This is a genomic window from Haloactinospora alba (assembly GCF_006717075.1).
Classification (GTDB): Bacteria; Actinomycetota; Actinomycetes; order Streptosporangiales; family Streptosporangiaceae; genus Haloactinospora; species Haloactinospora alba.
In genome coordinates, this window is sequence record NZ_VFQC01000001.1 from 1,402,844 (window position 1) to 1,518,186 (window position 115,343).

The following is a 115,343-nucleotide window of genomic DNA, read 5'->3' on the forward strand; positions in this document are numbered from 1 at the left end:
GTGGCCTCGGCCCGCAGTGTCCCGGCCAGCAGCAGGGCCAGGGAACTGAAGGCCGCGGTGGCCAGGAGAACGAGCGCGGCGGCATAGCACAGACCGGTGATCCCGCCGGAAGGGGTCCACCCCAACAGGAACGCGGTGACGCAGAGCACGCCGATCTGGATCAGCTCTATCCCGAGAATCGCCAGGGTTTTGGCCGCGAGAAGCCCGAAACGCGGCAGCGGCGTCGCACCGAGCCGCTTCAGGACCCCGTAGCGGCGTTCGAACCCGGTACCGATGGCCTGACCCGTGAACGCGGTGGACATGACGGCCAGCGCCAGGATCCCCGGGGTGAGGAACTCCACCCGTGCCCCTGGGCCGGTTCCCAGGACCGACGTGGTGCTGAACCCGACCAGGAGCAGTACGGGAATGACCAGGGTGAGCAGGATCTGTTCCCCGTTGCGGAGCATGATCCGCACTTCCATGGACGCCTGGGAGGCGACCATGCGCCACAGCGGGGCGGCGCCCGGCGCGGGAACGAACATGCTGGTGGCGGAGTGCGATTGGGTGTTGGTCATGAGTCGCGCAGATCCCGGCCGGTGAGTTCGAGGAAAACGTCTTCGAGTGTGCGCTGCTGGACGCGCAGCCCCTCGGGAAGGATCGCGTTGGCGGCGCACCAGTTGGTGACGGCTGCCAGGAAGGCGGGCCCGGGAGCGGCGGAGTCCGCCGTCGTGACGACGTACTGGCAGCCGTCGGCCCCGCCGTCGTCCAGCGCCGCGACGTGACCGGGGGAGGGGAGCGCGGAGCGCAGCGCTTCGGTGTCCAGCTCCCGTGTCGCGCGGAAACGGACCTCCTGGCGGGCGTCGGTGAGCTCGGCGGTGGTTCCCTCAGCGACAGCGCGGCCGTGGTCGATGATGACGATGCGGTCGGCGAGGCGCTCCGCTTCCTCCATGTGGTGGGTGGTGAGCAGGACGCCCACACCGGCGGCGCGCAGTTCCGTGATCAGCTCCCAGCTCGCGTGGCGCGCCTGGGGGTCGAGGCCGGCGGTGGGTTCGTCCAGGAAGACCAGCTCCGGCCGGCCGATGACAGCGGCGGCCATGGCAAGGCGTTGTTTCTGCCCTCCGGAGAGGTTCCGGTACTGGGTTCCGGCCGCGGACGCGAGTCCCAGCCGTTCGAGCAGGACGTCGGCGGGAACCGGGCGCGAGTGGAAAGAGGCCATCAGGCGCAGCCATTCACCGGTCCGGGCCCCGGTGGGGACACCCCCGGACTGCAGCATGACGCCAACCCTGGGTTTGAGCGCCCGGGCGTGGGCCACCGGGTCCAGCCCGAGAACCCGCACGCGCCCGGAATCCGCGCGGCGGTACCCCTCACAGACCTCCACTGTGCTGGTCTTCCCGGCGCCGTTGGGGCCGAGCAGCGCGGTGACGGCGCCGCGGGCGGCGGTGAGAGAGAGGCCGGACACGGCACTCGTGCTGCCGTAGCTCTTGACCATGTCGGCGACCTCGACCGCGGCTGTGTCCATGGGAAGCAGTCTAGAAGGGGTGCGCGCCGAGTCCGTACGGGGGAATATTCGTCGGCCCCGTGTGGTCTGTACGGTAAGGCGCCCGAGAGTGCGGCACCCCAGTGAGTGTCTCAGTGAGTGGACGGAATGTTCGCCATCCGGCCCACGGGCGGGAGAATCGTGCCGTTGCGGACACCGGTAGTGGCGTGCTCCGGCTCGGAAAACCCCAGTGAGGGAAGGCTTGCCTGCGTGACTAATGGCATGAGTCACGGCTTGCCCGGGGGGATGTATTTACGCCACACTGATGTTGTGAAAAAGGTGAGCAGCGAACAGCGAGCGAAAGGGGGCAGCATGCCGGACGCCTCCCGGACGCCCGCTGGACCCGAGCGGGGAGCCGAGACCGGTACCCGCGCGCGGATCGCACGGCTCATTCTGGAACACGGCCCGATAACCGCATCCGCTTTGGGGGAGCACCTCGGGCTAGCGCCGGCGGGAATCCGCAGGCATCTTGACAACCTTATGCACGAGGGGATGGTCGAGGGTCGCGATGCCCGTCCGATCGGGCGCCGTGGCCGTGGTCGGCCTGCCCGGGTCTTTGCCATCACGGAGGCAGGACGGGACGCGTTCGTGCACGGATACGACGATCTCGCATCCAGTGCGCTGCGTTTCCTGGCCGAGACGGCAGGGCCCCAGGCAGTCACCGAGTTCGCTCGGAGCCAGGTCGCCGAACTGGAGCGTCGGTACCGCCCTCTCCTCGAGGGAGTGCCCCAACAGCAGCGGGTGCGGGTGCTTGCCGAGGCACTGTCCAACGACGGTTACGCCGCCTCGGCTGGCGAGGCTCCCGCCCCCGGCGGGGGGGAGCAGCTGTGCCAGCACCACTGTCCGGTCGCCCACGTCGCGGCGGAGTTCCCCGAGCTGTGCGAGGCCGAGATCGAAGCTTTCGGGAGGCTGCTGGGCACCCCGGTGCGCCGCCTCGCGACCATCGCCCACGGTGACGGTGTGTGCACCACGCACGTGACTCCCCGCGACATTGACACCCACGATATGAGAGCCCGCCCCTCGCAGAAGGACGGCGGGTAACGCCAGATAACGGACGTCTGAGTCCAGGAGGATCCGCGCAATGACGTCTACTGCGCACCCCGAGCTCGAAGGGCTCGGCACTTACGAATACGGCTGGGCCGACCCAGACGTTGCCGGCGCCAAGGCGCCCCGCGGCCTGAACGAAGAGGTCGTGCGCAACATCTCCACCCAGAAGAGCGAGCCGGAATGGATGGAGAAGCTGCGTCTGAAGTCGCTGCGGCTTTTCGGGAAGAAGCCGATCCCGGAGTGGGGTGCGGACCTTTCCAACCTTGACTTCGACAACATCAAGTACTTCGTGCGGTCGACCGAGGAGCAGGCCCAGACCTGGGAGGACCTGCCCGAGGACATCAAGAAGACCTACGACAAGCTCGGCATCCCGGAGGCCGAGAAGCAGCGCCTGGTTGCCGGGGTCGCCGCACAGTACGAGTCCGAGGTGGTCTACCACCAGATCCGTGAGGACCTGGAGAAGCAGGGAGTCCTCTTCCTCGACACGGACACCGCCCTCAAGGAGTACCCCGAGCTGTTCCGGGAGTACTTCGGCAGTGTCATCCCGCCGGGAGACAACAAGTTCGCCGCGCTGAACTCCGCCGTGTGGAGTGGCGGGTCCTTCGTGTACGTGCCCAAGGGCGTGCACGTGGAGATTCCGCTGCAGGCGTACTTCCGCATCAACACCGAGAACATGGGGCAGTTCGAGCGGACCCTGATCATCGTGGACGAGGGCGCCTACGTCCACTACGTCGAGGGGTGCACCGCGCCGATCTACCAGTCGGACTCGCTGCACTCGGCCGTCGTCGAGATCGTGGTCAAAGAGAACGCCCGCTGCCGTTACACGACCATCCAGAACTGGTCGAACAACGTGTTCAACCTGGTGACCAAGCGTGCCGTCGCCTACGAGGGCGCCACCATGGAATGGATCGACGGCAACATCGGATCCCAGGTCACGATGAAGTACCCCGCCGTGTACCTCATGGGGGAGCAGGCCAAGGGCGAGACCCTCTCGGTCGCCTTCGCGGGCGAGGACCAGCACCAGGACACCGGATCCAAGATGGTGCACTGCGCTCCGCACACCTCGTCGAACATCGTCTCCAAGTCGGTGGCCCGCAGCGGTGGCCGCGCCTCCTACCGGGGCCTGATCCAGGTCCAGGAGGGTGCCAACCACGCGAAGTCCACCGTGAAGTGCGACGCGCTGCTGATCGACACCATGAGCCGCTCCGACACATACCCCTACAACGACATCCGTGAGGATGACGTGGAGATGGGCCACGAGGCCACCGTCTCCAAGGTCAGCGAGGATCAGCTCTTCTACCTGATGAGTCGGGGGCTGACCGAGGACGAGGCTATGGCGATGATCGTTCGCGGCTTCGTCGAGCCCATCGCGCGCGAACTTCCGATGGAGTACGCGCTGGAACTGAACCGGCTCATCGAGCTGCAGATGGAAGGAGCGGTTGGTTAAGGATGGCCAGCCCGAATCTCGGAATCAAGGAGCACAGCCACGGCGGGGGGGACGTCCCCATCTCGACCATCGGTGTGCGCGGGTCGTTCGATCCGGAGGACTTCCCGGTACCCAACGGCCGCGAGGAGGAGTGGCGGTTCACCCCCCTCCGTCGGCTGCGCGGCCTGCACGACGGCTCGACCGAGGACACCGGAACGGTCACGGTGCAGGCGCACAACGCTGACGTCGAGGGTGTCACGGTCGAGACCGTGGGCCGTGACGATCCCCGTCTGGGAGCATCGTTCCTGCCCGAGGACCGCATCAGCGCCCGCGCCTGGGCCTCGTTCGAGCAAGCGACAGTGGTCACGGTGACCAAAGAAGCCCAACTCGAATCCCCGGTCTACATCAAGACCACCGGGGTCGAGCAGGGCGGAGCCTACGGCCACGTCGTGATCCGGGCGGAGCGGCACTCCTCGGCCACCGTGGTGCTGGAGTACGAGGGCAGCGCGGTCTACGCCGACAACGTGGAGTTCGTCGTGGACGACGGCGCTCGTCTCGACGTGGTCAGCCTGCAGGACTGGGACCGGGACGCGGTCCAGGTCTCGCACCAGTACGCCTCGGTGGGGCGGGATGCGCGGTTCAAGAGCGTCGTGGTGACGCTCGGCGGAGACCTCGTGCGTCTCTCCCCGAACGTGCGCTACAGCAACACCGGTGGTGACGCCGAGATGCACGGCCTGTACTTCACCGGGGCGGGACAGCACCACGAACACCGTTCGCTGGCTAACCACAACGGTTCGAACACCCGCAGCCGGGTGGAGTACAAGGGTGCGCTCAGCGGAGACGACGCGCACGCCGTGTGGATCGGTGACGTCATCATCGGGGAGGGGACCCAGGGAACCGACTCCTACGAGCACAACCGCAACCTGGCCCTGACCGACAACACCCGGGTCGACTCGGTGCCGAACCTGGAGATCTTCACCGGGGAGGTCGAGGGCGCGGGGCACGCCAGCGCCAGTGGCCGCCTGGACGAGATCCACCTGTTCTACCTGCGCTCGCGCGGCATCCCGGAGGACGAGGCCCGGCGCCTGGTAATCCGCGGTTACTTCGCCGAGCTGATCAACCGGATCGAGGTGCCCGAGCTGCGGGACCGCATCATGGAAGAAGTCGAGGAGAAGCTGGCCCTCCATGAGTAACGAGCGTTTCGTCAAGGCGTGCACGCTGAGCGACGTCCCGGAGGAGGGGGTGCTCGGCGTCGAGGTCGGTGACACCCCGCTGGCGATCGTGCGCAGTGAGGGGGAGGTGTACGCGGTGAGCGACATCTGCTCCCACGCCGAGGTGAACCTCTCCGAGGGTGAGGTCGACGAGGGCACGATCGAGTGCTGGCTACACGGATCCTGCTTCGACCTGGGTTCGGGAAAACCGATCAACCCGCCGGCGACGAAGCCGATACCCACCTACAACATCAGAATCGACGGCGACGACGTGCTCGTCTCGCTGGACGACACCACGACTTCCTAAGGCAGAGACACACATGACCAAGTTCGAGCTCCGCGGGGTGCGCGCCGACGTTCTCATCGGCGCCGAAGAGCGCGAGGAGATTCTCAAGGGCGTCGACCTCACCATCAACTCCGGTGAGACCCACGCCATCATGGGACCCAACGGTTCGGGAAAGTCCACCCTCGCCTACGCCATCGCGGGACATCCGCGTTACGAGATCACCGACGGGGAGGTCCTCCTCGACGGTGAGAACGTTCTGGAGATGAGCGTGGACGAGCGGGCCCGCGCCGGTCTCTTCCTCGCCATGCAGTACCCCGTCGAGGTCCCCGGCGTCTCCATGTCCAACTTCCTGCGCAGCTCGGTTACCGCCGTGCGCGGCGAGGCGCCGAAACTGCGGACCTTCTCCAAGGAACTCCAGGGGAGCATGTCCGACCTCTCCATCGACCCCTCCTTCGCCAACCGTGGCGTTAACGAGGGCTTCTCCGGTGGTGAGAAGAAGCGGCACGAGATTCTCCAACTCGAGTTGCTGAAACCGAGGATGGCCATCCTGGACGAGACCGACTCCGGTCTCGACGTGGACGCCCTGAAGGTCGTCTCGGAGGGCATCAACCGGGTGCGGTCCAACAGTGATCTCGGCGTCATGCTGATCACCCACTACAGTCGGGTTCTCAACCACGTGCAGCCGGACTTCGTCCACGTCTTCGCCAACGGTCAGATCGCCGCATCCGGCGGCCCCGAGATGGCCGAACAGCTGGAGTCCGAAGGCTACGAGCGTTTCGTGAAGGCAGGCGCGAACAAGTGACGATGAGCGCGACCGGCCAGCTCGACGTGGACGCCATCCGGGCCGACTTCGACATCCTGGCCCGGACCGTCCGCGACGAGCGCCCCTTGGTGTACCTCGACTCCGGGGCGACCTCGCAGAAGCCCCGGCAGGTACTCGACGCCGAACGCGGGTTCTACGAGCGGCACAACGCCGCGGTGCACCGTGGTGCCCACCAGCTCGCGGAAGAGGCCACCGACGCCTACGAGGGCGCACGAGCCACGATCGCCTCGTTCGTCGGGGCACGCTCCGACGAGGTGGTGTTCACCAAGAACACCACCGAGGCGGTCAACCTCGTCGCCTACGCCATGAGCAACAGCAACACGGCTGCGGACAGCGAGGGCCGGGACCGTTTCCGCGTGGGACCGGGCGACGAGATCGTCGTCACCGAGATGGAGCACCACGGCAACCTGGTTCCGTGGCAGCAACTGTGCCAGCGCACCGGTGCCACGTTGCGCTGGTTCCCGCTCACCGACGAGGGGCGCCTGGACCTCACGGACCTCCACGACCTGGTCAACGAGCGCACCAAGCTCGTCGCGGTCGTGCACCAGTCCAACGTGCTCGGCACGGTCGCGCCCGTGTCCACGATCACCGAACGGGCGCGCCAGGTGGGCGCGCTCGTCCTGTTGGACGGCGCCCAGTCGGTGCCGCACATGCCGGTGGACGTGCGGGAACTCGACGTCGACTTCCTCGCGTTCTCCGGGCACAAGATGCTCGGGCCCAACGGTATCGGTGTGCTGTGGGGGCGTCCGGAGCTGCTCGCCGCGATGCCGCCCTTCCTCACCGGCGGATCGATGATCGGTGTCGTCTACATGGACCACACCACCTGGGCGGACCCGCCGCAGCGGTTCGAGGCCGGAACGCCGGTGGCCCCGCAGGCCGTCGGCCTGGCCGCGGCGTGTGACTACCTGAGCAGCGTGGGGATGGCCAACGTGCATGCCCACGAGCACGCGCTCACCGAGTACGCCCTCAAGCAGGTCGGTTCCCTGCCGGGGGTGCGGATCGTCGGACCGATGGACGCCGAGGACCGTGGCGGAGCGATCTCCTTCGTCGTGGACGATATCCACCCCCACGACGTCGGCCAGGTACTGGACGACCAGGGAGTCGCCGCACGGGTGGGACACCACTGCGCGTGGCCGTTGCACCGCCGCTACAACGTGGTGGCGACCACGCGCGCTTCGTTCTACCTGTACAACGACTTCGAGGATGTCGACGCTCTCGTGGCGGGCATCCAAGCGGCGCAACGGTTCTTCGGCACCATTCCGGAGCGTTGAGAGAGGGCCTCAGAACTCACGATGCAGTTGGACGCGATGTACCAGGAGATCATCCTGGACCACTACCGCAACCCACACAACAAGGGCTTGCGGGACCCGCACAACGGCGAGGCGCACCACATCAACCCCACGTGCGGGGACGAGGTCACCCTGCGGGTGACACTCACCCCGGCTGACGGGTCGGTTATCGACGGGTCAGCGACGGTCAGTGACGTGTCCTACGACAGTATGGGGTGCTCGATCAGCCAGGCGAGCACCTCGGTACTGACCGATCTCCTGATCGGCAAGACCGTGGACCAGGGGATGCGGATCGCCGAGGAGTTCAACGAACTCATGCAGTCGCGAGGGCAGGGCGAACCGGACGAGGACGTCCTGGAGGACGCGGTGGCCTTCGCCGGTGTCTCGAAATACCCTGCCCGTATCAAGTGCGCCCTGCTCGCCTGGATGGCGTGGAAGGACGCGACCGCCCAGTCCCTGCAGAACGAGAAGGAGGGCGCCTCATGACGGAGAACGACACCGCCACCACCGCGACGGCATCGGAGCAGGGCCAGGAAGGTCTGGCTGAGGACATCAGCGAGGCGCTGAAGGACGTTGTCGACCCCGAGCTCGGGGTGAACGTGGTGGACCTGGGACTGCTGTACGGGGTGAACGTCGAGGAGAGCACGATCACTCTCGACATGACGCTGACCAGTGCCGCCTGTCCACTGACCGACGTGATCGAGGACCAGGCCACCAGCGCCCTGGACGAGTTCGGCCGCGAGGTCAAGATCAACTGGGTCTGGATGCCGCCGTGGGGACCGGACAAGATCACGGAGGACGGCAGGGACCAGCTGCGTATGCTCGGGTTCAACGTCTGACCGTCCCGGAGCGGACAACAAGCGAGAAGCGGGGAGCGGTTGGTCCAGCCGCCCCGCGATGTGAGGGCGCCCTGTCGTGAGGGCGCCCTCACATCGTTCCTACAGGGTGGCGTACAGCGTGGAGCGCAACTCGTTGACGAGGTCCGTGTCACCACGCTGGTTGAGGTGTTCCAGCAGGGAGTGCGGGTTGGACAGCTCACTCCCGTCATCTGCGCTGACCCGGTGCGCGATGATGCCCAACGCCTCCTCCACCGAGGCGGGCGCCGTGTAGCCGATGAGATGCAGCGCCTTGCCCATCGGGCCGTTGTCGCCGAGGTCGGCGGCCGGTAGGCGCCGGGCGTCGAGGCGGTCCTCGTCGACCGTGATGAACACCCGGTCTCCCGCTTCGGCCGACAAGCGGCGCAGCAACGGGCGCAACGAGTCGAAGGCGGGCTGGTCCCGCCAGACGAGGACCAGAAGGTCGGCGCCAGGCGCGGTGAGGCACAACAGCCGTCCGGGCTGCAACCCCAGATAGGTCGCGTATCCCGGCGGGACAACGACGGGTGCTCCGTTGAGATGGTCGGCGGAAACATCCACCCGGTGCCACCAGCGTCCGTCCGGGGCGCGGAAGCAGCGGGCTGACGTGGAGATTCCGGTGTGCCCTTCGTCCTCCGGCTCGTGCTGTTGAGCCGTTTCGGGACGGCGGCGGATCGGGAGGCCGTTCGTCGTTGTCGAACCGTTGGCCTCCACCGGCTGTTCGGGAGGGGCGTTGCGCGCGGTCGGCGGCGGAGGGGACGGGGCCTCCGCCGGGGTCGACGGGTCCACCAGCACGTAGCCGTCGCGAATGCTCACGCCGGGGGTGCTGAGCAGCCACGCGCGCAGGACCTGTTCCCGGATACCGAGGCGTCCCAGCCGCGCTCCGGCATCGGGAAGACTGGGTGCGTCTCCCAGCATCTCGCGGGTCTGCGCACGCAACCGCTCCGGATCGTCGTTGACGAGCCACCCGTTGTGCAGCCGCCGGTCGGTGAACAGGGTGATGAGCACCCGCCACAACGGGATCCCGAGGCTGGGAACGTTGACGGGGTGTTCGGTGTGCGCGCTGATGAGGTGGTCGATGGTGCAGGCACTGCCGAGCCAGTCGGACAGTTCGCGTAGGTGCTGGGTCACGGGCGCGCCCTCGGCGGATCCCAGCCACCGCAGCAGCCGCTCCTCGACACTGCGCTGTGCGGCGCGGATGTCGCCCGGATCGGCATGGAGCTGGTCGGCCAGTAACCGGATACTGACGGGGTCGGCGGCGAAGAGCCGCTGGGCGGCAACGGTACGTTCCAGACCGTGCCACTCGGAGAACAACCGTTCCAGTAGACCGACGAGCGGGTAGTCCTCCCCCTCCGTTTCCGGGGGTGCGGCCGTCTCCTGTTCCTGGGAGTCGCGCTCCCGTGTGTCCTTGGGCGGGCCGAAGGCGGGGCGACGCAAGGTGCGGTTGGGCCCCACCAGGCGGCTCTGGAACGAGCCCCCCGGAGAGGAGCCGGAAGCGCCGTTCTCCTGCTGCTGTGGCTTCTTCCGCTCCTCGCCCCCGGATGCGGCCGCGGGGCGCTGGGCGCGCAACGCGCGCAGCGTGCGGATCGCTCGGGGGGCACCCGTCGCTTCCTGGGGGGAGGCCTCCGAGGCCTCCTGGGAACGGGCCTCCTCTGGTTCGTCCGCCGTGTCCGTCCCGGTAGCGCTGGCCAGGTACCCCAGGGCGCTGTGTACGTGTTCCGGCGCTGTCGCCGGCATCCAGCGGGTGATGGTTCGTACCGCCTCCACCATCAACGCCGGTGAGGGAGCCGGACCGAAGGATTCGCCGTCCTGGGTGAAGGGAAGTACGGCACACCAGGCCGCTGTACCGACCAGATCAACAACCCCGCAGCTTTCCTGGACACCCCATGTGCCCATGGTGGCGGGACTCGCCTCGATCAACCGCTCCCAACCGCCCGCGGTCGCCAGGATGGCACCGCGGATCGGTTCGGCGATGTCGTCCAGCTCCACCTGTTGGTCACACAGGGTGGGCAGGAACTCGTTCAGTGCGACATGGTCCCAGTGCTCGGTGGAGACCCTGGCTATACCGTGGGAGAGCCAGGCAGGACCGACGATCTCCAGAACACGGGACAGCGGCAGGGAGCGCCACCAACCGTCGACGAGTTTCGCGTGCCGCAGTAACGGGGCCACATCTGCGGATTTGCTCCAACGCAGAGCCGGAGCTAAATCGGTCAGGCAGATCGGGGAAATGGCATTCATCCGTGCGGACCTCGACCTCTTGGCGATCGGTGCGTGAATCTTGGTGGGATCGTGTGCAGTCGCGAGCCGCGCACCACGGACACCTACGTCCCTGAGCCGGAGTGCGAACGAGACAGACGCGTTGGAGCGGTGGACACGACGGGCACTCCCCGAGATCGTACGTCCGTCCAAAGCCACCTGGATAGCCCTGCCGTTCCCCAACGGGGCAGGGGGCGGTTGTCCGTCGCACGGCGTGCGATCCCGTGGGAGACCGTGTCAGCATCCGCTCTCCTGAACGGTACGGACGCCGGCAACACCCTTCGATCCGTCGCGTTACTGGTCGTCAGCAGCGGTTTCCGTTGCTCCTGATCCTGCCAGAGCGGCGATCGTGTCCGGGTAGATGGGGACGCTCGCCGTGTTCCCCGGATTCAGTGCGAGTCCCACACCGTCGGGCAGCAGCCCCGCGAGCTCGCGGGTCGCGATGACAGTGAACGGCAGGTCGGCGCTGTTCACGCTGAGCTGGTCCTGGGACGTGAAAACGGGGATGAACTGCGAGCCCTCCAGCTCCAGAGTGGGGAGGGCCACCGACCCGTCCTCCTGAGCTCCCGCCCCCTCGGGCAGCGGAACCCACAGGTCCCCGTCCCGAAGCGTGCTCACGAACGCGGTGATGTGCTCGGTGGCGGCGGAGTCCTCGCCCTCGTCGTCAGCGTGGGCCAACGCCTGCTGCAGGCTCTCCTCGACCGGGTTGGCGGGAAAACTGCTGACCTCGTTCTCTGCGTTCTCTGCGGGTTCGTCAGTGGTACCCATAGTTGGTCTCCCTACGCCCTCATGCTGTGCACCGGGCCGATCTTCCTGCGTCTTTCGGGTTCCTGCCACGACATGCCACAGCTCACAGTGTGAACCGCGGCGTTCGCGTGCGGGGAACGCGTGGCGGCCGCGCCAGTCGCCACGGGCACACGACGGGGTTCCCGAGGTCGGCCCGTTCCGTGCCGATACAACCGGGTACTTCCGAGTGAGCCCTGCCAATGGATACCAGACACGGGTCGGGGGAACGCACCCTGTCGGAACCGCTCCAGCCTACCCGGGCCACCCGGAGACGCGGGTTCCCCGGGCCGGGCCGTGTAACACGGTACGCGCTCTCACCCGACAGATGACGCGGTGCAAGCTGTGTTTAACCGCGGTGTCGGGCACCAGCGGTATGCTTGTGACGACGCCATACCCCAGTCTTTCCGTTGTGACACATGCTCGCCGGTGCCGGGTGAGGTGCACGGGCCCCCTGCCCAGAGCGGTGTGAAGCCGGCCCGTGGCCCGACACGTAGGCGAGCTGCTTGATTGGTAGCTGTGACTAATCTGGAGATGGACTCCCCGCAACGTAACCGCGCGCAGGATCCGCCGGTTGTCCGCTCGTATGTCGCGATCGGTGACAGTCTCACCGAGGGCCTCGACGATCCGGGCCCCGACGGCGGCTTCCGCGGGTTCGCGGACCGCGTCGCCGAACACCTGGGGGAGGGGAGTCCCCAGTTCCGTTACGCGAACCTGGCGGTGCGGGGCAGGAGGATGCGGGACATCTTCGGTGAGCAGCTCGAACGGACCCTCGAGTACTCTCCGGACCTTGTCACCGTGCATGCCGGCGGCAACGACGTGCTGCGACCCAACACCAACCTGGACGCGCTCCGGGAGGAGTACGAGGCGGGGATCCGCCGGCTACGCGACGCCGGTGTCCGGGTTGTCATCCTCTCCGGCCACGACACGGGATGGATACCGGTACTGCGCGTGTACCGGGGCAGAATCGCGGTTTTCAGCATGCACCTCCGTGCCATAGCGGAACGCACGAACAGTGACATCGTCGACCTGTGGGCGCTGGATGCGCTCAACGACCCGCGTGCGTGGAGCGTCGACCGGTTGCACTTCAACTCCGACGGCCACGGCATCGTCGCCGCGCGTATCGCCGAGATGCTCGGTGTTCCCATGGGAGGGCGGGAACTGTGGTCCGATCCCTGGGCGTCGCCTCCCCAACGGCTTCCCCGGGTCCTGCGCCGTCGCGAGACGTGGAGGTGGGCCCGGCAGTACCTCCTTCCCTGGATCCAGCGCCGCGCTCTGGGGCGTTCCTCGGGGGACGGGCGACTCCCCAAACGCCCCGAGCTCACCACGCTCAACGGCTCCGGCCTTCCGGCCCCCGGGGCGTGCGACCCAGTGACCTCCGGGCGGGCCACGCCAGGACGCGGCGCTCCTATCCCCGGGAGAGAGCCCGAATCAGGTCACCGACGTGAATGATTCCCGTGCACTGGCCGAACTCGTTCACCACGACCACGTCGTCGTGGACCTGTTCGCGTTCCGCGCCGGCGATACGCAGGGCCTCCCACACCGGAAAGTCCCGCCGTACCGTGCGGGGTGCGTCCGCAAGACGACGGGCCGGCCGTTTCGCGTGTAGCGCATGCCCGTACGGTCCGGTGACAGCCAGGAGGAAACGGGACCGGTCGAGTACTGCCACCGGCCTTTCCCTGTGGTCGGTCAGCACGACACTGTTGAGGGCAGTGTCCTGCGTGAACACATCCAGGACCTCTTCGGCTGTCACCTCGGAATCCATGGACACCAGGGGCGCTATGAACGCGGAAACGCGCAGTTCGTCCTTCTCGCCGCGACCCGCCGCCGCGGGCGGGTCGCCGGGTACGGGGCGGATCCGATCGCCGGGGCGCCAAGCGTCGTCGGCGAACAGGGGGCCGTGCGCGAGCCGGATACCGGCGCTGCGCACAGCCGTGAGTTGCGCGTGGGTGCTTACACCGCAGGCCATGGGGAATATGCCCGAGCCGCGTCCGATCCGGGTGACCCCCTCCACGACGCCGACGTAGCGTTCCTCCGCCGGGAGGCTCGCGACGATGCCAGCGTCGATGGCGAACAGGAACGGGGCGGTCTCCACGAGGAGGTCGGGGGGAACCGACACCGTTCCGAAGGCGCAGCGGAACCCCAGCTCCCGTACGCGTTCCACGAGCTGTCGGAGCGAGTCGCGGTCAACGCTGGACAGGTTCGTCCCGAGCATCAGCGTCACGTCACGCGGGCGCCTTCCAGCGCGCCGAAGCTCGTGTTCGAGGACGCGGAGGACCCCCGGGTCCTCCGCCGCCGGCACTGCCAGAGGAAGCACGAGGGGGAGCAGAGCTTCCTCGGCGGAGGCCCTGCGAGCCAACCAGGAGAAATGGGAGACCAGAGCATCCGGGCTGCTTTCCGGAACGTCCCTTGGTTCCTCGATCGCGGCGGCCAGAACGGCTCCGGAGTCGAGGTCGACAATCGGCCGGAACAGGAGAGCGCCGTCGCTCAGAGGACCACCCCCTGGAGCCCCCTCGAGGCTGGGTGGCCCGGCAGCGCGGGCACGATACTGGGCACACACGCACCCATGGTCCCCGAAGGGCCGTTCGCGGTCAGCCGTACGGCAACGGAATTGGCGCGGTGTTCGTCAACGGCTCAGGGCGCGTTCACCCTCCTGCGCCGGACCGTGCGTGGATGAGCGGAACCGTCCGTCCCACCGTGGCGGGTAGGGGGAAACGCAGGGGCGCGGCAGCCGGGTCAGAGCGGAATGTTGCCGTGTGTCCCGCGGGCCGGGGGAGCGGTGGCGACAGCGTGCGCCACGCTGGTACGGGTGAGACCGGGGTCGATGACCTCGTCCACGACACCGAGCTCCTGGGCCCGGGAAAGCCCACCCGCTGCTTTCTCCTGTTCCGCGGCCAGCCGCGCTTCCAGAGCGGGGCGCTCCTCCTCCGGCGCGGCAGCCAACTCCTTGCGGTGCAGCACCCGGACCGCGGCGGTCGGTCCCATAACGGCGATCTCGGCGGTCGGCCAGGCGAGTACCCGGGTCGCGCCCAGCGCGCGCGAGTTCATCGCGATGTAGGCGCCTCCGTAGGACTTCCGCAACACGACCGTGACGCGCGCCACGCTCGCCTCCGCGAACGCGTGCAGGAGCTTGGCGCCCCGGCGGACGACACCGCCCCATTCCTGGTCCACCCCCGGAAGGTAACCGGGAACGTCCACCAGAACCACGAGGGGGATGCCCAGGGCATCACACATCCGCACGAAACGCGCGGCTTTCTCGGCGGCCTTGGACTCCAGGCAGCCGCCCAGCCGAAGGGGGTTGTTGGCCAGGACCCCGACCGTACAGCCGCCGAGCCGTCCCAGGGCCGTGACCATGTTGGGCGCGTACTGGGCCTGAAGCTCGACGGAGCCCTCACCGAGTGGCGAGTCGAAGAAGTCGTTCACCAGGGGTTTGACATCGTAGGCGCGGCGCGCGGACTCCGGAAGTACAGCCCCCAGGTCCCGGTCCGTCACCTGCTCCGTACGGATCTCTCCCACGCTTCCCAGAAGCAACGCCAGACGGCGGCCGCGGTCGAGAGCCGCGGTGTCGTCGGGAGTGGTGACGTGCACCACCCCACTGCGTCGGCCGTGGGCGTCGGCTCCCCCCAGCTCCTCGGCGGAGATCTCCTCACCCGTGACACTGCGAACCACGTCGGGGCCGGTCACCAGGACCTTGCCGCCCTGCGACATGACCACCACGTCGGTCAGGGCGGGACCGTACGCCGCCCCACCGGCCGCCGGTCCCAGCACCACCGAGACCTGGGGGACCACGCCCGAGGAACGCGTCATGACCGCGAACACGCGCCCCACCGCGTGCAGGCTCTCCGCTCCCTCGGCCAGCCGGGCTCCGCCGGAGTGCCACAGCCCTACCACCGGTATCCCGTCACGCAGGGCGTGCTCGTAGGCGACCTCGATGGCCGCGCATCCGGCCTGCCCCATCGCGCCACCCTGCACACGGGCGTCGTTGGCGAAGGCGACAGCGGGAACACCCTCGATGCGTCCCCGACCCGCCAGAGCGCCGCTGTCATCCTCGGCGGTGATGAGCTGGAGCGACCCCGCGTCGAAGAACGCGGCCAGTCGCACGCGTGGATCGCGGGGATTGTCAGCTTCCGCCAGGGACACGGCCGCGTCCGGCAGTCGGTTGTCGATCACCGTCATCGAATGGTTGGCGCGACGTCCCCGCCGTCGGGCGGGAAAGGACGCGCCGTCCTCCCTCCTGGTGTGGGTGTGGCCGTCCGCCGGCTCCGTCGGCGCTGTGGCTGGCAGTGCGCCGGGGCTCACACGCGGCGGAAGGCCACAGCGACGTTGTGGCCGCCGAATCCGAAGGACTCGTTGAGTGCTGCTACGGCACCGGACGGCAGTTCGCGTGGTTTGTCCCGCACGATGTCCACGACGACGTCGGGGTCGAGTTCCTCGATGTTGATGGTCGGCGGGACCTGGTTCTCGTACAGGGCGAGGATGGTGGCGATCGACTCCACCGCGCCCGCACCACCCAGCAGGTGCCCGGTCATGGATTTGGTGGAGGAAACCATGACCTGGTCCGTGGCGGCGTCACCCAGAGCGGACCGGATGGCGACCGTCTCCCCGACATCACCGGCCGGCGTCGACGTCGCGTGCGCGTTCACGTAGGCGATGTCCGAGGGGGCCAGGTCGGATTCGGTGAGCGCGTCGGTGATGGCGTGCGACTGGCCGACCCCGTTGGGGTCGGGAAGCACCATGTCGTAGCTGTCGCAGCTGTAACCGGTACCGGCCGCGACAGCGTAGACGCGAGCGCCACGCGCCCTGGCGTGTGCGGCGGACTCCAGCACGACGATCCCGGCGCCCTCGCCCATGACGAACCCGTCGCGTTCGGTGTCCCACGGCCGCGACGCTCCGGCGGGGTCGTCGTTGCGGGTGGACAGAGCCCGCATGGAGGCGAACGAGGCCAGGTTCAGCGGATGGAGTGCGGCCTCGGTTCCACCGGCGATCACGATGTCAGCGTGGCCTTCCCGGATCATCCGTATGCCGTCGCCGATCGCCTCCGCGCTGGAGGCGCACGCACTCACCGGCGCGTGCGCACCGGCGCGGGCGGTGAACTCGAGTGCCACCGCCGCTGAGGGGCTGTTGGGCATCAGCATCGGAACGGTGAACGGCGAGACGCGCTTCCACCCTTTTTCGCGGAAGGTGTCGTACTGCTCGAGAATGGTGAGGATGCCGCCGATCCCGCTGGAGACAACGGTTCCCAGACGGTTCGTCTCCACCTCGGGAGAGCCCGCGTCAGCCCACGCTTCCTGCGCGGCGATAAGCGCGAACTGCTGTGTGCGGTCCAAACGGCGCAGCCGTTGCCGGGGGATCTTCTCCGCGGGATCGACCGCGGCCCTCCCGGCGAAGTGGACTGGAAGGTCCGCAACCCAGTCCTCGTTGAGGGTTGCGATGCCGGATTGACCCTCGAGAAGCGCGGACCAGGTCGTGGCGACATCACCCCCTAGCGGTGTGGTGGCGCCGAGGCCGGTGACGACGACATCGGTGTTACTCATGGCCGATCGCCCTTCCCGTTGGCCGGTCCCAGCCACACTCGTAGCCGGGCATCCGGGACTGCAAGGATGTACGCCCCCGGGGGGGCGTGGCCCGCCAGCGCGGGCGCGCTGGCGGGCGTGACGTGCAAACGTCGTTACTTCTGGATGTAGTTGATGACGTCCTGAACGGTCTTCAGGTCCTTGAGCTGGTCATCCGGGATCTCGACGCCGAACTTGTCCTGCGCGGCCACGGCGATCTCGACCATGGACAGCGAATCGATGTCCAGGTCGTCGACGAAGCTCTTCTCCGCGGTGACCTCGGCGGCCGGGACACCGGCGATCTCGTCGATGATCTCACCGAGTCCGTTCAGGATCTCCTGCTCGGAGTTGGTCATGTCGGGTGTTCTCCTTCGGTACTGATCTGTGGTTCTCCGCGGGGTCGGCAGGCGTGGGATCGCGTGCTGCCGCCGACTACGGATGCTTACGGGACCTGGAGTACCTGCGCTGCGTAGGTCAGGCCAGCTCCGAATCCCAGGGTGAGCACGGTACTGCCGGATGGCAGCTCGCCCCGTCCGATCATGCGCGACAGCGCGAGCGGGATGGACGCGGACGAGGTGTTGCCCGCGGTGACGATATCGCGTGCGATGACCGCCTGGGACGCCCCCAGACGTTTGGCTATCGCCTCCACGATGCGCAGGTTGGCCTGGTGCGGGACGAACGCGGTGATCTCCGAGGGGGAGAGACCGGCGCGGTTCAGGGCCTCGAGCGCTACCCGGTCCAACTCCGTGGAGGTCCACCGGAAGACTGCCTGCCCCTCCTGGTAGAGGTACTTGTTCTCACGGAGGTAGATGGTGTCGGCGCGCTCACCGGAGCTGCCCCACACCACAGGACCGACAGCGGGTTCCTCGGCAGGGGTCACGACAGCCGCTCCGGCCCCGTCCGCGAAGATGACGCACGTGGAGCGGTCATCCCAGTCGACCCAGTCGGACAGCTTCTCCGAACCGATCACCAGGACGTTACGGGCGGAACCGGTACGGACGGCGTTGGAGGCGACCTCGACGGCGTAACAGAACCCGGCGCAGGCGGCGTTGACATCGAACGCACCGGGAGCCGAGATGCCCAACCGGGCGGCGACGCTGGCCGCGGCGTTCGGGATCTGGTCCTGTTGGGTGCAGGTCGCCACGATCACCAGGTCGACGTCACGTGAGTCGGTACCACTGGCTGCCAGGGCCTTCCCGCCAGCCGCCGCCGCCATGCTCACGACGCTGTCGTCGGGACCGGCGATGCGCCGTTCCCGGATCCCGACCCTGCTTTGGATCCACTCGTCCGAGGTGTCCACCCGGTTTGCGAGGTCATGGTTGGTGACGACATTGCTGGGTTGGTACTCGCCGAACGCGACGATGCGGGCGCCGGGTGCTGTGGCGGGTGCTTTCATGACTCGTGGCCTTCCGGACTGATCGTGCCGGCGTGCTCCTTGACCAGGTTCTTCGCCTGCTCCAGGTCGTCGGGTGTGTTGACGGAGAGCAGCTCCACTCCGCGCAGAGCCCGTTTCGCGAGACCGGTCAACGTTCCGGCGGGCGGAAGCTCGATGAGGGCGGTGACGCCCAGCCCGGCAAGGGTCTGGGTGCATGCGTCCCAGCGCACCGGCGATCCCACCTGGGAAACCAGGCGCTGGAGGTAGTCCTGACCGTTGGAGACCACGGCGCCGTCCAGGTTGGACAACAACCGTGTGCGGGGGTCCGCTGGTGTTGTGGCCGCCGCGGCTTCCTCGACGCGTTGGACGGCCGGCGACATGTGGTGTGTGTGGAACGCGCCGGCCACGGACAGGGGGCGTAGCCGGGCGCGGTGGGGAGGGTTGTCCGCCAGCGTCGCGAGCTGTTCCGTCGTTCCGGCGGCGACGATCTGACCCGAGCCGTTGTCGTTGGCGGGGGTCAGCCCGGCCGCGTCGATGGCGGCCAGGACCTCCTCGCGGTCGCCGCCGAGTACCGCGGTCATGCCGGTGTCCGCGGCCGCGGCAGCCTCGGCCATGCCGCGCCCGCGCTCGGCCACGAGCGCCAGGGCGTCCTCGGGGGTGAGCACACCGGCGATTCCCGCGACGGTGAACTCCCCGACGCTGTGGCCCGCCACCGCGTCGATGCTCTCGGGGGCGCCGTCAAGCTCTCCGAACAGTGCGGTCGCAGCGGCGAGTCCGGAACTGACCAGCAGCGGCTGCGCGACAGCGGTGTCGCGGATCTCCTCCGCATCAGCGGTGGTGCCGGCGCGAACCAGGTCCAGGCCGGCGATCTCCGACCACCGGCCGAAGCGTTCGGCGATTCCGGGCACGTCGAGCCACGGACTGAGGAAACCGGGAGCCTGGGCACCTTGGCCCGGCGCGACAATTACAAGCACAGCATCAACCTTGCCCTGTAGAACATCACTAGTTAGATGGGGACAGACACGAAGTTAAGAAGGCGTGTTTTGTGTGAACTCCACAAACATCGGTGCGCCACACTCGAAGGGTGTGGTATCAGACACGTTGTGACCGCTTGGTTCGTGCGTCACACGGCTCCGCGTCCTCCCCGCGCTTGGAATGATGCCACCCTGGAAGCGTGAGCATGGATTCCACCGACCAGAACGCGGCAGGCGAACCACAGGTGCCGAACAGCGAGCGCGACGTGCGCGCCGAGACCGTCCGGCGGCTGGAACGTGCGATGGGAGAGCTCGGTACCGCTGCCGTCGCCCGTATGGAGAGCCGCCTGTCGTGGTTCCGCCAGATGTCGGCCGAGGACCGCTCCTGGGTGGGGCTGGTCGCCCAGTCGGGGGTGGCGGCCTTCGTCGACTGGTTCAAGACACCGGGAAGGGGCAGGCCCGCGATCACCGTGGAGGTGTTCGGCACCGCCCCGCGTGAGCTCACCCGGTCCGTGACGCTGCAGCAGACGGTGGACATGATCCGCGTCGTCATCGATGTGGTGGAGAACCGGGTGGAGGAGCTGGCGGCTCCCGGAGGAGAGCAGCAGCTACGTGAGGCCGTGCTGCGTTACACGCGGGAGGTGGCGTTCAGCTCCGCCAAGATCTATGCCCGGGCTGCCGAGGCCCGGGGAGCCTGGGACGCGCGCCTGGAAGCGCTCATCGTCGACGCGTTGCTGAACGGCGACTCCGAACAGGGGCTACACGCGTGGGGTGCCTCGCTCGGCTGGACCAGAACCCCCATAGTCGCTGTCACCGGCGGTCTGGATGAGGAGAGCGAGAGCGGTGCCCTGGACGACCTGCGTTCGGCTGCGCGCCGCGCCGGTCACGACGTTCTCGCGGGCATGCAGGGAGACCGGGTCATCGTCGTGCTGGGCATGAGCGAGAAAACCACCGGTGACGACGCGCCGATGGCAGCCGTCCGGCCGCTGGTGGGAATGTTCGGTTCCGGACCCGTCGTCGTCGGTCCCGCTGTCACCGAGATGCACTCGGCGAGTGACTCGGTGCGAGCAGCGGTGAGCGGCCTGCGTTCCGCCACGGCCTGGCCCGACGCCCCTCGGCCCGTGTTGGCCGAGGACCTGCTCCCCGAACGTTCGCTGGAGGGGGATCCCGATGCCCGGCGCCAGCTCGTGGAGGAGGTCTACGTCCCGTTGCGGGACGCGGGCTCACCCCTGCTGGACACGCTCTCGGTCTATCTGGAGCACGCCTCCTCATTGGAGGCCACGGCCCGCATGCTGTTCGTGCACCCCAACACGGTGCGCTACCGGCTCGGCCGTATCGGTGAGCTCACGGGGCACATGCCAGCGGACGGCCGGGGGGCGTTCGTGCTGCGGGTCGCGATCACGCTCGGACGGTTGGCGGAGAGCAAGGCCACGCCGACAGAGTAAACGTGTGGCCGCTCTCCGCGTCCCCTGGGGTGGGGAACACAGAAGCGTGTGACCTATATAGCAGGAGAAATCTGGAAAACACGCCAGGTTGGAAGGAATCGGTCCCGCTTCGTCGGGTAGGGATTTCCCGTAAGCAAGAACGAAGACTGGAAAAGCGGATAATGTAACCAGTGAACAAAACAGCACACACTGTGTCACGCTTCGGGTGATCATCTACTGGTGAATGCCCACAGACGACGGCGGGCCGGAGGTGTCTCGCACGCGTGTAGCTGGTGCATAACAGATTTGGGGGGTGCCATGGTCGCAAACGGTGTAGCGAAACTTTTCACGGCGATGAGGCGTGCTGTTCTGCTACCCACGGAAGCGGGACAACTGCGTCGGCGGGTCCTGCTCTTCGTCCCGTGGCCCGTGCCAGTGCTCGCGGTGATCGTTCCGGCGGTCGGCGGAACCTGGTCGGCTCCGGGGTGGACGATCCTGTTGGCCGGATCGGTCGCGGTGGCCTCGTTGCTGCTGGCCGTGGTCGTCCAACCGACACCGCTGCCGGAGGGGCTCTCGGCCGGTGCTTCGGTGCGTCGTTCGTTGCACAGGTTCCAGCAGATCACCACGCTGCGGATCGGTCTGGCGCTGGCCCCGGTTCTGGTGGGGGCCGGAGCATCCCTGGCCGGTGGCGGACTGTTCCCGCTCGCCACAGCGCTTGTCCTCTCCTGGCCGCAACTGCTGCTGGCGATGCCGGTCTTTTTCACCATCACCCGGGCCCGGCGGGCTATGGAGGCATGGGGGACCCGAGCCTATCTCTGGGCCGCGCTGGCACAGCCGGCTCCCGTGGAATGGCCGTTCGTGACGAAGGCGGCGGCCTGGTACCGCGCCCGCAGAGCACAGGCCGCACACGGCGACGAGCAGACCGGTGCCGCGGACGCCGCGACAGAACCGCACGATCCCCAGAGCGCGACCACGACGCAGGCCCCCTCGGAGAGCGGCTCCACGGACCGCTCCGCCGAGCCGACGCACCGCAGCCAGAGCGAGATGGCATCCCGCTCTCCGGGAGTCGGAACGCCCCCGGTGCGGCACACCTCCCGTTCCACCAGAGGAAACGGCCGTGCCTGGTCCCGCCACTCCCGCGGCCCCTCCCGCCGCGTCTCCAGGAGCTGAGCCCGCGGGGCGGTGGTCACCGGCCGGAAGCGGCGAAGGCGGCGACGAGTTGCTGTTCCGCAGTGTCGAGGTACTCGGCGAGGATGAGCGCGGCCTCGTCCGGGGCGCCCTCACATAGCAGGCGGTGGATCTCGCGGTTCTGTTCCAGGTAGGGCGCGTGGAACGCGCGGGGGGTCGTCATGACGTGGAAGACCAGGCGCAGTTCCGCGAGCACCCGGCTGATGATCTCGTCGGTCCGGGGGCTCGCGGCCAGGCCGGCGACGGCCTGGTGGAAGCGCATGTTGGCGGTTCCCACCGCCCCCCAGTCGCCGTTGTCCGCAGCGTTCTGTTCCTCCCGTACGGCCGCGCCGACGAGGGACACCGCCTCTTCCGTGGCGCCTCCGGCGCCACGGAGCGCTGCCAGTTCCACGGCGCGCCGTACCCGGTACAGGTCGGTGACGTCTCCGACCGTGGGATTGGCGACGAAAACCCCGCGGTTGAGCTCGTGTACCAGCAGCCGTTCGTGCCCCAACAGCCGGAACGCCTCGCGCAGCGTGTTGCGCGAGACTCCCAGGGCGGCGCCGATCGCCTCCTCGGAAAGCCGCGTGCCCGGTGCCATCCCGCCTTCGATGATGCGCCCGCGCAGCACGTCGGCCACCCGTTCCGCCGTGCTGGACCGTTCCAACACCGAGCGGAACTCGGCGAGCCGCTCGATCCCCTCGACCGCCACCGTGGAACCCCCTCTGTTCCGGGACATCTTCACCATCCCCTCCCACATTCTGGCCGACACCGCGGGCCGAGACCCCTGGCGGAGTCCGCACCCGAACGAAGGGCTGTGGCGGGCTCGTCCCCGACGGGCGATGGTCGGCAGCTTCAACGTAGAATTGTTGAACAATATTGGTCGTATTGGGATCCAGCGCGACTCCTGCCGGGACACCACGGGCCAGAGCGTGACCGAACACCTTGGTGAACGGTGCTACTCCGCGCTCTCCGGGAGGCGCGAGGCCCCGACGCGGATCCAGCACTCGTCAACCCCGGACGTGGGGAAGGAAACACCGTGCGTATCGACGTGAACTCCGACCTCGGAGAAAGCTTCGGCCGATGGGAACTGGGAGACGACGCGGCGATGCTGCCCGTCATCACCAGCGCCAACGTCGCCTGCGGGTTCCACGCCGGCGACCCGTCGGTGCTCCGCTCCACCTGCGAACAGGCCGTCCGCAACGGAGTCGCCATCGGCGCGCAGGTGGGGTACCGCGACCTCGCGGGTTTCGGACGCCGCTTCATCGATGTCGCGCCCCACGATCTGACGAACGACGTTCTCTACCAACTCGGGGCGTTGGAAGCGATGGCCCACACAGCCGGTGACCGCATCCGGTACGTCAAGCCACACGGTGCGCTGTACAACGCGGTCGTCAATCACGGGGAACAGGCCGCTGCCGTGGTGCGGGCCGTACAGCTCTACAATCCCGCCCTTCCGGTGCTCGGACTGCCCGGATCCGAATGGCTGCGTCACGCTGCCGAAGCGGGCATCCCCACCGTGCGCGAAGCGTTCGCCGACCGGGCCTACACCCCGGAGGGAACCCTCGTGCCCCGCCAGGAACCCGGGGCGGTACTCCACGACGCCGAACACATCGCCCAGCGGTGCCTCACCATGGCGAGAGGAGAACAGGTGACAGCCGTGGACGGCTCGCGGCTCCGGATAGCAGCGGATTCCCTGTGCGTGCACGGTGACAGTCCCGGAGCCGTCACCATCGCCCGGACGGTGGTAAGGCGACTGCGTTCCGACGGTGTGGAACTGGAACCCTTCACCACCCCCGGGAGGCGTGAGTGAGGACAGCGATGCGGATCCGCCCCTGCGCGGACTCGGGCCTCCTGGTCGAGGTGGACACCCTCGACGACGTCATCGCACTGCATTCTGCTCTCCTCGAGGACACCCCGCCCGGCGTGACCGAGATCGTCCCCGCAGCCCGCACGATCCTGCTGAGGGTCGACCCACAGCGCAGGAGCGTGCACGACGTCGCCGCCACCGTGCGGGAACTGCGCCCGCTTGCCGGGCGACGGGAGACGGCGGGAGAGGTGCGCGTTCCGGTGACCTACGACGGCCCTGACCTCACCGAGGTCTCCCGTCTCACCGGGCTCACCGTCCCCGAGGTCGTCGCCGCGCACACCGGGAGCGTGTGGACGGTGGCCTTCTGCGGGTTCGCACCGGGGTTCGGATACCTGGTGACGGCCGAGCACGACCGGTTGCGGGTTCCACGCCGTTCCGAATCGCGACTGCGGGTTCCCGCGGGTGCTGTGGGGCTCGCGGGCGAGTTCAGCGGCATCTACCCGACGGCTTCCCCCGGAGGATGGCAGCTCATCGGTCGCACCGACACGGTGATCTGGGACCTCGAACGGGACCCTCCCGGGCTGCTGCGCCCCGGAACCAGGGTTCGGTTCGTCGACGTACGCAGCGCAGCCGCTCCGGGACCGGACACGTGTCATGAAGGCGAGGTGGCATAACAGGTGTCGGCTCTGGAACTGCTGTCCACCGGAGTGCTCACCACCGTGCAGGACAGTGGACGTTTCGGTTATGCGGCCCTCGGGGTCGGGCGTTCCGGAGCGGCTGACGCGGGCTCGTTCTCCCTGGCCAACCGGTTACTGGCCAACAACGAGGCCAGCCCCGCACTGGAGGTGACCCTGGGAGGGCTACGAGCGCGCGTTCGGGGAGCCGCGACAGTCGCCGTGACGGGCGCTCCCTGCCCGATCACCGTTGACGGGCGCTCCGCCGCGATGAATACCGTCCTGCACCTACCGGACGGTGCCGAACTCGCCCTCGGAGTCCCCGCGTCCGGTGTGCGGACCTACGTCGCGCTGCGCGGCGGTGTCACGGTCGACCCCGTACTCGGATCATGCAGCACGGACACGTTGGCGGGACTGGGTCCCTCCGTGTGCGCACCGGGAACAGTGCTCCCCGCGGGTAGCCCGCCCCGGGAGTTTCCCGTGACCGACACCGCCCCCCGCGCCCGTGCTTTTCCGGAGGAACTCACACTGACGGTCGTTCCGGGGCCCCGCGACGACTGGTTCCGTCCCACGGCGATGGAGACACTGTTCGGCCACGCCTACGAGGTCACCGAACGCAGCGACCGCATCGGTATGCGGCTCTCCGGGCCGCCACTGCCCCGCAGCCGGGAGGAGGAACTTCCCACCGAGGGCATGGTCGCGGGCGCGCTACAGGTGCCGCCGGAGGGCGAACCGGTCCTGTTCCTCGCCGACCATCCGGTGACCGGTGGGTATCCCGTCATCGCCGTCACCGTTGCCAGCGACGTCGCGCATGCGGCTCAAGCCCGCCCAGGAACGCGCCTGAGGTTCCGGAAGGGGACAGCATGAACCCGGGGGTGTCCCGTCGGGCTACCGGGACGGAGGAACCGTGCTCGTCCCGGCGGTTTCCTCCGACACCCGGTGCCGTCGGACGTTCGCCGTCCAATCGTGGGGCGATCCCCTCCCGGAGCCGAGAGCCGGGGGACTCGCCCAGTAGACGTCCGCGGTCCGGCCGTTGAGCTCCAGGAAGGCAAGCGTGTTGTCGAACCAGGGGCCAGCGTCCAGGCGCCACCGCAACGGGGACGGACGAACCCCGGCAGATCGCGCCAGTGCCGCGCCGACCATCGAGGTGAGCCGGCGGGTGACACCCCACATGGCCCAGCGGAGCTTTCCGGGCAGCCGGTTGCACGTCGGGGAACTCACGAGCTGGACGATCCGGCTCTGGACACTGTCCGCGCCAGCCGGCCGGGCCTGGGCCAGGTAGGAGAAATGCACGTCGCCGCCGAGGAAGAGCACGCTTGCCGGGGGAGTCCCACGATCACCGGAGGCGGCGCGCAGCACGGAGCCGGCCGTGGAGCGAAACGACCTCTGGAACGCGGGCCAGTGTTCCAGGTCGACGTCCTGGCGTAGTTTCTCCCCTGGGCCGCGTGCGAGGCGGCCCCAGGCACCCGCACAGACGGCTTCGTTCCATGCCTCCAGGTGGTGTATGGCTGGAGGCATCAGGAACGGGAGGGAACTGGCGATGATCAGGTGGTCAACGCCACCGGTCACCTGGGCGTCCAACCACGCCGTGTCCTCCGTGCTGAGCATGCTGCGGCGGGAGTCGTCGTCAACGAGCCGGCCGCACCGGGTGTCCATCATCAGGAGCCGGTTGCGGCCGAAGTCGAGACCGTAGCTCCAACGGTAGCTGTCCGGTTGGGCGTGCGCCCGCCACGCGAAAGCATCCACCCGGTCCCCGGAGTCTCCGTCGTCTGCGACCACGTCGCGAAAGACCGGGTCCGCCGCGCGTTCCTCCGCGGAGAGGTTGCCCAGATGCTGGTAGATCCAGTAGGCGCCCAATCCCGAGGTGACACGGGGCTTCCACCACGGGGTGCGTGCGATCTCCCGCCGCCACGTACCTGAGGTGTTCCAGTCGTCACGGACATCGTGGTCGTCGAACAGCATCAGGGTGGGGACTGTGGACAGCAGCCACCGGATGTCGGGGTCCGTCCACGCCTGGCGGTACAGCTCCGCGTACTCCTCGAAGGAGACAACCTCGTCCTCGGGCGGGTCCGTGTCGGAGTTCCGGGAACCACGGTGCTCGCGCAGGAACGTGCGCATCGACGGTTGGAGCTCGTCAGCGTAGACTTGGTCGCCGATCAGCAGCAGCAGGCTGGGGTCCGTGCTCCCGATCGCCCCTGACGCGGCGCGGCGTTCGGTGATCAACTGTTCGGCGTAGGAGCGCAGCATGTCCCTGCCGTAGCGCCGTACGTGCTCGGCGGAATGCGTGGTTGGGGTGTGGCACGAGCCGAAAGCGATGCGGGCGGAGGCGTCGGCGCCCAACGTACGGAGGAGACTCGGCGGGTAGCCGGAGTCGGCTTCCGGCCAGACCTGCTCCTGGTCCAGGTGAACCCGGTACGGCAGGGCCGAGTCGGTGGGCAGCCCCGTCAGTTCGCAGACGGCGTAGTGGTGACCGTGCACCGTGAACGTGGTCGCCTCTGCGGTAGCCTCCCCCGCGGACACCCGTACCTGACAGGGGGAGTCGGTTTCCACCCAGACCGTGGCGGTTGTCTCCGTAGCGTGCCTTAGCAGCGGCCCGAGTCGCAGACTGGCTCCCACATTCGCCCCCAACCGTGCGGTTCTGTCTATCGTGCTCGCAGCCGAGTATGGTGTCCAGGGGAACGGTCGTCATCTCGCCTGGTGGGCGACAGAACGTTCCGATGGTTGAACCCTGGGGGAAACTGGGTACGCGAAGCCGCATGCGGACCAAACGTATCGATCTGCGCACCGGTACTTCGGAGAGCATCACCGACATCACGAGCGCGTGCCGCGAGTTCGCCGCTAACGGTGGCGAGTCGGGGCTGCTGCACGTGTTCGTTCCACACGCGACGGCCGGGATAGCGATCATGGAGCTGGGCGCGGGCTCCGACGACGACCTGCTGGCGAGCCTGCGGGACCTGCTCCCCGCCGACGACCGGTGGCGCCACCGTCACGGGACACCAGGGCATGGCCGTTCGCACGTCATGCCGGCGATGATTCCTCCCTATGCCACCGTTCCGGTCGTTGACGGGCGAGTGGAACTGGGAACATGGCAGTCCGTCGCCGTGGTGGACCTGAACGTGGACAACGCGGAGCGGCACGTCCGGCTGTCATTCTTGACGAGCCCGGCTGAGGGGACAGGATAGGAATAGCAGGACGCTACACGGGTGACGCGTTGACGGATCAGGCTTCCACCGTGTGGACTTGGCCAGCAACAGCGGGATAAACCCGGCAGCGGGTCACAAGCCCGAGCCCGGTCCCGAACGGGGCCGGAAGAAATGGAAACTCTGGAGGAGGACTTTCGTGAGCGCGACCGCGGGCCAGGCACAGAGCGAACGCGGCCTGGCCGATCGACTCGGATTCAAACCGGGTCAGGTGGTGCAGGAGTTCGGCTTCGACGACGACGTGGATGAGCAGCTGCGCGCGTCGATCACTGAACGCACCGGTGAAGAGCTGGTCGATGAGGACTACGACGGCGTAGTGGATTCTGCGCTGCTGTGGTGGAGGAGCGACGAGGAAGACGATCTCACCGACGTTTTGGTTGATGTACTCGCCGCTGTGGAAGGTGGCGGTATCATCCTGGTGCTGACCCCTAAAGCTGGGCGTGAGGGCCATGTTCCGCCGACGGACGTCGCGGAGGCCGCGACGACTGCCGGACTGTCCCAGACCAGTCCAGTGAGTTCGGGCGGCGACTGGTCCGGTACGCGGCTCGTCGTTCCCAAAATGCAGCGCTGACCGGTCCTTCTCCGGCTCCGGGCTCCATGAGGACCCCAGGGTGAGTTGTGCGGGCCGTCCGCCGGGAGCGGACGGTACCGCTGGGCGGTTGTGGGGAGCAGGATCACAGGAGGGAGTGTGTCGTGCCGCTCGAGTCCGGTGATGCCGCTCCCGAGTTCGCTCTCGCTGACCAGCACGGCCAGATAGTACGGCTGTCTGACTTCTCCGGGCGCAGGGCTGTCCTCCTCGTGTTCTACCCGCTGGCCTTCTCCAGTGTGTGCGGGAGCGAGCTGGAAGTGCTCCGAGACAACCTCGCTGAGTTCGAGAGTGCCGGTGTGCAGTTACTCAGCGTCTCCGTGGACTCGATGTTCGCCCACCGTGTCTGGGACGACCGGGAGGGGTTCGGGTTCCCGCTCCTCTCGGACTTCTGGCCGCACGGCGGAGTCGCTCGCTCCTACGGCGTCTTCGACGAGACCAAGGGGGTGGCGCTACGGGCGACGCTCCTGGTGGACAGGAGCGGCACGGTCCGTTGGAAGGCCGTGAACCCGGTGTCCGAGGGGCGCGTCCTGGCGGACTACCGTGCGGCGCTCACCGGGCTGCGCTGACCACGTGAGGAAGCTGCCGGGCGGACCGTGCGAAACGGCGCTGGGTCGCCCTTCCCGCTTGCCAGGGCGTCCGCCGAGCATGGCGGGAGCACCGGCCGGAACCGGTAGTATTCTGTTTGCTGCCGGGTTCCCGTAAGTGGGACCCTTCCCGAGTCCGGGCGCGTAGCTCAGTTGGTCAGAGCCCCCGCCTTACAAGCGGGTGGTCGGAGGTTCGAGTCCTCTCGCGCCCACCTCCTATGCGCATGAGAAACGCCCCCTGCCCTGCGGAGACAGGACAGGGGGCGTCGTAGTTCCACGGTGGCTGTCGGTGGCCGACCGGAGGCGTCAGCGGGTGGCTGTGCTGAATGCGCGCTGAAAAATCTGACTACCACCCCTGTCGGAGGGCTTCCTCGATGCGCTGTTTGGTCCGATCCTCCTCACCGACAAGGCACTTGGCATAGATCTTCTTCAACACCGTCACGCTGTGGCCGGCCCGGTGCGCTACCAGGGGTTCCGAGACTCCCGCGTTGAGCCGGGTGGACGGGCGGGTATGACGCGGGGCGTGGGGCGCGTCCGCCAGGGGCGAGGCGGCCATTCCCGATGGGGTGTCCGCGGGGGTGGCGCCAGACGCGATGGTGGGCGATGATGCTGGCGAGAGAGTATCCCGAGCACCGACGAACAGTCTCCCGGGTGTCAGCGTCAGGGGTTCCGGGTGTTGCCGGAACGGGCGAGCGTGTCTCGGGGAGGAGGAAACGGCTCCGGTCCCCGCCTTCCCCACACTGCTGTGGGGGAGGCCACGTGCGGAGCGGATGGCGGATGCCGGGAGCAGACCAGTGGTACCGGATCCGGCCGCGAAGCTGTTTCCCGAATTGCGTGTGGGGACGAAGAGATGACCGACGTCTGGCCCGTCGTGCATGCCGAGCGGAAGGCTCTGGCGGACGACCTCCAGCATTTGTCCCGTGACCAGTGGGACGCGGTCGCTGTGCTCGGAATGGGACGTACACGATGTGCTCGCGCATTTGGTGTCCAGCGCCAAGGACACTCCCCTGCGGTTCCTCGCGCGATTCGCCGCTGCCGGGTTCGATTTCGACAGGTTCACCGCCAGGGGAGTCGCTGCCGAACGCGCCGCGGATCCCGCAGAGACACTCGCCGAGTTCCGCGCGGTCCAGTCCCGTACGAGCTCACCGCCCGCTCCGAAGGACACCAGGCTTGTCGAGGCGTTCGTCCACGGTGAGGACATCCGGCGCCCCCTCGCCATCACCCGCGAGCATCCACGCACCCACGTCACGCGCGCCATCGCGTTCCAGGCGCGCACCAGCGTGGCGATGGGTGGAGGAGAAGCCCGTGCCGCCGGCGTCTCTCTCACCGCCACCGACACCGACTGCACCCTCGGCACCGGTCCGGCGGTCGAGGGGCCGGCGATCTCGCTCCTGCTCGCGGTGTCAGGGCGCGAGGTCGCGCTGGACGACCTCTCCGGTCCGGGCGTCCGGGTGATCGCCGATCGGATCCGGTCCGACGCGACGTGAGGGCGGTCGGAACGTGATCCGACTAGCCGCGCGGCGATCGCGCTGTCGGCGTGGATGGGTCTGGCACGACCAGTGGTCTCGTGCTGTGGGACCCAGCGGCTCGGCAGTGCGCAGTGCGGTTTCTGAGGGTATCGCCGCCGTGGAACACGTGTCCGGGCTCCTTGTGGGAAAACGGCGGGATCCCCAGCAGCAAGACACACGATTGAATCTACATTGTAAAGGAAGCGGTAAAGAACTACCAGAAAGCAGGACAGTCCCGGACTGAGCCCCATCCCGTTGTTGCGCTGACACTCCTGTTGGACGTGTGAGGAGCGGCGCGGCGTACTGGAGCCGTCGGAGAAGGTCCCGGAGGGGAGAAATCCCACGGGGACGGGAGTACCCGGCGGGAACACGGACAGTGAGAGCCTTCAGAACCGCGGAGACTGCCGGCTGCCTCGCCCGGACACGCGTTGCGGGGGTTATCGTGCCGTTGCCTCCGCTGCCGTCGGAGCCACCGCGGCCGAGCAGTGGTTCGGCGTACGCCAACCCCAGGGCCACTGGGTGGCGGGACCGGTTTCTTCCGAGACGGGGCTTCTAACCGACGATGGGCTGTTCGTGGGGGTACTCGTAGCGACGCGTACGGCGGCGCAACGCCAACGCCGAGGCGAGAGTGATGGGACCGAGCCGACCCACGAACATCAGGAAGACGACGATCAGCTCGCCGGCCACGGGCAGATCGCCGGTGATCCCGGTGGACAGCCCCACCGTGGAGAACGCCGAGATCGCCTCGAACAGCACGCGCTCGAAGGTGAAGCCGGTGAGGGAGGTCAGGGCGAGGGTGGCGCCGATGACCAGCCCGACAGCCAGTAGCACCACCGTGGTCGCCTGCGATATCACGCTCGCGGACACCCGGCGCCGAGCAACGTGCACACTGGCCTCACCGCGCACGTTGGCATAGATCACGAACGCCAGGAGAGCGAACGTGGTGACCTTGATCCCGCCGGCGGTACCGGCACTGCCCCCGCCGACGAACATCAGGATGTCGGTGGCCAGCAGGGTCTCGGAACGCATCCCACCGAAGTCGAGCGTGTTGAAGCCCGCCGTGCGGGGCGTTACCGCCTGGAAGAACCCGGTCAGCAGCTTGTCCCCCACGTTGAGGGACCCCATCGTCGCGGGGTTGCGCCACTCGAAGGACAGGAACACGACGAAACCGGCTACCACCAGCACGGCAGTGGTCACCAGGGTGACCTTGGTGTGCAGCGTCCAGTGTCGCCGTTCCCGCCTGCGTCGGGAGTGCCGCCACAGCTCCACCCAGACCGGGAACCCCAGGCCTCCGCAGACGACGGCCACCGCGATCGGAACCGTGATCCACGGGTCGGTGGCGAAACCCTCCAGGCTGTCGGTGTAGAGGGCGAAACCGGCGTTATTGAAGGCCGAGACCGCATGGAACAGTCCCAGATAGGCGGCCCTGCCGACGGTATCGCCGTGGGACAGCCACAGCCGCAGGGTCAGAACCAGCCACAGCACGGCCTCGGCGACCACGGTCACCAGCAGGATGCCCATGACCAGCTGGCGCACCTCACCCAGGGTGAGACTCTTGGTCTCGACCCCGGCCCGCACCGCCATGCGTACGCTCAACGTACGACCGGCCATCAGCGACAGCACGGTGGCCAAGGCCACGATCCCGAACCCGCCGATCTGGATCAGGACCATGATGACGGACTCGCCGAAGGTCGACCAGTAGACCGGAGTGTCCTCCACGATCAGCCCGGTCACACACACGCTGGAGGTCGCGGTGAACAATGCTGTCACCAGGGGCGCGGATCCCTCGGCCTCGGTTGCGGCCGGAAGGGACAGCAGAATCGCACCCACCGCGATCACGGCCGCGAACGCCCCGACGGTGAGCTGCGGCGGTTTGGTTCGGCCGGTCAGGCCACGCAACTGTCGGGCCGCTGCGGCACGCGCACGGTGACGGGTACGAGCGCCCCACGGCGGAAGGCGCGTGTCTTTGGTCCGGGCCACGTCATCCTCCGTTAACAGCACAGACCCATGGGAGAGGTGTACGGACAGCGATCCGAGTGCGTGGTTCCCCGGCCGCCGTCGGATCGGACCTGCCTCTGGTCAACCACCGCAGACTACGCCTCCAGCCGACGGTCGGGGGCCTGGTGCGACCGTCCGCCTTCGTGGAATACGCCACCGTGGCCGCCCGTACCCCGCCTTCGGTACGTGGGAAGGAGCTTCCGCCGGTCGCAGTCCTTCGATCCATGACGGTGCGAGCTACCGCGTCGTCAACCCATCATCTCGCGCGGGCCGACGCCGATCCCGCACGGGTGGACACGTGTTCCCGAGATCCGGCCGATCCGGGAGACAACGTCCGATCCCGGCGCGTCCGGGGAGCGTCCGCCCCTCATCGCCGTTTCCCGTGCCCCTGGTGCGGGGCGGGGTGAAGCTAACGGCCGCTGTGGAGAGAAACCGCCCCTCGTGTTTTTGCGGAACTCCGGGGTTTTCCGTTTCCGGGGAGTATTTCTCTGGGGATGTGCTTTTGGATTCAGAGTGGAGATATGGGTTGTTTCTAGGGTGTGAGTGTGTCCCGCGCATCGTGATGATTCCTGACCGTTTCTTTCGTTGTTTCCCCGGGGAAAGGTGTTTCTCACTCCTGTGTGGTGCCAGTGTGTCCAGGGCTGTTGTTTTCGTGTCTTTATCGGTGTGGGAGGAATGGAACCGCTCTGTCCTCCCGCGGTTTCCGCGGATCGTTCCGTCCCCGGTAACGGAGGTCCCATGGCGCACAACGCTCCGTGTGAGAAGGCGAGATTCCACACGTGCAGGTGTTCCGGATGCGGGGGGAGCTTGCACGGTTGGCCCGGACACCTCCGTCGCGCTGGAGGGACAGCGGAGGGGAGGGAGAGCCTGCGGTCGGCAGCGGAACAGAGATGGCGCTCCGCCTTCGGAACCGGGAGAAGGGGCGTCACAACGCCGAGGGAACCGAACTGGTACCTGAGGTCCGCGGCGGCCGACACGGTGGTGGTCGACATCGTGGACTGGCTCGCCACGGGCGAGGAGAAGCGTTCCCGTGTGGCTCGGGTCGGGAGCTGCGTCTGTGACGACACCCTGAAGGACATTGACGGCTACGCGCGGAGGAACTCCTCGTGCAACGGGGACCTGCGGAAGGGTCGGTACTTCCTCACCGGCCACTTCTGGTGCGCACTCCTGGCCGATGTTTCCAGGGCCGCTGACGCCGCGCACGAAAACGTTGACGGAGTTCCGGAACGGGCGACGGAAGCGCTCTTCGGTAGCGGTGAGAATCCCGGATGGGGAGAAACGAAGTTCTACGTCGCTGAGTTCGCCCTGGCCGGCTTGTGGTCCTACGTGAAACCACTCGCGGTGGCATGGGATCTGGAGAGCCTCGTCCGCACCATCCGTGTTCTCGCGGTCCTCATCTGTCCTGACCCTGGTTCGCACCCACGGGTCGCTCGGCTCTGCATGTCGCCGCTGGCAACGGACATTCTCACGGTGACGGCCGAGTCCCGGCTCCACCAGGGTTTCGGAGCCGCGCTGGACGCTGCCTCCGCAGCATGAGCGGCGTGTTCCAGGTCGCCTCCGCGCGTGGGGGAACATCGGCGATCACCGGGCTCCCCCTCCGGGCGGGAAGCGACAGAGAGAGCTGTCCCGCGCGGGAGGCGGCCTCCCGCGCGGACGGGCCGGCTACCGGGTGGTCCGGCTCAGTCCGGGTACTGGCCGGTCTCCAGCCTCCCGTTGACACGTCGGGGGATGTTCAGCGGGTTGCCGTCCTGCAGCGCCTCGGGGAGGAGGTGGTTCGGTACCTGCTGGTAGCACACCGGACGCAGGAAACGTCGGATGGCGGTACTGCCGACTGAGGTGTGCAGTACCGAGGTGCTGGCCGGGTAGGGCCCACCATGGTGCATCGCGTGGGTCACGGACACGCCGGTCGGCCAGCCGTTCCACAGCACCCGTCCCGCCCGTCCGTCCAGACGCCTCAGCAGGGGAGCCGCTGTCTCGTCATCGTCCTCGGCGTGTACGGTCGCGGTGAGCTGGCCGGGAAGCGCATCGGCGACCCGCAGCATCTCGGATTCCGATCCGTAGCTGACGATGAGGGAGACCGGGCCGAACCGTTCCCGCAGGAACTCCTCCGTGTGCTCGAGGAACCGGGTGGCGCTCGTGCGTACCAGAGCGGGCGTCCGCGCCGGTACCCCGTCCGGTCCCGAAACAGTGTCCCCGCCGACGAGAACCTCGGCCGCCGGATGCGTGAGAAGCGCGTCGAGCCCGGACTCGAACCCCTGCGCGACGTGCTCGTTGAGCAGCGGGGCGGCGGGGAGCTGGCGTACCGAGGCGGCCATGTCCTCCAGCTCCGTCTCCTCCGGCAGCAGCAGGATTCCGGGCTTGGTGCAGAACTGTCCCGCACCGAGTGTGAACGAGCCGACATAGCCGCTGCGGATGTGTTCTCCGCGGGTCGCCACGGCGGCCCGCGTGACGAACACCGGGTTGAGGCTGCCGAGTTCGCCGTAGAAGGGGATGGGGTCGGGGCGGCTCGCCGCGAGGTCGTGCAGGGTCCGTCCGGCCGTGGTCGATCCCGTGAAGCCCACCGCCCGGGTTCGGGGGTGCAGCACCGCGCGTCTCCCGGTCTCCTCTCCCAACACGACGGCGAACGTCCCCTCCGGGGCACCGGACCGTTCCAGGGCCCCGGCGACCAGCTCACCGGTGCGCACGGAGAGCGCGGGATGGCCGGGGTGCGCTTTGGCGACCACGGGGTTTCCCGCAGCGAGCGCGGAAGCGGCGTCGCCGCCGGCGACACTGAAAGCGAACGGAAAGTTGCTGGCACCGAACACGAGGACAGGCCCCAACGGGGAGAGGCTGCGCCGCACGTCGGGCCGGGGAGCGACCGGCCAGTTCGGGTCGGCAGTGTCGATGGTGGCTTCCAGGTATCCGCCGTCCTCGAGCACCTCGGCGAACAGCCGTAGCTGGAAAGTGGTGCGGCCGAGCTCGCCGCGCAGGCGCGGCTCGGGAAGGTGGGTCTCCTCCCGGGCCAGCGGAACCAGCTCGTCCGCTGCCGTGTCCAGAGCGTCGCCGACAGCGCGCAGCATCGCGGCGCGCTCGTGGGGGCGAAGAGCCCCGAACTCCCCGGCAGCGTGAGCCGCGGCCTCCATGGTGCTGTCCAGCGTCGCTTCGGACGTTTCCCGGATCGCGGATTCGCTCATGGTGTTCGCCCTCTCCGCAGCAGAACGTGTCCCTTCCGTCATGGATAGCACCCGACGGAGAGGACGACCATGGGATCTCGGGAGTCGAGACACACCGGAGCAGGGGTGTGTGGGTCCCCGGCACGTCTCCCGAACACCTCCTGGCCCGCGCGCGTCTTCCCGGACCGGCTGGGGAGAGGGGTGGCGGTGGAGGATCACTCCTGTGCGGCGCTGGTCCCCGACACGGCTTCGGCGACGAGCCGCTCCTCGGTGGCTCCCAGACGCCAGTACCCCGTGAACGTCACCGCTGAGCGGGAGAACCCCCGTTCGTCGCAGAGGTGGCGGCGCAGGGAGCGGACGGTCGCGGACTCGCCCGCCACCCAGGCGTAGGGGTTCCCGGTGGGAAGGGCGGCGCCGCGTACCGCGTCCAGAAGCTGGCCGCGCCGCTGTTGGGGGAACCGGTCCCGGGGCAACCATGTGATGTTGGCACCGGAGCTGGTGGGGAGGTACTGCTGGTCCTCCGCGTGCGGCACCTCGATCCAGACGTGTGCCGGAACGTCGGCGGGGAGCCATGCCAGGATGCCGGCCGCCGCGGGCAGCGCCGTCTCGTCGGCGGCGATCAGTACCCAGTCGGTTCCGGCCGGTGGGCGGAAGTCCACCCCTCTGTTGTCCGCGACAACCGGGCCGAGGGCGGTGACGTTGTCACCGGGACGGGCGCGGGAAGCCCACCGGGAGGCGGGGCCGTCGTCGCCGTGCAGGGCGAAGTCCACGTCGACCTCCGCCGGGGACCAGCGCTGTTGCCGCACTGTGTAGGAGCGCATGATCCCTCGTTCCTCCGGGGCCATGGCGCGCCACTCCCGGAACCATTCGGAGCCCGAGTCGACGGGAACCACCGGCCGGGACTGGTGGGGGTGGGGGAAGAACAGCTTGATTCGCTGGTCGCGGCCTCCGGCGGCGAAGTCCGTGAGCTCGTGACCGCCGAAGGTGATCCGGAGCATCGTGCTGCTGAGGCGTTGGGTGCGCACGACGTACAGGTCGAAGAAGTGGAACGGTGCGGCTGTCGGGGACGGTGCGGCGGGTGCTGTCGTGGCCATGGGAGGAATCCTGTGTCGTTGGTTCAGGTGACTTTGTCGGCGTCGTTCAGTGCTTGCGCGAGGGACTCGAGGAGGGGAGCGCAGCCGGCGTAGGAGAACCGCGGTTCGCTCACCCACGGGATGACCTGGTCGGCCCCGACAGCGGGAAGCTCGTTCCACATGGGCTTGTCGGTGAGGTCATCGGGCTGGAGAGCCGTGCTCCGGTTGTCGAGCATGATGATGTCGGCGTCGTACTTGTCCGCGTTCTCCCAGCTCAGGCTCTCGAAAAAGCCGTCCTCGTCGAGGTTGTCGGGGACGACGAGGTTCACGCCGAGTTCGTGGAAGTAGCGCAGGTCGGCCGAGGGGTCCGGCGCGGAGGCGTAGAACAGGTCGGCGCTTCCGGAGGCGGCCAGGACCGTGGTGTCGGGGTTGTCCGTCGCGGCTTTCCGGAGGGACTCCACCGCCGCGTCGAACCGGTCCTTTGCCTCGGTGACGGCGGCGGACTCCATGTCTGCGCCGAGCGCCTCGGCGAGCTCGGCGTGCCGTTCGAGCGGTTCGGGGAGTGAGACGCCGGCCACGTTCAGTCCGATGCTCGGGGCGAGGCCGAGGATCTCGTCCGCGCTCTCCTGGGGGACGTACCAGAGCTGGTCGTCCTCGTACATGCTGGAGACGAGCAGGTCGGGCTCCAGCGCGGCGTACTCCTCGATGTTGAACTCCCCCCAGGCGTTGCCGAGGACAGTGACACCGTCGACGTCGAGATCCCCCGCCTGGACGTCGGGGGAGCCGTCCTCGGACTTCGTGGGGCCGAACACGGCCGCGCACTCCACGCCGTAGTCGTGCAGGACCGCGGCGGTGCCGACGAACGCGGTGATGGTCGTGGGGACGGTATTGGTCGAGACCGTCTCGCCACGGTCGTCGGTGAACTTCCAGGAGCCCGTGCCGCCCTCGGACTCGGAAGCCTCCGGGGAGGCGCACGCGGCGGCCAGACCGCTGAGGGCGAGCGTTCCTCCCAAGGCGAGGAACCCCTTGCGGGAGAGTTCGGGCGCACGACCGTGCGGCATGGCGTCGTTTCCTTTCTGCGTTGATGGCCGCCTGCAGCGACCGAAAACAACATTAGCTTACCCTAACCTATGTTAGGTTAAGCTAACCAAAATCGTTATGTCACGGATCTCGTTACCAGGGGAGCGTGCACGTGTCCCTCACCCACCCGCAGCGGTCCGACAGGAAACGTCCGGTCGCTCCGCCCGGCCCCGCCCCGGCAGGGGAGCGGTCCCACAACGGGGCGCGTGCGGCGGGCCTGGCGTGCGCTTTCGTGCTCCTGGTCCTCGTGTGTCTGCTCAGCGTCGTTGTGGGGGCGAGGCACCTGCCGCCGCTGGTCGTGTGGCACGGCCTTCTCGACAGTGCCTCCGACTCCGCCACCGTCGTGCGCGAGATGCGCCTACCGCGCACCCTGTTGGGGCTTCTCGCCGGAACGGCGCTCGGCATAGCCGGCGGTGTCATGCAGGCCATCACCCGCAACCCCTTGGCTGATCCCGGAGTTCTGGGGATCAACGCCGGCGCGTCCGCATCCGTGGTGACCGCGATATCCGCACTGGGTGTCACCACGTTCGACGGCTACGTATGGTTCGCCTTCCTGGGTGCGGCAGTGGTCTCCGCACTGGTGTACGTGGTCGGCGGGGGAAGCGGAGCGACGCCGGCGCGGCTGGCCCTGGCCGGAACGGCGATCGGAGCGGCCGTCTACTCCTACGTGAACGCGGTTCAACTGCTGGACACGGCGTCACTGGACAGAATGCGCTTCTGGACGGTCGGTTCGCTGGCCGCGGCGCAGACGGACACGGCGGTGAAGATGGCGCCCTTCGTCGCCCTCGGGGGGATCACGGCACTGGCCCTCGCCTCCTCGCTGAACGCGCTGGCGCTGGGGGACGACATGGCGCGGGCACTGGGTGTCGCCCCCGCGACCACCCGTGCGGTGGCGATGGCGGCTGTGACGTTGCTGTGCGGGGCGGCGACCGCCGCGTGCGGGCCGATCGTCTTCGTGGGACTGGCCGTGCCCCACATGGTCCGTGCTGTGACCGGTCCCGACCTCCGCTGGCTACTGGCCTACTGCACCGTCCTCGCGCCAGTGCTCTTCCTCGGCGCCGACGTGCTGGGCCGGATTCTCGCGCGGCCGGCGGAGATACAGGTGGGGGTGATGACGGCCCTGCTGGGCGGGCCGTTCTTCCTCGCTCTGGTACGGCGGAACAGGACGGTGGGCGCATGAGGCGTACGCGCGTGTGCGTCATCCGCCGTGGCTCGTGGTCACTGCGTTTCTCCCGGCGGGCGCTGGCCGCGGGGATGGGCTGCTTCCTCGCGGCCCTGGCCCTCGGGATCCTGGTCATCGGGAGCGGCGACTACCCGATGAGTGCGGGAGACGTGCTCCGTACCCTCGCGGGGGGAGGGACACGCCCGGAGACGTTCATCGTCAACAACGTTCGCCTCCCCCGGGTGGTGACGGCCCTGCTCGCTGGCGCGGCTCTGGCGCTGGCGGGAGCGGTCTTCCAGACACTGACGCGCAACCCTCTGGGAAGCCCGGACGTGCTCGGTTTCACCCAGGGCGCTACAGCGGGCGCTCTGCTGGCCATAGTCGTGTTCGGCGCGGACAGCGGCGCTCTGGCGGGGGGAGCGGTCCTCGGCGGAGTGGCGACCGGCGGGCTGATATATGCCGTCGTGTGGCCCCGGGGACTGCACGGCTACCGTCTGATCCTGGTCGGGATCGGTACGGCCGCCATACTCACCGGGTTCAACGGTTACCTGCTGACGCGGGCGCAGATCACCGAAGCGGCCCGAGCCACGCTGTGGCTGACGGGGAACCTGAACGGCCGGGGATGGGAGGACGTGCTTCCGCTGGCGGTAGCGATGGTGGTACTGGTTCCCCTCGTGCTCCTGGGACTGGGACGCCCCCTGAGGCTTCTGGAGATGGGAGAGGACACCGCGCGGGTGCTCGGAGTCCGGGTGGAACGCCTGCGGACGGCTCTGCTGGTGGCCGCGGTGCTGTTGACCGCCTTCGCCGCGGCTGCCGTCGGTCCCGTGGCGTTCGTCGCGCTGACGGCCCCGCACCTGGCGCGTCGGTTGACCCGCACGCCCGGTCCGAACCTCGCCGTGAGTCTGTGCATGGGGGCTGTGTTGCTGGTGGGTGCCGACTGGGTGGCCCAGCACGCCGTTCCCGGGCGGGAACTGCCAGTGGGGGTGGTGACCGGATTGCTCGGCGGCGGTTACCTGGTGGGGCTACTGGCGGCGGAACGCAGAGCCGGACGAATATGAGACACGCCGGGGCGCGTGTTGTCCCCGCCTCGGCCCGGGACACCCACCCCCGATACCGGGACGGCCGTACAACGACCTCCCAGCGTCGGGTAGACCTGGAACACATGGACGTCGCGCGCATCGCCTACGACCGCACGGGCAGCGGAACCCCCGTCGTGCTGCTGCACGGACTGGCACACCGGCGCCAGACGTGGTACCCGGTGATGAGGAACCTCGCACACCGACACGAGGCGATCGCGCTCGATCTTCCCGGGTGCGGGAGCAGCCCCGACCCTCCGGAGGGGGAACGCTACGACGTCGCGGCACTGGCGGAGACGGTGCGGCGTTTCTGCGCCGAGCTCGGAGTCGACCGCCCGCATGTCGTGGGGAACTCCCTCGGCGGAGCGGTCGCGTTGGAACTCGGCGCGTGCGGCTTCGCGGCCTCGGCCACGGCGCTGTCCCCGGTCGGCTTCAACGCCGGCGCACAACAGAACGGGCATCGTTTGCTGGCCCAAAGCGCGACGTTGGCGTCGCTCCTGCCGCAGCGCCTGTGGCGAGCCGCTGCGGGGAGCAGGCCGGGGCGGGCGGTCGCTCGGCGGGCGCTCCGGGGAGACCCCTCCTCGCACTCCGCACGCGGACTGGTTTTCGACACGAGCGTACTGACCCCGGGCTCACCCTTCCTGCGGATGCTTCCCCGGGTGGCCGACTACACCTTTACCGGAACCGTCCCATGCCCCGTCACTGTCGCCTGGGGCGACCGGGACCGGCTGCTGCCTCCCGGGAACGCCCGCCGAGCGCTGAACCGCATCCCCCACGCCCGTCAGGTCACCCTGCTCCGGTGCGGACACATCCCCATGTCGGACAATCCGCGCGCGGTGGCCCACGAGATCCTGCAGACGTGCCACGAGGCCGACAGCGCCGGCACCGTTGGAACCGCGGCAGCGTCGGGGGCGAGAGACCCGGGAGCCCAGGGGGCGGACGCCACATCCGCTCCCGGTGGCGGGAGCCGCTGACCCGACCGCGAGGCGGCGTCGTCTTCCCGCCGCGGCGCGGGCAGCGGCCCCGCGACGGATCCTCCGGCCGGGGAGCGCGCTGGCGGTGTCAGTTCCCCCCGGAGTCGAGCCCCGCGCGGCGCAGCGCATCCGCCATCGCACCCGTGGGCTCGGCCGGTCCGGACTCCTTCCGGTCCGTACGGGACCCTTTCCGGTCCCCACGGCGCTTGGCGCCGCCTGCGCTCCCCCCATCCGTCCGGGCGCTCTCCGGCTCCTCGAGGTCCGTCGGCCGCATGCTGAGGGAGATGCGCTTGCGCTGGGTGTCGACGTCCAACACGACAACCCGAACGATGTCGCCGGGCTTGACCACATCGCGTGGATCACCGACGTATCCCCGCGCCATCATCGACACGTGGACGAGACCGTCCTGGTGCACTCCGACGTCGACGAACGCGCCGAACGCCGCGACGTTGGTGACGCTTCCCTCCAGCAGCATGCCGCGCTGCAGGTCCTGGATCTCCTCGACCCCCTCCCTGAACGCGGCCATGGCGAAACTCGGCCGGGGGTCCCGCCCCGGTTTCTCCAACTCCGCCAGGATGTCGGTGATGGTGGGGATACCGAAGGTGCCGTCGACGAAATCGCCGGGTGACAGGGAGCGCAGGGTGGCGCTGTCGCCGATGAGCGAGCCGACGTCGCGTCCCGTGGTTTCCAGGATGCGGCGTACCACCGGATACGACTCGGGGTGCACGCTGGAAGCGTCCAACGGGTCATCCCCCTCCCGGATCCGGAGGAAGCCCGCGCACTGCTCGAACGCTTTGGGCCCGAGCCGGGCTACGTCGGCGAGCGTCTTCCGGGAGCGGAACGGGCCGTTGGCATCCCGGTGGTCCACGATGCTCTGCGCGAGGGCCGCCCCGATCCCGGAGACGCGTGTCAGCAGGGGAACCGAGGCGGTGTTGGCGTCCACCCCGACAGCGTTGACACAGTCCTCCACCACGCGGTCCAGGGCCCGGGACAGTTTCGTCTCGGAGAGGTCGTGCTGGTACTGGCCCACCCCGATCGACTTGGGGTCGATCTTGACCAGCTCCGCCAGGGGGTCCTGCAGCCTGCGCGCGATCGACACGGCTCCCCGTAGTGACACGTCCATGTCGGGAAGCTCGCGTGAGGCATAAGCCGAGGCGGAGTACACCGACGCTCCCGCCTCCGAGACCATGGTCTTGCGCAGTCCCAGCTCGGGACGGCGACCGATGAGAGCACCGACGAGCCTGTCGGTCTCCCGGGAGGCCGTACCGTTACCCACGGCCACGAGCTCGACGTTGTGCTGCTGGGCCAACCGCCCCAGCGTGCGGAGCGCCTCCTCCCACTGTTGCTGGGGAGCGTGCGGATGGACCGTGTCCGTGGTGACGACCTTGCCGGTCGCGTCCACCACCGCGACCTTGACGCCGGTGCGCAGTCCGGGATCCAGGCCCATGGTGGCGCGGTTGCCCGCGGGAGCCGCCAGCAGTACGTCACGAACGTTGGCGGCGAACACCTCCACTCCCGAATCCTCGGCGAGCTGCCACAACCGCATCCGGAGGTCGAGGTCCAGCCGGGCGAAGACCCGGGTGCGCCAGGCCCAACGCACGGTCTCCCGGAGCCAACGGTCCGCGGAACGTCCCAGGTCACGCACTCCGAGATGCTCGGCTATAGCGACCTCGTAACCGGACCGCCCGTCCGCGTCGGCCGCGGGAGTCCCCTCCGGCTCCGGCTCCAGAGTGAGGGTGAGAACACCTTCCTTCTCCCCTCGGAACAGTGCGAGTACCCGGTGGGCGGGGAGACTCGTGAAGGCCTCCCCGAAGTCGAAGTAGTCGGAGAACTTCGCCCCGTCGTCCTGCTGCCCCTCGCGTACCTGGGAGACCAGCCTTCCCTGGTGCCACATGCGTTCCCGTAGCTCGCCGATGAGGTCGGCGTCCTCGGTGCACCGTTCCACCAGGATCGCCCGTGCGCCACCAAGCGCGGCCGTCGCGTCGGCGATGTTCTCCTCGGGAGCGACGAAGTCCGCCGCGGTGGTCTGCGGATCCCGTTCCGGTTCGTGCAGCAGGAGGTCGGCGAGTGGCTCGAGTCCCGCCTCCCGCGCGGACTGTGCCTTGGTCCGGCGTTTGGGTTTGTAGGGGAGGTAGATGTCCTCCAACCGGGCCTTGGACTCTGCCTGGACGATCCGCGCCTCCAGCTCCTCGTCGAGTTTCCCCTGTGTCCGGAGCGACTCGAGGATGCTGGTTCGGCGCTGTTCGAGCTCGCGCAGGTAACGCAGGCGTTCTTCCAACGCCCGCAGCTGTGCGTCATCCAGCCCGCCGGTCGCCTCCTTGCGGTAGCGGGCGATGAACGGGACCGTCGCTCCCTCGTCGAGCAGTGTCACGGCTGCCGCCACCTGCGGCTCGTCTGCACCGAGCTCAGCTGCGATCCGCTGGTTGATAGACGTCGGCACGGTTGTGGTCCACCTTCGCTGTCTGTGAGTCCGGGACGGGCCGTTCGCTGCCGGACCCGGGGTTACCGTCCCTTCCGAACCTAAAGGACCCGGACTGTGGGCGTTGCTGGTCGTGCGCGGGAACGGCGGGCCGTGTTGTCCGGGAACGTGACGGAACCTCTGGGAACGAACGCACGGTCGGGCCGGTACCGCTCGGTCACGGGAAGAGGCCCGAGCGTGCCGTGGGCCGTGCGGCGCCCCCGGGGGGTGCTGCTCCTGGTCACGGTACGGCGCGCACCATTGATGCCCTGGCAGGTCACCTGTTAGAGAAGAAGCAAGGACCCCTTCCGACCTTCCGGAAGGACGGTGCCAACGAGGGGTGGGATAAACGTGATCCTTGATCAGGCATCGTTGCGCGAGCTCGCGGCTATGAAGGACGAGATGGGAGTGCTGTCCGTCTACGCGACCGCCGACCCACGGGAAAAGTCAACCTCCTGGCCGGCTTGGCGCCGTGAGGTGAACAACGAGCTCTCCGCGCTACGGGACGACGTGGCGGCGAACGGGGAGAAGAAACGTAAGACCGCGGTGCTCGCGAAACTCGACTCGCTGGAAACGGACCTCGCGGATGTGCTCGACACGGGCGAGAGCGGGGTGGGCCGGGCCCTTTTCGCCCCCGTCAGCAGCGACGAGGTACGCATGCTGTCGCTGCAGATGCCACTCGAGGACCGCGCCGTACTCGAGTCCCGGCCCTACCTGAGGCCGCTTGCTGCCGCACTGAGTATCGGCGCTCCCGCCGGTATCCTGGCGGTCTCCCGGGACGGGGTGCGTCTGGTCGACCTGCGCTTCGGGGCGGCGACCGAGGTAACCAAGTTCTCCTTCGAGGTCGACACCAGTGAGTGGCGCACGATGCGTGGTGCGGGAGGCGGCAAGTCGGGGCCGGCCGCCCACGTCTCACCGCAGTACGACCGGTTCGACCGCCGCGTGGAGCAGAACCTCATCCAGTTCCTCCAGTCGATCCGTCCCGACATCGAGGAGCACGCGCGCCAGCAGGGGTGGCAGAGCCTCGTGATCACCGGTGAGCCCCGGCTGGTCGAAACGGTCCGTGGCAAACTCCCCGCCAACGGCCACCGCGACATCATCGTGTTGGACCGGGTGCTGGAGAGCCTGTCCGCCTCGGAGATCGCAGCCCAGATCCGTCCCGAGCTGGAAGCGATCCGGACCCGCCGCTGCCGGGAACTGGCCGAACGGGCACGCGGAACCGCGCTGTCCGGTGGCCAAGCGACGGTCGGAGTCAGCGACACGCTCGGCGCGTTCCGGGAGGGAAGGGTCGCGCATCTGATACTTGCGAGCGACCAGCGGTTGAGCGGCCACAGAACGAGTGACGGCCAGTACTTCCCCGAGGGGGAGCTCCCGAGCCAGCAGACCGACGGCAGCGTCACCCACGAGCCCGACCTCGGTGAACGCATGATCGAACGCGCGCTCACCAGCGGTGCCGACGTCACCGTGCTGCCAACCGACGTGGCACACGTCCTGCAGGCTGATGAGGGGGTGGCGGCTTACCTGCGTTGGTGACGGTGTCCGACGACGGGCGCGGAACCCGGTGCCCGCCGTCCCGGTCACCGGCGGGAGCCATACTCCGAGTTCCGCTTCATCAGGAACGCGACCACGGTGTAGATCGCCGCGATACCAACGACCAGTAAACCGATAACGACAAACTCGGCGAATACCATACCCATACCGGTGCTATGCCCGGTGCGGCCGGCAGTATGCCTGCTGGGCGGTTACCGTGCGTCTGTCCCGCGGTTCCGTAGCGGTCCGGTCCCGGTCCCGCGCGCCCGCCTCAGGAGTCCCCCTCCAGCAGGTCGGGAGCGTAGTACTCGTCCACGGGTACTGGTCCCCGGTACCCCTGGCACATGCACGAACGGTAGCTGCTGCTGCTCTGTCCGGTCCATCGGCCGGGGATCACCACCTGCGCCTGACACATTTTGGTCTCGCGGTCGTGGAAGACGAGATGGTGGCCACACCCGCAGATCGGTTGGGGAGCGTGCTTGCCGCTGTGCACAGCCTGGTGCTGTTGCTCCTGGTGCTGCGGCCTGGCCGCTGGCCGCTCCGGTAGCAACCGCCCCACGAGAACCCCGCCGAGTGCGACCGCTGCTCCAATGACCAGACTGACTGGGTCCATGTTCCGCACCACCCTCCAACGTCCTCGCTGCCCCATTGTGGCCCACGTCCCGCACCCGTGGGGCAGAAGATGCGGCTCTTCGGACGGCTGTCTTCGGCGTGCCGCCTACTGGGGGTATGACCGAGTTGTCTCCTGGTGGTAACCGCTGGGGCCGCCCTCCAGCACTCACCGGGCCGGTGCGCCGACCGGCTCCGCAGCTGTGGCCGGAGCCTGCGGGGACGGGGCGGCGCTCCAGCCAGCGGAGCCGCGCTCCCGGGAGGCGGTATGTCCCAACGTGCGCAGTCTTCTCAGCGTGTTGACATCCGCGGCGTGCGGAGTTTCCGGGCCCGGGGTCTCGACGATGACCGGCACACCCGAGCTCACCGGGTGCCGGAACAACTCAGCGAAGGGCGCGGCCCCGATCCGACCGGCGCCGATGTTCTGGTGCAGGTCCTTGTTACTCGCGCACTGCGCTTTGGAGTCGTTGGCGTGGACGAGCTCCAACCGGTCGGCTCCGACGGTCTCCCCGAAACGGTCCAGCATGGCGCGCATACCCGGTGCGGTGGATATATCGTGGCCCGCGGCGAAGGAGTGCGCTGTGTCCAGGCACACCCGGAGCTTCGGATGCCACTCGAGCATGTCCAGGTACTCCGCCACATCGTCGACCGTGGCGCAGAGGGCTCCTCCCTGGCCGGCCATCGGTTCCAGGAGGACCGGAGGGGAAGACGGGGAGAGCCGTTCCAGCACCGCAAGCAGACGCTCGCGCATGCGACGCAGCCCCTCCCGGCGGCCGTCCCGGACGGCGGAACCGGTGTGCACCACCACACCGCCCGCCTGGATCTCCTCCCCCCGGAGCAGCGCGTGTTCCAGGGAGGCGGCCGATCTCGTCGCGGTCTCCTGGTAGGGGGTCCCCAGGTTGATCAGGTAGGGCGCGTGGATGAACAGGGGGAGAGCGCTGTTCTCCCGCAACGCCGCGTCTTCCGCGGGGTTGCCGGGGCCTCGGGACCAGCTGCGGGGATTGCTGACGAACACCTGGATCGTCTCGGCCCGCACGGCGGCGGCGTATGCCAGCCCGCGTGTGGCGATCCCGCCGGAAACCGGGACGTGCGCACCGACAGGAGACAGCGGCGAAGCAGTGTGTGGGGTTGTCATAGTCACCTGCCAGCATACGACCGCCGAGGTTCCGCGGGGTCACGCCGGTTCGTGCTCTCGGCTCGGTGTCAACCCGGCCGAAACGCTAACCTGCGGTCCGTGACTACTGCGCCACTGACCCTGCGTGAAGTAACCGGGGCATTCGAAGCTATCTACGATCCGGCATGGGCCGCTTCGTGGGACGCCGTCGGTCTGGTGTGCGGCGACCCGGAGCAGCCGGTGTCGAGAATCCTGTTCGCCGTCGACCCCGTGACATCGGTCGTTGACGAGGCCCTCGCGTGGAACGCGGACCTGGTCATCACCCACCACCCCCTGCTGCTGGGCGGAGTGAACAGCGTCGCGGCGACCGGCCCCAAGGGACGTGTCGTGCACCGGCTCATCCGCGCCGGTACAGCTCTCTACACCGCCCACACCAACGCCGACACCGCTTTCCCGGGAGTGTCGGACGCGCTCGCCCGAAAGGTCGGGCTGACCGGGGAACTGCGCCCGCTCGCTCCCGACCCGGACGACCCCGCCGGCCGCAGGGGAATCGGCCGTGTCGGCCGCCTTCCCGCCACGGTGAGCCTGCGGGAGTTCGCCCACCAGGCCGCGAACGGTCTGCCGGAAGTCGCCGGTGGTGTACGGGTGGCAGGGGATCCCGACCGGATGGTGGACTCCGTCGCCGTAGCCGGGGGAGCGGGCGACTCCCTAATGGAAACGGCGCGTACGGCCGGGGTGGACGCCTACCTCACCTCGGACCTGCGGCACCATCCGGCGTCGGAGTTCGTTGAGCACCCAGCGGCCCCCGCCCTGCTCGATACCGCTCACTGGGCCAGTGAGCACCCGTGGCTTGACGACGCCGCGTCCCGGTTGGTCGACGCGCTGCGAGGAGAACGCACTAATGTGGATACTCGTATATCCACCACACCCACGGACGCCTGGTCGCAGGCAGTACGAACCTCGCGTGATCACGGCCGTTTCCCACAAGAGGAGTCCTGAACCCAAGTGAAAGCAGAATCCGTCCACCAGATCCGCCTGCTGGATCTGCAGGAGATCGATACCCGCCTGGACCAGCTGGACCACCGAGCGCGTAACCTTCCGGAGATCGCCGAGGTCCAGCGGCTCGACGCCCGTATCACGGAGCTGCACGAGCGTGTGGTCGCTGCCGAGACCGAGCTCTCCGATCTCGGACGAGAACAGCGCAAGGCCGAGTCGGACGTCGAACAGGTCCGCAACCGCGCCGAGCGCGACAGCAAACGTCTGGACTCCGGCCAGGTCTCCTCCCCCAAAGAGCTGGAGAACCTGCAGTCGGAGATCGCGTCGTTGCACCAGCGCCAGTCCGAGCTGGAGGAGGTCGTGCTGGACGTGATGGAACGGCGCGAGGCGGCGGAACAACGCCGGGCCCAGCGGCAGCAGGAGCTGGACTCCGTGCGTGCCGAGCGTGACGAGGTGGAGGAACGACGGTCCTCGACTCTGCTGGAGATCGAGGCGGACCGGGCTTCCGCGTCCGACCGGCGAGCCCGGGTCGTGGCTGACCTTCCCCAGGACCTCCTCGACTTCTACACCAAGCTGCGGGAGCAGTACGCCGGTGTGGGGGCGGCCGCTCTGCACTACGGGCGGTGCGAGGGATGCAAACTGGCGTTGAGTCCGGCCGAACTCGCGGACATACGCCACGCGCCGGACGACGAGGTGCGGCGGTGCGAACAGTGCCAGCGCATCCTCGTCCGCACCAGCTCTTCCGGACTGTGAACACCCGGAGCGGACAGGAGGACAACATGGCCCGGTGTTTGGTTCTGGAGGCGGACGGGGGATCGCGCGGCAATCCCGGGCCGGCCGGCTACGGCGCCGTGGTGCGGGACGCCACGACCGGCGAGGTGGTGGCCGAGGTCGCCGAGTCGCTCGGTTCCGCCACCAACAACGTCGCCGAGTACCACGGGCTGATAGCCGGTCTCGAGGCGGCTGCGGGCATCGACCCGCAGGCCGCGGTCGATGCCCGCCTGGACTCCAAACTCGTCGTGGAACAGATGTGCGGGCGGTGGCGGGTCAAACACCCCGACATGCGTCCGCTGGCCCAGCGCGCGAAGGAACGCGCGGCAGCGTTGCGGGAGGTGACGTACACGTGGGTGCCGCGCTCCCAGAACACGCACGCGGACCGGCTCGCCAACGAGGCCATGGACGCCGCGGCCTCGGGCGCGGAGATGGAGCATCGCAGGTCGGCCTCCACAACGGTCTCGGAGCCCGAGCCCTCCCACGAGTCCTCGGCGGAGCAGCCCCCGCCGGACACGACACCCACGCGGCTGCTTCTGCTACGGCACGGCGAGACGCCGCTCTCCGCGGAGGGAAGGTTCTCCGACTCCGGGGAGAGCGCGCTCACCGAGACCGGGCGTGCGCAGGCCGGCGCCGCGGCCAGTGCGCTCGCACGGGAGGGGATCGACGCGATCCTCTCCTCCCCGCTTCGGCGCAGTAGGGAAACGGCCGAACGCGTCGCGCGTGAGATCGCTGTCGACGTGGAGTTCCGCGACGAACTCACCGAGACCGATTTCGGCGAGTGGGCGGGGATGTCCTTTTCCGAGGCCCGGAAGCACTCGCGTGCGGAGCTCGACCGTTGGCTGGCCGATCCCGAGGTGGCGCCTCCGGGAGGCGAGAGTTTCGCCGCTGTGGCCCGCCGGGTCAGTGACGGCCGGGACAAGATCCTGGCGCAGCACCGTGCGGGAACCGTGCTGCTCGTCAGCCACGCCACCCCGATCACGGTCATGGTCCAACAGGCGCTGCTCGCACCGCTGCAGGCGCTGTACCGGATGCGTGTCGACACGGCGTGTCTGACGGAGATCGACTGCTACAGCGATGGGCCCATGGTGCTACGGAGGTTCAACGACGCGGCCCATCTCGGCGGTACTGGATAACAACGGGCCCTCGTCGGCCTAGAATGGAATGCGGAGAGAGTCGGCCAGGTGGTCGCGGCACCCGGGCTATCCGGTGTCGAGGAAAGTCCGGACTCCACAGGGCAGGGTGGTCGGTAACACCGACCCGGGGCGACCCGCGGGAAAGTGCCACAGAAAACAGACCGCCACCGCGTGCGGTGGTAAGGGTGAAACGGTGGTGTAAGAGACCACCAGCGGCCGGAGTGATCCGGTCGGCTTGGTAAACCCCACCCGGAGCAAGGTCAAGAAGGAAGGCTTCGGCCTTTCACGCGGACGGTTGAGGGCGGCCCGCCTGAGGTCCGCGGGTAGACCGCACCGAGGTTGCCGGCAACGGCAGCCCCAGATGGATGGCCGCCCGGTTCCACGGAACCCGACAGGATCCGGCTTATCGGCCGGCTCTCTCCTCTCCCGGCGGCCGGGTGCGGCCTCCCTGGGGCCGGGGCGCGGCGATCCGCCGAGTGCGGCCACGTATCGCTCAACAACACCGGGAGCTACCGATAGATTGGTGAGAGGCTACGCCTCGTGGCGCTGCGGCGCGGTTCCCGAGGCGTGGCGCGGCCGGTGTCTCCTGTGAAGAGGGTGCGGTAGATGGACTCGTCCGTGGCCTGGATGGCCCTGTTCGGCCTGCCTATTGCCGCGATACTCGTTATCGTCGGTTTCGCCTGGTACCACATGACGGAGGTGGAACAGGACGACCGCGACGATGTTCCGGACAGTGAGTGAGAACGTCCGCTGGGGAGCACGTGCTGCACCCCAGCGGAACGGCGCCGTCGTGCGGACGGCGGCGGTGCGTTCTCTCCCTCACGCGGGTGAGGTGTCCTGCTGCTCCGGGCTGTGTTCCTGGCGAGGCGTGCCGTCACCCTCGAACCGGATGGGAACGAACTCGGTCCGGTTCTCGTCCAGGATGTGCATCCGTACCGTTTCCAGGTCGTAGTAAAGACCGAAGAGTTTCAGCTCCCCCCGCTCGGACCGGCTGCGTACACCAGGGTAGGTAAGCAGGTTGTCCAGCTGCTGGGTGACGTTGTTCTGCGCGAGCAGACGCAGGGATTCCGCGGGGTTGGCGGGAGCGGGGCTGGTCGCGGCGAACCGTTCCAGGCTCGGAGCAGCGCCCCGCAGCCAGGGTCCGAGGTGTTCCAGCCGTTCGCTGTCGGGCTCCGATCCTGCCTCGCTGAGCAGAGCTTTCATCGCTCCGCAGTTCGAGTGTCCGCAGACCGCGATGGCGGATACGCCCAGCACCTCCACCGCGTACTCGATCGCGGCGCCGACGGAGTGGTCTGTTGGTTCTTCGTCGTTGCGCGGCACCAGGTTACCGATGTTGCGCACTGTGAAGAGGTCGCCTGGGCCGCTGCCGGTGATGAGGTTGGGCACCACCCGGGAGTCCGCGCACGTGATGAACAGGAACGGGGGGTTCTGCCCCTGGGCGAGCTGTGCCATGAGCGTGCGCATACGGTCGGTAACGGCCGCATGGTGCTCCTGAACCCCGGAGTGCAGTAGGTCCGAGGGGCTGGTGCCGCCGCTGTCGTCCATGGACCATGGTGTCCACCGTTGGGCCGTCTCACGCGGCGATGTCTTGTGTGCCGGAGGAGTTTGCATAGAGCTGCGTTCGTACCAGTTCTCGTGTATTTCGTCGATGTCCACGCATCCGCCGGTGCGTTCGTGGTCGAGGCGCCACGTGTGGATCGACTCGAATGCCGCGTGGTCCATGAAGTCCACGTGCAGGTCGAGGTCGACGTGGGAGCCTGTGGGAAGTGTACGCAGTACCTGCGTCACCCGTGGTACCCCCAGGAACGTGAGCGAGCCCTTCACCACGACGTGCCACCGGTCGTGGACCTGCTCGGTCAGTATGCTCAGTCGGGTGAGCCTGCGCAGTGAGAGGGCGAGTGCCAGGGCGACGCCGATCATCACCCCCGTGCCGATGCCGAAGGCGACCACGGCCACCAGTGTCGCTACGTAGACCGGGGCCTCGCGCTGCCGATGGAGGTAGCGCAGGTGCGCGACGTCGACCATCTGGAAACCGACGAAAACCAGAAGGCCGGCCAGGGCGGCCATGGGGATCAGCTCTACCAGGTGGGCGAACAGCGCGACGAAGAGGAGCACCCACACCCCGTGCAGGACCGTCGCGAGCGGGGTGCGTCCACCCGCCCGGACGTTGGTCGTGCCGCGGACGATCACCCCGGCGACGGGAAGCCCTCCCAACGTTCCGCTGGCGATGTTCGCTGCCCCCTGTCCCAGGAGCTCCCGGTTGAGCCGGACCCGTCTGCCGTCGTGCAACCGGTCAACCGCGATCGCGCAGAGCAGCGATTCCACGCTGGCGACCATGGCGACGGTGAACACTCCCACGGTGACTCCGGGGACCTGTTCGAGTCCCGGAAATGCGGGGCCGCTCCAGGCAGCGGAGAACGACTCGGGAAGTGCCACCCGTTCCACGTCCCATCCGGCGACTGCGGCGAGAACGGTGGCACCTCCCACGGCCATGAGGGCCGCGGGGATGCGGCTCGGCCGTAGCCCTCCGAGGCGTGGTAGTCGGGACCACAGGAACATGGTCGCCATGGTGACCACGCCCACGGCGACGGCGGCTGTGTGGTTGTTGACCAGCTGCTGGGGCAGTTCGAGGATGTTGGTTACGGCCGAGCTCTGGGGATCCCCACCCAGTACGACATGCAGCTGGGCCAGCGCGATCGTGACGCCGACGCCAGCCAGCATCCCGTGGATGACCGCTGGGGACACGGCCAGCGCTGCACGGGCCGCCCGAAAAGCTCCCAAACCGAGCTGGACCACTCCTGCCAAGGCCGTGATGAGGCAGGTGACCTGCCATCCGTAGCTCTGTACCAGCCCGAAGACGATGATGGTCAGGCCGGCTGTCGGCCCGCTTACCTGAACGGCGGATCCTCCGGTGGTGCCGGCGACGATCCCTCCCACCGCGGCAGCGATGATTCCGGATATGAGCGGCGCGCCCGAGGCGATGGCGATACCCAGTGAGAGGGGGACCGCCACGAGGAACACGACGAGGGAGGCGGCGAAGTCCCCCGGAAGGTTGGCCGGTAACGGAAGAGAACGTACGCGAGTGAGGGGGGCAGTAGGCGCTTCCTGTCGGGCGGTGCGTGGCCGCTGAGGGGCTGCGCGCATGTGTCTCCCTGGCGTATTGGATTGAAGTGGTGCTTGCGGATGGCAACGGGGTCCCGTCCCACGGGGGTGCTCCAGTGGTGCATGGGCGCCGGCGGGTACGGATGTCCGCTGTTGTCACAGAGGACGAGCCATCGGTAACTAAATGTAGTCGTTTGACGGCGTAGTGGCACCTTTTGTGATGTGATTTTGGTAACCGTTTTCTACGTCCGGGTCATGACCCGTGCATGCGTGAGGGGGCCGGGCGAAGACCTTCGCCCGGCCCCCTCACGCATGGGCGCCGCGGGTGCTTCGCTAGTAGCGCCAGCCGTCTCCGTAGCCGTACCAGCTCGGATCGTAGGAATGGTAACCCTCGTCGGGGACGGGGCCGCCATACGGTGGCCGCTCGCCGGAGGGGGGCCCGTAGCCGAGACCCGAGTATCCCCCGCTCGGGTCGGTTTCGGACGGATAGCTTCCGAACGTGTTGTTCGCGGGGTCCGGGTACGGCTGCGAGGAGTGGGGCGGGGCAGGAGATCCGGGGAGATGGGAGCCGCTCCACGGGGCCGGGGAGGAGGGAGCGTAGGAGGACGGTGGGAACGTGTTCCCTCCGTGGGACGGCTGGCCGAACGTGTCCGGACCGTAGGAGGAGGATGGGGGGCTCGTCGGGGAGTACGAGGGGTAGCTTTGCTGTCCGCCGGTAGAGGAGTCCCATGCGCCGGCCCAGGGACCCTGCTGCGTCTCGGCCGTACCGCCGTGGAACGGAGCCGGGACACCAGGGGAGGGGCTGTGGTCGGCAGCGGGATAGGAAGCAGCGCCCGTGGAACCGGGGGGAACCGGGGGCTGCGGTCCGGACACGGGAGAGCCTCCGGCCGCTTGGTGGTTCGTCCCGGTGTGTCCATAGGGGAAACCACCGGTGTCATGGGTCTGCGGTTTGTTGCCTCCGCCGTACTCCGTCAGAGGGTCGTACCCGCTTGGAGAGGGACCAGCCGGATGGGAAGCGCTGTTCGGGGAGGGGGAGGAGCCCGCGGGGGGATAGTAGGAACTCGTGCCCGTACCCGGCCAGGCGGGGGGTGCCCACCCCGCGTCCGTCTCCGAGGGCGCTGTGGGGAACGGGGGGGAACCGGGGGTGTCCCCGTGCGCGGGGCCGCCGAAGCCGCCGAGTGAGTAGGAGGAGGGGGAGGCGCTCCCGTACTGCGGTCGTGAGTGCATACCGGTGTCGTACGGGGAGGGTGCGGCGGGGTCCGCGCCGTAGGGGGGCCGGGAGTGGGTACCGGTGTCGTAGGGGGAGGGGAAAGCGGACGCGCCTGTGCCTGTGTCGGGACGGACCTGGGGGGTTCCGCCGTAGGAGGGGCGCGCGTAACTTCCGGTGTCGTACGGGGAGGGTGCGGCGGGGTCCGCGCCGTAGGGGGGCCGGGAGTGGGTACCGGTGTCGTAGGGGGAGGGGAAAGCGGACGCGCCTGTGCCTGTGTCGGGACGGACCTGGGGGGTTCCGCCGTAGGAGGGGCGCGCGTAACTTCCGGTGTCGTACGGGGAGGGCTGGGGAAACGCCGGCTCGCTGCTGGGAGTGGGGCCGGTGAGCGGGTCGTGGCGGTCCGGCTGGTGAGCTGTCGTGTCGGCGGGGGGAACAGCGTGGTCCCGGCGGCCGGAGAGGTCCGCCTGCCACGACTCGCCTGGGGAGGACGCGGCCGAGGGGGACCGCAGCGGCTCAACGGTGGGCCCCTCTCCGCTTACCGGGGATTCGTGGCCTGTTGGAGCAGGTGCGTCTTCCGCGGTGGAGTGACTACCGGCACCGTTCCCCAGACTGGCCAGCATCGCCACATCGGGATCGTCGATGGGGCCGGAGGGCGTGCTTTCGGTGGCATGCGACGCCGGGGCGGCGCGCTCGGGTTCGGGGGAGGCGCGGCGTCGGCGGGAACGGGGCGCGGGTTCGGGACCCTCGCCCCGCTCGTCGTCCGCAGGGGCGCTCCTGTCCTCCTGGTCCGGCTCGACGCGGGTCTCCTGTCCCACCGGTTTCCCGTCGGCCCCATCCTCCACGGCTGCCGCGTCCTCGGCCAGGCTGGACCAGAACGAGTTTCCGCTCAGGCCCTCGTCGTCATCCCAGCTGCTGCGTTTACGCCGGGAACGCCCAGTACGTTGTGGGGCTTCCTGCTCGGGTTCGGGGGAGGCGCGGCGTCGGCGGGAACGGGGCGCGGGTTCGGGACCCTCGCCCCGTTCGCTTCCGGCGTCCTCGTCCTCGTACTCGTCCAGGTCGTCGGTTCGCGCCTGACCGAGACTCAACGCGCGCATGCCCAGCACGATCAACACGAGCGCGATGAGGACGACGATGATGGCGATGATGGTGGTAATCGCAAAAGTCATGATGGGTGCACCACCCTAGGGCCAGTGGCCGTGTCGAGTATAGGAGCGCCGTTAACGGTGGGGGTGTGGCTGGCTCGTGCAGGAGGGCGCGGAAGATGCCACTGGTGATGAATCGACGGAGGAACCGGACCGGACCGTGTACGGCGGTTACTGGGTAACGCGACACGCACGGCAACCTCCGTTCTCGCAGGGCAGGAGTTGTGGCCCCTGACGGAAACACGTGGAGTGTGTGCTGTGCGCTGGATAGATTCGGTCATATCAACGGGGGGCACGGTTCTACTTTATGCATAGATGCACTGTCAGTGCATAGTGGTGACAGAAAGTCCGTCGTCCGCCCAGGAGGGGCGACTGGTGAGGAAGTTCCGAAATGAGGATATCCGAAACATGACGGGAATCCCCTCATGACTAGCCACTGGTAGTCGTGAGAGAGCCACGGGCGACGGTATGCGCAGCGATCTCCTCCAGTGAGTTGTCCAGCGGTTCGTCATCGGCCATGTCGGGATCGGTGCTGAGAGCGTAAACCGTGAACCGGTACTCCTGCTGTCCCCCGCTCTCGGGACAGGGCGGGTCGTACGAGGCCTCACCGGCAGTGTTCTGCCCCTGCCGTGCTGATCGCGGGACGCTTCCCTGCCGCAGCTCCGCCACTTGGGGATCTATACCGTAAAGCATCCAGAAGACGGTGGCTTCCTCCGGTTCGTCGACCAGGATCGCCAGGGACTCGATCCGGTCGTCCTCAGGCAGCCCCGACCACTGGAGCGGGGGAGAGGTGCCTTCCCCCGCGCAGGTGTAGAGCTCCGGCAGCGGTTGCCCCTCCTGCAACATCGTGCTGCTCACGTTGATGTCGGCGATGCGCTCACTGTCGATGCCAGGGGAGAGTACGCCACATCCTGCCGTCACGGTTGCCAGGACAGCGGCTCCGCACGTCGCGGTGACCGTGCGGTACCTCGGTTGTCCCACCAGTCGGGGAGAACGAACTCTGTGGGCTGGTAGACGGTGGTGCGCGGCCGGGAACATGGGGCTCCTGCAGGACGGATCAAGGTCGGTTGCGGCCTCCGGAATCCGGAACGCCACGGGCTCCCGTGGCGCAGCCTTCCCGTGAGGCGGTTTCTCTCCTCGAACCTTACTGCGATGCGCGCGGAAACGAACCGTGGCACGGGGCAACCCACCGCCCTCGTTCCCGGCCACGAACACGCGCTGCGGGGTGGGCGCCCACCCCGCAGCGGAGGAGGAACGTGTGCGGCCCCGCCTCAGGCGCGCTTCCGGTAAGCGCGCATGGCGAGTGGGAAGAAGACAGCGACGATGACCAGGGTCCACAGGAGCGTCAGCAGCAGTGGTCGGGTTACCGCCTCTCCGTCCATCAGTCCACGCATCGTGTCCGTAACGTGGGTCACCGGATTGACCTCGGCGAACACGCGCATCCAGGTGGGCATGGCGTCGGGCTCCACGAACGTGGAACTGCCGAAGGTCAGGGGGAACATCCAGATGGTCCCGAAGGTCTGGACAGCCATCGGGGTCCGCATCAGCAGCCCGACGAACGCCGACATCCAGCACAGACCGAAGGCGAAGACCATCACGACAGCCCCCGCGGCGACCGTGCCGAACCATCCGCCCTCCGGACGGAAGCCGATGGCGATCCCAACGAGAAGAACCATGACGATGGTCAGGAGGTAACGCACCATGTCACCCAGCACGGCACCGATCAGCGGGGCCGAACGCGCGATTGGCAGGGAACGGAACCGGTCGAAGATGCCCTTCTCGATGTCGGTGTTGAGGGAGACACCGGTGCCCAGCGTTGCGAAGATGACGGACTGCGCGGTTATACCGGGGATGATGAAGTCCCGGTACTGCTGCCAGTCCCCCATGAGCGCCTGGCCGAAGACGAACACGAACAGCGCGACGAACATCAGCGGCATGAACGTCAGCCCGAGGATCTCCTCCGGGTTGCGCTTGATCTTCAACAGGCTCCGCCAGGTCAACAGTGTGCCGTGCTGCAGCGCTGTCAGGGGAGTGACCCGCGGTGCCGCACGGGGGCGCTCCCGGGCCGACTCGTCCGGGGCCGGGTGTTCCACGGTGGGGGCGGCGTTCATACTGTTGTTCCTTCCGGGGTCGCATCGGTGGAGTCACTGTCCGGCCCGCTTGCGGCAGCGTGTCCGGTGATGGCCAGGAAGACCTCGTCCAGACTGGGTTTGCGCAGGGTAAGCTCGCCCACGGCGATCCCTTCCTCGTCGAGGCGGCGTACCACCTGGGGAAGTACGTTCGGTTCGGTCACCGAGGCATGGACCGCCGTCTCGGAGGAGCGAACGTCAGTACCGGTGACCTCGTGGACGATGGACGCCACCCGGTCCAGCTGCGCTCCCTCCTCCGGCTGCACCTGCAGAACCTGTGTGCCCGCGCGTTCCTTCAGCTTCTCCGGCGATCCCTCGCTGATGACGCGTCCGTGGTCGAGGACGACGAGATCGTCGGCCAGCTGGTCGGCCTCCTCCAGGTACTGGGTGGTGAGCAATACGGTGACTCCGTCGTCCAGCAGGCCGCGCACCACCTCCCACATCTCGTTGCGACTGTGCGGGTCCAGGCCGGTGGTGGGCTCGTCCAGGTACAGCAGACTCGGACGGCCGACAAGGCTGGCGGCCAGGTCCAGCCGCCGCCGCATCCCTCCGGAGTACGTTTTGGCGGGGCGGTCGGCGGCGTCGGTCAGCGCGAAACGTTCCAACAGCTGGGAGGCGCGCTGGTGCGAGCCGCGCCGGGAGTAGCCCAGTAGTCGGGCGATCAGTACGAGGTTCTGGGTGCCCGTGAGGTCCTCGTCGACAGCCGCGTACTGGCCGGTGAGACCGATGAGGCGGCGTACGTGGTGCGGTTGGGTGCTGACGTCGTACCCGCCGACAACCGCGTGTCCGGCGTCCGGGCGAAGCAGGGTGGACAGGATCCGGACCGTCGTGGTCTTGCCCGAACCGTTGGGGCCGAGAATGCCCATCACGGTCCCGGTGCGTACCGTGAGGTCCACCCCTGCCAGAGCCGTCTCACCGTTGAATCTCTTCACCAGGCCCTCGGCCCGGATGGCGTCTGTCATCGTCGTCAGACGTACGCGTCCCGGACCCCGAGACGTTGTACGCCTCCTCCTTCCTGCTCTGATGATGTCGTCCCGCCCGTGTTCACCCCTCACCGGTTCGAGACGAGAGCGACCCGTGTCCGTCCTTCGGCCCGGCCAAGCGCGATGGCGCCATCCGTGTTGTGGAACCACGAGGTGAGGTCGGGCGGCGCGCCTCGAAACAGCACGGTTTCCGAAGCGGAGAGCGCCCCCCTGAGCCGGCCGAACCTCGTCGGGGACACAGCCTTACCAGCGGGTACCGACACAGTGACGTAGCCCGTCGGCGGTTTTCGGAACCAGCGGGATGCTAGATCTATAACAATCGGCCTTTTCGGCACAACGTCGTTTTGGCGAGGATTGTTTCGCAGGCGAACCAGCTCGGAAACGACTCCCGGGCAACGCGGCCCCCAGCGCCGGACCGTGTTCGTAACTCCGCGCGGGAAGCCGCAGCCCCTAAACTCTGATGGATGACAACTGCCGCTCTGCGACCGCCAGCGCACCGGGTATCGCCTCGTGCCGTCCCCATGTGGACCGTGCGTTCGGGTATGGGGGTGGCACTACTCGTAGGCGTACTGTGCGTCGCGGCGTGGAACGCCGGCGCCTGGGGCTGGTTGCCTGCCTGGATCCAGCAGAACGCCTGGTGGGGGCCGATCGCCTATGGAGGGATCGCCGTGTTCCAGGTCGTCGTGGTCCCACGGTGGCGCTACCGGGTCCATCGCTGGGAGGTGACGTCGGACGTCATCTACACCCGAACCGGGTGGGCAACCCGCGAGTGGCAGCTCGTGCCGGTCAGTCGCATCCAGACCGTGGACTACAACCAAGGGTGGCTGGAGCGGCTGTTCCGGCTGGCGACGCTGGAGGTGCAGACCGCCTCCCACGCGGGATCGTCCACCATCGAGGGACTGGACGCCGAACAGGCGCGGCAGGTCTCCGAGGAACTGGCGACACGGGCAGGAACCCTGCGGGACGACGCGACGTGAGAGGGGGACTGGTGGGCTGTCGTCCGGGCTGGTCCCGGTACGGGCCACCGCGACGGGAGGTGAGGGACGGCTGTGTTCCACACGGGCAGCGCAGCCACCGGGCCGTGTGTGACCACGCTCTGTCCCGGCGCCGCACCCCACGCGGCGGGGGGGCAGCGACCCCCACGGGGACAGGGGCGTCCACACCACGAAGGGGAAGGCGGCGCGTCCTCCCCACCTGACAGCGGGAAGGACGCGCCAATCATCCGATGACAGAACGCTGGCGCTTCGGGGGCGGCATGGAAGACAACAGTTCGTCCCGTCCGGACCGGGAGGGCGAGGACGCGGAGGAGGTTCCCGCACCCAGCACCACGCCTTCCCTGGCAGGGGAGGAGGAGCGCCGTCTCAGCGCGCTGACGCTGGTCACCGCCCCCATCGCGCACCTGAAGAATTTCATCACTCCGATCGCCATAGCGGTCGTGGCAGGCACGTTCAACCCGTGGATCCTGGTCAGCGCAGCGGTAGCGGTACTCGGAATGTTCGTGAGCGGTCTGGTCACGTGGCGGACCTTCCGCTACCGGCTGGGAGAACAACGGCTGGAGATCCGACAGGGTCTGCTCAACCGTTCCCGACGCAGCATCCCGGTGGAGCGCATACGTGGAGTGGACATCACGTCGAAGCTCCTCCACCGTGCCCTGGGACTCGCCGTGGTGCAGATCGAGGCGGCCGCGGGGGGAGGCGCCTCGGAGGAGGGGAAACTCGACGCTGTGACCGTGGCCGAGGCGCAGCGGGTACGCCGCGAGTTGTTGCACCGCCGTGCCGTGCTGCTCGGTGAGAGCTCCCGAGGACACGTCACCGATGCGGCGGAAGCCGCCACAACGGAAGAGGAGGACCGTTCCGGCGGGGAGGGGCAGGACGGCCGGACGTCGGAACGGGAGGGGCAGTCACCCGCGGAAACCGTGTACTTCGTGATGCCTCGGAGATGGTACTTCTACTCTCTTCTCAGCCTCGGCTACCTGCTCACCCCGTTCGCCGCCCTGGCGACCCTGCTGGGGTTCCTCGCCCAGAACGTCGACGAGGTGATCGACACCACGCCGGGAAGCGCCGCCTACGAGACGGCGGAGTCGATGCTGCGTGGTGGAACGATGGTCCTCATCGCCCTGGGAGCGTCGGCCTTCGTTCTCCTGCTCCTGATGATGCCCGTGTTCGCTGTGGTTTCGTACACCGTCACCCACTGGGGGTTCACGCTTTCCGGGCGGACGGAGTCCCTCGTCGCCGAGCGCGGGTTGTTCACACGCCAGAACGTCACGCTGGAACGGCGAAGGATCCGCGGTTACGAGCTACTCGATACCCCGCTGCAGCGGTCACGCAGCGCGGTTCGACTCAACGCGGTCGTGACGGGGTTGGGGGAGGCGACCACCCGCGCGGCACTGTTGCCCATCGGTGACCGGCCGCGTGTCACCGAGGTGGTGGAGAAAGCCCTCGTCCCGTACCGCGGGACACTCCGCTCCCACCCGCGCGCGGCCCTGGGGCGCAGGTTGTCCCGAGCCGTGGTCCCGTGGGGGCTCGCGTCGGTTGTCGCCGTCTTCCTCGGCTTCCCCTGGCTCGCCCTCGTGCTCGGGCTGGGCGCACTGCTGGGGATCCCCCTGGGAGTGGACCGTTACAGGTCCCTGGGGCACGGCCGCGACCGGCGTATGGTGAGCGCGCGCTGGGGAACCCTGCGTCGGAGGCAAGCCCATGTGCAACGGGACGCCATCATCGGTTGGAACTGGCGCCAGAGCCCGTTCCAGCGCAGACCGGGACTGGCCACCGCGCAGTTCGCCGTCGGAGCCGGAGCGGGAGCCTATCCCATCGTCGACGCTGACTTCGCGGACTCGGTCGCCTTCGCGGCTGACGTCACGCCCGAGGTGGTCAGGCCCTTCCTCGTGCCGCAGCAGACGGAAGAGGGATAGGAGCCTCGGGGGAACCTATCCCTACTCGGACTTCTTCGCGCCGAACATGATCTCGTCCCAGGAGGGGACGGAGGAACGTCGGCCCCGTCCTTTTCGCTTCTCGGTCTGACCGGTGTCCTGAGCGGCGCCACCGGCGGCAGCAGGCAGCGAACTCTCGGGGGAGCCCTCCTGCCCCTCATCCCCTCGGTCGGGGGGAGGCGGCTCCGTGCTTTCCCGCTGCACGGAAGGCTCGGGACGTTCGGGGACCTGTGTTTCTCCCGCAGAGGAGGTGGTCCGTGCCGTTTCGGAGACTTCCGGAACCGCGTCGTCCGTGGAGGGCTGATCCTCTTCCTTCGGGAAGGGACGCGCGTGCTCGGGTTCGGTCTCGTTCCGGGCAGCAGAGGCCGGGGGAGCCGTCTCGGTAGCGGCGGGTGGTTCCTCCACGGGAGGGGAGGCGGCGGGAGTGTTCCGCTGCGTGGCCTGTTCCGTACCACTGCGCCGCGGCACGAAGGGCGTCACGTTGGCGCTCGCCATTCCGAGCTCCAGCGGCTCCTCCGGTTGCGGTGTGGAGAAGCGGGCGGCCTCCTCGTCGGCCGGAGTGACGCAGCGGCGGCGCGGCTCATAGATCCAGTGCGCGACGCGCTCCTCACCGGAAATGTAGAAGACGAGCTTGAGGTGCCAGGTGTTGTCCTCGCGTTTCCAGGAGTCCCATGTGGCCTCACCCGTCTCCAGTTGGTGGGCACCGACCCGTTCGGTTACCAGGTCTCCGAGTGTCGGCCCGGGAGCGGAGTCGCCCTGGCGGCGCACAGAGGCGTGCTGGGCCTGCTGGCTCATGTACTCGCGTTCCTGCAGGACGGGGCTCTCGAACCAACGGACTCGGTCGATCGGAATCCCGGAGGTCTCGGCGATCGCCTCCGCGGTTTCCCCGGAGCGGATCCGGGCCTGGATTTCCTTGGGGCGCAACGGATTCTCCACTTCGATCTCGTACTGGCCGAGCCGGGAGAACTGGCCGCGCACAGCGGCGCGGAGACGGTCGTCGACGGGAAGCATGAATCGGGTTCCACGGCCGGCGCTCGCCAACACCAGGTAGCTGCCGTCCTCACTGACGGCGACGAGGCGAAGCTCTTGCATCGCCCTCTCCCTTTCGTGTCCCGTCGAGGGCAGGTCCTCAGCCATCCCCCATGCTCCCAGTCTCACTGACCCGCGATCGTCCGGCCAGTACCGCGCCCGGCATGTCCGAACTGTGCGTGCCCTTCCCGGCGCCGATCCTGCGCTGCCCCGTGTTCGCCGCTTCCGTCCTCCTGCCCGTGGCGCGGAGACAGTGGTGGGAACCGGCCAGCCGGTGGTACTCGGCGGCTCCCGGCGGAGGCTCGGATGCCGATCGTATCCGGCCGCCGGCGCGGCATGCTCCTCGCATGACGTACCGGGCACTGTGCCCAGTCCGATGTCACAGGACAACCGGATCACAGCTCAGCGCACCTGGCGATATTCTGGGGTGACTTCACCGTTATGTTCCGATTATTGGATTGTTAGTAATTTGCGTGGCTGTGGGGCGGAAGGAGGTCCGCACCGCGCCCGTTCCCATCACGGGGGATCCGATAGAGGCCGTAGTGACTGTGGGAGGGGACAGGCAGTCCATGGAGAGGCAATGAGCCGGGACGAGACGAAAAAACCGAACATCGACGTGAGCATGTCCCAGGTCGCCGGCGGCGGGCTCGCGACGCTGGCCGCGGCCACGGCCGCCGCCTTCCTCGGGGTGTACGGCACCATCGTCGGCGCCGCCATGATGAGCGTCCTGAGTACGGTCGGCACCGCCGTCGCCCAGCACTACCTCAGAAGAAGCGGGGACAAGGCCAAGGGCATCGCCGTCCGCGCCAGACGTACCAGTGACCATGCGGACCCCGGCTCGGGAAGTGGCAACGCCGGTGGCGGAGAAGCGGCTGGAAACGACACATCCTCCTCCGGCGGCCCAGCGGGAACGGAGGGAGCGGACACGACCAGTGCCCTCCCGACCGTCGGTGCGGTCGAGAACCCGCATCGGGAGGGAGGAGAGAGCGAGACAGAACAGCCGAACACGTGGCGGCGATGGCGCGGGGTCGCGGTGACCGCTGTCGCTGTGTTCGTTTTCGCGATGTCGGTGATCCTCGTGTTCGAGCTTGTCACCGGCCGTACGCTCTCGGACACCGTGCACGGGAACGAGACCCGGTCGGGGCCCTCGATCACGGGAGGCAACTCCACGGGCCAGGACCAGCAGCAGGACCCCGAGGGTGACCCCGTTCCGCACGAGCGCACTCCCACGACGCAGCAGTCGGAGACCTCGGGCGAGGACGGGACGGCGCCCGGAGACGCTCCGGAGAACGGGGAGCCCGAGGGCGGTGAGGACGGTACCGGTGGGGAGGACAGCGAAAGCGTTCCGGACGACGACCCGAGCGGCGGTGGAGAGGAACCGGACACCTCCGAGGAGACCCCGGGTAGCGGGGAAGGCCAGAACGACGGTGAGCCACCGCAGGACGGGCAGCCGGCCGAGTAGGACAGCACCCCGGAGGGCGGTGGTAGGGCCCACGCGCGCCAGGGCCTTGGTGCGGCCAGCTCAGGAACCCAGCACGGAAGCCGTGTAGGCGTTGCTGAACCGCCCCTGGGGGTCGAGCCTCGCGCGCATCCCGGACGCGGTGTTCAGATGCGGGTAAACCGTCTCCAGGTACGTGTGGTCGCGGGTGTGCAGCTTTCCCCAGTGCGGCCTGCCGTCCACCGCCGTGAAGAGAGCCTCCAGATCCGCGAAGAACCGTTCGTGGGAGGAACCACGGTAGATGTGCGCGGCCACGTAGACGGTGTCCCGCCCGTAGGCCGTGGACAGCCAGACGTCGTCAGGGGGCGAGAAACGCACCTCGACGGGGAAACTGACCCGGTGCCCGCCTTTGTCGACGATCGAACGCACCTCCCGGAGGACCTCCGAGGCGTGCTCGGCGGGAATCGCGTATTCCATCTCCACGAAGCGCACCCGCCGGCTACTGGCGAAGACCCGATGCGCGACGTCCGTGTAGGAGCGTGCGGACAGAGCGCGCGCCGACAGCTGGTTTATCGCCGGAACCGTGGCGGGAGCCCGCGCGCCGATCCTGTTGGCCAGACCGAAAACCGAGTTGGACAGGAACTCGTCGTCCAGCCACGCGCGGAACCGGGAAGGGGGATGGGCCGGGCCATCGCTCCGGTTGTTGCGCTTCGTGTTGGTGCGCCCGGTGTGAGGGAACCAGAAGAACTCGAAGTGTTCGTTCTCCGCGCGCAGCTCGGGTAGCCGGTCCAGCACCTGCTCCAAGGGCAGCGGCTCCTCGCGGGCGTGCAGCAGGAAAACCGGGCACACCTCCAACGTCACGGCGGTGACGATTCCGAAGGCACCCAACCCCACCCGGGCGGCATTGAACAGTTCGGGATTGTGCCGGGCGGAACAGAAGGTGACGGACCCGTCCGCGAGCACCATCTCCATTCCGCACACCTGGGCGGCCAGCCCGCCGACGTCACGGCCCGTACCGTGCGTCCCGGTCTGGATAGCGCCCGCCGCGGTCTGGGTAGCGATATCGCCCATGTTGGCCAAAGCGAGCCCGCGTGCCGACAGCTCGGTGTTGAGGTCACACAACGGAAGCCCCGCCTCCACCGTGACGGTTCCCGCCTCCGCGTCCACCGAACGCACACGCGTGAGCGCGGTGGGGGAGAGCAGGACCCCTTCCGTTACCGCGGTGTCGGTGAACGAGTGGCTCGACCCCACCATCCGTACGGGAAGACCCTCCTCGGCTGCCGTCCGCACCTCGGAGGCGACACTGTCCGTACTGGTGGGAGTGGCGATCCGCCGCGGCCGCGCCTGGTGGGTGCCGGACCACGTGCGCCATGACACATTGCTCATCAACGCTGAGATTACTGGTGCGTGTACCATGCACAGTCAGCGGGGTGTGCGTTCCCCTCCCGGCCCCCCGGGCCGGGGCTGGTCCGGAGAGCTGGTGTGACCTGGTTTCATGTACACCATGAGGCCCTATGACGCGTTTCTACTGATCTCCTTCGGCGGACCGGAAGCCAACGAGGACGTGATCCCTTTCCTGGAGAACGTCACGCACGGGCGCGGCATACCCCGCGAGCGCCTGGCGGAGGTCGGCGAGCACTACTACCTGTTCGACGGTGTGAGCCCGATCAACCAGCAGTGCCGTGAACTGCTCGCCGAGATCCGCTCCGACTTCTCCGCCAATGATGTCGACCTCCCCGTCTACTGGGGGAACAGGTTCTGGGATCCGATGCTGACCGACACGGTCGCCCAGATGGCCAAGGACGGTGTACGCCGTGTCGTGGCGATGGCCACCTCGGCGTACAGCAACTACTCCAGCCACCGCGCCTATCTCAACGACATCGCCACGGCCCAGGAGGCTGTCGGCCCCGACGCTCCGCGGATCGACCTGATCCGCCCGTTCTTCGACCACCCGGGGTTCGTCGAGCCCCTGGTGGAACACACGCGGGCCGCCCTGGACCGGCTTCCGGCCGGGAAGCGTGCCGGGGCGCGACTGCTGTTCTCCGCGCACTCCATTCCCACCGCCATGGCCGAAGCGAGCGGATCCCCGCATCAGGACTACGGCCCGGAGGGCGCCTACGTCGCGCAGCTCGCCGAGGTGGCACGGCTCGTGGTGGAGCGTCTTGGGAGCGGTCACGACTATGACCTGGTCTACCAGAGCCGCAGCGGTCCGCCGAGCCAGCCCTGGTTGGAGCCCGACATCAACGACCGGCTACGCGACCTTTCCGAGGAGGGCGTGTCCGCTGTCGTGGTTGTCCCCCACGGCTTCGTCTCCGACCACATGGAGGTCAAGTACGACCTGGACAACGAGGCGCGGGAAACGGCCCAGGAACTGGGCATGGATATGGTGCGTGCCGGAACCCCGGGAACGCACCCTGCCTTCGTCTCCATGGTGCGGGAGCTGGTCGCGGAACGGGCAGACCCGCACGCCTCGCGGGCGGGTCTGGGGAACGTGCCCGGATGCCCGGAGGAGTCGAACGACTGCTGCCAGCGCGGGTGAACCGGAACGGCCAGTCGCGTCGCCTGATGGCACGGTTCGTTCCTCCGCCGCTGACCTCCGACGGGTCGGAGGGAACCGGCCACCGCCTGCTCCGCGGTCTGGCGCACCTGGTGGAACACGCGGTGTGGGAAAGTGTTCTCCTGCGGGGCGTGTGCCGCGGGGGTTCCGGACGACGCCGGTACCACCGCGGCCCGGGGCGCGATCCAGGGCACCGATCAGTGCCGTGTCCGGCTGTTGCAGCGCGCGGGCGGTTAGGTCCTGTTTTCGGGCGCTTGTCCTGCTGCGCGCCGCCCCGGGACACCGCCCGGCGGCGTTCTCGTCGGTCGGTGGAGGGTCCGCTCTGCCTTCCTCCTCGGCCTTGCCGGGCGGCACCGGAGACGCCGCTCGCGACGAACAGCGCCCAAAAACAGGACCTACACCCACACCAGAGAGGAGGAGGGCGTTTCCTCCCCGGTCCGACGGGCTGGGGTCTCCACGCCCAACACGACGATGACTGTTGCCGCGCGGCCGGAAGAGTTGCTGGCCCTCGCCGTCGACGTCGCCGGTGAGGCCGGCCGGTTGGCGCTCGAGAACCAGGACGGCATCGACGTGCTCGACACGAAGAGTTCACCCACCGACGTGGTCACTGAGATGGACCGCAGGTGTGAGGAGACGATCCGGGAGAGGCTGCTGCGGGAGCGTCCCGGTGACTCCGTCCTCGGGGAGGAGAGCGGGTCCGACAGCGGAACGAACTCCGTCCGGTGGATCGTCGATCCCATCGACGGCACGGTGAACTATCTTTACGGCCGGGAGGACTGGGCCGTGTCCGTAGCAGCCGAGGTGGCGGGCGACGTGGTGGCTGGCGCTGTCGTCGTCCCGCGGCACGGGGACGTCTACACGGCCGCCCGCGGCGCAGGAGCTGCCTGCAACGGGCAGCCCCTGCGCGCCGCGCGGCCCGTGCGGCTGGACAGGGCGCTCGTGGCCACCGGCTTCGGCTACAGTGCCGCGCGACGTGCCCAGCAGGCCGAGGTGCTGCGCGCCGTGCTGCCACAGGTACGCGACATCCGGCGCGGTGGCGCGGCGGCTGTGGACCTGTGTTCCGTGGCTCGGGGGCGGGCGGACGCCTACTACGAGCGAGGGCTCAAGTACTGGGACTGGGCCGCTGCCGCACTGGTCGCGCGGGAGGCAGGGGTCCGAGTGGAGGGGCTGCACCACGCGCCTCCCGACTCGGAGCTGCTTCTCGCAGCCCCCCACGACCTGTTCGAGGAGCTGCACGACCTCCTCGCATCGCTGGGCGCCGACACGACCGGTTGACGGTACGCGCCGGTGCGGCACCCGCGTCTCCGTCAGCGGACACGGCCGACGGGCCCCTCGTTCCCTGCCGGGGGACGCGGGATCAGCTGCTCCCAGCCGCAGCCGACGCGCGGTTGTCCTCAGCGCTCCCGGCCGCGTCCCGCTGATCCGGCTTCCGCTCCTCGGGCATCGGCGGGGTCGGTCGGGGGGATGTGCGGCCGAGGCCGAACTTCTTCATGACGCCGGAGATCACGGCGCAGACGACGCTGGCGCCGAGCGCGACAGCTGTCCACAGAACAAAGTCCTTCCCCAGAATGATGGCGAGTGCTGCTATGCTCCACGCCGCGATCCAGGTGACGGTCAAAAACCACGCGGCGACGGTGTTTCCGTGGTCCTCGTGCTGCTCGTCGGCCATCAAGACTCCTTCGAATCCACGTTCGTATCGGTGGCGGGCGCACTGGTCGCAGTCGCGGAGCTGGATTCTGCGGTGACGTCGTCCGACACCGGCCCGAGAGTGGGATCGACGCCGCTGTCCAGGGTTTTCCACAGTTCTGCGGGTTCGCCTGCGCGGTTCGCGTCGGCGGAACCGTGGCGATCGTACCGGCTTCCCATGACCGGCCACGCACCACCCCGTACAACTGTAGCGACCCCAGCTGCCACCAGAAGGACAGCGCCTGCCGCGGCAAGCACGGGCCACGCCGTGTGCACCGTAGGTCCGCTGATCGGACCGTCGACAGCTGACTGCTCACTGGCCAGGCGTGTGAGTTCGGATCCGCGCGTACTGTGCCAGATGTCGTACGCGGCCACCGCGCCGAAACCCGCGACCGGGACCCCGAGGACACGGCGTGCTTTTCCCCGGCTGGCTACCAGGGCGGCGACACCGGCGAGGCCGGCCCATCCCAGGGCGGAGACGGTGCGGGTGACCTCGTCCCCGGACAGTGCCACGGAGGCGGGAGCCAGTGGGTCGGGCAACACTACGCTGCCCGACGCCCAGGTCTGCCCGCTCGCGGTGAGCAGGGCCGTCGTTCCCGCCAGGATCGCCAGCAGGACAGTGGTGTACTCTCCTCGACTCCACCGGGCGCTGGTCACTTCTGCTCCTGAGCGAGGGGAAGAGGATCGGCGTCGAAACAGGTGCGCTCTCCCGTGTGACACGCCGCACCGGTCTGCTCGACCTGGAGGAGCAGCGTATCCCCGTCACAGTCCAGAGCGGCGGCGGTAACGTGCTGGACGTTTCCGGAAGTGGCGCCTTTCACCCAGTACTCCGAGCGGCTGCGCGACCAGTACGTGGCGTGACGGGTGGCCAGGGTGCGACGCAGCGCTTCGTCGTCCATCCAGGCGAGCATGAGGACCTCCCGCGTGTCGTGCTCCTGGACGATCACGGGAAGCAGGCCGTCACTCGTGTGCCGCAACCGCGCGGCGATGCGGGAGGGCAACTCGGCGCGAGAAGCGTCCTGGGGTGTGTTGCCGGTGGTATCGGAACTCATGGGACCAGCTTAGGGCCGTACCGGAGACCTCCTTCTCGGGACGGGGGGACGTGCCCCGTCCGGTTCGCTGCGCCGGGGCAACGCCAACGGGACCGTCCTGAGGGGAACCGTCGGAGGCCGCGGAGCGTCCCGGATACCAGAAGCGGGTGGACCGCGTGTTCGTCGGGACGGGGTGTGGTTCCCGGCGCGGGGAAAGCGGGGGCTCCGGCCCGACAGCAGTTCCGGAACGGAAGAACGGTGGGCGCCAGCAATGCCAGAAGCGGAAACCACGACGGCCACGACCCCCTCCGGCCGTACGCGGGCGAGGAACCTACTGCGGCGCGTACACCCGGCCACGGTGCCCGTGCTGCTCGGGGCCGCGGGGCTGGCCGCCGCCACGATGGTCCACTTCGTGGACCCTCACGAGCCGGGACACTATCCGGTGTGTCCCTGGCTGCTCCTCACCGGGACCTTCTGCCCCGGGTGCGGGACGATGCGGGGGGTGAACGCGCTCACCAACGGGGACATCCTCGGGGCATTGCGTATGAACGCGTTCACCATGATGATGCTCCCCGTCCTCGGGTACGGTTACGTTGTGTGGCTGTACCGTTCGTTCCGTCCGAAGCGCTCTCCCGGGGGGCTCCGGATCCCCGCAGTCTGGCTCTACCTTTTCCTTGGTGTTCTCCTCGCTTTCTGGTTGGTGCGCAACCTTCCCTTCGGTTCCGTCCTCGCGCCACCCTCCTGACGGAGTGACGGTGCGGGAAGGACGAAGCCGCGTTCCCGCACCCCCGGACAGCCCGTCCCGACGGCGCGGCTCACGGTTCCGGGACGGAAGGACCGTGTAGCGACCAGGCCGGTGGCGGGTTCCACCTCCCGGGTCGATACGATCAAGAGCACAGGACGGCGAACTACGGGGCTTGCCGCTACCACCGCCTCCCTTGTCGCGCTCCGCCCACGGTACGGAGCGGCCAACAACGGGGTCGGCAGAGCGGGAACTGCTTATTAGAGGGGGCAATCTCACGTGAGCGTGCTCGACGAGATCCTCGATGGTGTACGTGCTGATCTCGCCGATCGGCAGGCCGACACCCCCTTGGAACGGCTTCAGGAGAAAGCCGAGTCAGTGCCATGGCCCCACGACGTCGCCGCGGATCTGCGTCGTCCAGGAGTGCAGGTCATCGCTGAGGTCAAACGTTCCAGCCCCACCAAGGGGCCGATGGCTGCGATCGCTGACCCGGCTGCTTTGGCCCGCGACTATGCGGACGGCGGTGCCTGCCTGATCAGCGTTCTCACCGAGCCGCGCCGGTTCAGTGGCAGCCTGGGCGACCTTTCCGACGTGCGTGCCGCGGTCCCCACCCCACTTCTGCGCAAGGATTTCATCATCAGCGCGTACCAGTTGTGGGAGGCGCGAGCGTACGGCGCGGATGCGGTTCTGCTGATCGTGGCGGCACTGGAACAGGGCGTCCTGGTGTCCTTGGTCGAACGGGCCGTGTCACTGGGCCTGACCCCGCTCGTGGAGGTGCACACCGAAGAGGAGACACAGCGAGCTCTGGACGCGGGCGCTACTGTCATCGGCGTCAACGCTCGCGACCTCAAAACGCTCACCGTGGACCGCGAGGTTTTCTCCCGTATCGCACCTCTCATCCCCAGCGATCGGGTCAAGGTCGCCGAGTCCGGGGTTCGCGGGCCGCACGACCTGTTGGCCTACGCGGGTTCGGGAGCGGATGCGGTCCTGGTCGGCGAGAGCCTTGTCATGGGAGGGGCGCCGCGCCACGCTGTCGCCGACCTGGTGACGGCGGGCGCGCACCCGGCCTTGCGGGACCGGGGATGACGGGAACGGCACCGGTCCCGGTCCGTGACGTCGGGAAAACCGGTTAGCCATGTGTGCTGCTGCCCTCGTGTAGGGTCGTGGGCAGAGGGAGGTCGCCAGTCGTGCAGTCGCGGTATCACCACCAGCCGGAGCCCGGGTGGCGCCGGGGGTGCGGTGGTGCCGGACCAGCCGGCAGTGGAACAGGATCCGCTCGGAACGGCACTCGCCGGGACAGTCTTCCCACGTCCCGCAGACCGCTGCGAAAACCCCTGCAGAACTCGTCAACGGGTCCGCCGCGGCCCGCGGGGTCCGCCGCGGGCGTTGCCGCCACCACCGCTTGGCGAGAGCCCCACGAGCACGTCCACCACCTCGTTCCCGTCCTCCCGATGCGCGAGTCGGCGGCACGCGGGCCGGAGCCTCCGTCGCGGGGCGGGAGCAGACGCCCACCGGAGGGTTCCACCGGACGATGGCGCAGGGGAGTCCGCTCGCTCCCCGGACTCCCGTGATCCCCCGGACATCGGAATTCTCTGCTCAGGGAGGTGCGGCGGCGCTTCCGAGCCCCTCGCTCGCGGCACGACGTCGGTGCCCGGCCGTGGGGTTGCCCCTGTGAGGTAGGAGCGTCGGTCCCCGGCCGGACCGGGGCGGTGCGGAGCCCGCCACCCAGCGGCTCCCGTACCCTCCCGCCCCCAGGGACGGCATCCTGCCGCCCCGGGAAAACGGACACCGGAGTCGGCGGCCGGTTCTCGGACCGTTCCGGCCGCCTCCCCGTATGCTGCGACGCCACTGCGCAGCGTGATAGGGCTTTCCAGCGCAGGTTCCTGCGGCGGCCCAACCCGTTCGTTTCGTTTCGCACGTATCCAGGAGAGGAACCATGACCTCCACACGACCCCGTTCCGCCGGGGGGCACTACGGCCGTTACGGCGGCCGTTTCAGCCCGGAAGCCCTCGTCGCCGCCCTCGACGAGGTGGACCAGCAGTGGGAGCGGCTCAAGAACGACTCCGCGTTCCAGCACGAGCTGGGAGAACTGCTCCGGGAGTACAGCGGCCGCCCCACTCCCGTGACCGAGGCGGCGAACTTCGCCGCTGAGAGCGGCGGCGCGCGCATCCTGTTGAAACGCGAGGACCTCAACCACACCGGGTCGCACAAGATCAACAACGTGCTCGGCCAGGCACTGCTCGCCAAGCACATGGGAAAGACCCGTGTCATTGCCGAGACCGGTGCTGGACAGCACGGGGTCGCTACCGCGACCGCCTGCGCTCTGCTCGGGTTGGACTGTGTGATCTACATGGGAGAGGAGGACACCCAGCGCCAGGCCCTCAACGTCGCCCGGATACGGATGCTGGGTTCCGAGGTCGTTCCCGTTGCGATCGGAAGCCGCACCCTCAAGGACGCGGTCAACGAGGCGTTCCGGGACTGGGTGGCCAACGTCGGGACGACCCACTACCTCCTGGGGACGGCCGCCGGTCCCCATCCGTTCCCCACCGTGGTGAGCGAGCTGCAACATGTGATCGGGGAGGAAGCCCGAACCCAGGTCACGGAACGCACCGGACGGCTGCCCGACGCGGTCGCGGCCTGTGTGGGCGGAGGTTCCAACGCCATCGGGATCTTCGGCGCCTTTCTCGACGACACCGACGTGCGTCTGTGCGGGTTCGAGGCGGGGGGCGACGGAGTGGAGACCGGAAGGCACGCCGCTTCCATCAGCGGCGGAACGCCGGGAGTCTTCCAGGGCGCACGCACCTACATGCTGCAGGACGAGCACGGACAGACCATACCCAGCCACTCCATCTCGGCGGGTCTGGACTACCCCGCTGTGGGTCCGGAACACGCCTGGCTCGCCGACAGCGGCCGGGCAACCTACACGCCCGTCTCCGATTCCGAAGCTATGGACGCGTTCGCCCTGCTGTGCCGTACCGAGGGCATCATTCCCGCCATCGAGAGCGCGCACGCCCTGGCGGGTGCGTGTGCGCTGGGACGGGAGCTCGGTCCGGAGGCGACGATTCTGGTGAACCTGTCCGGTCGGGGAGACAAGGACGTCAACACCGCCGCCACGTATTTCGGGCTGGTGAACGAACAGGAAGGGAAACAGGCGTGACGGTACTGCACACCACACTGGCGAAGACCCGGGCTGCCGGTAGGGCGGCCCTGATCGGCTACATCCCCGCCGGTTTCCCCGACGTGGACTCGTCCATCACACTCATCCGGGCCATGGTCGAGGGAGGGTGCGACGTTGTCGAGGTCGGCCTTCCCTACTCCGATCCGACCATGGACGGTCCCACGATCCAACGTGCGGCGGACCAGGCCCGGGCGTCGGGAACGACCCCCTCCGACGTACTGCGGGTCGTGGCGGCGACAGCGGAAACCGGCGCCGCGCCGCTGGTGATGTCCTACTGGAACCCCATCGAGCGTTACGGTACGGCGGCTTTCGCCTCCGACCTGGCGCGGGCCGGGGGAGCCGGAGTGATAACCCCGGACCTGCTTCCCGAAGAGGCGGGGGAGTGGTTCGCCGCTACCGACGACGCCGGACTGGACCGTGTTTTCCTGGTCGCTCCGTCCTCCAGCGACGAGCGGCTGAGGCTGACGACCGGCGCCTGCCGCGGTTTCGTCTACGCAGCGTCGCTGATGGGGGTCACCGGTACCCGTACACAGGTCGCCGACACCGCAAAGCACCTGGTGGCGCGTACGAGAGCGGCGGCGGGTGAGGAGCTTCCGGTCTGTGTGGGACTGGGTATATCCACCGGTCGGCAGGCCGCTGAGGTCGCTGAGTTCGCGGACGGGGTGATCGTGGGCGCCGGTTTCTGCCAGCGTGTTCTGGAGGCACCGGATCTCGCCGGGGGAGAGGACGCGGTGCGGTCCTTCGCCGCCGAGCTCGCCCAAGGGGTGCGTGGCCACGGGTAAGAATCACGTGAGAGTGCTTCCCGGGATTGCGGCTCTCGGGTGCGCGCAGCGTTGTGTTACGGCTACAGTTCCTTCCAGTGGTCGGGCGCACAGCGTGCCGAGACCCTGACAGCTCCTCGCCGCTGGACGGGTGGAGAGGTGAAACGCCCGCGGAGGCGATGCGGGCCCTCAGGCTGGGGCGCTCGCCGTGGAAGCGGGAAGCAGCGGGAAACCGTGAGGAACTACCGCTCCGCACGCGGCCCGAGCCGTGTCGGGGCCCCGCCGTCCGCGGCGGGGTACGTCAGACGACCGTGTTACCGCCGGGAAAGAGACACTGATGGAGACTGGCAACCAGGAGCTATCCTCTCCCCCCGACCAGGGATCTTCTTCGGCGCCGCAGGCGGGTTCCGGTGCGATGGCCCGTTACTGGGAGGTCGCCCAGCCATGGGTGAGCCTGCTTTCGCGGCTGGGGCTCGCAGGCGTGCTGATGTTCTCCGCTTACACGAAGCTTCCCCCGCCCCTCTCGGTACAGTCCGTCGAGGCCTACCAACTCTTCCCGGACGGAGTGAACACGTTCCTGGGGTACACGCTCCCCCTGTTCGAGTTCGCGTTGGCAGCACTGCTGCTGGTCGGGCTGGCGACGCGTTACGTTGCGGCTGTCACGGGGCTTCTCATGGTCGTGTTCATCGCCGGAATCGTCTCGGCGTGGGCACGGGGGCTGACGATCGACTGCGGTTGTTTCGGCAGCGGAGGCCAGGTCGCAGCCGACGAGACCGCCTACGGTTGGGACATCGCCCGGGACATCGGGTTCATGGCACTGGCCGGCATCATCATGGTCTGGCCCCGTTCCCCTCTCGCTGTCGACCGGCTCGTCGGGTTGTACCGCTGACCGGGCACCGGGCGGGATTCCGGCTGCTCGGACGGCACCGAGTCCAGGCGGGCCACGGTGGTCCCCCATGCCAGGGTGGAGCGGAGGCTGGCGACCGGCCGCGCGCTCGTGCGACCGAAGGCGCCGTGCGCGACCGGAGACCGCCGGGTGCCGGACGGTGGTGCTCGTGCGGCGCGTGACGTCACCGGGCCGGAGCTGCCGGTTCCGGCCTCCAATACAGTGGGGTTCCCTCGCTGCTTGGTCAGGCTGGGGACATGTCAGGGCGTTGAGGTGCTGGCCTGCCGTTGGAAGGGTGTAAGGACCGGACTTTCCGCGCGGGTCCTGCAATGCCAGCTAGAACAGATTCGGCAAGGGAAATGGTGATCGGCTGATGGGTAAGGCGTCGCGGCGCGCCTCCCGCGAGCGGCTCAAACAGGAGCGGATGAAGGCCCGGCAGCGGGCCAAACGCAACAAGATCCTCGCTGTGATCGGCGCTGCCGTGGCCGTGATCGCGTTGGTGGTCGGTGCTGGGACACTGTACTTTTACCAGCAGAAGAAGGAAGCGCAGGAGTTCGCCGAGCAGTACGACTCCCTGCCCTCGCAGGCTCTCCAGCAGGACGGCAGTGTCGTCCTGGCGAAGGAGGACACCCAGGCTCCGGTCGTGGAGGTGTACGCGGACTTCCAGTGCCCCGCCTGTCGGCAGCTCGAGGAGAGCACCGGTCCCACCCTGCAGAAACTCGCCGCTGACGGGGACGCCATCGTGCACTACCGGCCGGTGAGTATCTTCGCCACCCAGGGCTCTCCCACCGGGAGCAACTCGTTGCGCGGCGCTGCCGCGGCACGGGCCGCGGCCGACTACGGGAAGTTCGTCGAGTACCACGACATTCTCTTCCAGAACCAGGGGGCGGAGAACGCCACCGGGTTCGAACCCGACGAGCTGAAGGAGTGGGGCAACACCGTCGGCATCGACGACCCGGAGTTCGACGAGCGTGTCGACGCCGAGAGCGAGACCGTCGACGAGTTCTCCGGGGACTACCTGAGCGATCTTGTCGAGCAGGCGCGCTCCGAGTTCGGGCAGCAGGAGATGCAGAACATGGCGCTGGACGAACTGGTCCAGTGGGGCGACGAGAACGGCCTGGACAGCTCTTTCATGGACGGGACCTACGTCGAGGAAGTGGTACAGGCCACGGGCGAGGTCAAGCGAAAGTACCCGGAGGAATTCCAGGGGACGCCAGCTGTCTTCGTGAACGGGTCGGCGCTGGGTAACGAGGCGTACTCGGCGGACGGGATGGAGCAGGCCGTCCAGGACGCGGAAGCGGGAACGGTGGATACCGAGCCTGCCGATTCCGGAGACGGTGCGAGCCCCGATGCCGAAGCGGAAACAGACGACTCCGCCGACAGTGAGAAATAGTCCCCGTATATGACAATTCCAACATCCGGGACCGCGACACGTACGCTTGCGGTGATCCCCAGCCCCGAGGTGAGTTCCTTCCAGCTCGGCCCGCTGACCATCCACCTGTATGCGCTGTGCATCCTTGCCGGTGTCATCGTCGCTGTCTACTGGAGCGAACGCCGCTGGGCCGCCATGGGTGGCGAAAAGGGCACCATCATGGATCTGGCGGTACCGGCGGTCCTGCTGGGGCTCGTCGGGGGGCGCCTCTACCACGTGATCAGCGACTACCAGTACTACTTCGGCCCCGGAGAGGAGCCCATCAGGGCGCTGTTCATCTGGGAAGGCGGCCTGGGAATCTGGGGCGCCGTCCCGCTGGGGGTCCTGGGGGTCTGGTGGTTCGCGCGCCGCCGCGGCCTCTCCATGGCGCAGTTGTCGTTCGCCATCGCTCCGGCGCTGCCACTCGCCCAAGCGTTCGGCCGGTGGGGAAACTACTTCAACCAGGAGCTCTTCGGCCGGCCCACCGACCTTCCCTGGGCGCTGGAAGTCACTCCCCACCCCAGCGGGGCGCCCCGTGCCGGCATGGTGATCGGTGAATCCACGTACCACCCCACCTTCCTGTACGAGTCGTTGTGGTGTCTGGGGCTGGCGGTCGTGCTGCTCTGGCTCGGGAGACGCTACCCGCGCCAGCTGGCGGGCGGGCGTCTCTTCGCGGTCTACGTTATGGGCTACGCTGTGGGGCGGTTCTGGATCGAATACCTGCGTGTCGACCCGGCGCACGTCATATTCGGACTGCGGCTGAACAACTGGACATCGCTCCTGGTCCTCCTCGGCGCGATCGTCTACTTTGTCTGGGCCGGGCGCCGTCTGAAGCCCCTGCTGGTAAAGGGGCCGCAGGTCGAGCGGGAACCCGACGCCCCCTCCCCGGACACGCGCGGGAACAAGGGGAGCTCCCCGTACGCGGATGAGGAACAGCGCACCGGCGAAACCTCCGCGTCCGGTGAGGAACCGGGAACCGAGCGATCCGACGAACCGTAACGGGAGGAATAGGCGAAGCTGGTTCCCGGGGCCTTCCGGCTCCGTGACCAGCCGGATGAATGAGCACCCACGTGAGCAACTCCGACTCCGACAGCCGGGCAGGACGACGTCGCCCCCGGAAATCCGGGATGTTCCGTAACCGCGGTAAGAGAGCGGAACGGACGGAACGCCCCCAGGGTTACGAGGACGCCGGGGACGCACCGTCTCCGGAGCAGCAGGCGGAAGCGGCCGGTGAGCACAGCAGCGGTGATACTCCGGTTTCCTCCCGCCGGGAACGCTCCCGGCGGGAGGAGAACCCGAGGGCAACGCGGCGCGCGGCTCCCCGGAGCGGCGTCGATCCGGTCTCCCGGTTCTCCGCCTCAGCGCTGCGCCGCGTCAGTGTGCTGGGGGACCGCCCTAACCAGATGGTCAACTCGCTGGCGGAGCAGAGCCTGCGCCGACGTGGCTCGGTGGTGCTGGGAACACTCCTCTCGCTGAGCGGGGTGGCGCTTCTGGCGCTGCTCGGTGTTCTGGTGTACCAGTTCGTCTTCCTGTCCTCCGGCCACGAGACGGAAGGAACGGGAAAGATCGTGGACCCGCCCAGCGGGCATCCCACGCTCGTTCCCGACATGTACCAGGGGGACGGCTCCGGGCAGGAACTCTTCGCGCCGATAGAGGAGCGCGGGGACGAGGCGACCCCGCTCACCGAGAAGGAAGTGTTCGGGTCCGACACCGAGGAGCTGGATCTGGACAACAGTACGCTGACGCTGCAGGACTCCGAGGTCGGCGACACGTGTACGGCTATGGTCTGGGGAGAGGATCTCCAGCAGGCGCTGGTGGACGGTACGTGTACCTCTTCCGCGCGTGGCGTCTACCAGGACCCGGACGGGGAGTATGTGACGCAGTTCACCCTATTCGATCTGGATGATTCCTCGAGTGCCGGCGAGGTCGCCGCGGAGCTCGACCCCACCGACCAGGAGACCGAACCGGGGTTCGTGCTTCCGCTGAACCAGGAGATCGAGGGACTGAACTCCGGATACAGCCAGGCGACGACTCAGGTCATGGGTCATTACCTGGCGGTGTTCTGGACCGCGCGTGTCGACGGTGAGGAGCCGGGTGACGACGAGACCCTGGCGACCTTCAACGTGTTGACGATGGACGCCGCTGTGTCAGTATACGAAGAGCTCAGCAGGACCAAGGAAGCCCAAAGCTGACGTGCGGTAACCGAGACGCCCGGTGCGCGCTAGGATTTGCGCACTGGCGGCGGGTAACGGCAAGCTTCGCACATCCCCTCCAGTCCATAGCCACTCTTTTACCCCCGTCGAGAGGTTCTGGTGTCTCCTTCCGAGTCGTCCGTCTCCGGTACTCCCGGTCGGCGGAGGAAGCCCGACGAAGCCGACTCCATCGCGGGCCTAGCCGCGCCGGCGCCCCGCAAGAAGGGTTCCCGCCGCCGGCGTAAGAACAACGCGAGCAACGGGAAACTGCTGCGTGTGCTGCTTTCCGTGCTGGGCGTGGCCGTGGTCGCTCTCGTCGCTGTTCTGCTGGTGCAGTTCGTCTGGGGAGGAGCGACCGCACCGGAGCAGGCCCGGCCGGCCGCCTACAACGTTGAGGACTCCCAGACGATCACCGAGGCCCTGGCCACGCGGGAGGACGACAACCGTGACATCGGAGAGAGCGAGTTCTTCGAGCGGGGCAACGAGGAGTTCGAGAGTCAGGGGCTGACCTTCGAGCTGGAGGAGAGCGACATCACGGCCGACTGCGCGGAGGCCGTGTGGGGCGAGGAACTTCGCACGGCGTTGCGGGAAGGCGGTTGCGAGCAGGCTGCCCGCGCCGGCTACACCAGTGACGATCACGTGGCCGCCGCGGTCGTGTTCAACCTGGAGGACACCGATGCCTCCGAGTCGGTCGCGGAAGCGATGAGGCCGCCCCAGGACGCTGAGGCGGAGGCCCCCGGATTCTTCACCGTTCCTGGCGACTCCTCTCCGCTCGACCGGCTCGGCGGAGGATACAGCGCTGCCGAGGCCATGGTGAGCGGCCACTACCTGGTGGTGGTGTGGGTCCAGTCAGTGGCATCGGACTCTCCCCAGGAAGAGGAGGACCTCACCTCCCCCCTGATCGCGGTCAGCGGTTTCAGCGACCCGCTCTACCGTCGGGTCGTCCAACAGGAGAACGCCCAGCAGCTGGACGGAGAGCAACCGGAAACCCAGTGAGCGGGCTGGATGCGGCCGGAGGGTCCCGGGAGACGTGTCACTGCTGTCGGGGCGCGGGCAACTCCGCGGTGAGGCTCCGGGTAACCGACACCAACTCGGCGGTCCGGTGCTCGGGCAGGGTGAGCAGCGAGAAACCGGACAACTGGGAAGCCGTTCCGGCGACCCGATGGCGCGCCCCCTTCTTGTTGACCGGCGCGCCGGACTCGGAGGCGACGCGCACGAGCCCCTCGCGCAGGACACTGGTGAGGTTGCCGTGGGCGCGTTGTTGGCAGTGCAGGAGCAGACGCTCGGCCGGTGTGCTCGGGGCGGTCTCCCGCTCGCTGGCGACGAGGAGGGTGTATCCCGGGGTGGGCTGCCGTTCCAGAATCCGCAGGTCGAAACGCGGCCGGAGGAGCCGCTGCAGCCGTGTGTAACCGTCCTTGCGGGCGTGGGGGTTGGCCGCGGACACGAGAACGTGCGTCTCCGCGGCGGAACTCGCGAGGACGACCCGGAGAAGCAGGTCCTCCCACCCACCGGTCAGGTTGACGGCCGCCCGGTCAGCCGGCGTGGGGGACGACAGCCAGTCCTCCAACCGCACGCTCTGCCGAGCCGGGTCGGCTGGGGTAACCGGCCACGCCCCGACCGTGGTGTCCGCGGCAGAGCGTTCCAGGACCGCGCGCGCACTTGTTTCCGGTAGGACACCCTCGGATTCTGCCGCGTTCTCCCCCCGGCTGTAGATCCGGGGGCGATCGGTGGTGGTACGCGGGGCGGGGGTGCGTGGTGTGGGACGCAGCACGTAAAGGTCGCTTGCGGCGCCGATGGCCTCCGCTCCCGTGTAGCGGTTGAAGTCCGGCCACATCGCTTCGATGGCGAGGTTCAGCCGCAGCAGTCGCGTCTGCGTCTTGGCGGTGAGGGTCGGTGTTGTCTCGCTCGCCCCGTAGGCGAGCAGCAGTCGTGCCTGCCGGAAGTCCGCGAGCCCCTCCAAGCCCCGGCGGACGAACGTTTCGACGCCTTCGGGAGTGTAGGGAGGGTCAGTGAACACCAGGTCGGATCCGGCCTGCAGGGAGGAGGGGAGGTCCAGACGCAGGTCGGCGAAGTAACAACGCACCGCGAGTCCGAGTCGTCCGGCGGTGGTGTCGATGTACTCCAGCGTGCGTTCGTCGATGTCGACGACCCTCGCCTCGACATCGGGACACACCATCGCCGTGGCCAGGGATGTCAGGTCATGGTCACCGACGAACAGCAGGCGCGCCCCGGACAGCGCGAAACGGGAGTCCAGCAGGACCCCCCGGCGTAGGGCCGTTTCCGCCGTGGCCGCAACGTGGTCGAGTTCGGTGCGCGGGGGTGGTGCCTCCGCGACGATCCGCCGCAGTTGTTCCGCTGCCTCGGCGTGTTCCGTCCCGGAAGGCGGGAACGGGTCGGCCGCCCGGCTGCGGTGGTAACGGAGGTACTCGTCGGGACGGGCCAACCGGACACGGTCCCCGTCGCGTTCCACCTCCGTGCCGAGGGACACAAGGGTGCTATCCACCAGACGGTGCGGAACGGCGGTGGCTCGCACGAGCTCGCGCGGACTCCACCACGAGCCGTCCGAGAGGGTGGCGAGGACATGGTGGATACGTGTTGCGTTTATGCCGTGCTGGTTGAGCAGGTCCGGGATGCTCGACGGGTAGTCATCGGTCACGCCCCGATCATCCCACGCCGTATCCGGGGGAGCGGCCCGGAGAACCGGTACCCGTCCCTCGCGCGGCACGGTCGCGCTCCTCCCTACCGGGAGGATGGTTATGGTCACACTTCGGGCTCCGCTGCGGGCAGGGGAACAGGATTCCCGAGGAAAACGGGATGTTTGTGTTGGATGTCTGGAGGAAAGACCTGTGTCCAGCTCGTTCCTGAAGGGAGCGCCGAGCGCCTTCCCGCAGTGGGGCACGGGTGTCCTGGTTCCGCGATGGCGCGGTGGCCAGTCGTTTTCCGTCATCCCCTGCAGCAGTGCGGAGCCACGATGTATTACGATGAGTGACCCGCGAGTGCGGCACTCACTGGAGCGAGTACCGGAGATCACGAAGGGGTGCATCCACGGACGGCTTTGACGCCTCCGGGGATCCGGTTACAGGAGAGCAGCAACCGCGTGCCGACGCAGCAGGGCCAATGTCGTCCCGTATGCGCTTTTCACGAAGCCCAGACGTACGACGACAGGAGGGTCGATGCCTGCTGGCCATGCACAGCGTTCTCCCCTACGGCCGACCACTCGTGACAGCCGGGACGGGCTGTACGACAGCGCCCACGAACACGACGCTTGCGGTGTCGGCTTCGTCGCGGACCTGTCCGGCAACCGCACCCACGAGACCGTGGACAGGGCCCTGGACGTCCTCCGCAACCTCGACCACCGCGGTGCCGCCGGGGCTGACCCCGACGACGGTGACGGCGCTGGCATCCTGACCCAGGTTCCCGACGCGCTCTATCGCGACGTGTGCGGGTTCACCCTCCCCGAGGCCGGCGGGTACGCCACAGGTCTCGCGTTCCTTCCGGCCGACGCCGAGGAACGCGAGGCTGCCATCGCCACGGTCAACGCCATCGTCGAGGACGAGGAGCTGACGGTGCTCGGCTGGCGCGACGTACCGGTGGAACCCCAGTACTGCGGGCCGGCGGCGCGCGAGGTCATGCCGTTCTTCGGTCAGGTCTTCATCACCGGCCGTACCGGAACCCCGACCGAGGGACTCACCGGGATCGAGCTGGAACGCTACGCGTACTGTGTGCGCAAGCGGGCCGAACACGAGGCCGGGGTGTACTTTCCGAGCCTCTCGCCCCGGACCATCACCTACAAGGGCATGCTGACGACTCCGCAGCTGGAGCCGTTCTTCCGCGACCTCTCCGACCGGCGCTACACGTCCGGGCTGGCGCTGGTGCACTCGCGGTTCTCCACCAACACCTTCCCCTCGTGGCCGCTGGCGCACCCCTACCGGTACGTCGCCCACAACGGGGAGATCAACACGGTCAAGGGCAACCGCAACATGATGCGGTCCCGGGAGGCCACCCTCGCCAGTGACGTGCTCCCGGGGGACCTGTCACGCGTCTTCCCGATCGTTGATCCCGGTGACTCCGACACGGCCTCCTTCGACGCCACTCTGGAGCTGCTGCACCTGGGTGGGCGCTCCCTGCCGCACGCGGTGCTGATGATGATCCCCGAGCCCTGGGAACGCCACTCCGAGATGGATCCCCAGGTCCGGGCGTTCTACGAGTTCCATTCCATGCTCATGGAACCGTGGGACGGTCCGGCCTCGGTTTCCTTCACCGACGGTTCCCTCGTGGGCGCGGTTCTGGACCGGAACGGGCTGCGGCCCGGCCGCTACTGGGTCACCGACGACGGCATGGTGGTCATGGCCAGCGAGTCCGGTGTTGTGGACGTCGAGCCGGAGCGTGTCACCCGCAAGGGGCGACTGGAGCCCGGCCGGATCTTCGTGGTCGACACCGAGCGGGGGCGCCTGCTGGAGGACGAGGAGATCAAGGCCGAACTCGCGGCCGAGCATCCCTACGCCGAATGGCTGGAACAGGGAGTCGTCCGTCTCGAGGATCTCCCGAGAGCCGAGTCCGACCCTGTCGCGGATCTTCTCCACCAGCAGCAGGTCTTCGGCTACACGGAGGAGGAGCTCCGGGTCATCCTGAGCCCGATGGCGCGGACCGGGGCGGAGCCGATCGGTTCGATGGGTACCGACACCCCCGTGGCGGCCCTGTCGCACCGCTCCCGGCAGCTCTTCGACTACTTCTCCCAGGGGTTCGCCCAGGTCACGAACCCACCGCTGGACGCCATCCGGGAAGAACTGGTCACCAGCCTGCACACAGCGCTCGGCTCGGAAGAGAACCTGCTCTCGCCCGATCCCCAGGACTGCGAGCGCATCGTGGCCCCCACCCCCGTGCTCAGCAACGAGGAACTGGCCACGGTCGTCGCGGCTGGCGCAAGCGACGGCAACCCGGCTTTCCGTACATTCGTCGCGGACGGCACGTATCCGGTCGCGGGTGGAGGAAGCGGACTGGTGCGCCGTCTCGACGAGATCTGCTCCGAGGTATCCGCGGCCATCGCGGAGGGTGCGCACATCGTCGTCCTGAGCGACCGCGGCGCCTCGCCGGAACGGGCCCCCATCCCCTCACTGCTGCTCACCGGAGCCGTGCACCATCACCTGGTGCGTGACAAGACCCGCAACGAGGTCGGGATCGTCGTGGAGTCCGGCGACGCACGGGAATGCCACCATGTCGCGCTGCTCCTCGGCTACGGAGCTTCGGCGGTCAACCCCTACATCGCCCTGGAATCGGTGCGTGACCTGGTGGAACGGGGCGTCATCAGCGACGTTTCCCCCGAGTCCGCCACGGCGAACACGGTCAAGGCCTACGCCAAGGGCGTCCTGAAGATCATGTCCAAGATCGGCGTCTCCACCGTGAACTCCTACAGCGGGGCGCAGATCTTCGAGTCCCTCGGGCTGGGGGCCGAGGTCATCGACCGCTGCTTCGTGGGAACCACCTCCCCGCTGGGAGGCGTCGGGTTCGACGTGCTGGCCGAGGAGATCCGGATGCGGCACGCCACCGCTTACGCGGACAACCCGGCTGACCATCGCCGCCTCGCGGTCGGTGGTGAGTACCAGTGGCGGCGTGAAGGCGAACCGCACCTGTTCAACCCCCAGACTGTTTTCAAGCTGCAGCACGCCACACGCAGCCGCCGGTGGGAGATCTTCAAGGAGTACACCTCCGAGATCGACGAGCAGGCCCAGGGGCTGATGACGCTGCGCGGTCTGTTCCGCATCAAGGAGGAGGAACGCAGTCCGGTCCCGATCGAGGAGGTCGAACCGGTAAGCGAGATCGTGAAGCGGTTCTCCACCGGAGCCATGTCGTACGGGTCCATCTCGGCGGAGGCGCACGAGACCCTGGCGATCGCGATGAACCGGCTCGGGGGGAAGTCCAACACCGGCGAGGGCGGTGAGGACCCGGACCGGTTCACCCCCGACGAGAACGGGGACCTGCGGCGCAGCGCCATCAAACAGGTGGCCTCCGGCCGGTTCGGTGTCACGTCGCACTACCTGACCAACGCCGACGACATCCAGATCAAGATGGCCCAGGGGGCGAAGCCCGGTGAGGGCGGCCAGCTCCCGGGACACAAGGTTTACCCCTGGATCGGCGGAACCCGCCACTCCACTCCCGGCGTGGGCCTCATCTCGCCTCCGCCGCACCACGACATCTACTCCATCGAGGACCTCGCCCAGCTCATCCACGACCTGAAGAACGCCAATCCGCAGGCGCGGGTGCACGTCAAGCTCGTCTCCGAGGCCGGGGTCGGCACCGTCGCGGCCGGTGTGTCCAAGGCCCACGCCGACGTGGTGCTCGTCTCCGGACATGACGGTGGCACGGGTGCATCCCCACTGACCTCGCTCAAGCACGCCGGCACCCCCTGGGAGCTGGGGTTGGCCGAGACCCAGCAGACACTGCTGCGCAACGGACTGCGGGACCGGATCGCCGTGCAGACCGACGGTCAGATGAAGACCGGGCGCGACGTCATCATCGCCGCACTGCTCGGTGCGGAGGAATTCGGGTTCGCGACGGCTCCGCTGGTGGTCTCGGGATGCGTCATGATGCGGGTCTGCCATCTCGACACGTGCCCGGTCGGTGTCGCCACCCAGAACCCGGAGCTGCGGCAGCGGTACACCGGCAAGGCCGAGTTCGTCGTGAACTTCTTCGAGTTCATCGCCGAGGAAGTCCGGTCCTACCTCGCTGCGCTGGGATTCCGCAGCCTGGACGAGGCCATCGGCGAAGTGGGACTGATCGACCCCTCCGAGGCTGTACGGCACTGGAAGACCGAGGGGCTCGATCTCACGCCGGTGCTGAGCGAGACCCCGACGTGGGAGGGCGACCACCGGCGCCAGGTGCGCAGCCAGGACCACAGTTTGGAAAAGGCGCTGGACAACACCCTCATCCAGCTGTGCGAAGGGGCGCTGGAGTACAAGGAACCGCTCCAGCTGGAACTGCCGATCCGCAACGTGAACCGCACGGTCGGGACCATGCTCGGCCACGAGATCACCAAGCGTTACGGCGCCGTGGGGCTTCCCCAGGACACCATCGACATCACGTTCACCGGCTCCGCCGGACAGTCCTTCGGGGCCTTCCTGCCCAGCGGGCTGACACAGCGACTGGTCGGAGACGCGAACGACTACGTCGGCAAGGGGCTCTCGGGGGGCCGGATCACCGTCCGTCCGCCCGAGGACGTGCCGTTCGCCCCCGAGGAGCACATCATCGCCGGGAACGTCATCGCCTACGGCGCGACCTCGGGAGAGGTCTTCCTGCGCGGGGTCGTGGGTGAGCGGTTCTGCGTGCGCAACTCGGGAGCCCTCGCAGTGGCCGAGGGGGTGGGTGACCACGGTTGCGAGTACATGACCGGCGGCCGCGCCGTCGTCCTCGGCAGTACGGGGCGCAACTTCGCCGCCGGCATGTCCGGCGGGATCGCCTACGTGCTCGACCTCGACCCGCAACGGGTCAACCACGAGATGGTCGATCTGGACCCCTTGGACGGGGACGACCGCGCGTTCCTGGCGGACGTGCTGCGGCGGCACCGCGAGGAGACCGGATCCGAGGTGGCCAGGGAACTGCTGGCCGGCGGCGAGGCCGCGTTGGGGCGGTTCGGCAAGGTCATGCCACGTGACTACAAGCGCGTGCTGCAAGCCCAGGCTGAGGCGGAACGCGCTGGACGCGACGTCAACGAGGCCATCATGGCCGCCGCCCAGTCGTAAGCGCCGCGCCAGCGAACGGAAGGACAACGAACAATGGCGGACCCGAGGGGATTCCTCAAGATCACCGAGCGGGAGCTTCCCGCGCGCCGTCCGGTGGACGTGCGTATCCAGGACTGGCGCGAAGTCTACGCCGAGGCCGACCGCGGATCGGTGGAACAGCAGGCGTCGCGTTGTATGGACTGCGGCGTCCCCTTCTGCCACAACGGTTGCCCGCTGGGCAACCTCATCCCGGAGTGGAACGAACTCGTACGGCGCGGTGACTGGGGCGAGGCGATCGAGCGGCTGCACGCCACCAACAACTTCCCCGAGTTCACCGGGCGGCTGTGCCCCGCACCGTGCGAGTCGGCCTGTGTGCTTGGCATCAACCAGCCGGCTGTCACCATCAAGAACGTGGAGAACTCCATCATCGACCGGGCGTGGGAGGAGGGGTGGGTCCGTCCCCAACCTCCCGCCGAACGCACCGGGAAGAGAGTCGCCGTTGTCGGCTCCGGCCCGGCCGGGCTGGCCGCCGCCCAACAGCTCACGCGGGCGGGACACGACGTGACCGTCTACGAGCGGGCGGACCGTATCGGAGGGCTGCTGCGGTACGGCATCCCGGAGTTCAAGATGGAGAAACGGCACATCGACCGCCGCATCGCGCAGATGAAGGCCGAAGGGACCACGTTCACCACCGGTGTCGACATCGGGGTGGACGTCACGGTGGAACAGCTGCGTGCCCAGCACGACGCCGTCCTGCTGGCCGGTGGCGCCACCGCGTGGCGGGACCTTCCCGCCTCCGGGCGCGACCTGGACGGGGTGTACCAGGCCATGGAGTACCTTCCGCAGGCCAACCGGGTGCAGGAGGGGGACTACACCACCCCCTCCATCAACGCCGAGGGCAAGCATGTCGTTGTCATCGGCGGTGGTGACACCGGGGCGGACTGCATCGGTACCGCCCACCGCCAGGGAGCGGCCTCGGTCACCCAGTTGGAGATCATGCCCAAGCCTCCCGAGCAGCGGCCCGACAACCAGCCGTGGCCGACGTATCCCATGCTGTACCGCGTGAGCACCGCCCATGAGGAGGGCGGGGAACGCCTCTACTCGGTGAGCACGGTGGAGTTCCTCGGTGACGAGCACGGGCGGGTGCGCGCGCTCAAACTTGTCGACGTCGAACGCACCGACAGCGGGTTCACCCCGGTGGAGGGCAGCGAGCGCGAGATCCCGGCGCAGTTGGTGACCCTGGCCATGGGGTTCGTGGGACCGCAGAAGGAAGGCATGGTCGAACAGCTCGGGGTCGAGCTGGACGGCCGGGGCAACGTGTCCCGGGACAGCGACTACACGACCTCGGTTGAGGGCGTGTTCTGCGCCGGTGACATGGGGCGCGGCCAGTCCCTCATCGTGTGGGCCATCGCCGAGGGCCGTTCCGCTGCTGCCGGGGTGGACCGTTTCCTCACCCGGACGGAGACGAACCTGCCCCGGGCCGTCGCCCCCACGGACCGCCCGTTGGTCTAACTCCGTCCCGCCCGGCCCTGGGAAGCGGCCACACGAGCCGGTGCCCAGGGCCGGGCGGTCGGAAAACACCGTCATCTGAGTACACCAACGGATGCCCGGACAGCCGTTCGCCGCGTAGCGTCGAGGTTATGGGGTACCAGATCATCGGCGAGGCCGCGATGGTACTGCACTTCGCCTTCCTCGCCTACCTCGCCGTCGGTGGGTTCCTGGCCTGGCGCTGGCCGAAAGCGTTCTGGCCGCATCTGGTGTGCGCAGTGAACGCCGGGGGAATCATCACCATCCAATGGCCGTGCCCGTTGACCACAGTGGAGAACTGGGCCCGCCTCCGCGCCGGTGACGAAGGGCTCCCCACCGGCTTTATCGATCATTACCTAACGGGGGTGATCTATCCGGAGGAACACCTTCTGACCTCTCGGATTCTCCTCGGGGTGGTCATAGGGGTCTCCTGGGTGGGGGTAGCGCTCCTGCGGTGGGGCCCACGCACCCGGGCCAGCGCCGGGGGAGACCGGAGTGTTAAGGATCCGTAATGATCAGTCACGACGCCCGTCCCCTCCTGCGGGAAAACATCGCAGTTCAGGAGGGAAGACGCTGGTTGAGGAGCCATGTCGTCTTCCGCTGTGGGGCGGAGCATGAGCGTAGATTCGTCGTATGACCACGATGACTCCGGAAGCTCTCCGCGCTGCGGAGCACTTCATCACACGTAACGCACGCCTGCTCGACCGCCACCGGTTCGCTTTCCACTTCCACAGCGGGCCCGCAGCACCGGTCCGTTCCGTTCTGGAGGCGTACCGCAACATCGACGACGGGTACGGAAACGGGCTCGAACCGGACATACGCGGTCATGGTAGCCAGCCGGCCGCGGTCGAATGGGCGCTGCGCCATCTGGACGAGTTGGGGACCATCTCCCAGGAGACCGGTTCTTCGGTGTGCCATTACCTGACCGGGATCACGGACAACACCGGTGGGGTTCCGCCTGTCCTACCCAACGTCCGCTACACGGAGGCGGCCCCCTGGTGGCGGGAGCGGGAGAACTTCGAGGCTGCCCTCCACCCCACCGCGGCGATCGCGGGCCTGCTGCACAAGCACCACATCAGTCACCAGTGGCGCGACCAGGCCACCGCGTTCTGCTGGACGCGACTGGACGCGTTGCGCTGGACGGACCCCTGCGAGGCCATGGCGATCTGCACGTTCCTGCAGCACGCTCCCAACCGGCAGCGCGCCGAGGCCGAACTCGACCGTCTCGCACCCATGATCCGGGCGGTGATCGAACTTGACCCGCAGGCTACGGGGTACGTTCACACACCGCTCGACCTCGCCTCCCATCCCGACCACATCGCCCGCCAGCTGTTCACTGACGCCGAGATCGACAAGCACCTCGACGCCCTTCAGGAGCAGCAGGCCGACGATGGCGGCTGGAACGTCAACTGGAACAGTTGGGTGGACAGCGCAACCCTGGAGTGGCGCGGCATTCTCACCGTGCAGCGTCTGCTGACGCTGCGCGCCTACGGCCGGATCGACAGCTACCTACCGTTCCCCGTCCGCGAGCACTGAGTCCAGCCCCGGCCCGGGTCCGTGGCCCGGGCCGGGGGGAACCGCCCAGCCTTATTCCGAAGCCCTCCGTGGCGAACCGCGCGGTCACGCGTAACACCGTGCCCTGGTGGGAAGCGGAGTACGTGACTCCTGACAGGGCAACGGAAAACTCCCGTCATCGTGCGAGGGGGAACTATGGCTGCGGACCTCAGCGGAGCGACGATCGCGTTCCTCGCAGCGCCGGAGGGCACCGAACAGGTAGAACTCACCGACCCGTGGGAAGCCGTGCGTGGGGCCGGTGCCGTTCCCTGGCTGGTCTCCACCGCCCCCGGAAGCATCCAAGCGTTCAACCACCTGGACAAAGGCGACGTCTTTCCCGTCGACACCACCGTCGACCAGGTGACCTCCCGCCGGTTCACCGGTCTGGTACTGCCGGGTGGGGTGGCCAATCCCGACTACCTGCGGACCCGGGAACGCGCGGTCGCGTTCATCGCGGAGTTCGCCGCGGAGGGCAAACCCGTCGCGGCTATCTGCCACGCTCCCTGGAGCCTCATCGAGGCCGGAAACGTTCGGGGGCGCGAGCTGACGTCCTATCCCAGCCTCAGGACCGACATCGTCAACGCCGGCGGGAAATGGACCGACGAAGCGGTGGTGGTGTGCTCGAACGGAGCCAACACTCTCGTCACGAGCCGCACCCCGGACGATCTGCCTGATTTCGACAATGCCGTGCTCGAGGCGTTCGCCGGATAGCGACACAGAATACGCCGTTTGGAAACCTGGTTTAGACCATCCTCCCCGCAGAACGCTCTAGAGTGTTAACCGTGACACGACGAGCGAAAATCGTCGCGACCCTCGGCCCGGCAACCGCGAGTCCGGATACTATCCGTACGCTCGTCGGGGCCGGACTGGATGTGGCGCGACTCAACCTCAGCCACGGAACACACGAGGACCACAGTGCGAGCTACCACAACGTGCGTGCCGCAGCGGAGGAGAGCGGCCGTAGCGTCGGGATCCTGGCCGACCTCCAGGGGCCCAAGATACGCCTCGGCACCTTCGCTGACGGGGAAGTAGAACTCGCTCCGGGAGACCCGTTCACCATCACCACGGACGACATCGCTGGCGACGCCCAGCGGGCGTCCACTACCTACAAGGGATTGCCCGGTGATGTGCGGCCCGGTGACAGGGTTCTCATCGATGACGGCCGCGTCGTCCTCGAATGCACCAAGACCAGCAGTACCGACGTCCACACCCGGACCATCATCGGGGGCCCCGTCTCCGACCACAAGGGCATCAACCTGCCCGGGGTCTCCGTGAGCGTTCCCGCGCTCACCGACAAGGACGAGAACGACCTCAGGTGGGCGCTCCAGCAGGGTGTCGACCTCGTCGCGCTGTCGTTCGTACGCAGCCCCGCGGACGCCGAAGAGGTGCACCGGATCATGGACGAGGAGGGGACCCACGTTCCTCTCATCGCCAAGATCGAGAAACCCCAGGCGGTCGAGCGGCTGTACGACATCATCGAGGTTTTCGACGGTGTCATGGTCGCTCGGGGGGATCTGGGCGTGGAGCTTCCGCTCGAGAACGTTCCCATGGTGCAGAAGCGCGCCATCGAGCGGTGCCGGGACAAGGCCAAGCCTGTCATCGTCGCCACCCAGATGCTGGAGTCCATGATCCATGCGCCCCGGCCCACGCGTGCCGAGGCTTCCGACGTGGCCAACGCTGTCATCGACGGCGCGGATGCCGTGATGCTCTCCGGAGAGACCAGTATCGGTGACTATCCGATCGATACGGTCCAGACCATGGACCGTATCGTCGCGGCGGCGGAGCAGGAGTCTCTGCGCGCCTCGCACGTCCTGAGCCGGGTCCCGGAGACCACGGGCGGAGCCATCGCGCGTGCAGCCGCTGAGGTCGGGGCTACCGTGGGCGCCCGCGCGTTGGTGGCCTTCACCATGTCCGGGGAGACCGCCCGCCGTCTGGCGCGTTACCGGTCCCCGATCCCGTTGCTGGCCTTCACCACCCAGCGGGGGACGCGCTCCCAGCTCGCCCTCACCTGGGGGGTCGACACGCACTGCGTCGCCTGGGTCGACAACACGGATGACATGGTGCGCCAAGTCGAGAGCGAGCTGTTGAACATGGGCATCTACCAGAGGGGCGACAAGATCGTCGTGGTGTCGGGAAGTCCGCCCGGGACCCCGGGTTCCACCAACTCGTTGCGGGTGCACCGCATCGGGGACGCCATAACGCACGGTAAGTAAACGGGTCGTGCCCCCGTAGCTGCTTCTCCCGGTCCCAGCCACCGGGGGCGCTGGATCCCACGTTCGCTGTTCGGAGCGTGGGGGAGGCGTTTCTGAGAGACCGTTCACCACACACGTTGGCCCCGGCCAGTGGCCGGGGCCAACGTGTGTGGCGCCCTCACCCCCAGCACCGCCAGTGGTCTGCGGGGATTCCCGGGGCGTGCAGTACCGCGGCCCGTACCCTGGGCGGTGTGTGCCACCCACCGTCGAGGCGGGCGAGCGGGGCCGGCGGTGGCGTCCGGGCCGCCTCCCGCGGGCCGTCGGAGCGGTGCCCAAGGCCGACCACGCTCAGGAGCTCTCTGACGGACCGGACCGCGTTGGTGCGGTTGCGGGACGACGGACGGGGAGGCGAGAGCCAGCCGGAACGTGGGCGGTGCAGCGATCCGTTCACCCTGTCACACGGTGGAAACCGGACCGCCGCTACGCAGCGGGAACTCGCCTCCCGGCGCTCTTTCCAACGGCATGTCCCAGGGCAACAGGTTCCACGGGCTCGTCGGGTCCCGGGCCAACAGGCCCAGAGCGGTCCACAGTCGGGACGAGGTGGTGCTCTCCAGCTGTTCCTCGTACCACAGCAGGTAGCCCATGTGGAACGCTTCGGTGAGTTGCTGCCAACTCGCGTACCTGCGTTGCAGATCCGAGGCGATACGCCGGAGGAGGTTCTGGGCCTCGGCCTGGCTGAGCCAGTTAAGAGTAGCTCCGCCACAGGCCAGCCTGATCACGTGTACCGCTTTCCACCATTGGCACGTGCTTATGACGACGGTCTCGGTCGACTCCTCGACTCCGGTAATCTCGCGGAACCGGGCCAGGTGGGCAGGAGTCAGCAGAAGCGCTCGTTCCTGCTCGGGAGAGTCCGCGTTGTGAACGTGTACTGCGCCGGTGCGGAGATCCACCACGAGGTCGGTGTCGTTCTCCGCGTGCAGTTCGGTCCACAGCCGTTCGGTCGCCGCCAGCAACGTGGGGCGGTCGACGACGCCCCATTCGGATCGGAGTACGGCACGGTACTGGCGCCGTAGCTGCGGCCGCACCATCACATCCCAGGGTTCGGCCAGTGCCACACGGAAGGGGGCCGCGACAGCGACCGCCCAGCGTTCGGTGCTCAGGGGGGCGTCGGGGTTCCTGGTGCACAGTACGGGGGTCTCCCGTCCCCCGATGACGAGTTCGGCGAACGCGCTCCCGAGCAGAACGGTGATGGCGAGAAAAGCCCACCCGGGCGAACCGGCATAGACCAGGAACACAACAGCGAGTGCGATCGGGAACATCAACCACGAACGTTTCCGGCTCGACGCCCAGGCCACGATGGACCAGGCACCGATTGCCAGCGCACCGATCACCCCGGCCACCGCGGTAAACACCCGCTACTCCCTTCCTGCGGTCGACAGCGCGCATTGCGAGACTGGGCTCGGCCCGACGAACCCCTGACCTCTCCAGGATCGGGCTCCCGGCAGCTTGATAGCGACCAAACGGACGGGTTGTGTTCAGGTTGTAAGCGTGATGTGACCGGACGGAACGCGGCAGGCCTCCCGCCGTCCTCGCCAGCACGGTGGGGAGAGGCGCTTCGGGTCTTGGAAACAAAAAAAGAACCACCCTCTGGTGGTTCTCACAAACTGCTTGGACGTGCCACGAAGCCGTGCCGGAGGTGGGATTCGAACCCACACGCCCTTACGGGCAAATCATTTTGAGTGATCCTTGTCTACCATTCCAACACTCCGGCGGATCATGTCCGGTTGCATGGTACACCATGCGGCCGGGGCCAGCGGACGGCTGCCTCAGGGGCGAGCCGACGTCAGGAAGTCTACACGTTCTCGATACCCTCGTGTTCGTGACGACGACGCAGAACCGCGTGGTGATCGCGGAAGATGAGGCCCTGATCCGGCTGGATCTCAAGGAGATGCTTGAGGAGGACGGTTACACCGTCGTGGGCGAAGCGGGCGACGGTGAGGCGGCGATACGTCTTGCTGGCGAGCACAAACCGGATCTCGTCATTCTCGACATCAAGATGCCTGTGCTGGATGGACTGTCCGCGGCGGAACGAATCGCTGCGGACCGGATCGCGCCTGTGGTCATCCTGACGGCCTTCTCGCAGCGCGAGCTTGTGGAGCGGGCGAGGGACGCCGGAGCCATGGCCTATCTGGTGAAGCCTTTCAGTAAGCCTGACCTCGTTCCGGCCATCGAGATGGCGGTCAGCCGTTACGCTGAGCTGGCAGCGCTGGAGTCAGAGGTCAGCGACCTGCAGGAGAGGCTGGACACGCGCAAGGTGGTGGAGCGCGCCAAGGGGCTCCTGCAGAGCAAACACGGACTGAGCGAACCAGAGGCGTTCCGGTGGATCCAGAAGAACTCCATGGACCGCAGGCTTACCATGCGCAAGGTCGCGGAGACGGTCGTCGAGACGTTGAGCGGTGACGAAGAAGAGGGATGAGTACGTCGACAGCGGGGAGCGTGCTCCGTCGACGGGTCCCGCGGTACCCCGCTCCGTTCCCTCCGCCGGTCCGCCGCGGCGAGAAGACCGAGGACGGGTTCCGGCCTGGCACGGGAAGCGGTGGAAGACCACTCCTGACCTCCCCGCCGCACAGGACCGTCTCCGCTGCGCTCACCCACGGGCGGGTCGGCGCCGGGTCGCTCCCCGCTTCCGTACCGCTGTTCCCGGGCCCCGTATAACACTCCTGTCCGTTACCCGCCGCCGGCACACCAGGCGCCCGGGCAGGTGAACGCTCCCGTGGCGGACAGCCGCGGTCGGGCCGGCTCCCGGTCGGTGCGCGACTCCTGCTTCGTGCGCGCGGGAAGGAGCGGTTGCCGGTACCGCGCCGCGCAGGAACCACCCTGCGGCCCCCTCGGGATGCCTCCCCTCTCCCCAACCGCTCACCAGGGCTGACCTCCCACTCCGATGAGGGGAACCGCCCGTGGCTCCTCGGGCCTTGGTTGCAGTCCTGTCACGGATATATACGGACTTGTGACGTTTGAGTCACGTGGCTTTAGTTGTGCTGAATAATCAGGCAAAAACAGGCTAAACTCGCGCCGTCAACTGACGAGCCACCGCTTCCCGAGCACCGTGCAGGGAAGCGAAATCCGCAAAAGCGCAAGGAGTGCGCGTGCGCACATATCTCGTGACTGTGCCGCTCGCCGTGATGGCCGCGATGCTGGCGATCCCAGTACCGGCAAGCGCGGATGCCGGGGACGGGGAATCGCTGCAAGGGCAGATCAGTGCCCCGGAGAGTGACGATGAGGGCGTCGAGGGTATCGAAATCCTGGTGTCGCAGGACGGCCAGGAGGTGGCAACCGCCACCACCGACGCGGACGGAAACTGGGAGGTGGAGCTCCCCGACGCGGGGGAGTACCACGTTGTCCTGGAAGAGGACTCCGTTCCCGGCGAGTACGAACTCAAGGGGCCTGCCGGTCCCGAACGGGACGTGACGGTGGGGGCGGACAAGGCGTTCACCGTGGTCTATCCGCTGGCTCCGGAAGGGGAAGCGGAAGCGAGCGACGACGCCTCCTCCGAGGACCCCTCCGAGGATCCGTCCCCCGGCGGGGGAGAGGAGTCCGCGGAGGAGGACGGGGACGGGGCCGCCGGCGCTCCCGCCGTCGACTCCGGGGACCCGTTCGGTGAACAGGTCATCAACCTCACCGTCGCCGGCGTGCTGTACGGCCTGATCATCGGTATCGCGTCAGTGGGACTGTCCCTGATATTCGGCACCACCAGGATGATCAACTTCGCGCACGGGGACATGGTCACCTTCGGCGCGATCATGGCGATGCTGTTCAGCTGGGTGATCCTGTCCCCCGGGGTGGACGCCGTACTGTCCGGAATACCGGTGCTGGGGCTCGTCAACCCGCTCGTGCTCGGAACGGTACTGGCAGTGGTGTGCGGCGGTCTCCTCGGCCTCGGGCTGGAACGCTTCCTGTGGCGTCCACTGCGCAGACGCAACGTCGCGCTCATCCAGATGTTCATCGTGACGATCGGCTTCTCGCTGATCCTGCGGAACGTGTTACTGGCCGGGTTCGGCGCGCGGCGCCAGCAGTACCCGGCGTTCCGTATCCAGGAGATGTGGAGCATCGGCCCGGTATCGATGACGCCGCGCGACCTGTCCATTCTGGTGCTCGCGATCGTGGTCCTCGTGGGCGTGGCGAGCATGCTGCAGTTCTCCCGGATCGGGAAAGCGATGCGGGCGGTGGCGGACAACCGCGACCTCGCGGAGTCCTCGGGGATCGACGTGAACCGGGTGACCCTCTACGTGTGGGGTCTGGGAGGCTCCCTCTCCGCTCTGGGTGGCGTGCTCCTCGGGCTGAACCAGACCGTCTACTGGCAGATGGGATTCCACCTGCTGCTGCTGATGTTCGCCGCTGTGATCCTGGGCGGTCTGGGAACGGCGTACGGCGCCATGGTCGGGGGTCTGGCCATCGGCCTGGTGGCGCAGCTCTCCACGCTGTGGTTCTCGCCGCAGCTGCAGAACGCCTGGGCACTGGCGATCATGGTCATCGTGTTGTTGGTCCGGCCCCAGGGCATCCTGGGCCGTCGCGAACGAGTCGGCTAGGGAGCAACCGTGGAAATTGTCAATATCCTCACGATCTCCCTGGAAACGGCGATAGGGCCGGTAGCCGCCGTCTACGTGCTCGCTGTCATCGGGCTGAACCTGCATTTCGGTTACACGGGCCTGCTGAACTTCGGCCAGGTGGGCTTCATGCTGCTCGGCGCCTACGGCGTCGCCATAGGCGTGAACACCTTCGGGCTGTCGCTGTGGTCAGGTTTCCTCATCAGCGTGGGATGCGCTGTCTTCATGGCGCTGGTGCTCGGCATCCCGACAGTGCGCCTGCGCGCCGACTACCTGGCGATCGCCACGATCGCCGTGGCGGAAGTGGCACGTTTGGTGTACCGGGCGGAGTTCGCCCGGCCGCTGACGAACAGTGTCTACGGCATGCAGGGCTTCGCCGACGGTTTCTACGCCGCCAACCCGATTCCCTCCGGGTCCTACGGGATCGGTGCCGTGGACTTCTCCTCACGCCAGCTCTGGCTGATGACCGTGGCCTGGGGGATGGTGGCGCTGGGACTCCTCGCCACCTACATGCTGATGCACAGCCCGTGGGGGCGGGTCATCAAGGGCATCCGGGAGGACGAGGAAGCGGTTCGCAGCCTCGGTAAGAACGCGTTCTCCTACAAACTGCAGATCCTGGTGCTGGGAGGTGTGTTCGGGGGGCTCGCGGGCGCGATGCTCGCACTGCACCAGCAGAACCTCGCACCCGACCAGTTCATGCCCGAGGTGACCTTCTACCTGTGGGCGATGCTGTTACTGGGAGGCGCGGCGCGTACCTTCGGCCCGGTCCTGGGGACGACAGTGATGTGGTTCCTGCTTGCAGCGTTCGACGAGACACTCCGTTCCCTGCCCCCCGACATTATGGGCAACGCGGCCATCGGAGCGCTGCGGGACGCCTTCGTCGGCCTGGTCCTGGTGCTGCTGATCATCTTCCGGCCGCAGGGCATCATCGGTAACCGCAAGGAGATGCTGGTCAATGTCAAATGACACGAACGGCGGTGCGCAACCCGGGACCGTCTCCTCGGCGACCCCGAACGGGATAGCCGGACTCGCCCCGCAGCCGGGAGTCGACAAACCGGACCCGATCCTGCGTGCGAGCGGCGTGCGCCGTTCGTTCGGAGGTCTCACAGCTGTGAACGTCCAGAACCTGGAAGTGCAGCGAGGAACGATCACCTCCCTGATCGGGCCCAACGGCGCCGGAAAATCGACACTGTTCAATCTCCTCACCGGTTTCGACCGGGTGGACGCCGGCCGGTGGGAGTTCCGAGGGAAGAAGCTGAACGGGATGGGAGGGCACCGGGTAGCACGCCAGGGGATGGTCCGGACCTTCCAGCTCACCAAGGCTCTGACGCGCATGACCGTGCTGGACAACATGCTGTTGGCTGCCCAGGGGCAGTCCGGCGAACGTTTCCTCGGTTCCTTTCTCCCCTTCGCCTGGCAGCGTCAGGAGAGGGAGAACCGGGAGCGGGCCATGGAACTGCTGCGCCGGTTCAACCTGGAAGCGATGCATGGCGAGATCGCCGGAAGCCTCTCCGGCGGCCAGCGGAAACTGCTGGAGATGGCTCGCGCGCTGATGGTGGAACCCTCCATGGTGATGCTGGACGAACCCATGGCGGGCGTGAACCCCGCGCTGGTGCAGTCGCTGCTGGGCCACATCACGAGCCTGCGGGACGAGGGCATGACAGTGCTCTTCGTCGAGCACGACATGGACGTGATCATGGGGATCAGCGACTGGATCGTGGTGTTGGCTCAGGGAGAGGTGATCGCTGAGGGGCGTCCCGAGGACGTCCGGTCCAACAGCGCGGTGATCGACGCCTACCTGGGCGCGCACCATGACGAGGGGTGAGCCGCTCCGGGATCCGGCCGGACGGCCGGATCCCGGAGCGGCCGGGCGGTGCCGGTTCCTGGGAGGCGCTCCTGCGGAACCGGTGCGGCGTTCCCGTGCTCCGCGGCCTCACCGGCGGGAGCGCATACCAGTAGCGCACCGGTGCTCTGTGGTTGAGGTGCGGAGGGGGAACCGGAGAAGCCCTCATCCTCGCCGCCGGACGGGCGGAGAGGATAAACGCCTGCTGGTCCGTCGCGCCCCCTCCGGAGGGGCCACGGCAGCAGGAAGCAGCGGGAACCCGCGAGGAAGTACCGCTCCGCACGCGGCCCGGACCGTGTCGGGATCTCCGCTCGCGAGGCGGAGAGCACGTCAGAAGCCAGGTGAGGAAACCCATGGCGCTCAGGAGGCCCAATGAGCGAGAGCCCCACCGATCCTCCTCGGCGTTCCTCCGCCGACGACGCGGCGCAGGAGATGCAGAAGGAGCGAGCGGAAGTGCTTCAGCACACCGACGACACCCCGGAGGAAGTGGACCATTCCGGTTGGCTGCTGGCCGCTGAGGAGGTGGTCGCGGGATACGTCCCCGAGGTCAACATCCTCCAGGGGTGCACCCTGACACTGGACGAGGGGGAGGTCGTCGGGATCATCGGCCCCAACGGGGCGGGCAAGTCCACCCTGATCAAGACGGTGTTCGGACTCCTGCCCGTGCGTGGCGGAAGGATCACGCTTCGGGGGAACAGCATCGTCAACCGAAGCGCGCACGAGCTGGTCTCCTCCGGAGTCGGATACGTTCCCCAGGCGGCCAACGTGTTCCCCTCCCTGACGGTGGAGGAGAACCTGGAGATGGGCGTGTTCCTGCGCCCGAAGAAGTTCTCCGAGCGGTTCGCCTCCGTGTCGGAGCTGTTCCCGCTGCTGGCCCAGCGTCGCAGGGAGAAGACAGGTGCCCTGTCGGGCGGAGAGCGCCAGATGGTGGCGATGGGGCGTGCGCTGATGATGGAACCCTCGGTCCTGCTGCTGGACGAGCCGACCGCGGGACTCTCCCCCATGCTGCAGGACGAGGTGTTCCAACGGGTCCGGAGTATCAACGAGACCGGCGTGTCAGTGGTCATGGTGGAGCAGAACGCCCGTCGGTGCCTACAGATCTGCCACCGGGGCTATGTGCTTGACCAAGGGAAGAACGCCTACACGGGAACCGGCCACGAACTGCTGGATGATCCCAACGTCGTGGAGCTGTACCTGGGAACGTTGGCGAAAGCGGAGTAGCCGTCCCGCGGCAGCGCGTGCCTTGTCCCCGGTCCCGACCGTCGGTGGGAAGCACCGGGGACAAGGCACGGACCTGGGATCAGGAGACTTCCTGCGTACCCAGCATGCTGTGCTGTCCGTCGCTGTCGAAGCCGTAGACCTGCATGGCAGCAGCGGTCACGTCGCCCTTCCCGTCGAAGTCGATGGGACCGCTGGCGCCCTCGTAGTCGATGTCCTCTCCCTCACGGATGAGGTCACGGCACTGCTCGAAGCTGCTGCACTCCGTGCCCTCCCGGGAGACGGCCTGGATCTCGTCCACGAAAACCGTGGGATCGGTACTCTCCGCCTGCTCGGCAGCCAGGGCGGTGACGATGGCGCAGTCGTACACCTGACCGGCGAACTGGAAGACCTCGAGGTCCTCGTCATAGGCGGTCAGCTCGTCGAGGAAGCCTTCCCCCGATCCCGGCGCGGTTCCCTTGAACCCTTCCATGATGCTGGGATCGTCTCCCCCGACGGACTCACCAAGCGTCTCGTCGTTGAGACCGTCGGTACCGTACATCTGGTCCGCGTCGATCCCGGCCTCGATCAGGCCCGTGATGATCTGCACACCCTCCTCGAACGAGACGAGTACGGTGGCGTCACTGTCCGCTCCCTCGATGTCGGAGACGACCGAGTCGAAGTTCGGAGCGTTCGGGTCGTAGCCCTCGTTGTAGTCGACCGTGATGCCGTTCTCCTCGAGAGCATCGGCGGTCGCGTTCGCCAGCCCCTCGCCGTAGTCGTCGGCACGGTAGGCGATGGAGACGCTCTGGTGGCCGTCGGAGGCGATCTCCTGGCTGAGTACGGGGCCCTGCAGTAGGTCGCTGGGCGCGGTGCGGACGTAGTACTCCGTGTCGTTGTCCTTGGCGAGGTCCGGCGCGGTGTTGGACCCGGAGCACTGCATCTTCTCCGCGCCGGTGACCTTGTCGATGATCGCCAGGGTCATGTCCGTGGAAGCGGCACCCAGGATGACGTCAGCGTTCTGGTCGATGAGGCGGTCGGCGGCGTCGTTGGCCTTCGCGGCGTCGTTGGCCTCGTCTCCGCTCATGATCTCGGGTACTTCGCTGTCGAGCACGCCACCCGCGTCGTTGATCTCCTGGAGCGCGAACTTGGCAGCGCTGATCTGTGGTGGTCCCAGATGGGACAGGTCGCCCGTCTCCGGGAAGACGTACCCGTAGTCGAGCGTCTGGTCCTCACCGCCTCCACCGCATGCCGTCAACCCGAGCGTGATGGCCGCGGCCGTCGCAGCGAGGCTGAGGGCTTTGGTTCTTGGCATTCTTTTGGTCTCTCCGTTCGATCGGCTGGTTCGTGCCGATAGGGCTGGTGCCTGCCCGAAAGGACTGGCCCGCTTAACGCGTTCCGTAAGTTGAGCTTAAATAGCCGGTCCGCGTCCGGAAAGATCACCGGTTGTGTTGGTGCCAAGTCGGATTCATGACGTTATATTTCTGTAGCTGATTGTGGCGCGGTGGTGCGGTGGAATATCACTTTGCGAGATTCATTGAATACTCTTTGTGACAAAGAATTCTTCGGCCCGGGAAGGGAAATGCGGAAAGGAAGGCGCGCTCGCCCGGGACTCACGCGTCGCGCAGCAGGCAAGTGAGACGGGAGGTGCACACTCGTTTCCCGTCATCGTCGGTGATGGCGATCTCCCAGGTAGCGAGAGTGCCGCCGAGGCGGACGGGCGTCGCCGTCCCGGTGACGTGGCCGTGGGTGGCGCTGGCGTGATGCGTGGCGTTGATCTCGATCCCGACCGCGATCTTCTGCTCTCCTCCGTGGAGAGCTGATCCGATCGACCCGAGGGTCTCGGCGAGTACGCACGAGGCACCCCCGTGCAGCAGGCCATAGGGCTGGGTGTTGCCCTCGACCGGCATCTTCCCCACCACCCGTTCCGGGGAGGCCTCCACGATTTCCAGCCCCATCCGGTCGCCGAGGCCTCCGGACGTGCTGCTCGTTCCCATGAGCTCGGCGAGCTGGTCGGCGTCAAGAGTCATCGAGTGGTTGGCGCGGGATTCTCCACCGTCGGGTGGAGGAGGATGCGCCGTCCTCCTTCCTCGTGGTGTGGTGCGGTTGTCCGTCCCGCTGCAGCGAGCGGACGTGCCGGTGGGGGACTGCGGTGTGGGGTTCCGTTGCTGGTGGTGATGGTGAGACCGCCCGCGGCTCCTACCGTGGGGCCGCCTTATGGGGTGGAACGTAGCCCCGGTCGCCTCCCATCGTGGTGGCTCGCGCTGGTGGCGGCGGGCTCGGGCTGGCCGGGAGTCCCCGCCTTCCGGAGGGATCCCGTTACGCCACCCCCTGTCTCCCCCGCGGCCCTACAGAGTACGACGCGGGACCGCGTTTTGCCCCAGGGGATCCGGAGTGGAAACAGCGCACGGTCTGCACCGCATCCTAGGATTTCCTGTGTGGTGACGAGAGATGAGACCCCCGAACACAGTGCTCCTCCGGTAGCGGAGGGGACCGGTACCGAACCGCACCGGCGCCTCCTGCTGCTGGACGGGCACTCCCTGGCCTTCCGAGCGTTCTACGCACTGCCGAAGGAAGGCTTCACGACGACGACCGGACAGCCGACCAACGCCATCTACGGCTTCACCAACATGCTGGTGAAGCTTCTCAGGGAGGAAGAACCAACCCACATCGCCGTGGCCTGGGACCGCTCCGAGCCGACGTTCCGGCACGAGCAGTACGACGACTACAAAGGAGGGCGGGAAGAGACCCCCCCAGAGTTTCCCAGTCAGGTCACTTTCCTGCAGGAGCTGTTGGGACTGCTCGGTATCGCGAGCCTGTCAGTGGCCGGTTACGAGGCCGATGACATCATCGCGACCCTGGCCACCCGAGCGAACGAACAGGACTGTGAGGTCGTGATCTCTTCGGGGGACCGGGACGCGTTCCAGCTTGTCTCCCCGAACTGCACACTGCTCTACCCGGGAAGCAAAATCTCGGAGATGAGAAGAATGACTCCGGGCGAGATCGAGGACAAATACGGAGTCACGCCCCAGCGTTACCGCGATTACGCTGCTCTGGTGGGAGAGAAGTCCGACAATCTTCCCGGTGTTCCCGGAGTCGGCCCGAAAACTGCCGCGAACTGGCTGCGGAAGTACGGTTCACTGACGGAGCTGATCTCCCATGCCGACGAGATAGGCGGTAAAGCGGGACAGAATCTCCGTGTCCATCTCGGTGATGTCCAACGCAATTATCAGATCAACGAGCTGCTGCGTGATGTCGATACGGGTACCGACATTGCCGGCCTGGAATTCGGTTCCCGGGGGTGGGACCGCAGCGGTGTGAACGAACTCTTCGACAACCTGGATTTCAACGTAGGGCTGCGGAATCGCCTGTTCGACGTTCTGGGTGAGCAGCCCACGACCACCGAGGATGCCGACGACGCCCCCACCATGGATCTTGCCGTGCTCAGCACTGGTCAGGTGCGGGAGTGGCTACAGCGCCACACGGGTACCGGGGAACGGGCCGGCGTGGTTGTCACGAGATCCGACGGCGTGTGCAGGATGGCCGTGGCGTTTCCCTCCGGTGCCGCTGGCCACATAGTCGCCAGCGAGCTCGACGCGTCCGACGACGGCGCACTCGCGTCCTGGCTCGCGGACCCGCAGCAACCCAAGGCCCTGCACGACGCCAAGGGGCAGTTGCACGCGGTGCGCCAGCAGGGGTGGGAGATAGCCGGGATCACCCACGACACCGCGCTCGCCGCCTACCTGGTCCAACCCGGCCAGCGGGGATTCGACCTTTCCGATCTGTGCATGCGCTACCTCGGCAGGGAACTGCGCGAGAACGAGAACACGGACGCGCAGCTCACGCTGGATATTGACACCGACGCGGAGAGCGCTCAGCAGCACGACCTGGCCACGCGCGCCCAGGCGGTGGCTGACCTGGCTGCCACCCTGGACGGGCTGATGGCGCAACGGGGAGTGGACCGGCTCCTGCACGAACTCGAACTGCCGGTGCAGCGGGTGCTGGCGGATATGGAACACGCTGGCATCGCGGCCGACCGCGAGTACCTGAGCGAGCTCCAGGAGACCTTCGCCGCGGCTGTCCGGCAAGCGGTGGACGAGGCGCACCGGGCGGTGGGGCGGGAGTTCAACCTCGGTTCGCCGAAACAGCTGCAGCAGGTCCTGTTCGATGAGATGGGCCTGCCCAAGACCAAGAAGATCAAGACCGGGTACACGACCGACGCCGACGCTCTGCGCTGGTTGGCCGGGCAGACGGAGAACGAGCTCCCCGTCATCCTGCTGCGCCACCGGGACCAGACGAAACTGCGCACTACGGTGGAGGGGTTGATAAAGACGGTCGCCGAAGACGGCCGTATCCACACCACCTTCAACCAGACCGTCGCCGCCACCGGCCGGCTCAGTTCCGCTGACCCGAACCTGCAGAACATTCCGGTGCGTACGGACGCGGGACGACGCATCCGCCGTTCGTTCGTCGTCGGCAGCGGTTACGAGTACCTGGTCACGGCCGATTACAGCCAGATCGAACTGCGCATCATGGCGCACCTGTCCGAGGACCCCGCGTTGATCGAGGCGTTCACGAGCGGGCACGACTTCCACACGGAGATCGCCGCCCGGGTGTTCAACACCGGCCCGGAAGAGGTCGACAACGAGGCGCGCTCCCGGATCAAGGCGATGAACTACGGCCTGGCATACGGGCTGAGCGAGTTCGGGCTCTCCCAACAGCTGGGAATCAGTCCCGGGGAGGCGCGCGAGCTGATGAACGGGTACTTCGCACAGTTCGGCAGGGTCCGGGAGTACCTGAACGAGGTGGTGAACCAGGCACGCCGCGACGGCTACACGGCGACCATGCTGGGGCGGCGCCGCTACCTTCCCGACCTCACCAGCGACAACCGGCAGCGTCGGGAGATGGCCGAGCGTATGGCGCTCAACGCTCCGATCCAGGGATCGGCCGCGGACATCATCAAGGTAGCGATGCTCGACGTCGATGCCGCCCTGCGCAACCAGGGGTTCGCGTCCAGGATGCTGTTGCAGGTGCACGACGAGCTTGTGCTGGAGGCGGCCCCCGGGGAGCTGGAGGCGCTGCGGGAGATGGTGTCGCACCGTATGGCGGAGGCTTACGAATTGCGGGTGCCCCTGGACGTGTCGGTCGGAGTCGGTACCAACTGGCGCGATGCCGCACACTGATCCGCCCCCGACCGGGGGGAAGAATTCGTTTTGCGTACGGGTGGGGGTGGGGGATGCTGTGGCGTGTCCGGAGTAAAACCGGCCACCGGCGGGTCGGGAGGCCCGGACCCGGTGCAACACAGCTCTCACGGTCCGGGGACGTGGGGCCCCACCCCTCGGGAGGACAGGGGAAGCCACGCACCGGGGGCATCAGGGACGTGGGAAGCGGAAGGGGCGACGCTGTGTCTGGGGACGTACGTGTTGACTCTCGGGTGCGGCTGGCGGCCTCGGAGCTGCGGTGGGGCTTCTCCCCCTCACGCGGCCCCGGTGGACAGCACGCTGACACGGCCGAGACGCGGGTTACGCTGTCGTTCGACGTGGCCCGCAGCAGGTCACTGGACGCCGCGCAGCGAGAGCGTGTGCTGGACCGGCTGGCGGGACGGTTGCGTGACGGGGTGGCCACCGTGGTGGTGCAGGAGACGCGCTCGCAAGCGCGCAACCGGGAGATCGCCCGGGAGCGTCTGGCGTCGCTGGTGGCCAGTGGACTGGAGCCGAGGGCCGTACGCCGTCGGCCGCCCCGTCCGTCGCGGACGGCCAAGGCGAGACGGTTGGCGGAGAAACGGCGCCGCTCCGAGGTGAAACGTAACCGGGCGCGCCCGGAAGGGGAATGAGTACGGTCACGTCCCCGGGTGTTACCCGCCCGATGCCCGAGCGCAGGGAGAATGTGATAAGGGCGGCATTGCTCCCGTTGCGGGCAAGGTATCCGATTGACCAGGCGCACCGTATCTCATACTCTAGCTAGAGCGTTGTGGACTCGCGTGCGCACGCTCGACCTTGAGAGATCCTTTGGGGTGCGGCGGACAACCGTCGTGTCCTTCCTGGCTTTGCGGGTCGAGAGGGCGCGGCGGCCGGTCAGCACTCCAGGATCGGCGGAGAGGTCGTGGAGGAATCCTCCAGTTGCCTCACGTTCCCTCTGGACAGCGGGCCAGGCCGGGGCGATTCCGCGGCGTTCCTATTCAGTCCATGTCCGTATCCGGAGTCCACCCACACATGACGAGCAGTACCGAGGCCACCTCGACACCCCAGGTAGCGGTCAACGACATCGGGTCCGAGGATGCCTTCCTCGCGGCGATCGACGAGACCATCAAGTACTTCAACGACGGTGACATTGTCGAAGGCACCATCGTGAAGGTCGATCGAGACGAGGTCTTGCTCGACATTGGCTACAAGACCGAAGGGGTAATCCCCTCCCGGGAGCTGTCGATCAAGCACGATATCGACCCGGGCGAAGTCGTAGCTGTCGGCGACCACGTTGAGGCCCTCGTCCTCCAGAAGGAGGACAAGGAAGGCCGGTTGATCCTTTCGAAGAAGCGTGCGCAGTACGAGCGCGCTTGGGGTTCGATCGAGAAGATCAAGGAAGAGGACGGCGTTGTCACCGGCACGGTGATCGAGGTCGTCAAGGGCGGTCTGATCCTCGACATTGGGCTGCGCGGCTTCCTCCCGGCCTCGCTCGTCGAGATGCGGCGCGTCCGCGATCTTCAGCCCTACGTGAGCAGGGAGCTCGAGGCCAAGATCATAGAGCTGGACAAGAACCGCAACAACGTGGTGCTTTCCCGCCGTGCTTGGCTGGAGCAGACCCAGTCCGAGGTCCGGCAGACCTTCCTCAACACCCTGCAGAAGGGTCAGATCCGCAAGGGTGTTGTCTCCTCCATCGTCAACTTCGGCGCCTTCGTCGACCTGGGCGGCGTTGACGGGCTGGTGCACGTCTCCGAGCTCTCCTGGAAGCACATCGATCACCCCAGCGAGGTCGTCGAGGTCGGCCAGGAGGTCACCGTCGAGGTTCTCGACGTCGACATGGACCGCGAGCGGGTATCGCTGTCCCTCAAGGCCACGCAGGAAGACCCCTGGCAGCAGTTCGCCCGCACCCACCAGATCGGTCAGATCGTTCCGGGCAAGGTCACCAAGCTCGTCCCGTTCGGTGCCTTCGTGCGTGTCGAGGAGGGCATCGAGGGCCTGGTGCACATCTCCGAACTGGCCGAGCGGCACGTGGAGATCCCGGAGCAGGTCGTCCAGGTGGGTACCGAGATCTTCGTGAAGATCATCGACATCGACCTGGACCGTCGCCGCATCAGTCTGTCGCTGAAGCAGGCGAACGAGAGCGTCTCCCCGGACCAGGTGGAGTTCGACCCGACCCTCTACGGGATGGCCGCGGACTACGACGAAGAGGGGAACTACAAGTACCCCGAGGGCTTCGACCCGGAGAGCGGCGAGTGGCTGGAGGGCTACGAGGCCCAGCGCGACGAGTGGGAGCGCAACTACTCCCTCGCCCAGGAGCGCTTCGAAGCGCACCGTCAGCAGGTCGCCGAGGCGAGAGCGGCTGACGCCGAGGCGGAGGCCGAAGCCGAGGCTCCGGCCCAGGAGGAGAGCGAACCGGTACCGAGCGGGGCATCCGCCGGGAAGTCCTCCGGCTCCGGCTCTGGTTCCGGCTCCGGCTCCGGCAGCGGTGGCTCGGGAGCCAGCAACGGCGAGGCCGCGAGCAGCGGAGGGGGCGCCCTGGCCTCCGACGAGGCGCTCGCCGCCCTGCGCGAGAAGCTCGCCGGCGGTGGCGAGTAACCTGAAACCCTCACCGCACTGAGCGTTCGCGCGGGCCGCTTCCCCGTATGCGGGGGAGCGGCCCGCGTTGTTGTACCGGTACGGCCACCCGGCGCTCTCGGACCGCCGGGTGGTCGTACCGGTCACGGGGATTGCCTACGATCATGGGCATGCTGCGTGTAGGACTCACCGGAGGGATCGGTTCCGGCAAGAGCGAGGTGTCCGGATGCCTCGCCGCGCATGGCGCTCTCGTCATCGACGCCGACCAGATCGCCCGAGAGGTTGTCGAGCCGGGAACACCGGGGCTGGACGAGGTCGTTGCCGAGTTCGGGACGGACGTGCTCACCCCGGAAGGAACGCTCGACCGGCCCAAGCTCGGCGAGATCGTGTTCGCCGACCGGGAGCGGCTCGAACGGCTGAACGGGATCGTGCACCCGCGGGTGGGCGAGCGCACCGAGGAGCTCATGGAACAGGCGCCGCCCGACGCGGTCGTGGTCTACGACGTCCCGCTGCTGGTCGAGAACGAGCTGCAGGCGATGTACGACGTGGTCGTCGTGGTCGACACGCCCGAGGACGCCCAGATCCAGCGGGTCATGACCAACCGGGACATGACCGAGGAGCAGGCTCGCGCGCGGGTGCGGGCCCAGGCGCCCCGGGAGCGGCGCCGCGCTGCGGCTGACATCGTGATCGACAACTCCGGTGGCCTGGACGACCTGTCCCGCCAGGTCGCCGACGTCTGGGAGCGGTTGCGCAAGCGAGCCTGACGCGGGCCACCGTCCATCTCGGGACCCATTGGAACCGGTCGCGCTCAGCTCACCCCAGCATGCCCTGTGCCGACAACTGGTCCATGACCAGCCGGACGCCGGGGGCGCACAGTGCGCGCTCGGCGTGGGACAGCCAGGCCAGCTCGGCGATCTCCCCCTGCTCGGTGGGGTCACCGTCGCCCTCGCCGGTGAAGCAGGCCAGGCGTACCCGGGTGCCCTCAGGGTAGCCGTGCGCGTCCTCGTGGACGACGGTGAACGGGGCGACGCTCTCCGGGCGCAACCGGACGGACGTCTCCTCCTTGACCTCGCGCACCACCGCCGTGACGTCGCTCTCTCCGGGCTCGCGCTTGCCGCCGGGCAGGTAGAAGAGGTCGCTGCCCTCGGTGCGGGCCGCGAGCATCCGGCCATGGCGGACGTGGACCCAGGCGAGCACGTCCAGGGGTGGCCGGGCGGGTGCGGTGCTCTCCACCGAGGGGCCGGGGACCTCCCCTCGGGGCGCCGAAGACCAGTAATGGCCGATCCTCTCCAGGAGGGATGCGGGGTCGCTGTCGAACAGCAGCATGTCCCGGGACCCGGTGGGGAGGAACCCCTCGCCGACCATGTGGGACACGAATGCCCGCAGCGGCTGGTAGAACCCCTCGACGTCGAGCAGGGCCAGGGGTTTGCGGTGCAGACCGAGGTGTCCCCACGTCCAGACCTCGAAGAGTTCCTCCAGGGTCCCGATACCGCCGGGCAGCGCGATGAACCCGTCAGCGAGCTCGGCCATGAGGGCCTTGCGCTCGTGCATGTCGGCGACGACCCTGAGGTCGGTGATCCCCTGGTGGGCGAGCTCGCGTTCCACCAGCTGGCCGGGGATGACACCGGTGACCTCGCCGCCGGCGCCGAGCGCGGCGTCGGCGACCGCACCCATGATTCCGGCGCGGCCACCGCCGTAGACCAGGCCGATCCCGCGCCGTGCCAGGGAGGTGCCGAGTTCACGCGCCGCGGCGGCGTAGCGCTCGCCACGCCCGGTCGAGGAGCCGCAGAAGACACAGATTCGCACCCGCGTCATCCTAGTGTCCTCCCGGCGGCTGTCCGACGCACAAGGTGGTGCGAACCGCGGGTGGTCCGGCCGCGGGAGGGGAGCTGGGACGCCGGACCGCTCGGGCAGTCCAACGACCAGGAGGCGCGCTGCGCGAGCGGCCGCATCGCCGTCGGGCACCGTCCACTGCTATCCCCGGGGCTCCACTGCTCACAACGCTTCGTCGCGGGCGGCGGCCAGGAGGGCGCCCCACGCAGTGTCGGGGAGGCTAAGGTGGCCGATGAGGTCAACATCCGCCTCTTCAGCGCCGGCACCGCGGGCAAGGCCCTCGAAGTCCTCATGACGCGCGGGTAGCGGAGAGCAGGAGGCGACCGGCTCGGCAGGGCCACCGTATTTGCTAAGAACAACGATCACGCCGAGTCCGCAGCCGAGCGCTGCAACACCGCCCACCCGGAGTCCACTGGCGGTCAGGTCATCGCCGACCAGAGCGACGACGGTCGGAATCCCGTCGACGGGTTCGCCACTCCGGGCGCGAACCGCACATCGCGGTCTCGGTGGCCATGCTCGACGCCGGGACCGACGTGCTCGTGGACGTCTTGGCCGGGGCAGCCGTCCTCTGCCGCTCGGTGATCCCGTAGCTACCGTCACTGAGTGCGTTCTTCGAGCTGCGTGGTCTCTGGCTCCGTCGGCGCCCGGGTGCTCGCCCGAGTGGACGGTGTCGACGCGCGTTCGTCCGGCCTCCGGCACCCTCCCGGGGCGCGGTCAGCACCGATGACCGGCCGCCCGCACCACAGCGGTTGCGGCAATGGGGCGAATAACCCTCACTCCCCGAAACTCGAGGACGACGCGTCGCGACGGCAGTTACGGAACCGACGGGAACCGGAAAGGGGAGGCGGGCTCCGCGGCGTCGTTGAACTGGGAATCCTCTGCGGGGAGGGCATGTTGTCGGTGGCGGGTTATAGCGTGAGGGCGACATTCGGATCCGAGGGGGCTGAGGCGACGTGCGACCGGTGAGCGATATCGAACGCAGCATGGCACCGTTCGAGGTGGTCTCGGACATGGTTCCCGCCGGGGACCAGCCCGGGGCGATCGCCGACCTGAGCCGCAGGTTGCAGGCAGGGGAGAACGACACCGTACTGCTGGGCGCCACCGGTACCGGTAAGACCGCCACCGTCGCGTGGCTCGCGGAACAGGTACAACGGCCGTTCCTGGTCATGCAGCCGAACAAGACACTCGCGGCGCAGTTCGCCAACGAGTTGCGGGAGATGCTGCCGAACAACGCGGTCGAGTACTTCGTCTCCTACTACGACTACTACCAGCCGGAAGCCTACGTTCCGCAGACGGACACCTTCATCGAGAAGGACTCCTCGGTCAACGACGAGGTGGAACGGTTGCGGCACTCCGCCACGAACTCGCTGTTGACCAGGCAGGACACGATCGTCGTCTCCTCGGTGTCCTGCATCTACGGTCTAGGGACCCCACAGGAGTACGTCGACCGGATGGCCAAGCTCGAGGTCGGTGCGGAAGTGGACCGGGACGAGTTGCTGCGCAAGCTGGTCGAGATGCAGTATGCCCGCAACGACACCGCTTTCACCCGGGGAACCTTCCGGGTCCGTGGTGACACCGTCGAGATCATCCCGGTCTACGAGGAGCTGGCGATCCGGATCGAGATGTTCGGCGACGAGATCGAGCGGCTGAGTACGCTGCATCCGCTCACCGGCCAACTCCTCGGGGACGAGACCGAGGTTTACCTCTTTCCCGCCTCGCACTACGTGGCCGGTCCCGAGCGGCTGGAGCGCGCCGTCAGCTCCATCGAGGCCGAACTCGCCGGTCGGCTCAGTGAGCTGGAGGGGCAGGGAAAGCTGCTGGAGGCGCAACGGCTCCGGATGCGTACCACCTACGACATCGAGATGCTGCGCCAGATCGGGTCGTGCTCCGGCATCGAGAACTACTCCCGGCACTTCGACGAGCGCGAGCCCGGGAGCGCCCCGAACACGCTGCTGGACTACTTTCCCGAGGACTTCGTCCTGGTCGTGGACGAGTCGCACGTGACGGTTCCCCAGATCGGCGGGATGTACGAGGGGGACGCCTCCCGTAAACGGACCCTGGTCGACCACGGGTTCCGTCTTCCCTCCGCGCTGGACAACCGCCCGCTGAAGTGGGACGAGTTCGCCGAACGGATCGGCCAGACGGTGTACCTCTCGGCCACTCCCGGTCCTTATGAGCTGCAACAGAGCAACGGTGAGGTGGTCGAGCAGGTGATCCGGCCGACAGGCCTGGTTGATCCCGAGGTCGTCGTCAAGCCGACCGAGAACCAGGTTGACGACCTCGTGCACGAGATCCGGGAACGCGCCCAGCGCCAGGAGCGGGTCCTGGTGACGACACTGACCAAGAAACTCGCCGAGGACCTCACCGACTACTTCACCGAGCTGGGGATCCGGGTGCAGTACCTGCACAGTGAAGTGGACACGCTGCGCCGGGTGGAACTGCTGCGGGAACTACGCACCGGGGAGTTCGACGTCCTCGTCGGTATCAACCTGTTGCGGGAGGGCCTGGACCTGCCCGAGGTGTCCCTCGTGTCGATCCTGGATGCGGACAAGGAGGGCTTCCTGCGTTCCGAGACGTCCCTGATCCAGACCATCGGCCGGGCCGCGCGTAACGTCGCGGGACAGGTGCACATGTACGCCGACAACGTGACCACCGCGATGCGTAACGCCATCGACGAGACCGATCGGCGCAGAGCCAAGCAACTCGCCTACAACAGGGAGCACGGCATCGATCCGCAACCGTTGCGGAAGAAGATCGCCGACATCCTCGACTCGCTCGCCCGCGAGGACGCCGACACCGAGGAGCTGATCGGCGCGGCTGCCGGAGGGTCGGGTCAGCAGCAGACGCCCGTTCCAGGGGCCTCGGCGGGCGCTGGAGAGCGCACCGCGGAGTCGGCACCGCGTCCTCGAGCGGAGCTGACGGGGCTGATCGAGCAGCTGAACCAGCAGATGCACCAAGCGGCGGCAGACCTGCAGTTCGAGGTCGCAGCGCGTCTGCGGGACGAGATCTCCGAGCTCAAGCGTGAGTTGCGTGGCATGGACGAGGCGGGGATCAGCTAGTCGGTCCTCTCCCGCGGAGAGCTGACGGCCGCGGGTTGGTGTCCTGCCTGACCGGAAACCGCGCCACCCACCGGACACGTGTGTCCCCAGGAGAAACGGTTTTTGTCTTGTGGCAAACCAACCGACTGCGTGTTCCCGGGCCTGTCACCTCGCACCTCTCATCACGTATTCGCGTGCCAGAAGCCCGGCCCAATGGGCGATCGCGGACTTGGCATCCGCTACGGTGGTCGAATCCGGGATGGTCGTGTTCGGGGAATCCCAGGGTGACGGCCGGAGAATAAGAGCGGAATTTTTATCGGTCTGTCGCGTATGCACGTGCAGAACGCGCTACGGTCGTTGTGTTCGTACTACGACGCTACGTCATCGTCTTTGGCTCAGGGCCGCCCCGCTGGGCCGTGGTACGGCTGACGGAGCGCGTGCTCAGGGAGGCTGAGGTAACGGCTGGCTCCGCTGGAAGGCGAGGTCGCCACCCCAACGGGAGCAGGACCGCCGCTACCGGCACCAGCCGCCACGACGAAGGGAGGTGACCCGGTGGCCACGTTCCACACGGGCCAGCAGACCCACCGGGCCGTGCTCGGCGGGCGCGGGAGCCCCCGATACCCCCAGCGGGCGCCGTGGTGGGGCTCGGACGTACGACCGCCCGTCCCGACCTCCTCAGGCGGGTGCGCCACGGACAACCGTCCCCGCAGTCACCCTTCCCCGCCGACGGACGCGCCTGCGACGGGCACCATCCACACCCGGTCCGACACCTGCTGGTTTCCCTGGCTGCGTCCGCCCCGGACAACCGCGCTCCTCGGGGCTCGGCCCGGGCGTCCGGGCCGGGGGTGGTGCCCCTAGGGAGGGAACGGGAGCCACGCCGGCCGGGTCGCGGTGCGGACCGCGGTCAGTTCCACCGTCACCACCGCTCACGGCACGGTCCAGGGCATTGGCCACCGCCACGTTCGCCTGCTGCAGCGGGTGGATGGTTATACCTGCACGAGGAAGGAGGACGGCGCTTCCTCTCCCGCCCGAGGGCGGGGGTTCCGCGCCAATCATTCGATGAGTGGGTACGATGCCCAAGTGCGGCACGAGGACCTTCCCGAGGGTGTCGAATTCGACCGGTTGGTGCGTTCGGTGGCGCAGCGATGGTCCGCGGTCGATCCGCTGCTTCCCCAGCCAGCGTCGCATGGCAGCTCTCATCCACTGCTGACGGTGAGCGACGAGTACGGTCGACCGGTTGCTACCGGGACGATGCGGTACACGTGGTACCAGCCAGGTGACGTGGGACGTACGTGGGGGATGCCCGACCAGCACTGGCTGACCCCGCTGGTGGGTGGCCCGGAGCCGGGCCGGGCTCTGGACTCCCTGCTCGGGAGCTGGCGCGAACAGCTGGAGGCGCTTCCCGGCGGTACCGGCCAGGAGTCCGCTGCCCAGCTCACATGGCCCGCTCGCGACATCTGTGGCATCAACCCGTTACAGCGGCACGGTCTCCAGCCTTACAGCTCCCTCGTCGCGCGGCGCAGCCGCCGTGGAGTACCGCCTGTACTGCCGCCCCGGGACGTCACCATCCGGTTGGCGGACACCTCGGACCTCGATCCAGTGGTTCGCCTGCTCATGGAGGAACACCGTTACGAGGAGCATTTCGGTGGTGTCTTCATTCAGGCCGAAACGGCGGAGCAGACGAGGCGGGTCGTGCGTCGGGCCCTGGACCGCTCACCGTCCTGGATATGGCTGGCGGAACGGGGCGGTCGCCTGGTGGGGCTCATCTGGGTCTCACCGCCGGAGCGTGCGCGATGGGCCGCACCCCTGGTCGACCCCGCTCCGGTGGCCTATATCGGTTATGGCGTGGTCGCTGCTGAGGAGCGCGGCCGCGGGATCGGTACCGCCCTGGTGAGCCAGGCACACCAGGCGCTGGACGCCCACGGGATCGCGGTGACCCTGGCCAACCACGCCGTCACCAACCCGCTTTCCGGCCCGTTCTGGCACCGGATGGGGTACCGGCCCCTCTGGACAACCTGGGAGGTTCGTCCCGCCCTGGCGCTGCGGTGAGGTCGGACGCGCTGTTCGTCCCGTAAGGGGCAGCGGTCCCCCCCGGAGGAGTCCGCAGCGGAGTACCGCGGGGCGGGCGATTAGGGTGACAGCGGGTCCGCCGTTGGGTGGTGCGGACCGGAGCCGACGCGCGAAGGACGGAACGGGGTGGACGCCGTGGTAAGGGAACGTGCGGACGTGGACATCGTCGAGGTCGGTCCGCGGGATGGGCTGCAGAACGAGGACACGCTGCTGAGCGTGGCGCAGAAGGTGGAGCTCATCGAGCGTGCTGTGGCCGCGGGAGCGCGCAGGATCGAAGCGGTGAGTTTCGTCAACCCCCGCCTGGTTCCCCAGATGGCGGGGGCCGAGGAGGTCATGGCCGGTGTGCCTCGCGACGTGGGCGCCTCCTACATCGGTCTGGTACTCAACCGGAAGGGGCTGGAGCGGGCGTTGGCCGCGGGAGTGGACGAGATCAACGTCGTGATTCCGGCCAGCGACGAGTTCTGCCAGCGTAACCAGGGGTGCTCCGTTGCGGACATGCTGTCCGTCTACGAGGGGATCGCCGCGGACACGGTGGGGACGGGCATTACCGTCAGCGTGACCGTCTCGACCGCGTTCGGCTGCCCGTTCGAGGGGGACATCCCGCCCGAACGGGTGGTTGACATCGCCCGTCGAGCGGCGGAGGCGGGGGCCGATGAGATCGCCTTGGCGGACACCATCGGTGTCGGTGTTCCCCGTCAGGTCGCAGACCTGGTGCCCAGGGTGCGTTCCGTAGCGCCAGCCGCCACCCTACGGTGCCATTTCCACAACACGCGTAACACTGGTTACGCCAACGCACTCGCCGCCCACGAGTACGGCGTCACCGTACTCGACGCCAGTGTGGGGGGGTTCGGCGGCTGCCCGTTCGCTCCCGCGGCCACGGGGAACATCGCCACCGAGGACCTGGCGTACATGCTGCGTCGCAGCGGAGCCCGCACCGGGGCCGATGTTGGGGAACTCGCCCGTACCGGGGAATGGTTGGGAGCGGCGCTGGGTATGCAGCCGCCGGCGTTGTTGGGCCGGGCGGGGGACTTTCCCACCTGATCACCTTTCCGGTGGGCGCAGGCGTACCTGTCCGGAAAAACCACGAACACCCCCTGGGCAGTGTTATCCTGGTGGCCCGTGGCGTCCGAGGTAGCGGCCGGATGCGGCAGCGCTCCGCCGCCGGACACCGCACGGCCGTCCAAACCGTAGTGGGCGAGCCGTAGCCATTCGACCACGGGAGCAGCACTTTGGCATCCGCCGCGAGCACCAAGCATCTCTTCGTTACTGGCGGCGTCGTCTCCAGTCTCGGTAAAGGTCTGACCGCCTCCAGTCTCGGGCGGTTGCTGAAATCACGGGGTCTGAGCGTGACCATGCAGAAACTCGACCCTTACCTCAACGTCGATCCCGGGACGATGAACCCCTTCCAGCACGGTGAAGTGTTCATCACTGAGGACGGGGCCGAAACGGACCTGGACATCGGCCACTACGAACGGTTCTTGGACACCGAGCTCTCGGCTTCGGCCAACGTCACCACCGGCCAGATCTACTCCAGCGTCATAGCCAAGGAGCGCCAGGGCGCTTACTTGGGGGATACCGTTCAGGTCATCCCGCACATCACCAACGAGATCAAGTCGCGTATCTACGCGATGGAAACGGCCGACGTCGATGTCGTCATCACCGAGATCGGCGGCACCGTGGGTGACATCGAGTCGCAACCGTTCCTCGAGGCGGTGCGCCAGATCCGTCACGAGATCGGCAGGGACAACTGCTTTTTCCTGCACGTCTCCCTGCTGCCGTTCCTCGGTCCCTCCGGGGAGCTCAAGACGAAGCCCACCCAACACTCCGTCGCCGCTCTGCGCAGTATCGGCATCCAACCGGACGCGATCGTGTGCCGGACCGACCGGGTCATCTCGCAGAGCATGAAGGACAAGATCAGCCTGATGTGCGATGTGGAGGAAGCCGGCGTGGTGTCGATGCCGGATGCTCCCTCCATCTACGACATCCCCAAGATGGTGCACCGTGAGGGACTGGACGCGTTCGTCGTCCGGCGACTGGGGATGGCCTTCCGGGACGTGGACTGGTCCGAGTGGGACGGGCTGCTCCGCCGGGTCCACCAGCCGGAACACGAGGTCACGATCGCTTTGGTCGGGAAGT

96 protein-coding genes, 2 tRNA genes and 1 other RNA gene (2 of these 99 running past the window's edge) are annotated in these 115,343 nt (G+C 67.9%); 63 read left to right on the plus strand and 36 right to left on the minus strand.

The genetic code is table 11. The annotated features are described in order from the left end of the window. Both FHX37_RS06360 and FHX37_RS06365 read right to left on the minus strand, forming a co-directional pair. Positions 1–554 carry the 5' portion of an ABC transporter permease gene (locus FHX37_RS06360; RefSeq protein WP_141922709.1) on the minus strand. 244 nt of this gene lie to the left of the window's left edge, so only the first 554 of its 798 coding nucleotides appear in the window; it begins with the start codon at positions 552–554; its stop codon lies off the left edge, out of view. Then, on the minus strand, positions 551–1,498 hold the full coding sequence (locus FHX37_RS06365; protein ID WP_141922711.1) for an ABC transporter ATP-binding protein: 948 nt from the start codon (positions 1,496–1,498) through the stop codon (positions 551–553). The genes FHX37_RS06360 and FHX37_RS06365 overlap by 4 nt, the downstream gene beginning before the upstream one ends. A 330-nt stretch (positions 1,499–1,828) precedes the next feature. On the opposite strand from FHX37_RS06365, the gene FHX37_RS06370 reads away from it, so the two are divergent. Genes FHX37_RS06370 through FHX37_RS06405 form a run of 8 tightly spaced genes read left to right on the plus strand, consistent with a single transcriptional unit; the run spans position 1,829 to position 8,437 of the window. Beyond that, positions 1,829–2,557 (plus strand): helix-turn-helix transcriptional regulator, encoded by a 729-nt coding sequence (locus tag FHX37_RS06370; RefSeq protein ID WP_141922713.1) that lies wholly within the window; start codon positions 1,829–1,831, stop codon positions 2,555–2,557. Positions 2,558–2,597: 40 nt separating this feature from the next. Beyond that, the gene (sufB, locus tag FHX37_RS06375; protein ID WP_141922715.1) at positions 2,598–4,010 is read left to right on the plus strand and encodes a Fe-S cluster assembly protein SufB; all 1,413 of its coding nucleotides are present in this window, start codon (positions 2,598–2,600) and stop codon (positions 4,008–4,010) included. 2 nt (positions 4,011–4,012) lie between these two features. Next, positions 4,013–5,182, plus strand: a complete 1,170-nt coding sequence (gene sufD / locus FHX37_RS06380) for a Fe-S cluster assembly protein SufD (protein ID WP_141922717.1) — start codon at positions 4,013–4,015, stop codon at positions 5,180–5,182. Further along, positions 5,175–5,507, plus strand: coding sequence for a non-heme iron oxygenase ferredoxin subunit (locus tag FHX37_RS06385; protein ID WP_141922719.1), 333 nt, complete (start codon positions 5,175–5,177; stop codon positions 5,505–5,507). Before sufD ends, FHX37_RS06385 begins: the two co-directional genes overlap by 8 nt. Before the next feature lie 13 nt (positions 5,508–5,520). Continuing rightward, complete coding sequence (sufC, locus tag FHX37_RS06390) at positions 5,521–6,288, plus strand: Fe-S cluster assembly ATPase SufC (protein ID WP_141922721.1); 768 nt, start codon at positions 5,521–5,523, stop codon at positions 6,286–6,288. 2 nt (positions 6,289–6,290) lie between these two features. Beyond that, positions 6,291–7,580: a cysteine desulfurase gene (locus FHX37_RS06395; protein ID WP_141922724.1), complete on the plus strand. Its 1,290-nt coding sequence runs from the start codon at positions 6,291–6,293 to the stop codon at positions 7,578–7,580. Positions 7,581–7,601: 21 nt separating this feature from the next. Then, entirely contained in the window at positions 7,602–8,084 is a 483-nt protein-coding gene (gene sufU, locus FHX37_RS06400; protein WP_141922726.1) for a Fe-S cluster assembly sulfur transfer protein SufU, read from the plus strand. Next, on the plus strand, positions 8,081–8,437 hold the full coding sequence (locus FHX37_RS06405) for a metal-sulfur cluster assembly factor (RefSeq protein WP_141922727.1): 357 nt from the start codon (positions 8,081–8,083) through the stop codon (positions 8,435–8,437). Before sufU ends, FHX37_RS06405 begins: the two co-directional genes overlap by 4 nt. A 99-nt stretch (positions 8,438–8,536) precedes the next feature. Here FHX37_RS06405 and FHX37_RS06410 read toward each other — a convergent pair whose 3' ends face one another. Together FHX37_RS06410 and FHX37_RS06415 are read right to left on the minus strand one after the other, a co-directional pair. After that, positions 8,537–10,690 (minus strand): hypothetical protein, encoded by a 2,154-nt coding sequence (locus FHX37_RS06410; protein WP_141922728.1) that lies wholly within the window; start codon positions 10,688–10,690, stop codon positions 8,537–8,539. Positions 10,691–11,002: 312 nt separating this feature from the next. Next, a complete protein-coding gene (locus FHX37_RS06415) occupies positions 11,003–11,476 on the minus strand; it encodes an SseB family protein (protein ID WP_141922730.1) in 474 nt (157 codons plus the stop codon). A gap of 534 nt (positions 11,477–12,010) precedes the next feature. Between FHX37_RS06415 and FHX37_RS06420 the strand changes: the two genes are divergently transcribed. Further along, the gene (locus FHX37_RS06420; protein ID WP_394344478.1) at positions 12,011–12,943 is read left to right on the plus strand and encodes an SGNH/GDSL hydrolase family protein; all 933 of its coding nucleotides are present in this window, start codon (positions 12,011–12,013) and stop codon (positions 12,941–12,943) included. Here FHX37_RS06420 and FHX37_RS06425 read toward each other — a convergent pair. From FHX37_RS06425 to FHX37_RS06450, 6 genes are all read right to left on the minus strand, one after another. Then, entirely contained in the window at positions 12,900–14,051 is a 1,152-nt protein-coding gene (locus FHX37_RS06425; RefSeq protein ID WP_281288279.1) for an EAL domain-containing protein, read from the minus strand. The two genes, FHX37_RS06420 and FHX37_RS06425, sit on opposite strands and share 44 nt — an antisense overlap. A gap of 176 nt (positions 14,052–14,227) precedes the next feature. After that, positions 14,228–15,667, minus strand: coding sequence for an acyl-CoA carboxylase subunit beta (locus FHX37_RS06430; protein ID WP_141922732.1), 1,440 nt, complete (start codon positions 15,665–15,667; stop codon positions 14,228–14,230). Positions 15,668–15,786: 119 nt separating this feature from the next. Continuing rightward, positions 15,787–17,025, minus strand: coding sequence for a beta-ketoacyl-ACP synthase II (gene fabF / locus FHX37_RS06435; protein ID WP_141922734.1), 1,239 nt, complete (start codon positions 17,023–17,025; stop codon positions 15,787–15,789). Between the two features lie 134 nt (positions 17,026–17,159). Then, the gene (locus tag FHX37_RS06440; protein WP_141922736.1) at positions 17,160–17,399 is read right to left on the minus strand and encodes an acyl carrier protein; all 240 of its coding nucleotides are present in this window, start codon (positions 17,397–17,399) and stop codon (positions 17,160–17,162) included. An 86-nt stretch (positions 17,400–17,485) separates the two neighbouring features. Next, on the minus strand, positions 17,486–18,439 hold the full coding sequence (locus FHX37_RS06445; protein WP_141922738.1) for a beta-ketoacyl-ACP synthase III: 954 nt from the start codon (positions 18,437–18,439) through the stop codon (positions 17,486–17,488). Then, positions 18,436–19,317, minus strand: a complete 882-nt coding sequence (locus FHX37_RS06450) for an ACP S-malonyltransferase (RefSeq protein WP_141925061.1) — start codon at positions 19,315–19,317, stop codon at positions 18,436–18,438. The genes FHX37_RS06445 and FHX37_RS06450 overlap by 4 nt, the downstream gene beginning before the upstream one ends. 281 nt (positions 19,318–19,598) lie before the next feature. Between FHX37_RS06450 and FHX37_RS06455 the strand changes: the two genes are divergently transcribed. Together FHX37_RS06455 and FHX37_RS06460 are read left to right on the plus strand one after the other, a co-directional pair. Next, positions 19,599–20,837: a PucR family transcriptional regulator gene (locus FHX37_RS06455; protein WP_141925062.1), complete on the plus strand. Its 1,239-nt coding sequence runs from the start codon at positions 19,599–19,601 to the stop codon at positions 20,835–20,837. Between the two features lie 333 nt (positions 20,838–21,170). Further along, positions 21,171–21,986 carry a hypothetical protein gene (locus tag FHX37_RS06460; RefSeq protein ID WP_246062145.1) on the plus strand — a complete coding sequence of 272 codons (816 nt, stop codon included), beginning with the start codon at positions 21,171–21,173 and terminating at the stop codon, positions 21,984–21,986. Positions 21,987–22,002: 16 nt separating this feature from the next. Here FHX37_RS06460 and FHX37_RS06465 read toward each other — a convergent pair whose 3' ends face one another. Then, positions 22,003–22,722, minus strand: coding sequence for a GntR family transcriptional regulator (locus FHX37_RS06465; RefSeq protein ID WP_141922740.1), 720 nt, complete (start codon positions 22,720–22,722; stop codon positions 22,003–22,005). Between the two features lie 300 nt (positions 22,723–23,022). On the opposite strand from FHX37_RS06465, the gene FHX37_RS06470 reads away from it, so the two are divergent. The 3 genes from FHX37_RS06470 to FHX37_RS06480 are packed head-to-tail and all read left to right on the plus strand — an operon-like array spanning position 23,023 to position 25,334. Further along, positions 23,023–23,796, plus strand: coding sequence for a LamB/YcsF family protein (locus tag FHX37_RS06470; RefSeq protein WP_141922742.1), 774 nt, complete (start codon positions 23,023–23,025; stop codon positions 23,794–23,796). 8 nt (positions 23,797–23,804) lie between these two features. Then, positions 23,805–24,467, plus strand: coding sequence for a 5-oxoprolinase subunit B family protein (locus FHX37_RS06475; protein ID WP_141922744.1), 663 nt, complete (start codon positions 23,805–23,807; stop codon positions 24,465–24,467). A 3-nt stretch (positions 24,468–24,470) separates the two neighbouring features. Then, positions 24,471–25,334, plus strand: coding sequence for a 5-oxoprolinase subunit C family protein (locus tag FHX37_RS06480; RefSeq protein ID WP_141922746.1), 864 nt, complete (start codon positions 24,471–24,473; stop codon positions 25,332–25,334). Between the two features lie 21 nt (positions 25,335–25,355). On the opposite strand, the gene FHX37_RS06485 is transcribed toward FHX37_RS06480, so the two are convergent. Beyond that, positions 25,356–27,083: an alkaline phosphatase D family protein gene (locus tag FHX37_RS06485; RefSeq protein WP_141922748.1), complete on the minus strand. Its 1,728-nt coding sequence runs from the start codon at positions 27,081–27,083 to the stop codon at positions 25,356–25,358. Positions 27,084–27,223: 140 nt separating this feature from the next. Here FHX37_RS06485 and FHX37_RS06490 point away from each other — a divergent pair, with 140 nt between their 5' ends. The 4 genes from FHX37_RS06490 (at position 27,224) to FHX37_RS06505 (ending at position 29,052) form a co-directional block, all read left to right on the plus strand. Continuing rightward, positions 27,224–27,649, plus strand: coding sequence for a secondary thiamine-phosphate synthase enzyme YjbQ (locus FHX37_RS06490; RefSeq protein ID WP_141922750.1), 426 nt, complete (start codon positions 27,224–27,226; stop codon positions 27,647–27,649). Between the two features lie 157 nt (positions 27,650–27,806). After that, positions 27,807–28,238: a DUF3052 domain-containing protein gene (locus tag FHX37_RS06495; protein WP_141922752.1), complete on the plus strand. Its 432-nt coding sequence runs from the start codon at positions 27,807–27,809 to the stop codon at positions 28,236–28,238. A 122-nt stretch (positions 28,239–28,360) separates the two neighbouring features. Next, on the plus strand, positions 28,361–28,822 hold the full coding sequence (locus FHX37_RS06500; protein ID WP_141922754.1) for a peroxiredoxin: 462 nt from the start codon (positions 28,361–28,363) through the stop codon (positions 28,820–28,822). Positions 28,823–28,978: 156 nt separating this feature from the next. Further along, positions 28,979–29,052, plus strand: a tRNA-Val gene (locus tag FHX37_RS06505). 134 nt (positions 29,053–29,186) lie between these two features. Here the strand turns inward: FHX37_RS06505 and FHX37_RS06510 are convergent. Next, on the minus strand, positions 29,187–29,396 hold the full coding sequence (locus tag FHX37_RS06510; protein WP_211351751.1) for a site-specific integrase: 210 nt from the start codon (positions 29,394–29,396) through the stop codon (positions 29,187–29,189). Between the two features lie 319 nt (positions 29,397–29,715). On the opposite strand from FHX37_RS06510, the gene FHX37_RS06515 reads away from it, so the two are divergent. Beyond that, positions 29,716–30,327 (plus strand): maleylpyruvate isomerase family mycothiol-dependent enzyme, encoded by a 612-nt coding sequence (locus FHX37_RS06515; protein WP_342777597.1) that lies wholly within the window; start codon positions 29,716–29,718, stop codon positions 30,325–30,327. A 573-nt stretch (positions 30,328–30,900) separates the two neighbouring features. On the opposite strand, the gene FHX37_RS06520 is transcribed toward FHX37_RS06515, so the two are convergent. Further along, complete coding sequence (locus tag FHX37_RS06520; RefSeq protein ID WP_211351753.1) at positions 30,901–32,328, minus strand: TrkH family potassium uptake protein; 1,428 nt, start codon at positions 32,326–32,328, stop codon at positions 30,901–30,903. A 996-nt stretch (positions 32,329–33,324) separates the two neighbouring features. On the opposite strand from FHX37_RS06520, the gene FHX37_RS06525 reads away from it, so the two are divergent. After that, positions 33,325–33,882, plus strand: coding sequence for a hypothetical protein (locus tag FHX37_RS06525; RefSeq protein ID WP_141922756.1), 558 nt, complete (start codon positions 33,325–33,327; stop codon positions 33,880–33,882). A gap of 143 nt (positions 33,883–34,025) precedes the next feature. Here FHX37_RS06525 and FHX37_RS06530 read toward each other — a convergent pair whose 3' ends face one another. The 3 genes from FHX37_RS06530 to FHX37_RS06540 all read right to left on the minus strand — a co-directional run bounded on the left by FHX37_RS06530 (position 34,026) and on the right by FHX37_RS06540 (position 37,632). Beyond that, entirely contained in the window at positions 34,026–35,519 is a 1,494-nt protein-coding gene (locus tag FHX37_RS06530; protein ID WP_141922758.1) for an aldehyde dehydrogenase (NADP(+)), read from the minus strand. Between the two features lie 194 nt (positions 35,520–35,713). Continuing rightward, complete coding sequence (locus tag FHX37_RS06535) at positions 35,714–36,592, minus strand: siderophore-interacting protein (RefSeq protein WP_141922760.1); 879 nt, start codon at positions 36,590–36,592, stop codon at positions 35,714–35,716. Positions 36,593–36,615: 23 nt separating this feature from the next. Beyond that, positions 36,616–37,632: an ABC transporter substrate-binding protein gene (locus tag FHX37_RS06540; RefSeq protein WP_141922762.1), complete on the minus strand. Its 1,017-nt coding sequence runs from the start codon at positions 37,630–37,632 to the stop codon at positions 36,616–36,618. Between the two features lie 131 nt (positions 37,633–37,763). On the opposite strand from FHX37_RS06540, the gene FHX37_RS06545 reads away from it, so the two are divergent. The 3 genes from FHX37_RS06545 (at position 37,764) to FHX37_RS06555 (ending at position 40,863) form a co-directional block, all read left to right on the plus strand. Next, entirely contained in the window at positions 37,764–38,831 is a 1,068-nt protein-coding gene (locus FHX37_RS06545) for a FecCD family ABC transporter permease (protein WP_211351754.1), read from the plus strand. Beyond that, on the plus strand, positions 38,828–39,871 hold the full coding sequence (locus FHX37_RS06550; RefSeq protein ID WP_141922767.1) for a FecCD family ABC transporter permease: 1,044 nt from the start codon (positions 38,828–38,830) through the stop codon (positions 39,869–39,871). The genes FHX37_RS06545 and FHX37_RS06550 overlap by 4 nt, the downstream gene beginning before the upstream one ends. 104 nt (positions 39,872–39,975) lie before the next feature. Beyond that, positions 39,976–40,863, plus strand: coding sequence for an alpha/beta fold hydrolase (locus tag FHX37_RS06555; protein ID WP_141922769.1), 888 nt, complete (start codon positions 39,976–39,978; stop codon positions 40,861–40,863). A gap of 88 nt (positions 40,864–40,951) precedes the next feature. Here FHX37_RS06555 and FHX37_RS06560 read toward each other — a convergent pair whose 3' ends face one another. After that, positions 40,952–43,303 (minus strand): Tex family protein, encoded by a 2,352-nt coding sequence (locus FHX37_RS06560; RefSeq protein ID WP_141922770.1) that lies wholly within the window; start codon positions 43,301–43,303, stop codon positions 40,952–40,954. A gap of 369 nt (positions 43,304–43,672) precedes the next feature. Here FHX37_RS06560 and FHX37_RS06565 point away from each other — a divergent pair, with 369 nt between their 5' ends. Beyond that, complete coding sequence (locus FHX37_RS06565; RefSeq protein WP_246062148.1) at positions 43,673–44,854, plus strand: VLRF1 family aeRF1-type release factor; 1,182 nt, start codon at positions 43,673–43,675, stop codon at positions 44,852–44,854. Between the two features lie 268 nt (positions 44,855–45,122). On the opposite strand, the gene FHX37_RS06570 is transcribed toward FHX37_RS06565, so the two are convergent. Then, complete coding sequence (locus tag FHX37_RS06570; protein WP_141922772.1) at positions 45,123–45,464, minus strand: hypothetical protein; 342 nt, start codon at positions 45,462–45,464, stop codon at positions 45,123–45,125. 165 nt (positions 45,465–45,629) lie between these two features. Then, a complete protein-coding gene (locus tag FHX37_RS06575; RefSeq protein ID WP_141922774.1) occupies positions 45,630–46,595 on the minus strand; it encodes a deoxyribonuclease IV in 966 nt (321 codons plus the stop codon). 114 nt (positions 46,596–46,709) lie between these two features. On the opposite strand from FHX37_RS06575, the gene FHX37_RS06580 reads away from it, so the two are divergent. The 5 genes from FHX37_RS06580 (at position 46,710) to FHX37_RS23825 (ending at position 50,218) form a co-directional block, all read left to right on the plus strand. After that, positions 46,710–47,573: a Nif3-like dinuclear metal center hexameric protein gene (locus FHX37_RS06580; protein ID WP_141925065.1), complete on the plus strand. Its 864-nt coding sequence runs from the start codon at positions 46,710–46,712 to the stop codon at positions 47,571–47,573. Between the two features lie 6 nt (positions 47,574–47,579). Beyond that, positions 47,580–48,323: a zinc ribbon domain-containing protein gene (locus tag FHX37_RS06585; RefSeq protein WP_141922776.1), complete on the plus strand. Its 744-nt coding sequence runs from the start codon at positions 47,580–47,582 to the stop codon at positions 48,321–48,323. A gap of 26 nt (positions 48,324–48,349) precedes the next feature. Continuing rightward, on the plus strand, positions 48,350–49,477 hold the full coding sequence (locus FHX37_RS06590; RefSeq protein WP_141922778.1) for a bifunctional RNase H/acid phosphatase: 1,128 nt from the start codon (positions 48,350–48,352) through the stop codon (positions 49,475–49,477). Between the two features lie 36 nt (positions 49,478–49,513). After that, positions 49,514–49,899, plus strand: an RNA gene (rnpB, locus tag FHX37_RS06595) — RNase P RNA component class A. A 184-nt stretch (positions 49,900–50,083) separates the two neighbouring features. Next, positions 50,084–50,218 carry a hypothetical protein gene (locus FHX37_RS23825; RefSeq protein WP_281288280.1) on the plus strand — a complete coding sequence of 45 codons (135 nt, stop codon included), beginning with the start codon at positions 50,084–50,086 and terminating at the stop codon, positions 50,216–50,218. 78 nt (positions 50,219–50,296) lie between these two features. On the opposite strand, the gene FHX37_RS06600 is transcribed toward FHX37_RS23825, so the two are convergent. From FHX37_RS06600 to FHX37_RS06620, 5 genes are all read right to left on the minus strand, one after another. Further along, entirely contained in the window at positions 50,297–52,621 is a 2,325-nt protein-coding gene (locus FHX37_RS06600) for a SulP family inorganic anion transporter (RefSeq protein ID WP_141922780.1), read from the minus strand. Positions 52,622–52,912: 291 nt separating this feature from the next. Further along, positions 52,913–54,955: a hypothetical protein gene (locus FHX37_RS06605; protein ID WP_141922782.1), complete on the minus strand. Its 2,043-nt coding sequence runs from the start codon at positions 54,953–54,955 to the stop codon at positions 52,913–52,915. Between the two features lie 405 nt (positions 54,956–55,360). Further along, entirely contained in the window at positions 55,361–55,912 is a 552-nt protein-coding gene (locus tag FHX37_RS06610) for a YbhB/YbcL family Raf kinase inhibitor-like protein (protein WP_246062151.1), read from the minus strand. A gap of 290 nt (positions 55,913–56,202) precedes the next feature. Next, positions 56,203–57,042 carry an ABC transporter permease gene (locus FHX37_RS06615; protein WP_141922786.1) on the minus strand — a complete coding sequence of 280 codons (840 nt, stop codon included), beginning with the start codon at positions 57,040–57,042 and terminating at the stop codon, positions 56,203–56,205. Next, complete coding sequence (locus tag FHX37_RS06620; RefSeq protein WP_141922788.1) at positions 57,039–58,022, minus strand: ATP-binding cassette domain-containing protein; 984 nt, start codon at positions 58,020–58,022, stop codon at positions 57,039–57,041. Before FHX37_RS06620 ends, FHX37_RS06615 begins: the two co-directional genes overlap by 4 nt. 485 nt (positions 58,023–58,507) lie before the next feature. On the opposite strand from FHX37_RS06620, the gene FHX37_RS06625 reads away from it, so the two are divergent. Then, positions 58,508–59,020: a PH domain-containing protein gene (locus FHX37_RS06625; RefSeq protein ID WP_211351755.1), complete on the plus strand. Its 513-nt coding sequence runs from the start codon at positions 58,508–58,510 to the stop codon at positions 59,018–59,020. Between the two features lie 248 nt (positions 59,021–59,268). After that, positions 59,269–60,951 (plus strand): PH domain-containing protein, encoded by a 1,683-nt coding sequence (locus FHX37_RS06630; RefSeq protein ID WP_141922790.1) that lies wholly within the window; start codon positions 59,269–59,271, stop codon positions 60,949–60,951. 21 nt (positions 60,952–60,972) lie between these two features. Here FHX37_RS06630 and sepH read toward each other — a convergent pair whose 3' ends face one another. Beyond that, positions 60,973–62,061, minus strand: a complete 1,089-nt coding sequence (gene sepH / locus FHX37_RS06635) for a septation protein SepH (protein ID WP_141922791.1) — start codon at positions 62,059–62,061, stop codon at positions 60,973–60,975. A 517-nt stretch (positions 62,062–62,578) separates the two neighbouring features. On the opposite strand from sepH, the gene FHX37_RS06640 reads away from it, so the two are divergent. Further along, positions 62,579–63,460 (plus strand): hypothetical protein, encoded by an 882-nt coding sequence (locus tag FHX37_RS06640; RefSeq protein WP_141922792.1) that lies wholly within the window; start codon positions 62,579–62,581, stop codon positions 63,458–63,460. 60 nt (positions 63,461–63,520) lie between these two features. Here FHX37_RS06640 and FHX37_RS06645 read toward each other — a convergent pair whose 3' ends face one another. Beyond that, positions 63,521–64,822, minus strand: coding sequence for a D-arabinono-1,4-lactone oxidase (locus FHX37_RS06645; RefSeq protein WP_141922794.1), 1,302 nt, complete (start codon positions 64,820–64,822; stop codon positions 63,521–63,523). Positions 64,823–64,940: 118 nt separating this feature from the next. On the opposite strand from FHX37_RS06645, the gene FHX37_RS06650 reads away from it, so the two are divergent. Continuing rightward, complete coding sequence (locus tag FHX37_RS06650; protein WP_141922796.1) at positions 64,941–65,975, plus strand: ferrochelatase; 1,035 nt, start codon at positions 64,941–64,943, stop codon at positions 65,973–65,975. Positions 65,976–66,464: 489 nt separating this feature from the next. Then, entirely contained in the window at positions 66,465–67,268 is an 804-nt protein-coding gene (locus FHX37_RS06655) for an inositol monophosphatase family protein (RefSeq protein WP_141922798.1), read from the plus strand. Positions 67,269–67,350: 82 nt separating this feature from the next. Here FHX37_RS06655 and FHX37_RS06660 read toward each other — a convergent pair whose 3' ends face one another. Genes FHX37_RS06660 through hisI form a run of 3 tightly spaced genes read right to left on the minus strand, consistent with a single transcriptional unit; the run spans position 67,351 to position 68,731 of the window. After that, positions 67,351–67,662, minus strand: coding sequence for an HGxxPAAW family protein (locus FHX37_RS06660; protein WP_141922800.1), 312 nt, complete (start codon positions 67,660–67,662; stop codon positions 67,351–67,353). After that, positions 67,662–68,336, minus strand: a complete 675-nt coding sequence (locus tag FHX37_RS06665) for a Trp biosynthesis-associated membrane protein (protein WP_170181513.1) — start codon at positions 68,334–68,336, stop codon at positions 67,662–67,664. The genes FHX37_RS06660 and FHX37_RS06665 overlap by 1 nt, the downstream gene beginning before the upstream one ends. Continuing rightward, positions 68,333–68,731, minus strand: coding sequence for a phosphoribosyl-AMP cyclohydrolase (gene hisI, locus FHX37_RS06670; RefSeq protein WP_141922805.1), 399 nt, complete (start codon positions 68,729–68,731; stop codon positions 68,333–68,335). The genes FHX37_RS06665 and hisI overlap by 4 nt, the downstream gene beginning before the upstream one ends. Before the next feature lie 250 nt (positions 68,732–68,981). Between hisI and FHX37_RS06675 the strand changes: the two genes are divergently transcribed. The 9 genes from FHX37_RS06675 (at position 68,982) to FHX37_RS06715 (ending at position 78,876) form a co-directional block, all read left to right on the plus strand. After that, on the plus strand, positions 68,982–69,455 hold the full coding sequence (locus tag FHX37_RS06675; RefSeq protein ID WP_141922807.1) for a DUF2752 domain-containing protein: 474 nt from the start codon (positions 68,982–68,984) through the stop codon (positions 69,453–69,455). Between the two features lie 276 nt (positions 69,456–69,731). Then, entirely contained in the window at positions 69,732–70,538 is an 807-nt protein-coding gene (gene trpC / locus FHX37_RS06680; protein ID WP_141922809.1) for an indole-3-glycerol phosphate synthase TrpC, read from the plus strand. A gap of 850 nt (positions 70,539–71,388) precedes the next feature. Then, positions 71,389–72,609: a tryptophan synthase subunit beta gene (gene trpB, locus FHX37_RS06685; RefSeq protein ID WP_141922811.1), complete on the plus strand. Its 1,221-nt coding sequence runs from the start codon at positions 71,389–71,391 to the stop codon at positions 72,607–72,609. Further along, a complete protein-coding gene (gene trpA / locus FHX37_RS06690) occupies positions 72,606–73,412 on the plus strand; it encodes a tryptophan synthase subunit alpha (protein WP_141922813.1) in 807 nt (268 codons plus the stop codon). The genes trpB and trpA overlap by 4 nt, the downstream gene beginning before the upstream one ends. 316 nt (positions 73,413–73,728) lie before the next feature. After that, positions 73,729–74,280 carry a MauE/DoxX family redox-associated membrane protein gene (locus FHX37_RS06695; RefSeq protein ID WP_141922815.1) on the plus strand — a complete coding sequence of 184 codons (552 nt, stop codon included), beginning with the start codon at positions 73,729–73,731 and terminating at the stop codon, positions 74,278–74,280. Positions 74,281–74,650: 370 nt separating this feature from the next. After that, positions 74,651–75,670 (plus strand): DsbA family protein, encoded by a 1,020-nt coding sequence (locus FHX37_RS06700; protein WP_141922817.1) that lies wholly within the window; start codon positions 74,651–74,653, stop codon positions 75,668–75,670. Positions 75,671–75,679: 9 nt separating this feature from the next. Then, positions 75,680–76,687, plus strand: a complete 1,008-nt coding sequence (lgt, locus tag FHX37_RS06705) for a prolipoprotein diacylglyceryl transferase (protein ID WP_141922819.1) — start codon at positions 75,680–75,682, stop codon at positions 76,685–76,687. A 71-nt stretch (positions 76,688–76,758) separates the two neighbouring features. Continuing rightward, complete coding sequence (locus tag FHX37_RS06710) at positions 76,759–77,880, plus strand: hypothetical protein (RefSeq protein WP_141922821.1); 1,122 nt, start codon at positions 76,759–76,761, stop codon at positions 77,878–77,880. Between the two features lie 120 nt (positions 77,881–78,000). Beyond that, positions 78,001–78,876: a hypothetical protein gene (locus tag FHX37_RS06715; RefSeq protein ID WP_141922823.1), complete on the plus strand. Its 876-nt coding sequence runs from the start codon at positions 78,001–78,003 to the stop codon at positions 78,874–78,876. A gap of 37 nt (positions 78,877–78,913) precedes the next feature. On the opposite strand, the gene FHX37_RS06720 is transcribed toward FHX37_RS06715, so the two are convergent. Continuing rightward, the gene (locus tag FHX37_RS06720) at positions 78,914–80,536 is read right to left on the minus strand and encodes a bis-aminopropyl spermidine synthase family protein (RefSeq protein WP_246062152.1); all 1,623 of its coding nucleotides are present in this window, start codon (positions 80,534–80,536) and stop codon (positions 78,914–78,916) included. 517 nt (positions 80,537–81,053) lie between these two features. Here FHX37_RS06720 and gltB point away from each other — a divergent pair. From gltB to pyk, 6 genes are all read left to right on the plus strand, one after another. Continuing rightward, positions 81,054–85,616 carry a glutamate synthase large subunit gene (gltB, locus tag FHX37_RS06725; RefSeq protein ID WP_141922827.1) on the plus strand — a complete coding sequence of 1,521 codons (4,563 nt, stop codon included), beginning with the start codon at positions 81,054–81,056 and terminating at the stop codon, positions 85,614–85,616. 33 nt (positions 85,617–85,649) lie between these two features. Further along, positions 85,650–87,107 (plus strand): glutamate synthase subunit beta, encoded by a 1,458-nt coding sequence (locus FHX37_RS06730; RefSeq protein ID WP_141922829.1) that lies wholly within the window; start codon positions 85,650–85,652, stop codon positions 87,105–87,107. A gap of 128 nt (positions 87,108–87,235) precedes the next feature. Continuing rightward, entirely contained in the window at positions 87,236–87,634 is a 399-nt protein-coding gene (locus FHX37_RS06735; protein ID WP_141922831.1) for a DUF2784 domain-containing protein, read from the plus strand. A 130-nt stretch (positions 87,635–87,764) separates the two neighbouring features. Then, positions 87,765–88,658, plus strand: a complete 894-nt coding sequence (locus FHX37_RS06740) for a prenyltransferase (RefSeq protein WP_141925067.1) — start codon at positions 87,765–87,767, stop codon at positions 88,656–88,658. A 174-nt stretch (positions 88,659–88,832) separates the two neighbouring features. Further along, positions 88,833–89,387, plus strand: a complete 555-nt coding sequence (locus FHX37_RS06745) for a type 1 glutamine amidotransferase domain-containing protein (RefSeq protein ID WP_141922833.1) — start codon at positions 88,833–88,835, stop codon at positions 89,385–89,387. 71 nt (positions 89,388–89,458) lie between these two features. Further along, positions 89,459–90,889, plus strand: coding sequence for a pyruvate kinase (gene pyk / locus FHX37_RS06750; protein ID WP_141922835.1), 1,431 nt, complete (start codon positions 89,459–89,461; stop codon positions 90,887–90,889). Between the two features lie 434 nt (positions 90,890–91,323). Here pyk and FHX37_RS06755 read toward each other — a convergent pair whose 3' ends face one another. Both FHX37_RS06755 and FHX37_RS06760 read right to left on the minus strand, forming a co-directional pair. Further along, positions 91,324–92,280, minus strand: a complete 957-nt coding sequence (locus tag FHX37_RS06755) for a DUF1266 domain-containing protein (RefSeq protein WP_141922837.1) — start codon at positions 92,278–92,280, stop codon at positions 91,324–91,326. Positions 92,281–92,556: 276 nt separating this feature from the next. Continuing rightward, a tRNA-Leu gene (locus FHX37_RS06760) sits at positions 92,557–92,639 on the minus strand. A gap of 108 nt (positions 92,640–92,747) precedes the next feature. On the opposite strand from FHX37_RS06760, the gene FHX37_RS06765 reads away from it, so the two are divergent. From FHX37_RS06765 to FHX37_RS06785, 5 genes are all read left to right on the plus strand, one after another. Next, complete coding sequence (locus tag FHX37_RS06765; protein WP_170181514.1) at positions 92,748–93,344, plus strand: ANTAR domain-containing response regulator; 597 nt, start codon at positions 92,748–92,750, stop codon at positions 93,342–93,344. A gap of 670 nt (positions 93,345–94,014) precedes the next feature. After that, positions 94,015–95,454 (plus strand): ABC transporter permease subunit, encoded by a 1,440-nt coding sequence (locus FHX37_RS06770; RefSeq protein ID WP_246062153.1) that lies wholly within the window; start codon positions 94,015–94,017, stop codon positions 95,452–95,454. Between the two features lie 9 nt (positions 95,455–95,463). After that, positions 95,464–96,438 carry a branched-chain amino acid ABC transporter permease gene (locus tag FHX37_RS06775; RefSeq protein WP_141922840.1) on the plus strand — a complete coding sequence of 325 codons (975 nt, stop codon included), beginning with the start codon at positions 95,464–95,466 and terminating at the stop codon, positions 96,436–96,438. A 52-nt stretch (positions 96,439–96,490) separates the two neighbouring features. Continuing rightward, positions 96,491–97,297, plus strand: a complete 807-nt coding sequence (locus FHX37_RS06780; protein ID WP_141925069.1) for an ABC transporter ATP-binding protein — start codon at positions 96,491–96,493, stop codon at positions 97,295–97,297. Positions 97,298–97,747: 450 nt separating this feature from the next. After that, the gene (locus FHX37_RS06785) at positions 97,748–98,536 is read left to right on the plus strand and encodes an ABC transporter ATP-binding protein (RefSeq protein WP_394344513.1); all 789 of its coding nucleotides are present in this window, start codon (positions 97,748–97,750) and stop codon (positions 98,534–98,536) included. Between the two features lie 79 nt (positions 98,537–98,615). Here the strand turns inward: FHX37_RS06785 and FHX37_RS06790 are convergent, their stop codons facing one another. Both FHX37_RS06790 and FHX37_RS06795 read right to left on the minus strand, forming a co-directional pair. Continuing rightward, positions 98,616–99,827, minus strand: a complete 1,212-nt coding sequence (locus FHX37_RS06790; protein ID WP_141922845.1) for an ABC transporter substrate-binding protein — start codon at positions 99,825–99,827, stop codon at positions 98,616–98,618. A gap of 298 nt (positions 99,828–100,125) precedes the next feature. Beyond that, positions 100,126–100,542: a PaaI family thioesterase gene (locus FHX37_RS06795; RefSeq protein ID WP_141922847.1), complete on the minus strand. Its 417-nt coding sequence runs from the start codon at positions 100,540–100,542 to the stop codon at positions 100,126–100,128. Between the two features lie 408 nt (positions 100,543–100,950). On the opposite strand from FHX37_RS06795, the gene polA reads away from it, so the two are divergent. The 4 genes from polA to coaE all read left to right on the plus strand — a co-directional run bounded on the left by polA (position 100,951) and on the right by coaE (position 107,030). Beyond that, the gene (gene polA / locus FHX37_RS06800) at positions 100,951–103,695 is read left to right on the plus strand and encodes a DNA polymerase I (RefSeq protein ID WP_141922849.1); all 2,745 of its coding nucleotides are present in this window, start codon (positions 100,951–100,953) and stop codon (positions 103,693–103,695) included. 221 nt (positions 103,696–103,916) lie between these two features. After that, on the plus strand, positions 103,917–104,345 hold the full coding sequence (gene arfB / locus FHX37_RS06805; RefSeq protein WP_246062154.1) for an alternative ribosome rescue aminoacyl-tRNA hydrolase ArfB: 429 nt from the start codon (positions 103,917–103,919) through the stop codon (positions 104,343–104,345). Between the two features lie 379 nt (positions 104,346–104,724). After that, entirely contained in the window at positions 104,725–106,287 is a 1,563-nt protein-coding gene (gene rpsA, locus FHX37_RS06810; protein WP_141922853.1) for a 30S ribosomal protein S1, read from the plus strand. A 149-nt stretch (positions 106,288–106,436) separates the two neighbouring features. Further along, on the plus strand, positions 106,437–107,030 hold the full coding sequence (gene coaE, locus FHX37_RS06815) for a dephospho-CoA kinase (protein ID WP_141922854.1): 594 nt from the start codon (positions 106,437–106,439) through the stop codon (positions 107,028–107,030). 49 nt (positions 107,031–107,079) lie between these two features. Here coaE and FHX37_RS23970 read toward each other — a convergent pair whose 3' ends face one another. Continuing rightward, positions 107,080–108,081, minus strand: coding sequence for a TIGR00730 family Rossman fold protein (locus tag FHX37_RS23970; protein WP_141922856.1), 1,002 nt, complete (start codon positions 108,079–108,081; stop codon positions 107,080–107,082). Between the two features lie 51 nt (positions 108,082–108,132). Here FHX37_RS23970 and FHX37_RS06825 point away from each other — a divergent pair, with 51 nt between their 5' ends. From FHX37_RS06825 to FHX37_RS06845, 5 genes are all read left to right on the plus strand, one after another. After that, positions 108,133–108,405 (plus strand): hypothetical protein, encoded by a 273-nt coding sequence (locus FHX37_RS06825; protein ID WP_141922858.1) that lies wholly within the window; start codon positions 108,133–108,135, stop codon positions 108,403–108,405. Between the two features lie 647 nt (positions 108,406–109,052). Then, entirely contained in the window at positions 109,053–111,158 is a 2,106-nt protein-coding gene (gene uvrB, locus FHX37_RS06830; protein ID WP_141922860.1) for an excinuclease ABC subunit UvrB, read from the plus strand. Between the two features lie 1,038 nt (positions 111,159–112,196). Next, entirely contained in the window at positions 112,197–113,186 is a 990-nt protein-coding gene (locus FHX37_RS06835; protein ID WP_141922862.1) for a GNAT family N-acetyltransferase, read from the plus strand. A 147-nt stretch (positions 113,187–113,333) separates the two neighbouring features. After that, positions 113,334–114,248 (plus strand): hydroxymethylglutaryl-CoA lyase, encoded by a 915-nt coding sequence (locus FHX37_RS06840; protein ID WP_246062155.1) that lies wholly within the window; start codon positions 113,334–113,336, stop codon positions 114,246–114,248. Positions 114,249–114,436: 188 nt separating this feature from the next. Further along, positions 114,437–115,343: the 5' portion of a CTP synthase gene (locus FHX37_RS06845; protein ID WP_141922864.1), read on the plus strand. Its footprint extends 743 nt past the window's final position; the window shows 907 of its 1,650 coding nt (coding positions 1–907); its start codon is at positions 114,437–114,439; the stop codon falls past the right edge of the window.

What these genes read in the sequence shown, in the direction of transcription:
- FHX37_RS06385 (WP_141922719.1), top strand. Translation starts at nt 5,175, where the DNA reads ATGAGTAACGAGCGTTTCGTCAAGGCGTGCACGCTGAGCGACGTCCCG.
- trpB (WP_141922811.1), top strand. Translation starts at nt 71,389, where the DNA reads ATGACCTCCACACGACCCCGTTCCGCCGGGGGGCACTACGGCCGTTAC.
- FHX37_RS06570 (WP_141922772.1), bottom strand. Translation starts at nt 45,464, where the DNA reads ATGGACCCAGTCAGTCTGGTCATTGGAGCAGCGGTCGCACTCGGCGGG.
- coaE (WP_141922854.1), top strand. Translation starts at nt 106,437, where the DNA reads ATGCTGCGTGTAGGACTCACCGGAGGGATCGGTTCCGGCAAGAGCGAG.
- FHX37_RS06395 (WP_141922724.1), top strand. Translation starts at nt 6,291, where the DNA reads ATGAGCGCGACCGGCCAGCTCGACGTGGACGCCATCCGGGCCGACTTC.
- FHX37_RS06415 (WP_141922730.1), bottom strand. Translation starts at nt 11,476, where the DNA reads ATGGGTACCACTGACGAACCCGCAGAGAACGCAGAGAACGAGGTCAGC.
- FHX37_RS06535 (WP_141922760.1), bottom strand. Translation starts at nt 36,592, where the DNA reads ATGGCCACGACAGCACCCGCCGCACCGTCCCCGACAGCCGCACCGTTC.
- sufB (WP_141922715.1), top strand. Translation starts at nt 2,598, where the DNA reads ATGACGTCTACTGCGCACCCCGAGCTCGAAGGGCTCGGCACTTACGAA.
- FHX37_RS06465 (WP_141922740.1), bottom strand. Translation starts at nt 22,722, where the DNA reads ATGTCCCGGAACAGAGGGGGTTCCACGGTGGCGGTCGAGGGGATCGAG.
- FHX37_RS06735 (WP_141922831.1), top strand. Translation starts at nt 87,236, where the DNA reads ATGGGGTACCAGATCATCGGCGAGGCCGCGATGGTACTGCACTTCGCC.
- FHX37_RS06540 (WP_141922762.1), bottom strand. Translation starts at nt 37,632, where the DNA reads ATGCCGCACGGTCGTGCGCCCGAACTCTCCCGCAAGGGGTTCCTCGCC.
- FHX37_RS06625 (WP_211351755.1), top strand. Translation starts at nt 58,508, where the DNA reads ATGACAACTGCCGCTCTGCGACCGCCAGCGCACCGGGTATCGCCTCGT.
- sepH (WP_141922791.1), bottom strand. Translation starts at nt 62,061, where the DNA reads ATGCAAGAGCTTCGCCTCGTCGCCGTCAGTGAGGACGGCAGCTACCTG.
- FHX37_RS06640 (WP_141922792.1), top strand. Translation starts at nt 62,579, where the DNA reads ATGAGCCGGGACGAGACGAAAAAACCGAACATCGACGTGAGCATGTCC.
- FHX37_RS06620 (WP_141922788.1), bottom strand. Translation starts at nt 58,022, where the DNA reads ATGACAGACGCCATCCGGGCCGAGGGCCTGGTGAAGAGATTCAACGGT.
- FHX37_RS06490 (WP_141922750.1), top strand. Translation starts at nt 27,224, where the DNA reads ATGCGGACCAAACGTATCGATCTGCGCACCGGTACTTCGGAGAGCATC.
- FHX37_RS06515 (WP_342777597.1), top strand. Translation starts at nt 29,716, where the DNA reads ATGCCGAGCGGAAGGCTCTGGCGGACGACCTCCAGCATTTGTCCCGTG.
- FHX37_RS06630 (WP_141922790.1), top strand. Translation starts at nt 59,269, where the DNA reads ATGACAGAACGCTGGCGCTTCGGGGGCGGCATGGAAGACAACAGTTCG.
- FHX37_RS06460 (WP_246062145.1), top strand. Translation starts at nt 21,171, where the DNA reads ATGAGGCGTGCTGTTCTGCTACCCACGGAAGCGGGACAACTGCGTCGG.
- sufC (WP_141922721.1), top strand. Translation starts at nt 5,521, where the DNA reads ATGACCAAGTTCGAGCTCCGCGGGGTGCGCGCCGACGTTCTCATCGGC.
- FHX37_RS06695 (WP_141922815.1), top strand. Translation starts at nt 73,729, where the DNA reads ATGGAGACTGGCAACCAGGAGCTATCCTCTCCCCCCGACCAGGGATCT.
- FHX37_RS06430 (WP_141922732.1), bottom strand. Translation starts at nt 15,667, where the DNA reads ATGACGGTGATCGACAACCGACTGCCGGACGCGGCCGTGTCCCTGGCG.
- FHX37_RS06645 (WP_141922794.1), bottom strand. Translation starts at nt 64,822, where the DNA reads ATGAGCAATGTGTCATGGCGCACGTGGTCCGGCACCCACCAGGCGCGG.
- FHX37_RS06605 (WP_141922782.1), bottom strand. Translation starts at nt 54,955, where the DNA reads ATGACTTTTGCGATTACCACCATCATCGCCATCATCGTCGTCCTCATC.
- hisI (WP_141922805.1), bottom strand. Translation starts at nt 68,731, where the DNA reads ATGAGTTCCGATACCACCGGCAACACACCCCAGGACGCTTCTCGCGCC.
- sufU (WP_141922726.1), top strand. Translation starts at nt 7,602, where the DNA reads ATGCAGTTGGACGCGATGTACCAGGAGATCATCCTGGACCACTACCGC.
- sufD (WP_141922717.1), top strand. Translation starts at nt 4,013, where the DNA reads ATGGCCAGCCCGAATCTCGGAATCAAGGAGCACAGCCACGGCGGGGGG.
- FHX37_RS06575 (WP_141922774.1), bottom strand. Translation starts at nt 46,595, where the DNA reads ATGACAACCCCACACACTGCTTCGCCGCTGTCTCCTGTCGGTGCGCAC.
- FHX37_RS06405 (WP_141922727.1), top strand. Translation starts at nt 8,081, where the DNA reads ATGACGGAGAACGACACCGCCACCACCGCGACGGCATCGGAGCAGGGC.
- FHX37_RS06795 (WP_141922847.1), bottom strand. Translation starts at nt 100,542, where the DNA reads ATGACTCTTGACGCCGACCAGCTCGCCGAGCTCATGGGAACGAGCAGC.
- FHX37_RS06555 (WP_141922769.1), top strand. Translation starts at nt 39,976, where the DNA reads ATGGACGTCGCGCGCATCGCCTACGACCGCACGGGCAGCGGAACCCCC.
- FHX37_RS06600 (WP_141922780.1), bottom strand. Translation starts at nt 52,621, where the DNA reads ATGCGCGCAGCCCCTCAGCGGCCACGCACCGCCCGACAGGAAGCGCCT.
- FHX37_RS06530 (WP_141922758.1), bottom strand. Translation starts at nt 35,519, where the DNA reads ATGAGCGAATCCGCGATCCGGGAAACGTCCGAAGCGACGCTGGACAGC.
- FHX37_RS23825 (WP_281288280.1), top strand. Translation starts at nt 50,084, where the DNA reads ATGGACTCGTCCGTGGCCTGGATGGCCCTGTTCGGCCTGCCTATTGCC.
- FHX37_RS23970 (WP_141922856.1), bottom strand. Translation starts at nt 108,081, where the DNA reads ATGACGCGGGTGCGAATCTGTGTCTTCTGCGGCTCCTCGACCGGGCGT.
- FHX37_RS06455 (WP_141925062.1), top strand. Translation starts at nt 19,599, where the DNA reads ATGGATTCCACCGACCAGAACGCGGCAGGCGAACCACAGGTGCCGAAC.
- FHX37_RS06445 (WP_141922738.1), bottom strand. Translation starts at nt 18,439, where the DNA reads ATGAAAGCACCCGCCACAGCACCCGGCGCCCGCATCGTCGCGTTCGGC.
- FHX37_RS06650 (WP_141922796.1), top strand. Translation starts at nt 64,941, where the DNA reads ATGAGGCCCTATGACGCGTTTCTACTGATCTCCTTCGGCGGACCGGAA.
- rpsA (WP_141922853.1), top strand. Translation starts at nt 104,725, where the DNA reads ATGACGAGCAGTACCGAGGCCACCTCGACACCCCAGGTAGCGGTCAAC.
- FHX37_RS06510 (WP_211351751.1), bottom strand. Translation starts at nt 29,396, where the DNA reads ATGGCCGCCTCGCCCCTGGCGGACGCGCCCCACGCCCCGCGTCATACC.
- FHX37_RS06835 (WP_141922862.1), top strand. Translation starts at nt 112,197, where the DNA reads ATGAGTGGGTACGATGCCCAAGTGCGGCACGAGGACCTTCCCGAGGGT.
- FHX37_RS06590 (WP_141922778.1), top strand. Translation starts at nt 48,350, where the DNA reads ATGGCCCGGTGTTTGGTTCTGGAGGCGGACGGGGGATCGCGCGGCAAT.
- lgt (WP_141922819.1), top strand. Translation starts at nt 75,680, where the DNA reads ATGACAATTCCAACATCCGGGACCGCGACACGTACGCTTGCGGTGATC.
- FHX37_RS06660 (WP_141922800.1), bottom strand. Translation starts at nt 67,662, where the DNA reads ATGGCCGACGAGCAGCACGAGGACCACGGAAACACCGTCGCCGCGTGG.
- FHX37_RS06740 (WP_141925067.1), top strand. Translation starts at nt 87,765, where the DNA reads ATGACTCCGGAAGCTCTCCGCGCTGCGGAGCACTTCATCACACGTAAC.
- FHX37_RS06745 (WP_141922833.1), top strand. Translation starts at nt 88,833, where the DNA reads ATGGCTGCGGACCTCAGCGGAGCGACGATCGCGTTCCTCGCAGCGCCG.
- FHX37_RS06550 (WP_141922767.1), top strand. Translation starts at nt 38,828, where the DNA reads ATGAGGCGTACGCGCGTGTGCGTCATCCGCCGTGGCTCGTGGTCACTG.
- FHX37_RS06785 (WP_394344513.1), top strand. Translation starts at nt 97,748, where the DNA reads ATGCAGAAGGAGCGAGCGGAAGTGCTTCAGCACACCGACGACACCCCG.
- FHX37_RS06675 (WP_141922807.1), top strand. Translation starts at nt 68,982, where the DNA reads ATGCCAGAAGCGGAAACCACGACGGCCACGACCCCCTCCGGCCGTACG.
- FHX37_RS06655 (WP_141922798.1), top strand. Translation starts at nt 66,465, where the DNA reads ATGACTGTTGCCGCGCGGCCGGAAGAGTTGCTGGCCCTCGCCGTCGAC.
- FHX37_RS06790 (WP_141922845.1), bottom strand. Translation starts at nt 99,827, where the DNA reads ATGCCAAGAACCAAAGCCCTCAGCCTCGCTGCGACGGCCGCGGCCATC.
- FHX37_RS06700 (WP_141922817.1), top strand. Translation starts at nt 74,651, where the DNA reads ATGGGTAAGGCGTCGCGGCGCGCCTCCCGCGAGCGGCTCAAACAGGAG.
- FHX37_RS06475 (WP_141922744.1), top strand. Translation starts at nt 23,805, where the DNA reads ATGCGGATCCGCCCCTGCGCGGACTCGGGCCTCCTGGTCGAGGTGGAC.
- FHX37_RS06440 (WP_141922736.1), bottom strand. Translation starts at nt 17,399, where the DNA reads ATGACCAACTCCGAGCAGGAGATCCTGAACGGACTCGGTGAGATCATC.
- FHX37_RS06410 (WP_141922728.1), bottom strand. Translation starts at nt 10,690, where the DNA reads ATGAATGCCATTTCCCCGATCTGCCTGACCGATTTAGCTCCGGCTCTG.
- gltB (WP_141922827.1), top strand. Translation starts at nt 81,054, where the DNA reads ATGCCTGCTGGCCATGCACAGCGTTCTCCCCTACGGCCGACCACTCGT.
- FHX37_RS06730 (WP_141922829.1), top strand. Translation starts at nt 85,650, where the DNA reads ATGGCGGACCCGAGGGGATTCCTCAAGATCACCGAGCGGGAGCTTCCC.
- FHX37_RS06365 (WP_141922711.1), bottom strand. Translation starts at nt 1,498, where the DNA reads ATGGACACAGCCGCGGTCGAGGTCGCCGACATGGTCAAGAGCTACGGC.
- FHX37_RS06370 (WP_141922713.1), top strand. Translation starts at nt 1,829, where the DNA reads ATGCCGGACGCCTCCCGGACGCCCGCTGGACCCGAGCGGGGAGCCGAG.
- FHX37_RS06615 (WP_141922786.1), bottom strand. Translation starts at nt 57,042, where the DNA reads ATGAACGCCGCCCCCACCGTGGAACACCCGGCCCCGGACGAGTCGGCC.
- fabF (WP_141922734.1), bottom strand. Translation starts at nt 17,025, where the DNA reads ATGAGTAACACCGATGTCGTCGTCACCGGCCTCGGCGCCACCACACCG.